104 protein-coding genes, 6 pseudogenes and 2 riboswitches (1 of these 112 running past the window's edge) are annotated in these 115,343 nt (G+C 41.4%); of the genes and pseudogenes, 68 read left to right on the forward strand and 42 right to left on the reverse strand.

Features of this window, described 5'->3' with window-relative positions:
* Positions 1-111: 111 nt before the first annotated feature.
* Positions 112-1,659, reverse strand: coding sequence for a gluconokinase (gene gntK, locus AC1EKL_RS02235; RefSeq protein ID WP_480188478.1), 1,548 nt, complete (start codon positions 1,657-1,659; stop codon positions 112-114).
* Positions 1,660-1,950: 291 nt separating this feature from the next.
* On the opposite strand from gntK, the gene AC1EKL_RS02240 reads away from it, so the two are divergent.
* The 3 genes from AC1EKL_RS02240 to AC1EKL_RS02250 all read left to right on the forward strand — a co-directional run bounded on the left by AC1EKL_RS02240 (position 1,951) and on the right by AC1EKL_RS02250 (position 5,876).
* On the forward strand, positions 1,951-3,597 hold the full coding sequence (locus AC1EKL_RS02240; RefSeq protein ID WP_480188477.1) for a mannitol dehydrogenase family protein: 1,647 nt from the start codon (positions 1,951-1,953) through the stop codon (positions 3,595-3,597).
* A 27-nt stretch (positions 3,598-3,624) separates the two neighbouring features.
* Positions 3,625-4,617 carry a D-isomer specific 2-hydroxyacid dehydrogenase family protein gene (locus AC1EKL_RS02245; protein ID WP_480188476.1) on the forward strand — a complete coding sequence of 331 codons (993 nt, stop codon included), beginning with the start codon at positions 3,625-3,627 and terminating at the stop codon, positions 4,615-4,617.
* 65 nt (positions 4,618-4,682) lie between these two features.
* The gene (locus AC1EKL_RS02250) at positions 4,683-5,876 is read left to right on the forward strand and encodes a condensation domain-containing protein (protein WP_480188475.1); all 1,194 of its coding nucleotides are present in this window, start codon (positions 4,683-4,685) and stop codon (positions 5,874-5,876) included.
* 62 nt (positions 5,877-5,938) lie between these two features.
* On the opposite strand, the gene AC1EKL_RS02255 is transcribed toward AC1EKL_RS02250, so the two are convergent.
* From AC1EKL_RS02255 to AC1EKL_RS02265, 3 genes are all read right to left on the reverse strand, one after another.
* On the reverse strand, positions 5,939-7,255 hold the full coding sequence (locus AC1EKL_RS02255) for an APC family permease (RefSeq protein ID WP_006916411.1): 1,317 nt from the start codon (positions 7,253-7,255) through the stop codon (positions 5,939-5,941).
* A 214-nt stretch (positions 7,256-7,469) separates the two neighbouring features.
* The gene (gene zwf, locus AC1EKL_RS02260) at positions 7,470-8,951 is read right to left on the reverse strand and encodes a glucose-6-phosphate dehydrogenase (RefSeq protein ID WP_480188474.1); all 1,482 of its coding nucleotides are present in this window, start codon (positions 8,949-8,951) and stop codon (positions 7,470-7,472) included.
* Between the two features lie 200 nt (positions 8,952-9,151).
* Entirely contained in the window at positions 9,152-10,330 is a 1,179-nt protein-coding gene (locus tag AC1EKL_RS02265; protein ID WP_480188473.1) for a CynX/NimT family MFS transporter, read from the reverse strand.
* Positions 10,331-10,444: 114 nt separating this feature from the next.
* On the opposite strand from AC1EKL_RS02265, the gene AC1EKL_RS02270 reads away from it, so the two are divergent.
* Positions 10,445-10,879 (forward strand): VOC family protein, encoded by a 435-nt coding sequence (locus AC1EKL_RS02270; protein WP_480188472.1) that lies wholly within the window; start codon positions 10,445-10,447, stop codon positions 10,877-10,879.
* Positions 10,880-10,932: 53 nt separating this feature from the next.
* Here AC1EKL_RS02270 and nrdI read toward each other — a convergent pair whose 3' ends face one another.
* Positions 10,933-11,400 carry a class Ib ribonucleoside-diphosphate reductase assembly flavoprotein NrdI gene (nrdI, locus tag AC1EKL_RS02275; protein ID WP_480188471.1) on the reverse strand — a complete coding sequence of 156 codons (468 nt, stop codon included), beginning with the start codon at positions 11,398-11,400 and terminating at the stop codon, positions 10,933-10,935.
* A gap of 18 nt (positions 11,401-11,418) precedes the next feature.
* Positions 11,419-12,762, reverse strand: coding sequence for a hemolysin family protein (locus AC1EKL_RS02280; protein ID WP_480188490.1), 1,344 nt, complete (start codon positions 12,760-12,762; stop codon positions 11,419-11,421).
* 176 nt (positions 12,763-12,938) lie between these two features.
* Between AC1EKL_RS02280 and AC1EKL_RS02285 the strand changes: the two genes are divergently transcribed.
* Both AC1EKL_RS02285 and AC1EKL_RS02290 read left to right on the forward strand, forming a co-directional pair.
* A complete protein-coding gene (locus AC1EKL_RS02285) occupies positions 12,939-13,457 on the forward strand; it encodes a saccharopine dehydrogenase related protein (RefSeq protein WP_480188470.1) in 519 nt (172 codons plus the stop codon).
* Between the two features lie 60 nt (positions 13,458-13,517).
* Positions 13,518-14,042, forward strand: a complete 525-nt coding sequence (locus AC1EKL_RS02290; RefSeq protein WP_480188469.1) for a DUF1836 domain-containing protein — start codon at positions 13,518-13,520, stop codon at positions 14,040-14,042.
* On the opposite strand, the gene AC1EKL_RS02295 is transcribed toward AC1EKL_RS02290, so the two are convergent.
* The 3 genes from AC1EKL_RS02295 to AC1EKL_RS02305 are packed head-to-tail and all read right to left on the reverse strand — an operon-like array spanning position 14,043 to position 16,434.
* Positions 14,043-14,864, reverse strand: a complete 822-nt coding sequence (locus tag AC1EKL_RS02295; RefSeq protein WP_480188468.1) for a TIM barrel protein — start codon at positions 14,862-14,864, stop codon at positions 14,043-14,045.
* A gap of 38 nt (positions 14,865-14,902) precedes the next feature.
* The gene (locus AC1EKL_RS02300) at positions 14,903-15,703 is read right to left on the reverse strand and encodes a Cof-type HAD-IIB family hydrolase (RefSeq protein WP_480188467.1); all 801 of its coding nucleotides are present in this window, start codon (positions 15,701-15,703) and stop codon (positions 14,903-14,905) included.
* A 2-nt stretch (positions 15,704-15,705) separates the two neighbouring features.
* A complete protein-coding gene (locus AC1EKL_RS02305) occupies positions 15,706-16,434 on the reverse strand; it encodes a GntR family transcriptional regulator (protein WP_480190188.1) in 729 nt (242 codons plus the stop codon).
* Between the two features lie 156 nt (positions 16,435-16,590).
* Between AC1EKL_RS02305 and ybaK the strand changes: the two genes are divergently transcribed.
* The 21 genes and pseudogenes from ybaK (at position 16,591) to AC1EKL_RS02410 (ending at position 41,307) form a co-directional block, all read left to right on the forward strand.
* The gene (gene ybaK, locus AC1EKL_RS02310) at positions 16,591-17,097 is read left to right on the forward strand and encodes a Cys-tRNA(Pro) deacylase (protein ID WP_480188466.1); all 507 of its coding nucleotides are present in this window, start codon (positions 16,591-16,593) and stop codon (positions 17,095-17,097) included.
* 80 nt (positions 17,098-17,177) lie between these two features.
* Positions 17,178-17,846 (forward strand): hypothetical protein, encoded by a 669-nt coding sequence (locus AC1EKL_RS02315; RefSeq protein WP_480188465.1) that lies wholly within the window; start codon positions 17,178-17,180, stop codon positions 17,844-17,846.
* A gap of 84 nt (positions 17,847-17,930) precedes the next feature.
* Positions 17,931-19,370, forward strand: coding sequence for a C69 family dipeptidase (locus AC1EKL_RS02320; protein WP_480188464.1), 1,440 nt, complete (start codon positions 17,931-17,933; stop codon positions 19,368-19,370).
* 79 nt (positions 19,371-19,449) lie between these two features.
* The gene (locus AC1EKL_RS02325; RefSeq protein WP_480188463.1) at positions 19,450-20,001 is read left to right on the forward strand and encodes an ATP-binding protein; all 552 of its coding nucleotides are present in this window, start codon (positions 19,450-19,452) and stop codon (positions 19,999-20,001) included.
* Positions 19,974-20,651, forward strand: coding sequence for an ATP-binding protein (locus AC1EKL_RS02330; protein WP_480188462.1), 678 nt, complete (start codon positions 19,974-19,976; stop codon positions 20,649-20,651). The genes AC1EKL_RS02325 and AC1EKL_RS02330 overlap by 28 nt, the downstream gene beginning before the upstream one ends.
* Positions 20,652-20,696: 45 nt before the next feature.
* On the forward strand, positions 20,697-21,374 hold the full coding sequence (locus tag AC1EKL_RS02335; RefSeq protein WP_480188461.1) for an HAD family hydrolase: 678 nt from the start codon (positions 20,697-20,699) through the stop codon (positions 21,372-21,374).
* Between the two features lie 244 nt (positions 21,375-21,618).
* Entirely contained in the window at positions 21,619-24,018 is a 2,400-nt protein-coding gene (locus AC1EKL_RS02340) for a phosphoketolase family protein (RefSeq protein WP_480190189.1), read from the forward strand.
* Between the two features lie 222 nt (positions 24,019-24,240).
* Positions 24,241-24,979: pseudogene (locus tag AC1EKL_RS02345) on the forward strand (DUF6198 family protein).
* 22 nt (positions 24,980-25,001) lie between these two features.
* Positions 25,002-25,409 (forward strand): VOC family protein, encoded by a 408-nt coding sequence (locus AC1EKL_RS02350; RefSeq protein ID WP_480188458.1) that lies wholly within the window; start codon positions 25,002-25,004, stop codon positions 25,407-25,409.
* Between the two features lie 174 nt (positions 25,410-25,583).
* Entirely contained in the window at positions 25,584-26,924 is a 1,341-nt protein-coding gene (locus AC1EKL_RS02355) for an FAD-dependent oxidoreductase (RefSeq protein WP_480189961.1), read from the forward strand.
* 136 nt (positions 26,925-27,060) lie between these two features.
* The gene (locus AC1EKL_RS02360; protein WP_480188456.1) at positions 27,061-28,161 is read left to right on the forward strand and encodes an ATP-binding protein; all 1,101 of its coding nucleotides are present in this window, start codon (positions 27,061-27,063) and stop codon (positions 28,159-28,161) included.
* Between the two features lie 298 nt (positions 28,162-28,459).
* Complete coding sequence (gene tkt / locus AC1EKL_RS02365) at positions 28,460-30,433, forward strand: transketolase (protein ID WP_480188455.1); 1,974 nt, start codon at positions 28,460-28,462, stop codon at positions 30,431-30,433.
* A 420-nt stretch (positions 30,434-30,853) separates the two neighbouring features.
* Complete coding sequence (gene tdc, locus AC1EKL_RS02370; protein WP_480190190.1) at positions 30,854-32,704, forward strand: tyrosine decarboxylase; 1,851 nt, start codon at positions 30,854-30,856, stop codon at positions 32,702-32,704.
* Positions 32,705-32,790: 86 nt separating this feature from the next.
* Positions 32,791-34,185 carry a tyrosine-tyramine antiporter gene (tyrP, locus tag AC1EKL_RS02375; protein ID WP_480189960.1) on the forward strand — a complete coding sequence of 465 codons (1,395 nt, stop codon included), beginning with the start codon at positions 32,791-32,793 and terminating at the stop codon, positions 34,183-34,185.
* Positions 34,186-34,220: 35 nt separating this feature from the next.
* A pseudogene (nhaC, locus tag AC1EKL_RS02380) lies at positions 34,221-35,611 on the forward strand (Na+/H+ antiporter NhaC).
* Between the two features lie 19 nt (positions 35,612-35,630).
* Complete coding sequence (gene tyrS / locus AC1EKL_RS02385; RefSeq protein WP_480188452.1) at positions 35,631-36,881, forward strand: tyrosine--tRNA ligase; 1,251 nt, start codon at positions 35,631-35,633, stop codon at positions 36,879-36,881.
* Between the two features lie 393 nt (positions 36,882-37,274).
* Positions 37,275-38,762: a BglG family transcription antiterminator gene (locus AC1EKL_RS02390; protein ID WP_480188451.1), complete on the forward strand. Its 1,488-nt coding sequence runs from the start codon at positions 37,275-37,277 to the stop codon at positions 38,760-38,762.
* Positions 38,743-39,147, forward strand: a complete 405-nt coding sequence (locus tag AC1EKL_RS02395; protein ID WP_480188450.1) for a hypothetical protein — start codon at positions 38,743-38,745, stop codon at positions 39,145-39,147. The genes AC1EKL_RS02390 and AC1EKL_RS02395 overlap by 20 nt, the downstream gene beginning before the upstream one ends.
* Before the next feature lie 12 nt (positions 39,148-39,159).
* The gene (locus AC1EKL_RS02400) at positions 39,160-39,615 is read left to right on the forward strand and encodes a PTS sugar transporter subunit IIA (RefSeq protein WP_480188449.1); all 456 of its coding nucleotides are present in this window, start codon (positions 39,160-39,162) and stop codon (positions 39,613-39,615) included.
* Between the two features lie 18 nt (positions 39,616-39,633).
* Positions 39,634-41,001 (forward strand): PTS galactitol transporter subunit IIC, encoded by a 1,368-nt coding sequence (locus AC1EKL_RS02405; RefSeq protein ID WP_480190191.1) that lies wholly within the window; start codon positions 39,634-39,636, stop codon positions 40,999-41,001.
* Positions 41,002-41,019: 18 nt separating this feature from the next.
* Positions 41,020-41,307 carry a PTS sugar transporter subunit IIB gene (locus tag AC1EKL_RS02410; RefSeq protein ID WP_480188447.1) on the forward strand — a complete coding sequence of 96 codons (288 nt, stop codon included), beginning with the start codon at positions 41,020-41,022 and terminating at the stop codon, positions 41,305-41,307.
* A gap of 170 nt (positions 41,308-41,477) precedes the next feature.
* Here AC1EKL_RS02410 and AC1EKL_RS02415 read toward each other — a convergent pair whose 3' ends face one another.
* The 5 genes from AC1EKL_RS02415 to AC1EKL_RS02435 all read right to left on the reverse strand — a co-directional run bounded on the left by AC1EKL_RS02415 (position 41,478) and on the right by AC1EKL_RS02435 (position 44,682).
* Positions 41,478-42,029 carry a hypothetical protein gene (locus tag AC1EKL_RS02415; protein WP_480188446.1) on the reverse strand — a complete coding sequence of 184 codons (552 nt, stop codon included), beginning with the start codon at positions 42,027-42,029 and terminating at the stop codon, positions 41,478-41,480.
* Between the two features lie 30 nt (positions 42,030-42,059).
* Complete coding sequence (locus AC1EKL_RS02420; RefSeq protein WP_480188445.1) at positions 42,060-42,536, reverse strand: PTS sugar transporter subunit IIB; 477 nt, start codon at positions 42,534-42,536, stop codon at positions 42,060-42,062.
* A gap of 13 nt (positions 42,537-42,549) precedes the next feature.
* Positions 42,550-42,969 carry a PTS sugar transporter subunit IIA gene (locus AC1EKL_RS02425; protein ID WP_040455809.1) on the reverse strand — a complete coding sequence of 140 codons (420 nt, stop codon included), beginning with the start codon at positions 42,967-42,969 and terminating at the stop codon, positions 42,550-42,552.
* 21 nt (positions 42,970-42,990) lie between these two features.
* Positions 42,991-43,788, reverse strand: coding sequence for a PTS system mannose/fructose/sorbose family transporter subunit IID (locus tag AC1EKL_RS02430; RefSeq protein ID WP_480188489.1), 798 nt, complete (start codon positions 43,786-43,788; stop codon positions 42,991-42,993).
* Between the two features lie 123 nt (positions 43,789-43,911).
* Entirely contained in the window at positions 43,912-44,682 is a 771-nt protein-coding gene (locus AC1EKL_RS02435; protein ID WP_480172561.1) for a PTS mannose/fructose/sorbose/N-acetylgalactosamine transporter subunit IIC, read from the reverse strand.
* Between the two features lie 153 nt (positions 44,683-44,835).
* On the opposite strand from AC1EKL_RS02435, the gene AC1EKL_RS02440 reads away from it, so the two are divergent.
* From AC1EKL_RS02440 to AC1EKL_RS02465, 6 genes and pseudogenes are all read left to right on the forward strand, one after another.
* A complete protein-coding gene (locus AC1EKL_RS02440) occupies positions 44,836-45,483 on the forward strand; it encodes a histidine phosphatase family protein (protein ID WP_480188444.1) in 648 nt (215 codons plus the stop codon).
* A gap of 10 nt (positions 45,484-45,493) precedes the next feature.
* Entirely contained in the window at positions 45,494-46,366 is an 873-nt protein-coding gene (locus AC1EKL_RS02445) for a LysR family transcriptional regulator (RefSeq protein WP_480188443.1), read from the forward strand.
* 116 nt (positions 46,367-46,482) lie between these two features.
* Positions 46,483-47,916: an NADP-dependent phosphogluconate dehydrogenase gene (gene gndA / locus AC1EKL_RS02450; protein WP_480188442.1), complete on the forward strand. Its 1,434-nt coding sequence runs from the start codon at positions 46,483-46,485 to the stop codon at positions 47,914-47,916.
* 121 nt (positions 47,917-48,037) lie between these two features.
* Positions 48,038-48,886 carry an Rpn family recombination-promoting nuclease/putative transposase gene (locus AC1EKL_RS02455; RefSeq protein ID WP_480188441.1) on the forward strand — a complete coding sequence of 283 codons (849 nt, stop codon included), beginning with the start codon at positions 48,038-48,040 and terminating at the stop codon, positions 48,884-48,886.
* Positions 48,887-48,908: 22 nt separating this feature from the next.
* Positions 48,909-49,895 (forward strand): amidohydrolase family protein, encoded by a 987-nt coding sequence (locus AC1EKL_RS02460; RefSeq protein WP_480188440.1) that lies wholly within the window; start codon positions 48,909-48,911, stop codon positions 49,893-49,895.
* Positions 49,896-49,980: 85 nt separating this feature from the next.
* A pseudogene (locus tag AC1EKL_RS02465) lies at positions 49,981-50,216 on the forward strand (cytochrome b5 domain-containing protein).
* Between the two features lie 65 nt (positions 50,217-50,281).
* On the opposite strand, the gene AC1EKL_RS02470 reads toward AC1EKL_RS02465, so the two are convergent.
* Entirely contained in the window at positions 50,282-51,046 is a 765-nt protein-coding gene (locus AC1EKL_RS02470; RefSeq protein WP_480188439.1) for a DeoR/GlpR family DNA-binding transcription regulator, read from the reverse strand.
* Positions 51,047-51,280: 234 nt separating this feature from the next.
* On the opposite strand from AC1EKL_RS02470, the gene ulaG reads away from it, so the two are divergent.
* The 10 genes from ulaG to AC1EKL_RS02520 all read left to right on the forward strand — a co-directional run bounded on the left by ulaG (position 51,281) and on the right by AC1EKL_RS02520 (position 61,381).
* Positions 51,281-52,354 (forward strand): L-ascorbate 6-phosphate lactonase, encoded by a 1,074-nt coding sequence (gene ulaG / locus AC1EKL_RS02475; protein WP_480188438.1) that lies wholly within the window; start codon positions 51,281-51,283, stop codon positions 52,352-52,354.
* Positions 52,355-52,440: 86 nt separating this feature from the next.
* On the forward strand, positions 52,441-52,899 hold the full coding sequence (locus AC1EKL_RS02480; RefSeq protein WP_480188437.1) for a PTS sugar transporter subunit IIA: 459 nt from the start codon (positions 52,441-52,443) through the stop codon (positions 52,897-52,899).
* Between the two features lie 24 nt (positions 52,900-52,923).
* Positions 52,924-54,429: a PTS ascorbate transporter subunit IIC gene (locus AC1EKL_RS02485; RefSeq protein ID WP_480188436.1), complete on the forward strand. Its 1,506-nt coding sequence runs from the start codon at positions 52,924-52,926 to the stop codon at positions 54,427-54,429.
* A 37-nt stretch (positions 54,430-54,466) separates the two neighbouring features.
* On the forward strand, positions 54,467-54,772 hold the full coding sequence (locus tag AC1EKL_RS02490) for a PTS sugar transporter subunit IIB (RefSeq protein WP_006916464.1): 306 nt from the start codon (positions 54,467-54,469) through the stop codon (positions 54,770-54,772).
* An 18-nt stretch (positions 54,773-54,790) separates the two neighbouring features.
* Complete coding sequence (locus AC1EKL_RS02495) at positions 54,791-55,429, forward strand: 3-keto-L-gulonate-6-phosphate decarboxylase UlaD (RefSeq protein ID WP_295731963.1); 639 nt, start codon at positions 54,791-54,793, stop codon at positions 55,427-55,429.
* A 99-nt stretch (positions 55,430-55,528) separates the two neighbouring features.
* A complete protein-coding gene (locus AC1EKL_RS02500; protein ID WP_480188435.1) occupies positions 55,529-56,413 on the forward strand; it encodes an L-ribulose-5-phosphate 3-epimerase in 885 nt (294 codons plus the stop codon).
* Between the two features lie 21 nt (positions 56,414-56,434).
* Entirely contained in the window at positions 56,435-57,169 is a 735-nt protein-coding gene (locus tag AC1EKL_RS02505; protein WP_480188434.1) for an L-ribulose-5-phosphate 4-epimerase, read from the forward strand.
* Between the two features lie 138 nt (positions 57,170-57,307).
* Positions 57,308-59,038 carry a phosphoenolpyruvate--protein phosphotransferase gene (ptsP, locus tag AC1EKL_RS02510; protein WP_480188433.1) on the forward strand — a complete coding sequence of 577 codons (1,731 nt, stop codon included), beginning with the start codon at positions 57,308-57,310 and terminating at the stop codon, positions 59,036-59,038.
* A gap of 315 nt (positions 59,039-59,353) precedes the next feature.
* Positions 59,354-60,373 carry a KxYKxGKxW signal peptide domain-containing protein gene (locus AC1EKL_RS02515; protein WP_480188432.1) on the forward strand — a complete coding sequence of 340 codons (1,020 nt, stop codon included), beginning with the start codon at positions 59,354-59,356 and terminating at the stop codon, positions 60,371-60,373.
* Positions 60,374-61,381 (forward strand): LPXTG cell wall anchor domain-containing protein, encoded by a 1,008-nt coding sequence (locus AC1EKL_RS02520; RefSeq protein WP_480188431.1) that lies wholly within the window; start codon positions 60,374-60,376, stop codon positions 61,379-61,381.
* Positions 61,382-61,594: 213 nt separating this feature from the next.
* On the opposite strand, the gene AC1EKL_RS02525 is transcribed toward AC1EKL_RS02520, so the two are convergent.
* A complete protein-coding gene (locus AC1EKL_RS02525; protein ID WP_480188430.1) occupies positions 61,595-62,053 on the reverse strand; it encodes a universal stress protein in 459 nt (152 codons plus the stop codon).
* A gap of 113 nt (positions 62,054-62,166) precedes the next feature.
* Here AC1EKL_RS02525 and AC1EKL_RS02530 point away from each other — a divergent pair, with 113 nt between their 5' ends.
* Together AC1EKL_RS02530 and AC1EKL_RS02535 are read left to right on the forward strand one after the other, a co-directional pair.
* Positions 62,167-62,577, forward strand: a complete 411-nt coding sequence (locus AC1EKL_RS02530; RefSeq protein ID WP_480189958.1) for a hypothetical protein — start codon at positions 62,167-62,169, stop codon at positions 62,575-62,577.
* Positions 62,578-63,048 carry a hypothetical protein gene (locus AC1EKL_RS02535; RefSeq protein ID WP_480188428.1) on the forward strand — a complete coding sequence of 157 codons (471 nt, stop codon included), beginning with the start codon at positions 62,578-62,580 and terminating at the stop codon, positions 63,046-63,048. It abuts the gene before it with no gap.
* Between the two features lie 333 nt (positions 63,049-63,381).
* Here AC1EKL_RS02535 and AC1EKL_RS02540 read toward each other — a convergent pair whose 3' ends face one another.
* Together AC1EKL_RS02540 and AC1EKL_RS02545 are read right to left on the reverse strand one after the other, a co-directional pair.
* The gene (locus tag AC1EKL_RS02540; protein WP_480188427.1) at positions 63,382-64,239 is read right to left on the reverse strand and encodes an SAM-dependent methyltransferase; all 858 of its coding nucleotides are present in this window, start codon (positions 64,237-64,239) and stop codon (positions 63,382-63,384) included.
* An 11-nt stretch (positions 64,240-64,250) separates the two neighbouring features.
* Positions 64,251-64,664: a helix-turn-helix domain-containing protein gene (locus AC1EKL_RS02545; protein WP_464465110.1), complete on the reverse strand. Its 414-nt coding sequence runs from the start codon at positions 64,662-64,664 to the stop codon at positions 64,251-64,253.
* Between the two features lie 126 nt (positions 64,665-64,790).
* Between AC1EKL_RS02545 and AC1EKL_RS02550 the strand changes: the two genes are divergently transcribed.
* The 4 genes and pseudogenes from AC1EKL_RS02550 (at position 64,791) to AC1EKL_RS02565 (ending at position 70,882) form a co-directional block, all read left to right on the forward strand.
* The gene (locus AC1EKL_RS02550) at positions 64,791-65,756 is read left to right on the forward strand and encodes an alpha/beta hydrolase (protein WP_480188426.1); all 966 of its coding nucleotides are present in this window, start codon (positions 64,791-64,793) and stop codon (positions 65,754-65,756) included.
* Between the two features lie 18 nt (positions 65,757-65,774).
* Positions 65,775-66,791 carry a LacI family DNA-binding transcriptional regulator gene (locus AC1EKL_RS02555; RefSeq protein ID WP_480188425.1) on the forward strand — a complete coding sequence of 339 codons (1,017 nt, stop codon included), beginning with the start codon at positions 65,775-65,777 and terminating at the stop codon, positions 66,789-66,791.
* Between the two features lie 87 nt (positions 66,792-66,878).
* Positions 66,879-68,843 (forward strand): sugar MFS transporter, encoded by a 1,965-nt coding sequence (locus AC1EKL_RS02560; RefSeq protein ID WP_480188424.1) that lies wholly within the window; start codon positions 66,879-66,881, stop codon positions 68,841-68,843.
* Between the two features lie 12 nt (positions 68,844-68,855).
* A pseudogene (locus AC1EKL_RS02565) lies at positions 68,856-70,882 on the forward strand (beta-galactosidase).
* Here AC1EKL_RS02565 and AC1EKL_RS02570 read toward each other — a convergent pair.
* The 5 genes and pseudogenes from AC1EKL_RS02570 to AC1EKL_RS02590 all read right to left on the reverse strand — a co-directional run.
* Positions 70,882-72,854, reverse strand: a pseudogene (locus AC1EKL_RS02570) (cation:proton antiporter); the annotation flags it as partial. The pseudogenes AC1EKL_RS02565 and AC1EKL_RS02570 sit on opposite strands and share 1 nt — an antisense overlap.
* A gap of 102 nt (positions 72,855-72,956) precedes the next feature.
* The gene (locus tag AC1EKL_RS02575) at positions 72,957-73,301 is read right to left on the reverse strand and encodes a magnetosome magnetite crystal formation protein family (RefSeq protein WP_480188423.1); all 345 of its coding nucleotides are present in this window, start codon (positions 73,299-73,301) and stop codon (positions 72,957-72,959) included.
* A gap of 34 nt (positions 73,302-73,335) precedes the next feature.
* Positions 73,336-73,989 (reverse strand): energy-coupling factor transporter transmembrane component T family protein, encoded by a 654-nt coding sequence (locus AC1EKL_RS02580; RefSeq protein ID WP_480188422.1) that lies wholly within the window; start codon positions 73,987-73,989, stop codon positions 73,336-73,338.
* Positions 73,979-75,364 (reverse strand): ATP-binding cassette domain-containing protein, encoded by a 1,386-nt coding sequence (locus AC1EKL_RS02585; protein WP_480188421.1) that lies wholly within the window; start codon positions 75,362-75,364, stop codon positions 73,979-73,981. Before AC1EKL_RS02585 ends, AC1EKL_RS02580 begins: the two co-directional genes overlap by 11 nt.
* Positions 75,365-75,433: 69 nt before the next feature.
* Positions 75,434-75,522: riboswitch (TPP riboswitch) on the reverse strand.
* Positions 75,523-75,852: 330 nt separating this feature from the next.
* Positions 75,853-76,815 (reverse strand): nucleoside hydrolase, encoded by a 963-nt coding sequence (locus AC1EKL_RS02590; RefSeq protein WP_480188420.1) that lies wholly within the window; start codon positions 76,813-76,815, stop codon positions 75,853-75,855.
* Between the two features lie 167 nt (positions 76,816-76,982).
* On the opposite strand from AC1EKL_RS02590, the gene AC1EKL_RS02595 reads away from it, so the two are divergent.
* Positions 76,983-77,978 (forward strand): NAD(P)/FAD-dependent oxidoreductase, encoded by a 996-nt coding sequence (locus tag AC1EKL_RS02595; RefSeq protein WP_480188419.1) that lies wholly within the window; start codon positions 76,983-76,985, stop codon positions 77,976-77,978.
* Positions 77,979-78,053: 75 nt separating this feature from the next.
* On the opposite strand, the gene AC1EKL_RS02600 is transcribed toward AC1EKL_RS02595, so the two are convergent.
* From AC1EKL_RS02600 to AC1EKL_RS02610, 3 genes are all read right to left on the reverse strand, one after another.
* Positions 78,054-78,719, reverse strand: a complete 666-nt coding sequence (locus AC1EKL_RS02600) for an NAD(P)H-dependent oxidoreductase (protein WP_480188418.1) — start codon at positions 78,717-78,719, stop codon at positions 78,054-78,056.
* A gap of 45 nt (positions 78,720-78,764) precedes the next feature.
* Positions 78,765-80,894 (reverse strand): LTA synthase family protein, encoded by a 2,130-nt coding sequence (locus AC1EKL_RS02605; protein WP_480190192.1) that lies wholly within the window; start codon positions 80,892-80,894, stop codon positions 78,765-78,767.
* 105 nt (positions 80,895-80,999) lie between these two features.
* On the reverse strand, positions 81,000-81,260 hold the full coding sequence (locus AC1EKL_RS02610) for a hypothetical protein (RefSeq protein ID WP_480188416.1): 261 nt from the start codon (positions 81,258-81,260) through the stop codon (positions 81,000-81,002).
* A 119-nt stretch (positions 81,261-81,379) separates the two neighbouring features.
* Here AC1EKL_RS02610 and AC1EKL_RS02615 point away from each other — a divergent pair, with 119 nt between their 5' ends.
* On the forward strand, positions 81,380-82,036 hold the full coding sequence (locus AC1EKL_RS02615; protein ID WP_480188488.1) for a histidine phosphatase family protein: 657 nt from the start codon (positions 81,380-81,382) through the stop codon (positions 82,034-82,036).
* A gap of 31 nt (positions 82,037-82,067) precedes the next feature.
* Here the strand turns inward: AC1EKL_RS02615 and AC1EKL_RS02620 are convergent, their stop codons facing one another.
* From AC1EKL_RS02620 to AC1EKL_RS02635, 4 genes are all read right to left on the reverse strand, one after another.
* A complete protein-coding gene (locus AC1EKL_RS02620) occupies positions 82,068-82,700 on the reverse strand; it encodes a DUF975 family protein (RefSeq protein ID WP_480188415.1) in 633 nt (210 codons plus the stop codon).
* A gap of 91 nt (positions 82,701-82,791) precedes the next feature.
* Entirely contained in the window at positions 82,792-84,228 is a 1,437-nt protein-coding gene (locus AC1EKL_RS02625; protein ID WP_480188414.1) for a C69 family dipeptidase, read from the reverse strand.
* 89 nt (positions 84,229-84,317) lie between these two features.
* Positions 84,318-85,631 (reverse strand): nucleobase:cation symporter-2 family protein, encoded by a 1,314-nt coding sequence (locus AC1EKL_RS02630; protein ID WP_480188413.1) that lies wholly within the window; start codon positions 85,629-85,631, stop codon positions 84,318-84,320.
* Between the two features lie 45 nt (positions 85,632-85,676).
* Positions 85,677-85,774: riboswitch (purine riboswitch) on the reverse strand.
* A gap of 31 nt (positions 85,775-85,805) precedes the next feature.
* Entirely contained in the window at positions 85,806-86,726 is a 921-nt protein-coding gene (locus AC1EKL_RS02635; RefSeq protein ID WP_480188412.1) for a magnesium transporter CorA family protein, read from the reverse strand.
* An 87-nt stretch (positions 86,727-86,813) separates the two neighbouring features.
* On the opposite strand from AC1EKL_RS02635, the gene AC1EKL_RS02640 reads away from it, so the two are divergent.
* Genes AC1EKL_RS02640 through trxA form a run of 3 tightly spaced genes read left to right on the forward strand, consistent with a single transcriptional unit; the run spans position 86,814 to position 88,841 of the window.
* Complete coding sequence (locus AC1EKL_RS02640) at positions 86,814-87,752, forward strand: RluA family pseudouridine synthase (RefSeq protein ID WP_480188487.1); 939 nt, start codon at positions 86,814-86,816, stop codon at positions 87,750-87,752.
* Positions 87,740-88,537 (forward strand): TerC family protein, encoded by a 798-nt coding sequence (locus AC1EKL_RS02645; protein WP_480188411.1) that lies wholly within the window; start codon positions 87,740-87,742, stop codon positions 88,535-88,537. The genes AC1EKL_RS02640 and AC1EKL_RS02645 overlap by 13 nt, the downstream gene beginning before the upstream one ends.
* Complete coding sequence (trxA, locus tag AC1EKL_RS02650; RefSeq protein ID WP_480188410.1) at positions 88,515-88,841, forward strand: thioredoxin; 327 nt, start codon at positions 88,515-88,517, stop codon at positions 88,839-88,841. The genes AC1EKL_RS02645 and trxA overlap by 23 nt, the downstream gene beginning before the upstream one ends.
* An 81-nt stretch (positions 88,842-88,922) precedes the next feature.
* Here trxA and AC1EKL_RS02655 read toward each other — a convergent pair whose 3' ends face one another.
* Complete coding sequence (locus tag AC1EKL_RS02655; RefSeq protein WP_480188409.1) at positions 88,923-89,876, reverse strand: sugar-binding transcriptional regulator; 954 nt, start codon at positions 89,874-89,876, stop codon at positions 88,923-88,925.
* A 152-nt stretch (positions 89,877-90,028) separates the two neighbouring features.
* On the opposite strand from AC1EKL_RS02655, the gene deoC reads away from it, so the two are divergent.
* The 8 genes and pseudogenes from deoC (at position 90,029) to sufU (ending at position 97,582) form a co-directional block, all read left to right on the forward strand.
* The gene (gene deoC / locus AC1EKL_RS02660) at positions 90,029-90,682 is read left to right on the forward strand and encodes a deoxyribose-phosphate aldolase (RefSeq protein WP_480188408.1); all 654 of its coding nucleotides are present in this window, start codon (positions 90,029-90,031) and stop codon (positions 90,680-90,682) included.
* 20 nt (positions 90,683-90,702) lie between these two features.
* Positions 90,703-91,719: an aldose 1-epimerase family protein gene (locus AC1EKL_RS02665; protein WP_480188407.1), complete on the forward strand. Its 1,017-nt coding sequence runs from the start codon at positions 90,703-90,705 to the stop codon at positions 91,717-91,719.
* A gap of 13 nt (positions 91,720-91,732) precedes the next feature.
* A complete protein-coding gene (gene rbsK, locus AC1EKL_RS02670) occupies positions 91,733-92,683 on the forward strand; it encodes a ribokinase (protein WP_480188406.1) in 951 nt (316 codons plus the stop codon).
* 330 nt (positions 92,684-93,013) lie between these two features.
* Positions 93,014-93,943 carry a ribokinase gene (gene rbsK, locus AC1EKL_RS02675; RefSeq protein ID WP_480188405.1) on the forward strand — a complete coding sequence of 310 codons (930 nt, stop codon included), beginning with the start codon at positions 93,014-93,016 and terminating at the stop codon, positions 93,941-93,943.
* Between the two features lie 25 nt (positions 93,944-93,968).
* Positions 93,969-94,364: a D-ribose pyranase gene (gene rbsD / locus AC1EKL_RS02680; RefSeq protein WP_006916505.1), complete on the forward strand. Its 396-nt coding sequence runs from the start codon at positions 93,969-93,971 to the stop codon at positions 94,362-94,364.
* Positions 94,365-94,389: 25 nt separating this feature from the next.
* Positions 94,390-95,739 (forward strand): L-fucose:H+ symporter permease, encoded by a 1,350-nt coding sequence (fucP, locus tag AC1EKL_RS02685; RefSeq protein WP_480188404.1) that lies wholly within the window; start codon positions 94,390-94,392, stop codon positions 95,737-95,739.
* Positions 95,740-95,923: 184 nt separating this feature from the next.
* Positions 95,924-97,149, forward strand: a pseudogene (locus AC1EKL_RS02690) (aminotransferase class V-fold PLP-dependent enzyme).
* The gene (sufU, locus tag AC1EKL_RS02695) at positions 97,136-97,582 is read left to right on the forward strand and encodes a Fe-S cluster assembly sulfur transfer protein SufU (protein WP_480188402.1); all 447 of its coding nucleotides are present in this window, start codon (positions 97,136-97,138) and stop codon (positions 97,580-97,582) included. Before AC1EKL_RS02690 ends, sufU begins: the two are co-directional and overlap by 14 nt.
* Before the next feature lie 53 nt (positions 97,583-97,635).
* Here the strand turns inward: sufU and msrA are convergent, their stop codons facing one another.
* From msrA to AC1EKL_RS02710, 3 genes are all read right to left on the reverse strand, one after another.
* Positions 97,636-98,157: a peptide-methionine (S)-S-oxide reductase MsrA gene (msrA, locus tag AC1EKL_RS02700; protein WP_480188401.1), complete on the reverse strand. Its 522-nt coding sequence runs from the start codon at positions 98,155-98,157 to the stop codon at positions 97,636-97,638.
* A gap of 13 nt (positions 98,158-98,170) precedes the next feature.
* A complete protein-coding gene (locus AC1EKL_RS02705) occupies positions 98,171-99,016 on the reverse strand; it encodes a MetQ/NlpA family ABC transporter substrate-binding protein (RefSeq protein WP_480189957.1) in 846 nt (281 codons plus the stop codon).
* 371 nt (positions 99,017-99,387) lie between these two features.
* Positions 99,388-99,888 (reverse strand): flavodoxin family protein, encoded by a 501-nt coding sequence (locus AC1EKL_RS02710; protein WP_480188486.1) that lies wholly within the window; start codon positions 99,886-99,888, stop codon positions 99,388-99,390.
* A gap of 145 nt (positions 99,889-100,033) precedes the next feature.
* Between AC1EKL_RS02710 and AC1EKL_RS02715 the strand changes: the two genes are divergently transcribed.
* The 3 genes from AC1EKL_RS02715 (at position 100,034) to AC1EKL_RS02725 (ending at position 104,370) form a co-directional block, all read left to right on the forward strand.
* Entirely contained in the window at positions 100,034-101,584 is a 1,551-nt protein-coding gene (locus tag AC1EKL_RS02715; RefSeq protein WP_480188399.1) for an ABC-F family ATP-binding cassette domain-containing protein, read from the forward strand.
* Positions 101,585-101,809: 225 nt separating this feature from the next.
* Positions 101,810-103,201, forward strand: a complete 1,392-nt coding sequence (locus tag AC1EKL_RS02720; protein WP_480188485.1) for an SLC45 family MFS transporter — start codon at positions 101,810-101,812, stop codon at positions 103,199-103,201.
* Positions 103,202-103,290: 89 nt separating this feature from the next.
* Positions 103,291-104,370: a DHHA1 domain-containing protein gene (locus tag AC1EKL_RS02725; RefSeq protein WP_480188398.1), complete on the forward strand. Its 1,080-nt coding sequence runs from the start codon at positions 103,291-103,293 to the stop codon at positions 104,368-104,370.
* 28 nt (positions 104,371-104,398) lie between these two features.
* Here AC1EKL_RS02725 and AC1EKL_RS02730 read toward each other — a convergent pair whose 3' ends face one another.
* Together AC1EKL_RS02730 and AC1EKL_RS02735 are read right to left on the reverse strand one after the other, a co-directional pair.
* On the reverse strand, positions 104,399-105,265 hold the full coding sequence (locus AC1EKL_RS02730) for an SDR family oxidoreductase (RefSeq protein WP_480188397.1): 867 nt from the start codon (positions 105,263-105,265) through the stop codon (positions 104,399-104,401).
* Entirely contained in the window at positions 105,262-105,702 is a 441-nt protein-coding gene (locus AC1EKL_RS02735) for an Rrf2 family transcriptional regulator (protein ID WP_480188396.1), read from the reverse strand. Before AC1EKL_RS02735 ends, AC1EKL_RS02730 begins: the two co-directional genes overlap by 4 nt.
* Positions 105,703-105,852: 150 nt before the next feature.
* Here AC1EKL_RS02735 and AC1EKL_RS02740 point away from each other — a divergent pair, with 150 nt between their 5' ends.
* Positions 105,853-106,800, forward strand: coding sequence for an ATP-binding cassette domain-containing protein (locus AC1EKL_RS02740; protein WP_480188395.1), 948 nt, complete (start codon positions 105,853-105,855; stop codon positions 106,798-106,800).
* A complete protein-coding gene (locus AC1EKL_RS02745) occupies positions 106,793-108,325 on the forward strand; it encodes an ABC transporter permease/substrate-binding protein (protein ID WP_480188394.1) in 1,533 nt (510 codons plus the stop codon). The genes AC1EKL_RS02740 and AC1EKL_RS02745 overlap by 8 nt, the downstream gene beginning before the upstream one ends.
* Before the next feature lie 42 nt (positions 108,326-108,367).
* Here the strand turns inward: AC1EKL_RS02745 and AC1EKL_RS02750 are convergent, their stop codons facing one another.
* The 3 genes from AC1EKL_RS02750 to AC1EKL_RS02760 all read right to left on the reverse strand — a co-directional run bounded on the left by AC1EKL_RS02750 (position 108,368) and on the right by AC1EKL_RS02760 (position 110,655).
* Positions 108,368-108,937, reverse strand: coding sequence for a L,D-transpeptidase (locus AC1EKL_RS02750; RefSeq protein WP_480188393.1), 570 nt, complete (start codon positions 108,935-108,937; stop codon positions 108,368-108,370).
* A gap of 140 nt (positions 108,938-109,077) precedes the next feature.
* The gene (locus tag AC1EKL_RS02755; RefSeq protein WP_464465124.1) at positions 109,078-109,617 is read right to left on the reverse strand and encodes a L,D-transpeptidase; all 540 of its coding nucleotides are present in this window, start codon (positions 109,615-109,617) and stop codon (positions 109,078-109,080) included.
* 48 nt (positions 109,618-109,665) lie between these two features.
* On the reverse strand, positions 109,666-110,655 hold the full coding sequence (locus tag AC1EKL_RS02760; protein WP_480188392.1) for a LacI family DNA-binding transcriptional regulator: 990 nt from the start codon (positions 110,653-110,655) through the stop codon (positions 109,666-109,668).
* 175 nt (positions 110,656-110,830) lie between these two features.
* Between AC1EKL_RS02760 and AC1EKL_RS02765 the strand changes: the two genes are divergently transcribed.
* Positions 110,831-113,158, forward strand: coding sequence for a glycoside hydrolase family 31 protein (locus AC1EKL_RS02765; protein WP_480189955.1), 2,328 nt, complete (start codon positions 110,831-110,833; stop codon positions 113,156-113,158).
* Positions 113,159-113,234: 76 nt separating this feature from the next.
* Here AC1EKL_RS02765 and AC1EKL_RS02770 read toward each other — a convergent pair whose 3' ends face one another.
* The 3 genes from AC1EKL_RS02770 to AC1EKL_RS02780 all read right to left on the reverse strand — a co-directional run.
* Entirely contained in the window at positions 113,235-113,882 is a 648-nt protein-coding gene (locus tag AC1EKL_RS02770) for an HAD family hydrolase (protein ID WP_480188390.1), read from the reverse strand.
* A gap of 104 nt (positions 113,883-113,986) precedes the next feature.
* A complete protein-coding gene (locus AC1EKL_RS02775; RefSeq protein WP_480188389.1) occupies positions 113,987-114,898 on the reverse strand; it encodes a proline-specific peptidase family protein in 912 nt (303 codons plus the stop codon).
* A gap of 117 nt (positions 114,899-115,015) precedes the next feature.
* Positions 115,016-115,343, reverse strand: the end of a protein-coding gene (locus AC1EKL_RS02780) for a Xaa-Pro dipeptidyl-peptidase (protein WP_480188388.1). 2,072 nt of this gene lie beyond the right edge of the window; 328 of the gene's 2,400 nt are visible here — the last part of the coding sequence; the start codon falls outside the window, past its right edge; its stop codon occupies positions 115,016-115,018.

Consider the following 115,343-nt stretch of genomic DNA (forward strand, 5'->3'; position numbering starts at 1 on the left):
GACCGCGGAACAATTCCGCAATCAAGCCGCCTAAAATTTTATCTATTTAACCTGTATACTTGACGGGACCTAGTGCCGATCCGCTAACGGTTTTTAGTTTTACTTAAATAATTATTTGTTATAGAGCTTAGGGAATTCGCGTTGGAATTCAGCAATATCATCGTATTCGCTTGCGAGTTCGCGACTCAGACGAATGTAGATTGGTATTAACTTACGGTAAATTGGATAATTATCCTTGTCTGGTTGATACTTCTTTTCTTTTCCGATGTACTTCGTAATTCCTTGAAGATCACTTTCTAGACCAAGACTCATCTTGGCAAGATACATCGCAGCGAGACAACCGCTTTCGTAAGAATCGGGAATGGTAATTTCGTGCTCATAAATATCAGCCATAATTTGCCGACCGAGTGAGGAGCGAACAAAGCCCCCAGCCACCAGAATATCCTTTGGATCTCCAGTAACTTCAGTTAAAGCAAGGGTTGTCATGTAAAGATTGAAGACGATTCCTTCTAAGACGGCACGGATCATATGAGCACGCGTGTGGTTACGGTTAAGGCCGAAGAAAGATGCCCGGGCATTGGCATCCCACAATGGGGCCCGCTCACCACCGAGATATGGGTGGAACAGCAAACCAGCCGATCCAGCAGGAACGGTTTCCGCAATCTTAGTAAGAATATCGTAGGAGTCTTGTTGGAGGAGTTTGGCAGTTTCCTGTTCACCACCGAAGAGGGCATCATGAGCCCAATTGAAGACAATCCCACCGTTATTAATTGGTCCGCCGACAAGGTACTTTCCTTCCATAATTGGGTAGCAGTATAGACGAGCCTTCGGATCAATTAATGGCTTATCCATAAAGGAACGAACAGCCGCTGAGGTTCCAATGTTGATGGCGAGGGTCCCAGTTTCAAGGGCGCCCACCCCGATGGTTGATAATGCACCATCAGTTGCCCCCATTACGATGTGAACATCATCAGGGACGCCCATTACTTTCGCATACTCTGAACGAATGCCCACGATTGAGTGAGTGGTTGGAACTAAGGTTGGTAATTGATCCTTCTTAACTCCGACCATTTCGAGGATTTTATCATCCCATTCGAGAGTTTGCATGTTTAACAACCCAGTCGCAGCTGCCATTGAAGTTTCTTCAGCTAGTACGTTGGTATAACGCCAAATGACGTACTCTTTGATACCAACCCAAAAGGCCGTTTTATTGCAGAGCTCAGGATGTTCATTTTTTAACCATAGTAACTTATAGAATGGCCCCATCGGGTGGATTGGTAGTCCGGTCCGTTTGTAAACCTCCAGTCCCTTGCCATTTTCCTTAAATTCGCGAGCATATTTTTCAGCCCGGTTATCAGCCCAGGTAATGGTTCTGGTTAGTGGTTTGTAGTTTTGATCTAGAGCAATGAGGCTGTGTTGTTGCGCTGACCAAGAGATGGCGACCACTTGGCCATCAGTTAACTGCGCCTTAGTAACCACTTCTTGAATGGCTTGAAGAGTTGCGTTAAAAATGTCATCCGGGTCTTCTTCAGCCATGTCCGGTTTGTTTTGATATAAGGTATAGCCCTTATTAGCTTTGGCGAGAATTTTACCATTAATATCATAGAGTAATGCTTTGGTACTGGTGGTACCAATGTCAATGCCAACGATGTAATCCATAGTAATTCCTTCCTTTATGTCTATTTTTTTAAAGTAGTTGATTGTAGAGAAAAAGTGATATATCAGATAATACTTAGTTACAGTTTAAAATGTTTTCTGAATGGCGTCAACACCATTCTAAATATTTATACATCAGCAAATAAAACGCTTTCTAAAATAAAAATTACTCATCCATCAAATTGATAAAAAAGTTGAAAATAAATTGACATTAAGATGCCCCATGATATAATGAAAGCGTGTTCGGGTAATACTAATATATCAGTTATCCATTAACATTTATGGAGGGATCTTATGGTTAAAATTACGGATGACTACAAGCAGGATGAACAGGCCTTTACAAAGGCTGGCATTAAAGTTCCTACTTATAGCCAAGCAGAAGTTGCTAAAAAAACATTAGCTGCCCCACGTTGGGTTCACTTTGGTGGTGGAAACCTCTTTCGGGCCTTTCACGCAGCAATTGCTAGTCATTTAATTGATGCCGGTAAATTAGATGAAGGAATTATTGTTGTCGATACCCATGATGACAGTATTATCGAAAATGTTTATAAGAAATTCAACAATCGGATGTTGCGGGTCATCACAAAGGCGGATGGCTCACAGGATCGTGAACTATTTGCACCAGTTGCCGATGCCATCTATGCTGGGCCAGTAACTGACGATACGTCCAGCCTGGAAAAGTTAAAGGACATTTTTAATCAAGCTAGTTTGCAATTAGCCACTTTCTCAATTACGGAAAAGGGTTATGCACTCAAGGATGCAGAAGGTAATTTCTTCGCTCCAGTGACCCAGGATATTGAAAATGGACCAGCTAAGCCACAAAACAACATGTCCTTATTAGTAACCCTCTTATTATCGCGGTTTAAGAATGGGGCAACCCCAATTGCTTTGTTGAGTACGGATAACTTCTCTGAAAATGGGGACAAGTTAAAGGATAGTGTTCTGACCATTGCTAAAGCTTGGCAAAAGAACGGCTTTGTTGATCAGGACTTCATTGACTATCTTTCTGATGATAGCAAAGTTTCATTCCCATTATCAATGATTGACCGGATTACGCCAAACCCTTCAGAAACGGTTTCTGAATCCTTAAAGAAGGATGGCTTTGAAGATGCTGATTTGATCCATACTGAATCCCACACGACGATTGCTTCATTTACAAACACTGAAGAAGCTCACTACTTAGTTGTGGAAGACAAGTTCCCGAATGGCCGGCCAGCATTTGAAGATGATGGTGTCATTATGACTGATCGTGACACCGTTAACTTAGCTGATCAAATGAAGGTTACGGCTTGCTTGAACCCATTGCATACGGCATTGGCAATTTACGGAACAATTTTGAACTTTAAGTCGATTTCATCAGAAGTTCAAGATCCTGATATGAAACGTTTAATTCTGCAAATTGGTTATGGTGAAGATTTACCAGTCGTTCAAGATCCAAAGGTTTTGAGCCCACGGGACTTTATTGATGAACTGGTTAATAAGCGGTTACCAAATCCATACATTCCGGATACGCCACAACGGATTGCAGCCGACACATCACAGAAGGTTGGTATCCGTTATGGGGTCACGATTCAACACTACGTTGACGATCCAAAGCGGAATCCAGCTGATTTGAACTTCATTCCATTGGTAATTGCCACTTGGCTGCGTTACCTAATGGGCATTAATGATGAGGGTGAGAAGTTCCAACCTAGTCCAGATCCATTATGGGATGATTTGCATGCACAAGTTGCTGACATCAAGTTTGGTGATGCTAACCAAGACGTTCATGATGCCGTAAAGGGAATTTTATCTAATAAGTCCATCTTTGGAAATGACCTTTACGCAGTGGGCTTAGGTGATAAGATTGAAAGTGACTTCAAAGAAATGTTAGCTGGCAAGGGGACAATTCGGAAGACCCTGCAAAAGCATTTGGATGAAGAAAGTAAAAACTTTGACTAATTAAAGTAAGAAAGGGAATATTAGATTATGACTGAAAACAAGATTGCCGTAGTAAACTCAAGTAGCTTTGGACAAATTTTTAAGGAACACTGGGAAGAACTCGAAAAGATTGGTCAAGTTGACCGCTTCATGGTTGACCCAGAAATTTCTGGTAAGGATTTAGCAGAAAAATTAAATGGTTACAACATTATCATTGCTAGTGTTACGCCAAACTTTACTGAAGAATTCTTTGACAACATGGATGGCTTACAATTAATCTCCCGTCACGGGATTGGCTACAACAGTGTTGACATTAAGGCTGCTAAGGAACACGGTGTGAAGGTCACGATTGTTCCGCCATTGGTTGAACGGAACGCTGTTGCGGAAGCTGCATTAACCAACTTGATGGCACTGGTTCGTCAAGCACCAGCAGCTGCAGAACGTGAACGTGAAGGTCATTACGCAGACCGTGCGCACTTCATGGGCCATGAATTTTCTGGTAAGCAATTTGGTGTCATTGGCTGTGGAAACATTGGTGGTCGTGTTGCGGAATTGTTCCACTTCTTTGGTGGCGACGTTTTGATCACAGATCCTCATCCAGCAACGTCTGATGAATGGTGGGCTAAGAACACCTGGGCTAAGCGAGTACCTTTGGATGAACTCCTTGCTAAGTGTGATTACATTTCATTAAACGCTTCCCTTGATGATGACGATTACCACATGATCGATGCAGATGCATTGAAGAAGACGAAGAAGGGTGTTTACTTTGTCAACCATGCCCGTGGTGCATTGATTGATGAACAAGCAATGATGGATGCTGTTAAGTCAGGACAAGTCGCTGGATATGCTGCCGATGCAATGGAAGTTGAACCAGTTCCAGGTGACCATCCATTCTTACATGATGACCACTTCTTGATCACACCACACACCTCTGCTTACACTTACGAATGTTTGCACGGAATGGGTGAAAAGTGTGTCTCAGACGTTAAGAACTTGGTTTCCGGGAAGCCATTGGTTCGTGAATTAACGAGTCAACTTTAATTTAAGTCAGATTGATAAGGTTGGGTGTTTGCACCCAACCTTATTTTGTATAAGGAGCATTAATGATGGCAGATCCATTAAATATATTACATACAGTGGGTTTTCAGGAACTGTACCCGATTGTTCGGGCAGAACTACAATTGAGCAGCTCCCTCGACCGTGATCGATTAATTAAGGCGGTCCAGCGGGTGCATCAAATTATTCCTGAATTAGTAAGAAAGTATGATTTGAATCATAATCAGTTTGTCAACGCTGGTTTTACCGTACATGATGTGGTCCATTTTGTTGATCACCCTCAAGAAAGGGTTGCTGGTGATTTAGATTGGCAAAGACAGCCGCAATGGGCAATCTACGTTTCCAATCAGCAATTGATTGTTTATGGTAGTCACATTTTATTTGATGGTGCTGTTTTTAAGGAGTTACTATACCTCCTTGCGGCAGCTTATAATCACCCAGAACAAGTTCAGGTGAAAAATCATCAGGATATTGATGGTATCAAACGTTTAATCAAACAGACCTCTTCAACTTCAAAGAATAATGATCATCCGAAGAAAAAATTATTCTTACCCAAGCTTGCTAATCCTCAGAGTGCTTCGCCCGAGTATCAGGTAATTGCCCAAAGGATTTCGGCTGACCAGTTTCAAAAGCTTCACCAACGGACGCATGAGGCTGGGATAACACTGAATGATCTATTTATGGCAGCCTTTGGGAAGGCAGTGCAACAGTATTGTGGAATTGACGAAATTAATCTTGCTTGTCCCACTGATATGCGTCAATACCTTTCTGATGCGGAGCAAAATCAGTTGCGTGTACAAAACTTAACGGGCCGTTATAATGTGGGAATTAAAGCGCCACTGGATGAAAGTTTGCTGGATACGGCAATCCACATTCATGAGAATATGAATATGGCCAAAGAACAGCGTGCTTTCTTAGAGTCGTTTCGGACAATGTTGAATAATCTTGCTGAGGGGGCTACCGTTCAAGAATTACAGAGTGATGTTGAGCAACACTACCACGTTCGTGAAATTGCCTACACTAATATGGCGATTATTGATGAACACCGGTTGGTTTTCGATGGAATTGAAGTTCAAAAAGCAATTTTATCGGGTGGTTTTCGGCGCATGCCTCACTACCAAATTTGTGTGAATACGTTCAAGAAACAATTATCGTTAGTTGCTAACGTCATTGGGACACCTGAAGAAATTCAATTAGCAAGATCCGTAATGACGATGATGAGGTTGTATTTATTGACATTTTAATGTAATCAAAAAAGTCGAGGACTCAAGCGAATCCTCGATTTTTCGTAATTTAATGATCTACTTTATTCACCCTGTTCTTTACGGGCTTTATCACGTTTATTTTGACCAGTGATGAAGTAGAATGGCAGGATAATGAATAATGCACCAAATCCGGCAATCAGCTGGAATGGCTTAGCATGAGCAAGCAGCCATACGGAAACAATCACTGCAAGGATTGGAATAATCCATCCACCAGGAATCGTAAATGATGACTTCTTGTCCTTCATTGTCTTTCTGAAGACCATGACCGCAATGCAAGTTGGAATGTATTGGGCGAACCGCGATACAACAGAAATGTTAACTAAGGTGAGGTAAGAACCAGACCAAGCAATCGCCATTGCCAATAAGGTGTGAATAACGATCGCAACGTATGGTGCACCTTTGCTGTTTTCGGCACCCAGCTTCTTTGGCATTTGGTGGTTATCTGCTAGTGAAGCAGCTAACCGTGGGGAAATAAAGGATGAGTTCAGTGCTAAACCACCCATGGAAAGGAAGGTTCCGACAATGATGACGGCTTCACCGGCGCGACCAGCGACCGCTTGAGCAGCATCTTGAAGTGGAACGGAACTCTTAGCTAAGCCACTTCCTAAAATCCCAACACAGGAAACAACCACTAGGACATAGATCAACGCAACTGCAATGATTACCAAGAGAAGTGCCCGTGGTAAGTTTTTCGATGCGTCCTTCATGTTTCCGGCAGTAATCACCAGTGATTCAATCCCGGTAAAGACCATGAACAAAGTAATCGTGGCGTTAGCGAAGCCATTAGCTGAACTTCCTGGAAGGAAGAACGGCGTAAAGTTAGCCGGATGTAAGAAGAATAATCCAACAATTGCAACTAAGAGAATTGGGACTAACTTAGCGACCGTCACCACGTTGTTAAAGATTGCTGAAGTCTTAACCCCAGTCATATTAATACAAATCAGGATAATACCAATAATGGTTACAATGATATTTTTGGCAGTCGTGGTTGCCCATGGCTTGTAGACACCACCGATCGCAGTGGCGATGGCTACGTATAATGTTCCTTCGGCAATAATCCGAATGGCCCATGTAACCACCCCAACTTCATATCCAATGAAAGGACCAAAGGCTTTTTTAGCATACAGGTAGGCGCCTCCGGTTTCCTTAAACCGTCCCGCACATTCGGCAAAACAAAGACCGATCATGAATACTAGAACGGCGTCGGCAAGTAATGCTAAGATACTAGCCGGCCCGAACAGGTTGTATCCTTGTCCAGGAAGTAGGAAGATTCCGGACCCCAGGATCCCGTTGACCCCAAAGAGTACGATACTCCAGAAGCCCATTTGTCTTTCGACAGAGCTACTTTTTACACTCATATTATGTCACCTCTCAAATTTTGGAGAATCTAACTACTACTTTATTATCACATTTTATGGGAGCAACCGCAAATTAGGAAGTTGATTATATGCATTTGTAAGGCATTCGTGCAAAAATGCCTTACAATTTACGGTTTTCCAGCCATTGTAATTGATTTCATTAAAGAAAGGAGGTTGGGATAATTCCCAACCTCCTTAATAATTTGGATAGAATTTACTTGTTCAAGCGGTAAACCCATTGCCGACCATCGCGTTCTAGCAGTTCGTCTGCGGCAACTGGACCCATTGATCCAGGAACGTAATTCGGGAATTGAGGTTCTTCAATGTCCCAAAGCTTCCGTGCTACGTCAACAAACTTCCATGCATAGGCAATTTCTGACCATGAAGCAAAGTTAGTGTGATTACCTTCCAAAGCATCATGGAAGAGCCGTTCGTATGGTTCTGGTGATTCAGCCTTCGTCGAGTCATCTTGCATGAACTTCAAGTCAACTGGTTCGGTATTGAATCCTTGACCAGCACTCTTGGCGTTAACCCGGAGTGAGAACCCAGCATCTGGTTCAACAAAGATTGTTAAAACATTGCTCTTCAATGATTGTTCTGACTTCATCCGTGGGTTAGCAAAGATATCAATCAATGGCTTCTTGAAGACCACGTCGATCCGGGTAAACTTGTCAGCTAACTTCTTACCAGTCCGGACGTAAAATGGTACTCCCGACCAACGGTAGTTGTCGAATAACAGCTTTGCTGCCACGAAAGTTTCAGTGTTGGATTCTGGATCAACACCATCTTCGTGGCGGTAAGCATTGGTATCTTGACCAGCGTCATATTGACCACGAACAAAGTTCGAAGCGGCTTCTGAGGGGGTGTAAACCCGTAGTGACCGTAATGCCTTGATTTTTTCAACCCGCACATCGCTATCGGTAAATGATACTGGTTGTTCCATGGCAAGTTGGGCAACCACTTGCATGATGTGGTTTTGCATCATGTCACGGAGGGCACCGGAATTGTCATAGTAGCCAGCCCGTTCTTCAACCCCGAGTTTTTCACTCAACGTAACTTGGATATTGTCGATGTAACGGTTGTTCCAGAGAGATTCGATGATGGTGTTGCCAAAGCGCAGCGCTTCGATATTTTGAATCATTTCCTTTCCGAGGTAGTGATCAATTCGGAAAATTTGGTTTTCGTTAAACGTCTCAGAAAGTTCATCGTTTAATTTCTTGGCAGATTCAAAGTCACGACCGAATGGCTTTTCGATAACAAGACGGTTGTAACCATCATCGGAAAGAAGGCCTTGTTTCTTTAAGTTCAGGGCAATCGTCCCAAAGAATTGGGGAGCCATTGACATGTAGAAGAGACGGTTGTCATCAGTACCAAACTTCTTACCTAATTCTTCAATCCGTTCCTTTAAAGCAACGTAGTGTTCAGGCTTTGTAACATCATGTGGTTGGAAGAAGAAGTGCTTAACAAAGTTCTTTGCTTGATCCTTTTCCGTTTCTTTGATGCTACTGATGGACTTGGCAACCATTTCTTGGAATTCTTCATCGCTCTTTTGCCGACGAGAAGTCCCTAAGAGGGCAAAGTGGTCGCCAATGTAACCCTTTTGATATAACTTGAATAGTGACGGGTAGAGCTTCCGTTGTGCCAAATCACCGGCAGCTCCAAATAATGTGATAACAGCTTTATTTTCCTTAGCCAAAATGTTCACTCCTCTTGAATACTAATTATATTCACTCATCGAGTATGATTATATACTTTCAAACAACCGATTGCATTAAAAAGGGAGCGTTTTCTTGACCGGTTAAAATTGTAACAAAATGGCTCAAATCGTAGACGAGTAGTGGGCTTGCGATTTGTTAAACGTTTGTCAAAAATTGGTCTAGGTCAAATTTTTTTGGATTAAATCTCAATCAACGCTTCTTTTTCTGCTAATAAACCGAAAACTGTGCAGATTACCACAACTAAGAATGAAATTATGAGGCTTAAGCTCCAGTTATTAGTGGCAGCCTTGAGCCATCCCGTGGTGACTGGACCGAGAGCGGCGATGATATAACCGAGTGATTGGACCATTCCTGATAAATCACGGGTGGTATTGGCATCGGTCGTTTTCAAACCAAAGAGGGTCATGATGAGTGAGTAACTGGCTGCTGTTCCTAAGCCTAAGCACAGGGTGATGACCGTAAAATAAGCAAAATTTGCGGTATGAACGAGCAGGCCAAGAAAGCCAACGGCAGTGAGTAGTGATGAACCGATAATTAACGATTGCCGATGAGCGAGTCGACTTGCCCATAATGGAATTATGAAAGCTGCTGGCATCGAAAACAATTGTAAGAATCCAGCGATGATTCCAGCGGCGTTGCTCGACATTCCATAATTACGGGCGATCGTAGGCAACCAGGTTACAGTAATATAAAACGACATTGATGATCCGGCCATGTAAAATAATAGGCACCAAGCCTGCCAGCTCTGCCAAATTGAATGGTGGTGGCGTTTAGCAGTGATTGAGCGTGGCATTGATTGAGTTGACTTGACATTTGGAAGCCAAACGATGAGGGTGACGACTACTAATGCTGAAATAAGCATCACAGCGATTTGCCAATTCCACAGTAAAGTGAGTGGTGTGATGATGTACGCGAAAATAGCGCTAAACATGTCTAATGAAACGCCATAAAGACTGGTCATTAAACCGACCTGATGCGGCAGTTGTTCCGTAATGATTGCTGGGAGGAGGACATTAATAAAAGTGATGGCGATTCCCACTAAGAATGTTCCAAATAACAAGCTGGAGTAAGAAAAGACCCGTAAGTAGGCGCCGATGGCTAGAACGATCAGCGCCCACAAGATGGCGAAGTTATTGCCTAAACGTCGACAAATGATGGGGACGACTGATGAAAAAAGCCCAAAACACAGTAACGGAATGGTAGTTAGAATTCCCAGATTAGTGACTGGGACATGAAAGCTGGTGGCAATTTCCGTAATGACTGATGGTAAAGCAGTAAATGGCGCTCGCATACAAGCACCGAGAAGGATAATTCCGGAAATTAAAAGGGCTTTTTGCCGTGACTGTAATTGTTGCATGGTTCTTCTCCCGTCTTGCTTAATTAACTTTATAGTAGCATAATTGGCGACCATTATTTGACTAAGGGGGTTGAAAAAACTATACTATAAGAAGATTTTTTACGGAGGAAAACGATGGCGGCAGATATATACCCCTTTTTAACTTTCGAAAATAGCAAAGAAGCGATGGACTACTACGTTCAGGAGTTTGGCGCAGAAATTATCGAAAGAACCCCGTTCACAGCGGAACAAATTCAGACGCTGGGACTCGATACAGATAATTTGGCAGATACAACGGCCCTTGGCCAATTTGAGGTAGCTGGGCACCGGATCTTATGTTGTGATGCGACGATGACGATGCCCCAGGCTTCATCATTAGTTTCATTATTTTTGGATTTTGGTGGCGATGTGGCAGCTGCTAAGGAACTATTTGACCACTTGGCTTCATCGGACCAACAACGGGTGACATTGCCGTTTGCTGATCACCTAGTTGGTCGTCAACTCGGTCAGATTGTTGATAAATACGGAGTCACATGGTACATTTCCAGTGGTGAAAAGGAAAATAATTAACCCTAAATAAAAGGAGCGTTGCAACGCAACGCTCCTTTTTGAATGCTCTATTCTTATTCTTCAACTGCTTTCCAGCGCTTTTGTAAGATTGAGTAGACATTATCGATATCTTCATCGGTTCCCCGTAACTCATAGTCTGCTAAGAATGGGGCATCAAACATATCACTGTATTTACGGGCGGTTAAGCAGTATTGTTCATTAAAGTTTTTGTTTCCACTACCGACAACTCCAATACACTTTTCGGCATTATCATTGGAAGCAATGTATTCACCAAGGGCATTCGTCATTAATTCATGAAAGCCAGAATCAAATCCATTACCACCATCGAGGTAAGTTGGGACAAATGCGAAAAAGTCTTGTTCCTCAGCAGCCGGTAACGTCTGGTCAGAAATTTCTTTAAGGTTGATTTCGAGATCTTGACTATTGATACTATGCTGTTGCTTAGCGAATGCTTGCAGACGCTTGAGGAATGAGCGGGTATTACCTTCGATTGAGATGTATAAGATATTCATTTTTTCCATAGTTGCTTATCTCCAATATTATGATTTATTTTGTGATGATGAATCCTGATTGGTGACCGTAGCCTTACGAACTTCGAACCAGTCAATATATGAATTTTCGTAATCACGAATTGTTAACTCAAGATTACCAATTTTAACGGTATCATTCGATTTAACGTGGGGGAAGTTGTCGAGGACGTAACCAGACAGAGTTACCGCATCGTCATCATCGAATTCTTTGATATCTTCATGGAAGAAGCGTTCAAAGTCATAAGTAGTTGTTTTACCGTCCACTTTATAGTGACCATTTGGCAGCTTGCTAATCATGTTGTCAGCGACATTATCAATTTCATCACGGACGGTGCCAAAGAGCTCCTCATAGATATCCTTATCAGTAATGATTCCTGAAGTACCACCGTATTCATCTACGACGACCACCATTGGCACCCGAGTGCGAATCATTTGCTCTAAGACTTCGGTGATTGCAGTATTCTCAGGGGTGGTTGGTAAGTGCCGGAGCACTTTTGAAACTGCCAGGTTACCATTAATTCGTGATTGCTTAATCAGGTCGTAGTTAAAAACATAACCAACGATTTTATCCTTGTCATTATCTGCAACCACGGGTAGTCGACTATACTTAGTGCGGATATATTTAGTCAGTGCTTCGTCCACCGTTTTAGTGATGTCAACGACGGTCAGCTGGGTACGGTCAATCATAATGTCCTTGGCGACTTTATCATTGAATTCGAAAGCTCGCTCCATATAAAGGAGGTCACCACGTTCGAGGGCCCCTCCCTTAACGGAGTTCCGGGTTAAACTAATAATTTCACCCTGGGAGAGCACCTCGTCATTTTCATCTGCGGGTTTCATGCCGAGCAAGCGGACGATCCCGTTGGCGGATGAATTAAGTAACCAAACAAATGGATAAAAGATGATATGAAAGTAGTGCAAGGGAGTGACCGTTGCCATCATCATTTTGACTGGAATGTCAATGGCGATGTTTTTAGGAACGATCTCTGTCAAAACCACTTCTAGATAGGTCAACAGTAAGACCCCGACGACTGCACTAATAACATGGACAACACTCGAATTTAATGACCAGTGGGGAAGCTGAAGGGCGTCCACTAGTAATTCTTCGAGGGTTTGTTCACCAATCCAACCGAGAATAATCCCGCACACAGAAGTACCAACTTGAGTGGTAGACAGGTATTCAGTCAAATTAGAGACCATCTTAATGGCACGTTTAATTTTAATGGAAGGCTTTTTACGGGCAGCTTGTTTTTCCTGGAGAGCGGTTATTCGAACCTGAACAAGGGCGAATTCAGCTGCGACGAAAAAGGCCGCGAAGATAAAGGTGACGATGATGATCAAAATGTTGATCATTATCTGACTCTGATCCACTGTTAAAGACTCCTCATGATAAATGTTTAACACAACGTTACAAAGTGATAATTAAGTTAATATTGCATAACGTGTTTTATTATACCATGGTAAACTAAAGACGAAATAGGCAAAACGTTGGTAATGACAAAAATAAGCCGCTTTCAGGGGAGAGAAAAATGAATCGGATTGTGATTATAAATCAGGGACAAACTGAACTTTGTCGGGCATTAAGTCAAGAATTAGATCATTGTCTAGTGTTAGACGATTTTCAATGGTCACTCGAACCATTTGATATCATTTGTTGGTTACCAGCTGATAATTCACGGGTTGATTTAGCAGTGAATGATTTAGTTGCATTATTAGATCGCAGTGCAGTGCAACCAGCCAAGATTATCATGAAATCAATCGCGGGTACTGCGGATGACGCTAGTGACAAGCAATTAACCAGTTGGTATGGAGAAAATGCACAGCAGATGGTGATGGACCACCTTTATGCCATCAAAATGATTGATGAATTAGAGTATCCATACACCATTATTCGAACTTTGCCGTTAGAGGAGCAACCAATTGACCGTTCGTTGATGAATGAGGGACAGCAATTTTCTGGGGAAAATAGTAGCTTTCAGGCCGCCAGTCAATTAATGAAGAAAGCAATTATGACGGATGAATTTCAAAATCAGTCTGTTGGTATCTAGTTTTCAAAACTAAGTTATAGTATATTATTAATTAGATAAAGAAACGGGAGGGTGTACGTAATGATTGAACAAGCATTTGAAGAATGGCGTCAAGGACTCAGCAAAATGCATTTAGCTGCCTGGGATGAACTACCAGAGATGAATTTGTACGTGGATCAGGTAGTTTCCTATGTTAATGACCATTTAGCTGGATTACAGGTGGAACCATTAACGAAGTCCATGGTTAATAACTACGTAAAAAAGGGCGCCATTATGGCACCCGTAAAGAAAAAGTATACCGCTTACCAAATTGCATCGCTCTTTGGAATTGCTCTTTTAAAAAACATTTACTCGCTGGATCAAATCAAAGCTGGCATTGATCAGTTAACTATTAATAACTATCCAAAGGTCATTTATAATCGCTTTGTTGAGTTGTTCAATAGCCACCTCCAAGGAACTACGGCTCCTGCTAACCATCTGCTAACGCCAACCAACGAACAAATGCTGCAATTAGTGGTGGATACCGCTTTTCAAAGAATCTTAACGGTTCAATTACTAAAGGAAATGCAAAAAGCGGCTACACCAGTGACCCCCAAAAAGAAATAGTTAATGATTTAGTGAAATCAGATAACGGTGACTTTCCAGTTGTTCTTGGCAGTCATCGTTATTTTTTAGATTAATTTCATAGATGCTGGTGGCATTTTGGTTCAATAGTGGTAAGAACCCACGCCAGTCAATTTTACCCTTACCGAGGGGAAGACTATCATGGTTTTTACCCATGGAGTCAACCAAGTGGTAGTGGACGACGGATCCTTTTAAGTGAAGTAATGAAGTTTGTAGTTGCTGGTTATCACCGTGACAATAGATGAAGCAGTGGGAGGTATCAAAAGCCAGACGGTAGTGGTGGCTGAGAATTTCAGTTTCCATTTGCGGATCGCCATAGCTGAAGATTGGCGAGATCGAGTTTTCAAACATAATGTGTTTGCCGCCCATGTCTTTGAATCGGTCAAGCCGTTGGAACACAACCTGTTGGGCAGTTTCAAGTGAAGAATACTCCTGGATGAATAATTTAGTCTCTTTAGCATAGGCCCCATGGACTAAGCATTGCACACCAAGGTCAGTGGCCAGACGAATTAACTGTTCAGTCGAAGTTTCGATGAAACGGTAGAGTTCTGGAAACTTACTTTCGGGGGCAACGAGATCCGTATGCAGTTCACCAAAGGTCATTGGGTGGTGGAGTACAATGTTTTTCACCCCATGGCTTTGAACGAACTGGACCGCATCATAAAGCCGCTGGTAACCATCATGAGTAAAGTCATTTTGGTCAGTATAAAATTCATATGTAGTGGGATGATATTGTAGACGATCGTTAATTTGTTGTGGAGATCGACTTCCCTTTAAGCCAAGCTGTGGAAGCATTTTGACCATCCTTTCTGTTTAAAAAAAGGCTGAGTAATCCCAGCCACTTAGTCTAATTTTTGAAGATACTTTTCGATTGTACTAAGCACACCGTTTTCATCATTAGTTGGTGCTAAATGCTTAGCCAGTTTAATGACTCGTGGGTCTCCGTTGGCCATGGCGTAACTTTCACCAGCAAGTTCAAGCATGGTCATATCATTTTGACCGTCACCAAAGGCCATGATTTCGCTTGAGTGCCAGCCATGCTTTTTCATCAGTGCTTTGAGACCAGTTGCTTTATGCAGCCCGCTGACAATTAAGTCCATGTTGCCATAACCGCTGGAAACGGTCGTTAATTGTCCGGCAAAATCATGATTAATTTTTTCTTGCATTTCTTGGGTGCGTTCACCGGGGACGTCCATCTGTAGTTTGACAATTTTATCATCAATTTCATCTAAGGAGTCGATCATCATCATGCGGGGGTAGTGGAGCCGCACCCGGTCGATGAATTCAGGATCTTCATCTTTAAATGCGAAGGCACGATGCAGCCCTGATAACAGGAAGGTGCTTCCGGGAGTATCATGGTGTAGTTTGAGAATCCCGTTAATTGCTTCTGGTGCTACTTCACCACAGTAAATCATGGTGCCATGGTCGAAACATTCAACCCCATTTTCAGCGACAAAACAAAGGTCGTTAACGTAGTCAGGAAACGCCATATGTAATTGGTAAATGGGGTTGCCGCTAGAAACAACAAATTGGATGTTGTGCTTTTGAAGTTGACGAAAAACTTTAGCAAAACGCTGGTGGTCATAAGTGCTTTGTGAATTTAAGAAGGTGCCGTCCATATCAACGGAGATTGCTTTAATCATGATTAATCCTTTCCTAAACTAACGAAGGTATTGAAACGCATATATTGATGGTGGATTCGCATGTTAGAAACCTCAAAAGGCGTACCGTCATCCAGGAAGAAAACTCCTTCCATGATGCCAACTGGTTCATTGGGAGTAAGGTTGAGGAGCTTTTGATCCACGGCGTTTGATGGTGAAACAGTTAATGTCAGATAGGAACGGGTCACCGTTTTGCCCTTTTCCGTTTCCAGATAGTTAAAAATAGAATTTTCCAGAATTTCTGGGGAGAGCGTTGGCAAAATTTTAATTGGGATGTAGCCGGTCTCAATCATGAAAGGTTGATCATCGATGAGCCGTAATCGTTCAATTTTATAAACATATTCGTTTGCTTCTAAAAAAAGGTCCTGCTGGATTTCTTCAGGAGCTGGAATAGCCCGGTAGTTGAGCAGTTTGATGCTTTGCTTTTTACCGTCAAACTGAAAACTGTCGGTGATTCCCAAGTTACTACCTTCATAGCGGAACATGGCCCGGTTTTTTAAGTAGAGGGGATTGATGAAGGTTCCAGACCCCCGTTTCTTGAAGATGATCCCTTGCTGAACGAGCACGTCGAGCGCGCGCTTGATTGAACTGTGGCTAACCTGATACATTTCACTCAAGCTACGTTCGTCCGGTAATTTCATTCCTGGATATTCGTTTTCTAAAATTTTTCCTTTTATATCTCTCATCACTGAGCGGTATACTAAATCTGACATAATTAATTGCTCCAAACTCCCAACGGTTGGGAAAGTTAATTGTGTTGGTTATAATCTATAATTAGTATACCAAACTTTCTTGAAGTGGTAATCACTTTTGCAAAATTGGACCGTTCCATAAACGGTAATTTTTCGAAAAAAGGAGTCCAATTCATTATGAGTAAAAAGAAGAAAAAGGGTCAATTGAAGAAGACCCAAGTTGAACAGATTCTGGATAAGAATAAAATTGCGTACCATCAAATGGAATTTCCAACTCATCAGGATGGGGATGTGCGCACGATGAGTGTTGACCATCTAGGGATTGATGAACACCGGATATACAAGACTTTAGTACTGGAAGGACCAACCACTGGACCGCTAGTGGGAGTTGTTCCGGTGGACTCGCACTTAGATGAGAAAGCATTGGCGCGCGTATCCGGTAATAAAAAGGTCGAAATGATTCCTTTGAAGAAATTAGTTAAGACAACGGGATACGTCCATGGCGCCAACACTCCGGTGGGGATCTATGAAAAGAGCCATTTTCCAATTTTTATTGATCAGGATGCTCAAAAGGAATCCACTATTTTTGTTTCCTCCGGACAAATTGGTCGTTCGGTGGAGCTCAATGCGGATGATTTGGCAAAGCTAGTTCATGCTGAATTTGCTGATTTACAACAAAAATAATGGGAAATAATTTTTTACAGATTCTTTGGTCGCTCGTTAGGACGATCGTGATTGGCCCGGTCATCGTGGGGAGCTTGGTCGTGGCAATCAGTCGAGCCAACAAACGCTTGTCGATAGTTCTAGGTGGCTTTTATGGTCAGGTAGTTCTCGGCGGTATTGGTGTGGTGATTCATGAATTAAGTCATCTGGTTGTGGCGCTGTTATTTGGTCATCGGATCGACCGGGTCAGCTTGCTCCATATTCCGAATGCTCATGATCCTAATGATCGGGGACTGGGCTATGTGAGCCACGTCTGGAATGATGATAGTTTGTATCAAAAGATTGGCAATGTCTTTATTGGTATTGCACCGGTCATTGGTTGCTCATTAGTGATGGTCATCAGCACCCGCTGCTTAGTACCAACGATTTATGAGCGGTGGCTGGTGACAATTGGCGGCGGTTCAGTTGTTAGTCAATCGCTCTCGTTGTGGCACTTCTTTATTTGGCTGTTATTAATGATCAATATTAGTGTCGGCGGGTTTGACCTCAGTGGGGCAGATTTACAAAATAGCCGTCAGGGATTAATCGCCCTCGGTGTGGTATTGATCATATTGGCTTTTTTACTGAGTTTGGTCACAGATTATCGAATCATTTCAGGTCAATTGTCCCATTTAATTCGTCCGTTAATCATGATGATGGTCTTCGCAATCGTGGTGAATGCCGTTTTGTGGGTACTTCTCCGTCTAATTGTTGTCTTAAAGAAGCGTTAATGAATAATTGACCGTTTTTTTGTTCAGGACTAAAATTAAAGAGACCAGTTATATTTTTGAATTAAATAAAGAAGGGATTTATCCATGAGAAAAAAGCTTACTGCATGTACAACCATCTTGGTTGGGAAGAACGCAACGGTTGACGGTTCGACACTTGCTGGGCGGAATGACGATACACCAGCAGCAATCACGCCACAACGGTTTGTTGTTTATCCTGCCTACCATGACAATCCGAACCAAGTTCATGCATATTTGAACAAGTTCGTCGGTGATCGTCCAGCAGATGGTTATCGTTACCAAGGGGTACCAAACGTTGATTTGAAGAAGGAAGGTACCTTTGATGAAAACGGCTTTAACGAAAAGAACATTGCAATGTCCGCGACTGAAAGCTTCTATGCTAATGAACGGGTACTGGCTGCTGACCCAATGAACACTGAATCAGGGATTAACGAGGATGCCATGATGGCAATGGTTTTGCCATTTATCAATAGTGCTCGTGAAGGGGTTGAATACCTCGGTAAGTTAGTTGCTAAGTATGGTTCTGCTGAAGGTAATGGTGTAATCTTCTCTGATAAGGACAATATTTGGTACATGGAAATTGCCACGGGTCATCACTGGGTTGCTCAACGGATTCCAGACGATTGCTATGCCGTAACCGGGAACCGGGCAGCTATTCAAGACGTTGACTTCAACGATCCAGATAACTTTATGTGGTCAGATGGCATTCAAGAATTCGTTGAGAAGAACCACTTGAATCCAGATATTGACGAATGGAACTTCCGGCACATCTTTGGGACGGCGGATGTCTTTGACCTGCATTACAACACGCCACGGCAATGGTACGGTCACTTCCTGTTTAGCCCAGACAAGAAGATGGATCCAGAAGACTTTGACCTGCCATTTATCATGAAGGCTCAACACAAGTTTACGGTTGAAGATCTAGAAAAGTACTTGAGTTCTCACTATGACAACACGCCATATGATCCAATGGGGCACATGGGTACGCCACAACAAAAGTTGCTATACCGGCCAATTTCATTGAACCGGACGCAAAACTCACACATTATGCAAATTCGGCCAAACGTTCCGGAAGCTGCATCAGCAATTATGTGGATGACGTTTGGTGGAATTCCTTCATTCTCACCATACATGCCATTCTTTGCAGAAGTGGATGATAATGATGCGCGACTGCGGAATACGCCAATGAAGATGGACTTAGATTCCGATAGTACGTACTGGTTATTCCGTCAACTTTCCATGATTGTGGAATCCCACATGTCAGAATTTGCAAAGCCTGACTTGGACTACTTGAAGAGCATTCGGCAATACTTCCACAGTTGGGTTGCTGAAAATACGGATAAGCTGGATGGGTTGTCTGATAAGGAAGCCACTGCTTATCTGAATGACCGGACCAAGGGCATGTTAGATGAAGTTCATCAGCGGACCAAGACCTTGATGGCCGAATTAATGACCAAGGGTGTTGAAATGTCCAAGTTGACCTTTGACATGGATCCAAACCTATAATTACCAAATCTAATTTAAAATCGCGACAGGAAATCTCCTGTCGCGATTTTTCAGTATGGAGAAAATCTGGAGGAAAATTATGAAAATCATTCAACGACCTTTGTACATGAAAAAAATACTACCAATGATTAATACTGAGTTTATTAAAATCATTACTGGGGTTCGTCGTTCTGGCAAGAGTTATCTTTTATTAATGATTAAAGACGAACTATTAAAACACGGTGTTGAGCCTGAACAAATTATTTATCTAAACTTTGAAAATCCAGAATACTTTAATATTTTGAGCTTTGATAAGCTATATCAATATTTGAAGGAAAAAGTAAATAGCAATAAAAAAGTCTATTTCTTATTTGATGAAATTCAAGAAGTCAGTCAATGGCAAAAATTAATTAACGGATTACGGGTGGCGTATGATTCAGATATTTATATTACGGGTTCCAATGCGTCAATTTTGTCGGGGGAATTAGCAACCTATTTGACAGGACGATATGTTGAAATTAAAGTTCAGCCACTGACCTTGAATGAATATTTAAATTTTAAAGTCTATTCTGATTCAGCAGAGAAACATTTTAATGATTACTTGGAGTATGGTGGTTTCCAGCAGTGGTTTTACAAACGGATAATCAGTTAAAAAATGATGTCTTAAAGGGGATTTTTAATAGTATCTTGCTTCGTGATGTAACTCAACGGGCAACAATCAAAAATCCGGAAGCTTTAGAACGAATTACATTATTTTTGCTGAGCAATATTGGTCAGTTAGTAAATGTTAATCGAATTGCCAATACTTTGCGTTCAAGCGGGCTGAAAATTAGCAATAATACGATTGAAGGATATTTAAAACTGCTTGAAGAAGCTTACTTGTTTTATAAGGTGCCACGGTACGACATTCGGGGAAAGGAATATTTGCGTGGACAAGGAAAATACTATGTGGTTGATTTAGGTTTTGTACGCTCTCAGCTAAGACGTCAGGGGACTAACCGCAGGGCCATGATTGAAAACTTGGTATTTTTGAAATTACTGAGTGAAGGTTATGAAGTGTTTGTCGGAAAATATGATAATAAAGAGATTGATTTCGTGGTGGTTAATAACAATGAAACGGTCTATTTACAAGTTACGGATCATATTCCAGAAAATAGTAAACGGGAAACGGATAACTTATTGCATCTGGCAACAGGCTATCGAAAGATATTAATTACCAATTCTTGGAATGATGTCGGCGAAATTGATGGAATTCCGGTTATCCATCTAATTGATTTTTTAACTAACTTTAATGGTAAATAACTGGCCAATTTAATGCTAAAATAAGTTTGCAAAAGAAGATTGACTGTGGCTGACTTTGAAAAGGAGAAAACCATGATTTTAAATTACTTTTTTGATTTTGATAAAACGTTGGCCAGTTCTGGTGATGCATCAGTGAAGGCGACTAAACAAGCCTTCCAAGATAATGGATTAACGGTGCCAACGACTGATGAGATCTTAGACGCAATGGGAATTCCTGCCGAAGTCTCCTTCCCTCAAATGGCAAAGGAAACTTTGACCACTGACCAAGTGACTAAGCTTGTGGCGCGGTTTCGGGAAGTCTATAGTGATTATGAATTGGCATCGACCAAGCTTTATCCGGGAATTCAGGAGATGCTTGATCAGCTTACTCAACGGCACAAGAACTTATTTATTGTATCCAGTAAGCGAACGGATGCTGTGGATCGGAATTTAAATAATCTGAACATTCGTCACTACTTTAAAGATGTGGTTGGTTGTGATCAGGTTGATCATTACAAACCAGCACCAGATGGAATTTTGCTGCTTATCGAGAAATATCAATTGCAAAAAGATGATTGTATGATGATCGGTGATGCTCGCTATGATCTGCAGATGGGTAAGGCTGCTGGGGTGCATACATGTGGGGTAACCTGGGATGCGTTTGATATTGACAGTCTAAAACGTGAAAAGCCAACGTACTTAATTGATGCGCCAACGAAATTGATTTCATTGGGACAAGATTAGATAAATTCGGGTGGGGAATTGTTAAAATTCCGCATCCTTTTTATGTCTAAAAAGTGAAGATGAACTTTCAAATGTTGATATGACGGTAAAAGCCGCCCTTGAAAATTGGACCGTATCAATTTCTAAAAAGGTTGACTTTTCGCCAAAATGCTTTATCATTAAAGCCGTAAATTGAATAGATTTACGATGCGTTACTTTAGTCGAATACGTAGTTATTTCTTTATAGAAGGAGTGTTATATTACAATGACAGTAGATTACGATTCCAAGCAATACTTGGAAAATGTTGATGCTTACTGGCGTGCTGCTAACTACCTTTCAGTTGGTACACTGTTCTTAATGCACAACCCACTGTTACGTCGTGAATTAGAGGCTAAGGATGTTAAGCCTAAGCCAATTGGTCACTGGGGTACGATTGTTCCTCAAAACTTCATTTATGCACACTTGAACCGTGTCATCAAGAAGTACGACCTGGACATGTTCTACATTGAAGGTTCCGGTCACGGTGGCCAAGTTATGGTTAACAACTCATACTTGGATGGTTCATACACTGAAATTTACCCTGACTACACTCAAGATGTTAAGGGTATGGCTAAGCTGTTCAAGCACTTCTCATTCCCAGGTGGTACTGCTTCACACGCTGCCCCTGAAACTCCAGGTTCCATCCACGAAGGTGGGGAATTAGGTTACTCACTTTCACACGGTGTTGGTGCAATCTTAGATAACCCAGACGTTATCGCTGCTGTTGAAATTGGTGACGGGGAAGCTGAAACTGGCCCATTGGCTGCTTCATGGTTCTCAGACAAGTTCATCAACCCAATCAAGGATGGTGCTGTATTACCAATCCTTCAAATCAACGGTTTCAAGATTTCTAACCCAACCATTGTTTCTCGGGTGACCAACGAAGAACTTACTAAGTACTTCGAAGGAATGGGCTGGAAGCCATACTTCGTATCAGCTTACACTGATGGCGAATTTGATGGTTTGAAGCCACACATGGAAGTCCACGAAGAAATGGCTAAGGTTATGGACAGGGCCATTGAAGAAATCAAGGCTATCCAAAAGAACGCTCGTGAAAACAACGATGACTCACTGCCACAATGGCCAATGATCATCTTCCGTGTTCCTAAGGGTTGGACTGGTCCTAAGAAGGATCTTGATGGTAACCCAATCGAAAACTCATTCCGTGCTCACCAAATTCCTATTCCGGTATCACAAGATGATATGGAACACAAGGACATGCTTGTTGACTGGATGAAGTCCTACAAGCCTGAAGAATTATTTGATGAAAATGGTCACCCTGTAGAAGCAGTTACGATGACTACTCCTGAAGGTGACAAGCGGATGGCAATGAACCCAATCACTAACGGTGGAATTGATCCTAAGCCATTAGTTCTCCCAGATTACCGTGACTTTGCCGTTGATGTTAAGACTCCAGGTTCTGTTGTTAAGCAAGACATGATCGAATGGGGTAAGTACCTGAACAAGGTTGCTGAATTGAACCCTAACAACTTCCGTGGATTTGGTCCTGACGAATCTAAGTCTAACCGTCTTTACGCAATCCTTGACGGTCAAAAGCGTCAATGGATGGAAGACATCCATGAACCAAACGATGAAAACATGAACGACGCAGGTCGGATGATCGACTCACAACTTTCAGAACACCAAGCTGAAGGTTGGCTTGAAGGTTACACCCTGACTGGTCGTCATGGTTTCTTCGCAACTTACGAATCATTTGGTCGGGTTGTTGACTCCATGCTGACTCAACACATGAAGTGGTTACGGAAGGCTAAGGAAATGTACTGGCGTCATGACTACCCAGCACTGAACTTTGTTGACACTTCAACTGTCTTCCAACAAGACCACAACGGTTACACTCACCAAGATCCAGGTCTGTTGACTCACATGTACGAAAAGGCACGTCCTGACTTAGTTAATGAATACCTTCCAGCTGATACTAACGAATTGATGGCCATTTCTGATGTTGCATTCCGTAACCGTGAATGCATCAACATCTTCGTAACTTCCAAGCACCCACGTGCACAATGGTTCTCCATTGACGAAGCTACTGAAATTGCTAAGAACGGTCTTGGCTACGTTGACTGGGCTTCTACTGACCAAGATGCTGATCCTGATGTTGTCTTTGCTTCTGCTGGTACTGAACCAACTGAAGAATCATTGGCTGCTATTAGCATTCTTCACGAAAACTTCCCAGAATTGAAGATTCGTTACATCAATGTTGTTGACATTATGAAGTTGATGCCAATCGAAAAGAACCCTGAAGGATTGACTGATAAAGAATTTGACCGTTACTTCACTACTGATGCTCCTGTAATCTTTGCATGGCACGGTTTCGAAGACATGATTCAATCACTCTTCTTCCCACGTCACAACCACAACCTTCACGTTCACTGCTACCGTGAAAATGGTGACATCACAACACCATTTGACATGCGTGTATTAAACGAACTTGATCGTTTCCACTTAGCTAAGGATGCTATCCTGAATGTTAAGGGTTACGAACAAAAGGCTGCTTCCTTCGCTCAAAAGATGGATGACATGGTTGCAAAGCACAACCAATACATTCGTGACGAAGGTAAGGATCTTCCAGAAGTTGAAAACTGGGTATGGAAGACTTTGAAGTAATAACTACTAAACGTTACGCGTTTTAAATCTAAAAGGAGTTGAGATTTTCTCAACTCCTTTTTTATTTGCCAGAAAATTTATGAAAATGAACCTCCAGTAGCATCCTCAAAAAATCTGGAAAAGAACGCAGAAAAAATTGTGAAACGTTTGACAATCGGTTGCACAGGGAGTAAATTAATAGCCTGTAAGCACATTCATAAGATGAAGAGAGGGAGTTAATTTATGGATGAAGTACCTGTTCAAGGGAAAGTTCAAGCGCGAACAATCTCTTTGACGGCCAGCTGGGCGTTTTTTTGCGTTCTCGATTGTGATTAATTCAATGGGGAACGTTTTAACATTGGTGACTAGTTCACATGTTCACCCACATTTCTTGGGATCAGCATACTGGACTGCCGCCGAAAACAACCTGGGGATTGCCGTTTTAGGTAATAATTCAATGACGCTGTTCTGGGCCTTCATGGTCTTAGGGATGCTGACGTCAGTATTGAACGCAATTTTAATGCATAAGTGGGACTGGAGAAGAATTGGGGGCAATTTTATCTTTATGTTGCCATTTTCGATTTTTATTCAATGGTTCTCAGATATTTTTAACCGGATTATGCCGGATGCCACTACCTTACCAATGGTGGTCCTCTACGTTTTCATTAACTTTTTAGGAGTTGCATTCATTGGGACGGCGATTTCCATTTACCAACGGGTTAACTTGGTCCTTCATCCAGCTGATGATTTGTATCAGATTATTCGTTTCCGGTACTGTCATGGGAATGCCTCAATTTCAATGTGGATGTCATACATTCCACCGACAGTCATGGCGATTATTGCAGCGATTATGCAAGGTGGAATTTACAACTTTGGTTTAGGGACCTTGTTTGCGTTGGCTTTCCAAGGTGCAATTACTGGTTGGGCAGACCACCATATTTTCCCAAAGCTGAAGCACCAAGCATTGGATATTGGTAACTAGGTATAAATAGGAGGATTTTAAAATGGCTTTTAACAAGAGTTTAGCTGGATACTTCGACGATTTACAACATATCGGGATGCCAACGGATGATTTAAAAGCAACCGTAGCGTTCTGGGAGAAGCTCGGCTTCAAGAAGCTTGGTGAATTTGATACCGACGATCAGGGTAACGAAGTCGTATTTATGCAATACAACCACCTTACTTTGGAAATCTGGACTGGCGACGGTGCAGTTCGTAAGACCGGTGCAATCAACCATATTTCTTTGAACACTAAAGATGCAGACGCCGCTTTTAAAGCAACTAAGGCGGAAGGGTTCAAACTGAAGGATGACGAAGTTCAACACCTTGATTTCTGGGATAAGGGAATTAAGTTCTTCAACATCGAAGGACCAAATGCAGAAACCATTGAATTCTGTGAAATTGTGAAATAATCGATTTGCGGCTGGGGGAGATCCCCAGCTTTTTTATTGCTTGTTTATATCAACTGATAAAATAAAAACTACTTGTATATTTTTTCACAAAACTCTTTCCTTTTCAAAGAACGCTGATATAATAATGCGTGACAACAAGATAATTTATTATCATACGATTAAGGAGAACGAATTATGAAAGTTGTAATTATTGGTTGTACGCACGCTGGAACGATTACGGCCAGCCAGATTCTGTCTCAGCATCCAGATACTGAGGTAACGATTTACGAAAAGAATGATAATGTTTCATTTCTTTCTTGTGGGATTGCAACTTATCTAGGTGGCGTTGCCCAAAACATTGATGACATGTTTTATTCCAGTCCAGAAGCGCTTAGTCAATTAGGTGCAACTGTTCGGATGCAACATGAGGTAACGAGTGTTGATCTCGAAGCAAAATCGCTCCAGATAAAAGATCTATTGACGGGTGAAGAAAGCACTGATCACTATGATAAGTTAGTTGTGACGACCGGTTCCTGGCCGGTAATTCCAGACTTACCAGGAATTAATTGTGATCATGTTTACCTATGCAAAAACTATAATCACGCCAAAAAATTATTTGAGGTTGCTAAGGATGCCAAACGGGTCGTTGTCATTGGAGGCGGCTACATTGGTGTTGAACTAGTGGAGGCATATAGTAAACAAGGCAAACAAGTGACGTTGGTGGACACGAACGATCGCTTACTCAGCAAATACTATGATCAAGAGTATACTGACCGTGCGACCAAAGATTTTGAAAACCATGGTGTTCATTTTGCGTTCGACCAACGGGCAACTGCCTTCGAAGACACCGATGATGGTGTGATTGTCAAAACCAATACTGGAAGCTATGAAGCTGATATGGCCATCTTATGCATTGGTTTCCGGCCGAATACAGACCTCTTTAAAGGACAACTAGACTTTAATGAGGATGGCTCCATCAAGACCAATGCTTATATGCAAACGTCTGATCCAGATGTCTATGGTGCCGGTGATTCAGTCGCGGTTCATTTCAATCCGACTGATACTGAATCCTACGTGCCATTAGCAACGAATGCCATTCGGCAAGGAACAATTGCGGCAACCAATCTTTTCGGTAACGCAATGACTTATATGGGAACTCAATCCACCTCTGGGATTGAACTATATGGTCGTTCAATGGCAGCGACTGGATTAACACTGGCAGACGCTAAAGAAGCCGGCTTTGATGCGGATGCGGTAACCTTTGAGGATAACTATCGACCAGAATTTATGCCTAATGAAGAGAAAATTATGGGGACGGTTGTCTGGGACCGGAGCAATAATCGGATTCTGGGAGCGCAATTTATGAGCAATCTAGATATTTCGATGTATGCTAACACGGTGTCAGTGATGATTCAAAACCACAATACGATTAACTTTATGGCAATGGTTGATATGCTTTTCCAACCCAACTTTGATCGCCCATTTAACTTTGTGAACTTATTGGGACAGCAAGCGGTGGCAAAGGCAACGAAATAATGTAAAAAGACTTTGGCAGAAGCCAAAGTCTTTTTTTATTTGAAGATATAAAGAGATATAAAATTTGAATTAAGATATAAAGAGATATAAAATGAAGCTTAAGATATAAAGAAATATAAAACGGAGGACGCCACAAATGAAAAACCCATTTAATCCGAGCTTTGGAATGCAGCCAACGGTTCTATTAGATCGAACAAAGCTCTTGAACCGATTAGTTAGTGATATCAAAGACCTGGACACCCCGTATCGAACGACATTGATCTATGGTGCGCGGGGAATTGGTAAGACCGTTTTTATGAACGAAGTAGGTCGACAGATCGATCAAGACCCCGATTGGATTGTAGTGCATTTAATTATCGGTGAGCGGATGGTTGCACGGCTTACAGAAATGCTTTATCAGCAAACTACTGGTAAGTTGAAAAAAATGTTTAATCAAATTTCGGGGATTGAGGTTAATGTTGGAGGCGTTGGTTTTAAATTTAACGTGACTCAAGAAACAACGGCTAATTACCAGTATCTTTTAAATCAAATGTTGACGATTATGCGGGAACATCATCAGTACGTTTTGGTGATGATTGATGAAGCGCAAGATGTACCGGGAATGGTTGAATTAGCTTCGGTTTATCAAGTTATGATCAGTCAGGACTTGCCGATTTCAATGATTATGACTGGTTTGCCAAAAAACGTTCAAGAGCTTCAAAACAACCATGTCCTCACTTTCTTATTGAGGAGCGGACGGGTCAACCTTTCACCACTGGATTTTTATGATATACGAGCTCAGTATCAGAAGGAATTTCAAAAGCGGGATCCACAAATTAACCCGACAGTAATTCGTCGAGCAGCACAGCTTGCTGATGGTTATGCGTATGCATTTCAATTATTGGGCTACTTGATCTGGCAATCGCCTGATGAACGGATTACAAATCAGACCATTGATGATGTTTTTCCGGAGTATCAAGCTCAATTAAGCAGAAACTCTTATAGTAAGATGTTAGAAGAACTATCACCGGTCGATCAACAAATGGTATTAGCGATTGCCAAAGCTCCTGAATATCCCGTCTCCACCACCTATTTAGGTAAGAAAATGAACAAGCCATCTGGCTATATTGGTATGTATCGGCGCCGGCTGATTGACAGCCAAGTCATTCGGCCCGCTGGGTATGGAAAGGTAAAATTTGCTCTGCCGCTCTTTAAAGAATTCGTTTTGGATGATGGCCAGTACCTGGTAATGGGATAGCTATTCTTCGAGAAAATTTTTATGAACAATCAGGCCCTTGTGAACTCTGTTCCGCGAGGGCCTTACTAGTTGATCGTTAAACTTTTTTAAAAATAATTTGCATTTATCCAGGAATTGGTATAGTATCTAACACGTTGATTAAAGTATACCAATTCAGAAACACCAATCATGTTTTCTTAATTAATAGTAAGAATCAACGAAATACCAATTTTAAATATTTTGATAAAAATAAACTATACCTTTAATTAATCAATCCACACAAATAACGCGCGTACAGCGCGATGAGGTGAAATTGTTTATGAATAATCAAGATATGACAGCAGTAAATGCATTACGGATGCTGAGTTCAGACATGATCCATCGGGCCCAAAGTGGGCACCCGGGTGTGGCGTTGGATGCGGCGCCGATGATGTATACCCTATATGAAAAGGTGATGAGCTTTAATCCAGAAGATCCGCAATGGATGAATCGGGATCGGTTTGTACTTTCGTCTGGTCACGCTTCGGCGCTGCTTTATAGTGTGTTATATTTTAACCACTTTGGGCTAACCATTCAGGACTTAAAAGATTTTCGGCAATTAGGTTCACGTACTCCTGGCCATCCGGAATATGGAGTGACTCCGGGAGTGGATGCCACCACTGGTCCGCTTTCACAAGGAATTGGAATGGCAGTTGGGATGGCGATGGCCGAGAAACATTTGGCAGCACTTTACAATCGGCCCGGTTATTCAGTGATTGATCACTATACCTATACATTATTGGGCGATGGTGATTTGATGGAAGGCCTGAGCGAAGAATCCATCAACATTGCAGGTCAACACCAATTGAATAAATTAATCGTGTTATACGATTCAAATGATGTATCACTGGATGGACCGCTTAGTTATAGTACTCACGAAAACGTTCGTCAGCGTTTTGAAGCAGCTGGTTGGGATTACCAAGTGGTTCAAAATGGTGATGATGATTTATTAGCCATTCAAGATGCTTTGCAAAATGCGCAGCGTTCTGCTAAACCTTCATTAATCGAGGTTAAGACCACGATTGGGATTGGGACCAAAGAAGCAGGCACGAATAAGATTCATGGGGCCGCCCTAACTGATGATCAAATTCAACAATTGCGGAGTTACTACCATTGGTCAGAGGCGCCATTTGTATTTGACAATGCCGTTTATGACCAATTTGATCGGGCAGTAGATGGCAAACTGTCACGGTACCAACAATGGCAAACGATGATGGCCGAATATCAAAAGGCATACCCAAATGAATATCGGCAGTTGTATAGTAGCTACTTAGATACGGAAGGCTTGCAAACGAAGTATCACGTGGGCGATGAAGTTGCTACACGGAATGTCTGTGCGGAAATCCTAGAAGAACTAGCGGATAAAAATCCACAGCTTTGGACGGGTTCTGCGGACTTATCTTCATCCACGAAAACCAATTTAAAGGCAACGGAACGCTTTGCAGCGGATAATCCTGCAGGACGGAATGTTTACTTTGGGGTTCGTGAGTTTGGAATGGCAGCTGCCACTAACGGAATGAATTTACACGGTGGTAACCGGGCTATCTGCAGTACATTCTTCACGTTCACGGATTACATGCGCTCAGCCATTCGGTCAGCTGCCCTCATGCATTTACCAAGCATTTTTGTGGGTTCGCATGATTCCATTGCAGTAGGTGAAGATGGTCCAACCCATGAACCGATCGAACAGTTGGCAAGTTACCGAGCAATGCCGAACGTGAATGTGATTCGGCCGGCGGATGCAAACGAAATGGTCGCCAGCTGGCAAGTGATTGCGAATACGACGGATCGGCCAACGGTGTTGGTAACTAGTCGCCAGAAGCTGCCAGTGATGGACGAAACGGTCGGCGCACTGGTTGATCGTGGTGGATATATTCTGCGCGATGCGAAGGATGGGGTGCCAGAAATGATTTTAATGGCGTCCGGTTCAGAGGTTCACTTGGCGATGGCTGTCCAAGAACGATTAGCTAAAATGGGCTATCAAGCACGGGTCGTGTCGATACCATGTATGGATCTTTTTAAAGAACAACCACAAGGTTATCGGGATAGTGTTCTACCACCAGAAGTGACTAAGCGGGTGGCAATTGAAATGGGAGCCAGTCAAAGCTGGTATGAGTTTGTCGGCCTTGAGGGGCAAGTCTGCGGAATTGATACTTTTGGTGCCAGTGGTAATGGTGCTGAAGTCATGAAACACTTTGGCTTTAGCGTCGATCAAATTTTAAACAAACTCAATTTAACGCCCGTGAAGGCATAATGGTAATTGAATAGTGAAAGAAGGTCTTGCTTGTATGGCAAGGCTTTTTTAGTTTATATAAGACAGGTCTATTAATTAGCCCCCAGTAACATGTACTGGGGGCTAATTAATAGATAGAATTTGATCGATTATATATTTTTCATCATTTAAATCGAAAAATGAAAAGACATAATATACACATTTTAAATAATTAAGAAAACGTTTTCTGGATATAGAGAGCATTAATAACTAAATATTGAACAAGGTTTTTAATACTAGTAAAACTATTATAATAGCCATACATATCAAAAATAAATTAATCTAATCATAATTTAATTATAATGAAACGTTGCCGTAACGGCATTGGCAAAAAAAAAACGTTATAACATAAAGATAGTTGATCAACTAAAAATATAAAAAGTCAAATTGGAGGCTATTTTTATGACTGAAAAAGAGCACACTGGTTTGAATCTAGACGCACTTTTCATTGGTGATAAATCAGAAAATGCTGATATCTTCAAGTCCACTATGAATAAGCTTGTCAATGCTCACATGGGTTGGCGTTTGAATTATATGCCACAAGACAAGCCATTGATTACTGAGAGCGATAAGAACAGTGAATCGTTCCAAAAGACAAACGAACGTATGCAAAGTGTTCTTGATGAATTATCAGTTCGTCTTCGTTCCAATTCAGTTCCTTGGCATTCACCACGGTACTTTGGTCATATGAACTCAGAAACGTTGATGCCATCAATTCTTGCATATACTTATGCAATGCTTTGGAACGGTAACAACGTTGCTTATGAATCATCACCAGGTACTTCTCAAATGGAAGAAGAAGTTGGCCAAGACTTCGCTAAATTAAATGGTTTCAAAGAAGGTTGGGGTCACATCTCAGCTGATGGTTCATTAGCTAACATGGAAGGCTTATGGTACGCACGTAACATGAAGAGCCTGCCATTAGCAATGAAGGAAATTAAGCCAGAATTAGTTTCTGGTAAGAGTGATTGGGAATTAATGAACATGTCTGCTGAAGAAGTTTTGGATTTACTTAACAGCACTGATCCAAAGACTGCTTCTGACATTAAGGCTCACTCTGCTCGTGCTGGACACAACATGGATAAGTTAGGTAAGTGGATTGTTCCACAAACTAAGCACTACAGCTGGATGAAAGCTGCCGATGTTACCGGCGTTGGTCTTGCCAACGTTGTTTCTTGCCCAGTTGATGAACACTACCGTCTAGATGTTGATGCTCTTGAAAAGATTATTCGTGATCTTGCTAAAGACCATACTCCAATTCTTGGTGTAGTAGCTGTTGTTGGTTCAACTGAAGAAGGTCAAATTGACCCAGTTGATAAGGTTGTTGCTCTACGTGACAAGCTTCAAAAGGAAGGTATTTACTTCTATCTTCATGTTGATGCCGCTTATGGCTCATATGCTCGTTCGCTCTTCTTAGATGAAGATAACAACTTCATTCCATATGAAGATTTGAAGGAAGTCCATCAAAAGTATGGTGTCTTCCAAGAAGATAATGAATACATCTCAAAGGAAGTTTACAACGCATATAAGGCATTCCCAGAAGCACAATCAATTACTGTTGACCCTCACAAGATGGGATATGTTCCATATGCTGCCGGTGGAATTGCAATTCGTCATAAGGATATGCGTGACATTATTGGATACTTCCCAGTTTATGTTTACGACAAGCGTTCAGGTGCTCCAGCAACCTTAACTCCATACATCCTTGAAGGGTCCAAGGCTGGTGCAACAGCAGCAGCTGTTTGGACTGCACATCGGATTATGCCTTTGAATGTTTCTGGTTATGGTAAGTTAATTGGTCGCTCAATTGAAGCTGCTAACCGTTACTACGAATTCTTGAAGAACTTACACTTCAACATTAACGGTACAGAAGTTGAAGTAAACCCATTGACTCAACCAGACTTTAACATGGTTGATTGGACATTCAACATCAAGGGCAACACTGATTTGGCTAAGATGAATGATTTGAACTTGAAGTGCTATCAAAAGGCATCATTTGTCGGCGGCCCTGTATATAACAATGATTTCATTACGTCACACACCGACTTTGCAACTGATGGATATGGTGATAGTCCAGTTCCATATGTTAAGAGTCTTGGATTCTCTGAAGATGAATGGAACAAGGTTCAAACAGTTGGTATTTTACGTGCCTGTGTATTAACTCCATTCCTTTATGATCGTGACAACTTTGAAAGTTATGCTGACAAGATCAAGAAAGCAATGGAAGAAAAATTAACTGCTATTTTAGGTTAATTATTTCTGAAAAAGTGAATAAGGTTAAAGCTCAGGGAGCATGACTCGCTGGGCTTTGTCCTGTTTATTTGTGAAAGGATAAAACAATGAGTGAAAACACGAAAATTAGCTTAGGCACATTCGTTGGTATCGGAATGGCCATGATTGCGACCGTCCGTAGTGTTCCAACGTTAGCTGCCGCAAGTTGGCAAATGTTCTTTTACATGGCATTTGCCGTCATCTTCTTTGCGTTACCAGTTTCCTTAATGTCTGGTGAATTTTCTGCCATGCTGCAAGATGCTGGTGGTCCACAATTGTGGGTTCGGACTGGTTTAAATCCTAAATGGGGATTTACCACAGCTTGGTTACTTTGGGTACAAATTTTCCCAGGAATGGTTATGGTTGCATCAACCTTAGGGCCTCTACTTGGTAATACTGTTGGTAATGTTGCTTTGGGTCAAAATCACTGGTTTACCTTAGGATGTATCATTGTGATTTATTGGATTATTACGATTTTGAACCTGAAGTTCGACATGGTAAAGTTTGCCGGAAACTTTGGTGTTTACATTCCATTTGCAGTAATGATCATTATGGGTGTTGCTGCAGCTATTAAGACTGGAATTGATGCACACAGCGTATTGGGAACATTCACAGCTCACAAGTTGTTGCCAGATGTAAGCACCTTCAAATATGTAGCTGCTATTTCATTCATTTTTACTGGGATTGAAACCTTAGGTGTTTACGTCCCTCGGATGAAGGATGCAACGCATGACTTTGTACGTGGTGTTGTATTTGCTTTAGTTGCTATGGTTGTTTTAAATATTTTGAACGCCTTCTGTGTTGCTAACGTTGTTCCAAAGGGTACAACAGAATTAACTAACATTACTCAACCAGTGCTTTTATTCTGTAAGGTATTAGGATGGCCAACATGGATTGCTAATGTCTTTAGTTTATTAGCGGCTGTTGGTGTCTTCTTGCAATTGTCAGGTTGGGTTACTGGTCCATCACAAACAATGATTCAAGTTGCTCGTGAAGGATTAGTTCCATCAAAGTGGGGCTTCTTCAAGCACAACAACATTGGTGTTGCTCGAAATGTTATTTTGACGCAATCAACTTGTATCACAATTTTTGCTTTGATGTACGCAATGCCAGATATTAATAATGTCTTCTTGTTATTAACCAACACGACGACATTACTGTACTGTGTAATTTACTTCTTAATTGCAATTGCATTTATTCGTTTACGTTACACAAAGCCAGACCTTGCCCGTCCTTACCGTGTTGGTAAGAATGGCAACGGTGTTGCATGGGTTTGGACTGTATTCTTTATCTTTGGTATTTTTGCTATTGCTATTGTAACTTTGGCAACTGCCGGAGCTATGAACGCGATTATCATGGCAATTATTACCATCTTATTAACTGTCATTCCTCTTATTATTAATTCACACAAGAATGACCAATGGCTGAAAGATGCCCAAGCTTATGAAGCAAGTCAAAAATAATTTTGTGTATTAATTAATTACTAGGAGTGACCCTTATGGCTAAAAAGGAACGAGAAAAACCGCATGTTGGTATTTTAGAAAGTTTACTAGTTGTTATTTGTATCCTCATTATTTTAGGGTATTTGATTATTTTTAAATCTCAGTCACCGCAGGTCCCGCTATTAGTTTCAGTGATAGTCCTAATGTTATATGGATTTATTAGAGGATTTGGCTGGGACAATGTTATGTCTGGAATTGAAGAAGGAATCAAACCTGGAGTAATACCGTTAGTGATCTTTTTAATGATTGGTGTGCTAATTGCGACCTGGATTTATTCCAGCACAATTCCCACAATTATGTACTTTGGTTTCAAGATTATATCGGTGAAATTCTTTCTTCCGACTGTCTTTATAGTTTGTTCATTAGTTGGGTTAACTTGTGGAAGTTCATTCACAACTGTCTCAACAATGGGGATCGCCTTCATGGGGATCGGTGTTGCCCTCAAAATTAATCCCGGATTAATTGCTGGAGCAATCGTTTCTGGAGCATTTTTTGGGGCTAATACTTCTCCACTATCAGGAACAACTAATTTAGCAGCCGGTGTAGGTGAAATTGATTTATATGATCACATTAAATCGTTGTTATGGACGGATGTTCCAGCGTGGATCATTTCGCTGATTTTATTTTCAATTATGGGAATGGGCCATAGCAACGCTAGCCTTAAAACTATTGATGTGATGACTAGTGAGCTGCAACATGGCTTTTGGATTTCATGGTGGACTGTTTTACCAGTGTTGTTATTACTTGTAATGGCTTGGCTTAAGGTACCAGCAGTTCCTTCTTTAGCATTTGGGTCATTCTTTGCTGTAATAATCGGTTGGCTACACAATCCAATTAAGCTAAATACTTTAGCAAATTACATTATGAATGGATATGTTGCACATACCGGTAGTAAGTCAATGAATGAATTATTATCCAAGGGTGGAATTAGTAGCATGCTTAGTTCCCTTGCATTGATAATATTTGCCTTAGCATTGGGTGGTTTATTAATCAAATTTAATGTAATTGGTGCACTTATTGATGGAATGGAAAAGTTTGTTAATAGTGTAGGCAGATTAGTGTTGGCAACCGCAATCACTTGTTTTGGCGTTAATTTTCTTGTTGGTGAGCAGTATCTGTCTGTTATCCTGCCAGGAAAAAGTTTTAAGAAGTCATTTGAAAAAATGCATCTTCCAGCCACTTATTTAACTCGTGTGTTAAATAAGTGGCTGGTGCAGCTGTTAACTCAATCATTCCATGGAGTGTTAGCGGAGTCTTTATTTCGGGTACTTTACAAATTAGCCCATTTAAATATATTCCGTACTCATTCTTCCCGATTACAGTACCGGTTTTAACAATCATTGTTGGATTTATTTTAGGACATAGAAAAAGAGTAGTAAGTAGATAGATCAGTGAGGTGATTTTGTATGGATATTTTAGAAGATTTGAAGTGGCGTGGCGCCATTAATCAATGTACTGACTTGAATGGGCTACGTGAGTTATTAAATTCCAAAAAGATTTCTTTATATTGTGGGACTGACCCAACAGGTGATTCGCTTCACGTCGGGCACTTGATTCCATTTATCATGTTAAAGCGATTCCAATTAGCTGGCCATCATCCGTATATTCTTATTGGTGGGGGAACAGGATTTATTGGCGACCCATCTGGACGTAAAACAGAACGCCAATTACAAACCTCTGATCAGGTTCAACATAATAAAGAAGCTCTTACCAGGCAAATGATTAAGATATTTGGTACGGAAAATTTCAAAATTGTTGATAATTATGATTGGCTTAGCAAAATCAGTTTAATTGATTTTCTTCGTGATTATGGAAAGTCATTTAATGTTAACACTATGCTGGCCAAAGAAGCGGTTGCTAGTCGTTTGAAAAATGGAATTTCATTTACTGAATTTAGTTACCAAATTTTACAATCGGTCGACTTTTTATACCTTAATGATGTGGACCATATCCAATTACAAATTGGTGGCGCAGATCAATGGGGTAATTTGACCAACGGGGTCGACCTTATTCATAGCAAAAAGCCAAATGAAAAAGTATTTGGTTTAACAATTCCTCTCATGCTAAAAGCAGATGGTACTAAATTTGGCAAGTCTGCTGGTGGAGCGGTATGGCTAGATGCTAATAAAACATCACCTTTTGAGTTCTACCAATTCTGGTTTAATCAAGATGATCGAGATGTTGTGAAGTATTTAAAGTACTTTACTTTCCTGAGTCACCAAGAAATCGATGATTTAGCTGAAAAAGTTAAGTTAGAACCTCAAAAGCGAGAAGCGCAACGACGACTAGCTGAAGAAGTTACAAAGTTTGTTCATGGCGAAGAAGCTATGAAACAAGCAGAGAGAATTTCGTATCTTCTATTTAATGGAGACATCCAAGATCTTTCTGTAGATGAACTTAAACAAGCTTTTGAAAAGGTTCCTTCAGTTGAAATTAATGTAGATCCTGTTAATGTGATTGACTGGCTTGTTCAAACAGAAATTGAATCATCTAAACGCCAGGCTCGTGAGGATGTTAATAATGGTGCAATTACGATTAACGGTCAAAAAGTTAATGATGAAGATTTTATTGTTGATCCAAGAAAACATTTTGATGGTAAATATGTTGTAGCCAGAAAAGGTAAGCGTAATTACTTTCTTGCGAAAGTTGTGAGATAAATATTCCTTTCATAGTGGGTGGGAACAATTGCTGATTATATTGATGATTTGCTTACTGTTTTATCTGTTGGAATAAATCCATCTCCTACGAGAAGCAGGGATCTAACTACCTTTGGAAAATTTAAAAGAGCGCAATAAATAAATTTTCTGCAAATTAATCGTTAAAGTAAATCATAGGGTGAACTGAATATTTTAGCTCAGTGTGAAGAAATTTCACACTGAGTTTTTTAATTACAAGCATTATATAAACATATAAAAGCTAATTGGTTAAATAATTAATAGTTTTATATGGTATTATTGTGGACGTGTTCACAACAATGGCCATTACATTGGACACTTATTTATCATCATTATTTTAATAACCTGTTAGACTAAAAATAAGGAGGGAGGATGATGACTAAGAGCAGTGATAAAATTGTCAGTACATTAGCTAAGTATGATCGATTTGTCACGTCGAAAGAGTTAGCACAAATTATTGGAGTTTCACCAAAAACTATTTACCGATCTATTACCGAGATTAATCAGAAATATCACTTCCCATTGATTAAATCTGAAAGGGGAAAGGGGTATATTCTTGATTATGACCAATATCTTAAACTAAATGGACATTTCCATGAAGAACAAAATCTGGTTGTTAAGTCACCAATCGAACGGCGTAACGAAGTGGTTACATCATTACTATTCAATGCACCTTTAGCAGTTAATATTAATGATGTTTATGAGAAGTATTATGTTAGTGCAGAATTAATTCGTCAGGATTTATTAGCAATTAATAATTTACTACATAAATACAACCTTAACATTCAACGTCATAATAATTATGTGGCTGTTAAAGGAGAAGAACAGCAAATTCGACGAGCAATTAATAGTGCATTGGTTCAGAGCAAGGCGATGAATACTGAAAGTATTAATGATTTTGCTAGTGAGTTTGAAGATTTGAGTAATTATGACAATTCATTTCTAACTACTCAAATCGATTGGATTCAGAAGTCATTAGGAACTACAATTCCTTATCCGTACAATGTTAATATTTTTTCACACTTGTATGTGTTAATTAAACGATTTCGAAATGGCAAAGTTGTTAAGGATAATCAACAAAGCGATTTTGCAGATAAGTGTCTTCAATTGCGTAAAGAAAATGCTAAATTCTGGAAAATCAGTAATGATGTTATTCAGAATACAGCTGATTATATTCATCGAGATATTCCTGAAATTGAAAGCTATTATTTATTAGAATATTTAATTTCGATGCGATATAATCACGACTTTGCGATTGATGATGAGGTATCTTCAGATGCAAGTAAGTTAGCAGACTATTATATTAATGGCTTTCAGCTTAGCATTCATGATCCAAAGGTTAAAGCATTGAAAGGCGATTTAATTAGTCATATTAGACCAATGTTCAATCGCCTAAAGAATCGCATTGTAATTGCTAATAAATTATTGGATGACATTAAATCAGAGTATCAAAAGTTATTCGATTGTTTGAAGCGATTAAGTCGACAGGCGAATAATGATGGATTGCTTTCATGGAAAATTAGTGATGATGAGATTGGCTTTTTAACGTTATATTTTGCCAAATATTTTGAGGAAACCAGTTTAAATAAGCGAGTTTTAGTGATGTGTGCAAGTGGTGTTGGCACTTCTAAATTGTTGTATGCAAAAATTCACAGAAACTTTCCTGAACTAGATTTAGTTGGTATTGTCTCAAAAAGTGACTATGAAAGTCATTATTCTCAATACGCTAATGTTGATTTAATTGTTTCAACTATTCCAGTTAATCCAAGAAACAGTGAGCAAGTGATTTTATCAAGCGCAATGTTTAATATGCAAGATCGAAATAGATTGAGTAGGTATCTTGATGAACATAATGTTAATTAAATTAATGGACGTTAAGAAGTATTCTGATTGGCGAAAATTAATAATTCAAAAACTGATGCTTTCGGATGAACTTAGTGCAAATTTATTGGTACAACTACAAGAACGTGATCGGTTAGGTAGTATTCAAGTTGACGAACACGTAATTATGCCACACGTTGTAAGTAATAAATTGCCGAAAAGCTGGCTGATAATAAGCCAGGTAGATAAACCAATTAAGTATGGCAAAAGTAATGATATAACCACTGGTATTTACATTTTTTCACGCCCAAAGGATTCATCGATATCATCATCAGTTGATTGTTTAACTGATGAATCGGTTATGAATGCCCTTCAAAATCCAAAGTTGTCTTATCAACAATTAATGGATTTACTAAGAGTTGGATAGGAGAGAGACAAAATGCTTTTTGATAAAAAAGTGGTGTTCTTTGATCAAAGTGCCTCCAGTAATACAGATGCGCTAACTCAATTGGCAAATCATTTACATGATGCTGGAGTTGTTACTGATGAGTATAAGGATGCTATTTTAAAGCGTGAAGCTAGTTTTCCCACGGGTTTAATGACGCAAACAATCGGTGTTGCAATTCCACATTGTGATCCTGATAAAGTTGTTGAACCACAAATTGGCTTCATGCGATTGAAGGAACCCGTAACTTTCCATCAAATGGGAGATAATGCTGAGATTCAAGTAAAAGTTATTTTTATGCTGGCCTTGAAAAAATCAGATGATCAATTAACGATGCTACAAAAATTAATGGCATTGTTCCAAAACGAAGAAGCAATGACAGCTGTTCAAAGTGTATCGTCAATTGATGACTTTATTTCACTGATGAAGGAAAACGGGATTATTGGATAATATTGAGGAGGAAACAATATGAGCGCAGTTAGTGCGGGATTGCAATGGTTTGTTAACCTTGGAGCTAGTGTAATGCTCCCAATTCTTTTATTCATTTTTGCTTTAATTTTACGAATTACCCCTGGTAAGGCTTTTAAGGCAGGCTTAACAGTTGGGATCGGGTTCGTTGGTTTGAACTTAGTTATTACTTTATTGACTAAGAACCTTGGCCCTGCTTCACATGCAATGGTTCGTAACTTTGGTTTAAACCTTTCAACTTTGGATATTGGTTGGCCAGCTGGATCTGCTGTTGCCTATGGTACAGTTCTTGGAAGTTTAGCAATTCCGGTTGGTGTTATTACTAATGTTATTTTACTGATTATTGGACTGATTATTGGACTGACAAAAACGCTTGATGTTGACGTTTGGAATTACTGGCACATTGCCTTCACAGGTTCTATTGTTTATGCGGTAACTCATAACTTTGCATTAGGTATTTTCACGATGGTTGTTCACATCATGATTATTTATCTGTTAGCCGACGTGTCAGCTCCATATATTCAAAAGCAATATGGTTTACCTGGTATTTCTTTCCCACAAGGTGCTTCTGCTCCAGGATTTTTACTTGCTTTACCATTAAATTGGTTGATGGACCGAATTCCTGGTATTAACAAAATTAAGATTACACCAAAAACTGTTCAAAAGCGGATGGGGGTATTCGGTGATGCCTCAGTAATGGGACTGATTATTGGTATTATTATTGGTTTGCTGGCTAAGTACTCTTTTGCTAAGACTCTGCAACTTGGCGTAACTACTGCTGCTGTTCTTGTCTTAATGCCACGTATGGTATCACTCTTAATGGAAGGTTTGACGCCAATTTCTGAAGGTGCCAACGACTTTATTAAGAAGCACTTCCCAGGTCGTAACCTTTACATTGGGATGGATAGTGCCTTAGCTGCTGGTAACGAAACAGTTCTGTCTTCTGCATTGATCTTAGTACCAATTACACTATTAATTGCTGTTATTCTTCCAGGGAACAGTACATTACCATTTGGTGACTTAGCAACAATTCCATATATGATTGCCATTATGGCTGCCGTATTCCGTGGTGATATTTTCCGTACTTTAATTGGTGGGATTGTTGATATCATCATTACGCTTTACATTGCCTCATGGGTTGCGCCATTTGTCACTGCTTCTGCAAAGGCTGCTCATTTCGGATTACAAGGCGCAAGTTCCATTACTGTTTTGAGTGATGGTGGTGTATGGACAACTTGGTTGATTATCGGCCTTGGTAAGATCATGACTTGGGGTGGTATTGGCTTAATTGGTGTGGTAACGCTTGCTATCATGATCTGGTATAATAAGTTTCACAAGGCTAAAGATGAAGCTGTAGCTGATAAATAGAAAAGGAGAGTATTAATTATGAAGACTTTAATGGTTGTATGTGGTAGCGGTATTGCTACTTCAACTGTTGTTGAAGGTAAGATTCGTGATTTCTTAGACTCCAAGGGTGTGCTTGACAAGGTTAAGATGCTAAAGGGTAATATTGCTGAACAAATTAATCATATTGATGAATATGATGCATTTGTAAGCACAACAGTTGTACCAGATGATGTCAAGGATAAGTTAATCAGTGGTTTACCAATTCTTACTGGTATGGGTGCTGATAAAGCCTATGAAGAAATTTTAGATAAGTTAGGTTTGAATTAATCGCGTTATATTAATTCAAATTTGAATAAATTGAAGAGCTCCATCATGTATACATCATGATGGAGCTCTTCTTATGTGTATGCGATTAGACAATGATGTTTTGTATTAATTTATAGAGTCATACTAAAGAATCCAGATTAGTCTTTTTCAGACTAATCTGGATTCTTGATCTAACTTAATAAGTTATGTTGCTCATTAATTAATATTTTAGGATTATAAATAAGTCCCTGCCGCTTAAGCTCATTATATATAGCCAAGAAGGGCTTACGTCTGAACTTAAATCCATCAATAATAATTGAGTAAATTGCTAAATTACCATTTTCTGAATAATTATTTTGAATTTGCTGAGCAGTTTTCTTTTGGTCCGTAATGACATCAAATGCAATTATTCCAATTTGATAAGTAGCATTGTTAGGAACGAGTTCTATTTTTTTGATTAATTGCCAGGGAATTGTAACAGGCTTCTTTTGGGTGAAATCAGTTACTCCTTGGTCATTAATTAAATATAGTGTTTTTCTAGTAATTAATGGTTTTGAAGTTTTCCAAGTTAAAATTAAAAATAGAATCGCAAAGAAAACAGCAAATACTTTCCAAATTATAATTGTTTTTACCCATAAAATGGATAAAAGTCCACTGATAATTAATACATACGCGATATCGATTATTAGAATTCTGACAGGATCGGCAGTCACTTTATACTGACGATTATTCTGCTGAGTCAATAAAGTTCACCACCTTCCTATCTGTTTATTTTATGCCTTAAAATTTACTTTACGTGATTCAGGTACTGACTGGAAGTAAACTTCAACGTCATCATTAACCAATTCTTTTAGATCATTGATGTCATCTTGAGTAAGTGAAACATCTCCAATTGGTTGTGAGACGGTATCGGGCTTTTTAGCAGCCCCACCTACGTCAACTTCTTTTAAAGGTAATCCGTTGTCATAGGATTCCTTTAATTCTTTAACGTTTTTGAAAACAATTAATGCTTTATCATTACCAAATTGATCTTTATTCCATTCATCAGCAACTTCCTTTGTGGAAAATACTTTAATCTTTAATCCACCTGTAGAATTTGTTGAAACGTAGATATCTTTTAGAAAATCATCGGCTGCAGTTGCATTATCGACAACATAAACGGAGTTTGTTCCACGTCCTTTAGTCCATTTTTGCATAACCTTTCCGTGAATAAGCCGGTCATCTACACGAGCCATATTAATTTCACCCATAACGATCTCTCCTTTATTTGTTATTTAAAAAGTTAATATCAATTAACTTCATACCATTTTGTCCAACTTCAATTGAATCTTTAATTAACTTGTTTGTATCATCTTCGGTATCTGTAAAATTAATCAAGTTGATTAGTACAGGTAAGTTCAAACCAGTAATAATCTTTAAATCTCGATAATTAGCTAATGAACGTAATGCAACATTGGATGGACTACCACCAAGTAGATCAACTAAAATAATCGTTTCATCATATTGATCCTTGTTGTTATCCAAAACTTCTAGGACCTTATTTTTAAGATCATCAACCGATTCACCTTGGTGTAATCCAAGTCCGGTGACATTTTTTTGTTCACCCATCAAAAGTTCGAGACTTTTTACAGTTTCGATACCCATATCACCATGGGTAACGAGTAAAAATGCACGTTTTTTCAATTTATCAACATCTCCAGTGTATTAAACGATATAGAAGCAAGATAGAACAATTAAAATAAGGGTTAAGTAAATTAATCCACGAGTAATCTTAAGCCCCTTCTTCTGGAAGTATAGATAGAGAAGTAAGATTGCTGTTAAAGGAAGAATTCCTGGCATAATGGTGTTTAAAATCGATTGAACATCAAATGTTTTATGAGAAATTGTGAATTTCAAGTAACTCTTGATTTTAACGTACTGTCCAGCCATAATTCCCATCATGTATAGTCCTAAAACACCTAGTCCATCAATAATTGATGACATTCGACCAGAAGTCATAATTTCTTTAGCGGCAGACCGACCTAGTGAATATCCCATCTTTGTAAAGTAGTAACCATAAATATAGGTAGCGGTTGCAAAGCAGAGGAATGGTAAAAGACATCCTAAGAAATTACCCTTTTGTGCAAATGGTAAGAAGATGGCAATAAAAATATATTGCACGGTACCTGAGTCAATAGAATCACCAATTCCGGCTAGTGGACCCATTAGCCCAACTTTAGTGTTGGAAATAATATCGGTAGAAATAGCTTCTTCGCCATTGGCCATTGCTCTAGCACGGGCTTCTTCCAGGGAGATGGTAACTCCCATTAGTGTCCCACCACCCCATGTACATTGGGTATTGAAGAATAGCAAGTGACGTTGGAAAGCTTTTGCTAGCTCGTCTTTAGTTTTATATAACTTTTTTAAAATTGGAATTAATCCAAAACAGAAGGCAGGAGCAAGCATTCGGTCAAATGTGTGGTTAACTTCATTAGCCCACCACCATCCAAACCATGCTTTCATTAAATCACGATTTGTTATTTTATCCGGTTGCGGGATTTGACCCTTATGGTTTGATTCTGGTTCAACGTTTTGATTTTGTCCCTTTGGGGCATCGTTTTCTTTACTCAATATTGACCCTCCTTACTAATTATCAACTTGTTTTTGGGTAAACATTACATATAAGAACGCGAAGATGATTCCAAATGCAGCGTAAATTGTCATGTTAATGTTTAGTTTTGCAAAAGCAACACTCATAAAGTAGGCAAGGAAGAAGAATGGTAATAATTTTTGCTTACCAATTACTTGCATAATAACGGCAATCCCTAATGCAGCTAATCCACCACCAACACTGGTTAGTACGTGAATAATAGTTCCGTGTTGAATATTTGCGACAACATGAGCAATTACTGGAGCACCAAAGTAAAGAGCGATAAAAATTAATGGAATGAATAAGCAGAATGAAATAACAGTTGGAATTGCCATAATAGAAATTCTTAATCCATGTGCATTAGCTTCTTTTGCGTATCTATCCATTGGCTTTAAGGCGAAAGTATTAAGGAAGAAACGGAATTGATACAAATAACTACCCAGTAATCCAACTGGCACTGCAATAGCAATTGCAGCCTGCGGACTCATATTTCCCATGATCGCTACAGGGACAGCAATCGCTGCCGCGATACATGGTTCAGCCGGTAAGGCACCACCTGGAGCAACAAATCCCATATAAACTAATTGAATTGCGGCTGTGATGATAACAGCACGATGCATTTGTCCCATAATAAGACCAACCATCATTCCGGTCATTAGTGGACTAAATCTCATTGTTAATGTAGCAAATCCAAGAATACGAGATTCAACTAATGCAACCCATAATGCTATTAACAACGCTTGCCACACAGTTAAAGTCACGTGCATAAAATAACCTCCTAAAATAATTGCAAAAATAAATTAGAAAGCTAGGTATCTAGAATGTTTAACTTTCTATTCACTTTTTATTATAATTGAAAGCGTATACATTACAAGCCGTTATATTTAATTTTTGAAATAAAATATTTAGGAGTGATTACTGTGGCTAAATTATATTTAGTTCGTCATGGGGAAACGTTTTTAAATAAGCTTGGGCGAATGCAGGGACAGATTGATTCATTTTTAACTGTAAAGGGACATGCTCAAGCGCAACAAGTAGGAAAATCTTTGCGAAATATTAATTTCACAAAAATTTTTTCTTCGGATTTAGGAAGAGCTGTTCAAACGACCCGAGATATTATAGGAGAACTTCATCTTGAGAAATTACTTTACATAACTAATAGTGATATTCGAGAAGTGAACTTTGGATCTTTTGATGGATTACCTTGTGATAATGTTTGGTCAAAGATTACAAGAACGACGCCGTATGATGATCAAAATGATATAATTAAGCACGGTGGAATGGAAGAAGTACGTTCCCTTATGTTAATTACAGACGAAAATAAATACGCTGAATCATATCGTGAAATTATTGATCGCTGGAAACGTTTTGTACTTAAACTTGAACCACTCAAAGAAACAGATAATGTTTTAATAGTTTCACATGGGACGTTTATAAGAACGATTAGTGAATATTATGGAGCAAATGTTGCTGGCAAAAATAACGTTCCAATAAATGGGGGAGTAACTATTTTCAATGTGAATCAGGGTATTGTTTCTCTAAAAAAATATAATGTTCTATTAAATTAATGGTGTAGCAATGAATTCAGAATTAGTAGAAACCTTTTTGAAGATTGTTAAGTATAGACAAATATCTTTAGCAGCAGATGCTTTATTTATAACGCAAGCGGGAGTTAGCAACCGCCTTAACAAGTTAGAAAAACATCTTGGTGTGAAGTTAATTAATCGTGTCAAAGGTCATGCTCAGATTACGCTGACTGAACATGGAAAGAAGTTCATTCCTTTAGCAAAGCAATATCTTAGTATAATCGAAAGTGCAAATGAGTTAAAAAATGAACCACATTATGATCGTATAACAATTGCAACAACATTTGATATTTGTGGTTTATATATTTCTCCATTAGTAAAATTTTTTAATCTATCTAATCCTGAAATTCGGTTAAATATTAAATGTACAGATCGTGAAAATATTGATAGATTAGTTAATGAAATGCAAGCTGATATTGGTATCCAACCATTTGATACTAATAATCCCAAATTATCTTCAACAAAAATATTTAGTGATCATTTAGTAGCTGTTACCAGTGGAAATAACCGTTTGCCTGATAATATTTCAGTAGAAAATTTAGATAAACGTAATGAAGTATTTATCGATTATAACAACGATAGGTATAAGGTTTGGCATAATGTGTGTTGGGATAGTACTATTACACCAGCAATAACGACTAATACCGTTATGAACACAATTCCAATCTTGTTAAACAGTGATCAATGGGCAATTGTACCAAGCCAGATTACTAATCTATATAAAGAATCTTTAAATAGACATCATTTGGCAGAATTAAAATTTGAATATCCAGTATATGCTATTCAGTCAAAAAATAGTGTTAAAAGTTCTCCGATTAGACAAATGATTTCACTAATGAAATTTTATCTGACTAGGTCTGTTTAATGGTATTTGGAGCCTTGATCAATATTTCTCAAATTAAATCTTTCACAAATCTAGCTTTCTGTTATAATGGTCACTGTAAAAGTATTTTTTTATTTATTAAGGAGTGTGACAACACAATGTCAGATAAGAAAGCACAAATTGGTGTTGTAGGTCTTGCCGTTATGGGTAAGAACTTGGCCTTAAACATCGAAAGTCGCGGTTTTACTGTTGGGGTTTATAACCGTCACCGTAACCGTACTGACGAAATGATGAAGGACCACAGTGATAAGAAGTTAATCCCTAGCTACACTATTAAGGACTTTGTTGACTCACTTGAAAAGCCACGTCGGATCCTCTTAATGGTTAAGGCTGGTGGACCAACTGATGCTGTTATTGACGAATTATTGCCATTACTTGATAAGGGTGATGTTCTGATTGACGGTGGTAACACTAACTTCCACGACACTATGGAACGGAATGCTAAGCTTGACAAATCAGGTATTAACTTCATCGGAATGGGTGTTTCCGGTGGTGAATTAGGTGCCCTCCATGGTCCTTCCTTAATGCCTGGTGGTCAAAAGGAAGCTTATGACTTAGTTGCTCCTATCTTGACTAAGATTGCCGCTAAAGCTGAAGACGGCAAGCCTTGTGTTGCTTACATCGGACCTAATGGTGCCGGCCACTATGTAAAGATGGTTCACAATGGTATCGAATATGGTGATGAAGAATTAATCGACGAAAGCTACAACGTTATGCGTAACGTTCTTGGCTTGAGTGTTGATGACATGGCTAAGATTTTCCACGAATGGGATCAAGGCGAATTAGACTCATTCTTGATCAACATTACTGCTGACATTCTTACTCGTAATGATGACCTTGGTGATGACAAGAACAAGCCAATCGTTGACATGATTCTTGACCGTGGTGCTAACAAGGGTACTGGTAAGTGGAGTTCAATGACTGCTCTTGATGGTGGTGCTCCTCAATCAGTAATTACTGAAGCTGTTTACGCACGTTACATCTCCATGATGAAGGACGAACGTGTTAAGGCAAGCAAGGAATTACCAGTAGAAACTGAAGCCATCTCAATTGATGACAAGGAAGCAATGATCGAAAAGATTCGTCAAGCTCTCTACTTCGGTAAGGTTATGAGCTATGCTCAAGGATTCGAACAAATGCGGATCGACTCTGACCGTTACGACTGGAACCTTAAGTATGGTGAATTAGCACAAATCTGGCGTGAAGGATGCATTATTCGTGCACAATTCTTACAAAAGATTACTGATGCCTTTGATAAGAACCCTGAACTCAAGAACTTGCTTCTTGATGACTACTTCAAGGACATTGCTAAGAAGTACCAAAAGGCTACTCGAGACGTTGTTGCTCTTGCCGTTAAGGCCGGTGTACCAACTCCATCATTGAGCGCTGCTATTAACTACTACGATTCATATCGTGCAGAAGTGCTTCCTGCTAACTTGCTTCAAGCACAACGTGACTACTTCGGTGCTCACACTTATGAACGTACTGACCGTCCTGGTAACTTCCACTACAGCTGGTACGAAGAACAATAATTTAATCTTTATTGTTGAAAAGGAGCGGATTTTCCGCTCTTTTTTTAATGCAATTTGTAATTTCTTCCGTCTATTAATAATAGGCGGATATTTTTTTGCCAATCTTATCTGTGAGGTAATAATGAAAGTGAAATTACAATCAAAAACGATGATGATTAAAGGGTTAATTAGTAAATGGAACAATTTAAAAATTTCAAATGATGTTATGTTTGGGATGGTGATGGAGAACCGGGATATTTGTTTGAAATTAATTCAATGTGCAGTGCCGGAATTGAAGGTCACGAAAATTAAGTTCAATGAAACTCAAAGGACAATTAATGGTCCGTTTGATGCGCGTGGAAGTCGATTTGATGTATATGCTCAAGATGAAAAGGGACGGGTGTTTGTCATTGAGATGCAAGTCGCTAATCGTCATAACTTGCCTTACCGATTACGCTATTACCAAGATCAAATCGATTATGACTTGTTAAAGGTTGGCGATGATTATGATAAGTTATCCGAATATCCAACCTACGTAATTATCTTTTGTGATTTTGATTATTATGGTCGTGGATGGTCTAAATATAGTTTTCAGTGTCGATGTGATCGTGATCCAAAGTTAACCGCTGATGATGGTCAACATAAGGTTATTTTCAATGCCAAAGCGGACGATTTTCATGATAGTATTGAGATAGGAAACTTCCTTAAATTGATGGAGAACCAACCAGTGATGGAAGATCCACTAGTATCACAGGTGGTTCAAGAAATGGAACGTATTAAACAGGATCCAGAAAGAAGGCAGAAATTCATGAGTTATGAAATGAATCTGATGGATGCTAGGGCTGAGGGCAAAGCTGAAGGTAGGAAGGAAACTATTAAAACGACAGCGCAACTCCTTTCAGAGTATGAACCAGATCGAGAAAAAGTAATTCATAAGTTAATGAATAAGTTTAACCTGAGCTATGATAAGGTTAAGCAGTACGTTGAATAATAGAATAGGTAGAGGGATGGATATGCAAAAGATTGATGGTCACCTTCACTTGGTGCGCGAACTAGCTGGTGCTAAGGGACAAGGACGACTTAGTCCCTTGGGCAATGGCTATGCAATTTGGGATAATGGGGAAATTATTCATTTGATTCCTGATGGTTGGGGTGATGATAATTTCTTAGTTGAAAAATATCTTCCGGTAATGGAGCAAGAACACATTAGTAAAGCGGTGTTGCTCCAAGGGACTTTGAATGGTTACCAGAATTATTACACCTACCAAGTCGTAAAACGATTTCCCGGGAAATTTATTGGTGCATTTTCTGTCGATCCATTTGATGACTTTGCATTAGATATTGTAAAGCGTCATGTTGAACAGCTAGGCTTTCGTGCTATTAAATTCGAGATTAGTCAGGGTGGTGGCTTGCACGGATTCCACCAACCGTTTCGTTTAGACATTGATCCTCGGTGCTCGCAGATATTTCATTACTTAGCGGACTATCCTGGCTTTGTGGTAACGGTGGATTATGGTGATTATACGCAAACTAGTTACCAACCTGAAGCGATTGTTAACTTGGCAAAACGATATCCACAATTTGACTTTGTTGTTTGCCACCTTTCATTTCCGGATGTGGATCACCCTGATCGTCTAGAAAATGTATTGAAACAGTTTGAACCGTCTAACAATATCTTGGTAGATCTTTCGGCAATTCAGGATATTCAGGGAGAAACGAAGGATGATTTTCCATATCCTAAATGTCAAAAGACAGTGCGACTTGCAAAGCAAATATTAGGATCGAAAAGAATAATTTGGGGAACCGACTCTCCGTGGTCAGCAACATTTAACTCTTATCATCAACTGGCTACTTGGCTCGAAAACACAGATCTTTTCACAGAAAGTGAACTGAATGATGTGATGTACAACAATGCCAACCGAATTTACTTTAAGTCTCAAAACGTGAAAGCGGCTGAAGAAGCAGTCGACCCAGTTTATGAAGCCTTTAAAAAACATTAATAATGGACGGCTTAATCGTATTGTGGAAAGAACTTCGCTATAATGAAGATGTTAACTACCGTTATTGATCTAAGGAGGTCTTTTTATGAGTGAAAAAGTATACTCAACCGATGAATTAGCTAAGTTTAATGGTAAAAATGGGCAACCAGCGTATGTTGCAATTAACGGAACCGTTTATGATGTTTCTGGAAAAGACGCTTGGAAAAATGGTTAAATCACGGCAATCTGGCTGGCCGTGATTTAACCGACGCCTTATTCAACAAGTCACCGCATAAAGATAAGGTGCTGAAGGGCCTACCGGTGGTTGGTAAATTAGAATAGACATATTATTTAATATCAAAACGGGACCGTTCAGTTTTCTGAACAGCCCCGTTTTTTGTATCATTTTAAATTTGCGTTACCTGAATAACTTCGACACCTTGTTTCCGAAACGCATCAAGCGTTTTTCCGGAAACAAACGTATCAGTGATTAAGATATCGATATCGGATATCTTACCGATTGTAAAGTTCGAAAAGCTGCCAAACTTACTATAATCGGCAACTACAATTAATCGACGCGAGTTTTTAATAATATTGCGATTAACATTAGCTTCCTCAATCCATGGAGTAGAGATTCCTTGTTCAAGGCTTAAACCAGCACAGCCAATGATTCCCCAGTCAGAGCGCATACTTAAAAAAGTCCTGTTTGCTACATCGCCACTCATAATATCACGATTGTTGACATTTCCACCTGAAAGGATAATTGAAGCGATATTATGATCCGACAATAATTTAGCGACGTTTCCATTATTAGTAATAATGGAAACTTTTTTATTTAACAATGCTTTAACTGCATAAAAGGCAGTTGAACTGGAATTAACAAATACGATATCGTGATCGCTAATGTTTTTCGCTGCTTCAGTTCCTAGACTTCTTTTGATTCGGTAACGGGAGTCACTATTACTAGCGTTCTCTGGAGAAACAAAACTGACGGTCCCAAGATGCTGGGTTATCCTTCCCATTTTCGCCAAGCTATTACAATCGCGGCGAATAGTCATTTCCGAGACATTGAGGTGTTTGCTGAGTTCCTCGATGGTCATGGATTTGTTTTTATTTAGTACGTCTAATATGTGTTCACGACGGTTTTCGATATTTTTGTATGAATTTCTCATATTGATACCTTCTATTCATCCGTAATATGTGCACTATAATCATTTCATATGTGATTATAACAAATAACTATCAAAATACAGCTATTTTACTTACAAAAAACGAAAAAAGTTGTGATATAACATTTAATTATCATATAAAGTGAAAAATAACATATAAAACGATTGAAATCGGTTACTTAAGATAATATTCTATACTCGTAAACAAATAAAGATGTTGCTTAGGAGGAATTTACAATGGCATCACCAAAGAATATTAACGATGTAACTCCAGAAAATTACGCAATGAACAATTTCCCAGAATGGGGTCAATACCTCAACGAAGAAATTGCTGATTACAAGGTTCCTGCAGGAAGTTTCCGCTTATGGTGGACTGGCTGCATGGGCTTTTGGTTAAAGACTCATGAAGGTACCAACATCTTAGTCGATGTTTGGAACGGTACTGGTAAGCACACCCATGGTAATGGCAAGATGCGGAAGGGTCACCAAATGATGCGGATGGCCGGTGTTGAAGCTCAACAACCAAACTTACGGAACCGTCCTTACGTTATTGACCCATTTGCTTTCAAGGATGTCGATGCACTCTGTGTTACCCACACTCACCACGACCACTTGGACATCTACACAGCCGCATGTGTTAACAAGAACTGTCCAAACGCTAAGTTCATCGGCCCACAAGGCGTTGTTGATGAATGGATCGAATGGGGAATTCCTGCTGAAAAGACCATCGTTGTTAAGCCAGGCGACGAAGTCAAGGTTGGTGCTGTTAACACCAAAGCTCTTGAATCATTTGACCGGACTGAATTAGTTACTGAAGATGATCCAAACGTTACCTTAGCAGGTCACATGCCACAAGAAATGGCCAAAGTTGCGGTTAACTACTTATTTGAAACTTCTGGTGGTAACCTCTACGACGCTGGTGATTCCCACATGTCCAACACCTTCACTAAGCACGGTAACGAAAACAAGATTGACGTTGCCCTTTGTGCTTACGGTGAAAACCCACGGGGCATTACCGACAAGCTCGATGATTCCCAAGTATTGCGGATGTCTGAAGACTTGAAGACGAAGGTTGTTATTCCAATGCACTGGGATATCTGGTCAAACTTCTTTGCTGATCCAAAGGATATTATCAAGCTTTGGGAACTTAAGAAGTACCGTCTCCACTACGACTTCAAGCCTTACATCCTGCAAGTTGGTGGTGGATTCAGCTTCCCACAAAACAAGGATGACTTTGAATACATGTATGACCGTGGTTTCCACGACGCATTCAAGAACAAGCCAGACCTGCCATTCCCTGAATTACTCTAATTCACTTGCGAGCTTAGGTCGGAAGGAAAATTGAATGAAAAACGTTAATTAGCCCACGATCGGGTGGGCATGGGAGGATTTAAATAATGTTACGTTACTTTTTAGAAAATGGACTAGTTAATATTACTGACAAGCATCCTGATAATTGGGAAGATGCAATTCGAATCAGTGGGAAAGTTATGAAGGATAATCATTTGGTTACTGACCAATACATCGATCAAGTGATTTCTGATGTTAAGGAATATGGTCCTTACATTGTGATTGTCCCTGGCGTTGCAATGCCACACTCCTCAGCTGAAAACAGCGGTGTCTTGGGAACCGGGATTGGCTTCACGATTATGCCAGAAAAGGTTTCTTTTGAAGATGGTAACCCAGAAAAGGATGCCAAGTTATTCTTTATGCTTGCTGCTAAGGATCACGATACTCACGTTAAAAACATTGCAAACTTATCTGACATGTTCATGGAAGACGACATGGTTGATGACTTGCTGAAGATCAAGACCATGGATGACTATCGTGACGTAATGAAGAAGCACAATATGTAGGATTGTCGAAAAAGGTGAAGAAAAATGAATGCTGTATTTAATGTCTTTATGACAATCTGGGAATACTTCGCCAAAAACATTCTAGAACAACCAGCCTTCATGGTTGGGTTTATTGTTCTGATTGGTTACCTTCTGGAAAAGAAGAAATGGTATGAAGTACTTTCTGGGTTCTTAAAAGCCACAATTGGTTACTTTATTTTAACGGTTGGTTCAAGCGGACTGGTTACTTCATTCCGGCCGATCCTGGTTGGTTTGAAGTCCCGGTTCCATCTTTCAGCCATGGTTACGGACCCATACTTCGGGCAAAACGCGGTTACTGTTGGGATCATGAAGCGGTTTGGCCGTTCGTTCGCTGACACAATGTTATTGCTATTGTTTGCTTATATTATGAACATTTTGTTAGTTCGTTTCCAAAAGTACACGAAGCTACGGGCTGTCTTTACTACTGGTAACGTTCAAGTTCAACAAGCAGCGACCGCTTTCTGGCTCTTCCTCTTCTGTTTCCCACAAATGGGACGGATTCCGTTACTGATCGTGATGAGTATTGTCCTCGGTCTTTACTGGGCCGTTGGTTCTAACTTAACCGTTGGTATTACTCAGGAATTAACTGATGGTGCCGGATTTGGGATTGCCCACCAACAAATGTTTGGGATTTTCATCTTTGCCAAATGGGCTGAATGGATGGAAAAGCGTGCCAAAGCAAAGGGTAAGACTGAATCCAAGCGTCTGGAAGATATCGAACTTCCTGGTTGGTTATCAATGTTCAACGATAACATGGTTTCCACCGCGATTCTGATGATCATCTTCTTCGGGATTATTTTAATTATCCTTGGCCCATCTTACTTAATCAAAGCCGGATTTATGAAGGCTGGTCAAAGTTTTGTCTTCTACATTATTCAAACTTCATTAATGTTTGCCGTTTACCTCGCAATCTTGCAATTAGGGGTTCGGACATTCGTTAACGAATTAACTGAATCATTCACTGGGATTTCTGATCGTTGGTTACCAGGTTCCGTTCCTGGGATCGATGTTGCCGCAACTTTAGGGTTTGGTTCACCAAACGCTGCAACGATTGGTTTTATGTTCGGTGCATTGGGTCAATTCTTGATGATTATCTTACTGATTGTCTTCAAGTCACCAACGATTGTCATCGCCGGATTTATTCCACTGTTCTTTGATAACGCGGCAATTGGTGTCTTTGCCAACAACCGTGGTGGTTACAAGTACGCCATGATTGCACCATTCATCTCGGGATTAATCCAAGTTGGTGGTTCTGCATTAATCGCTACCTGGGTTGGCATGGCAACGTACGGTGGTTACCTTGGTATGTTCGACTGGGCAACGGTATGGCCACTCGCAACTGTCATCATGAAGTACTTAGGATACATTGGTATCGCTGTTGTCATCATCATCTTCGTTCTGATTCCACAATTGGAATACCGTCACGATCCAAAGGGTTACTTCTTAATCGTTAAGGATTACGACGCTTGGAAGAAGATGCATGAAGACGAAGCAGACGCCGCTAAATAATTAATAAATTAGGTCTGTAAATTTAGGAGGAAACATCATGAAAATTTTAAGTGCATGTGCAAATGGTTCAGGAACTAGTTTAATGCTTTCACGGACTGCCACGAAGGCAATGAAGGACTTAGGCTTTAACGTTACTACGTCTGATCACACTTCCGTTTCTGAAGCAAAAGGGACTGCCCGCAACTATGACGTAGTCTTCACTTCACTACCATTCGTTAAGATGTTTGACGAAGCTGAAAAGCGTGGTGCCATTGTAATTGGTGTTAAGAACGTTATGTCCAAGCAAGAAGTTGAAGATGCCGTTAAGAACAACGAGAAGCTTCAAGCAAAGTTAAACAAGTAATCTAAAGGGGTAAATATAATGACTAAACCAATGTTACAAGTCGCTTTGGACACTGATACTACTGCCCAAGCGTTGAATGTGGCCCGGCAAGTTAGCGATGTCGTTGATGTTGTCGAAGCCGGCACCCTCTTGATCTACCAAGAAGGTATGGACGCCGTTAGTGATCTTCGGGCAATTGCCCCAGACAAGATTGTGCTTGCTGATGCTAAATGTGCGGATGCTGGTGGCCACATCGGGAAAGTTGCGAAGGAACACGGTGCTGATTGGTTAACTTGTATCAACGCTGCCACCGTTCCAACCATGGCGAACGCCCAAAAAGAAATTGAAGTCCAAGTTGAATTATATGAAGGCTGGGACAACAAGGAACGGGCACAAGAATGGTTAGACAACGGGATTGACCAAGTAGTTTACCACCAAAGCCGGGACGCTAAGTTTGCTGGTCAAACTTGGGGTGAAAAGGATTTGAACTCTGTTAAGAGTTTGATCGACATGGGCTTTAAAGTTTCCGTTACCGGTGGTGTGAAGCCAGAAGTTCTGAAGTTATTCAAGGGCCTTCCGGTTTACTGTTTCATCGCTGGTCGTGCAATCCACGGCGCTGATGATCCACACGCAGCAGCACTGGAGTTCAAGAACGAAATTGACCGTATTTGGGGTTAATTACAAACTGCCTCAGTCAAAATAATCTCTTTTTTTGCAAAGCAATGGCGGGCTGTAATTGGTTCGTCATTGCTTTTTTAGTAGGAAGGAATCGTTGTTATGACAGAAAATGCATTGGGTATTTATGAAAAGGCCCTTTCACAGGACCTGACGTGGAAAGAAAAATTTGAATTAGTCCATCAATTAGGCTTTAACTTTTTAGAATTTTCCATTGACGAAAGCGATGAACGTTTAGCGCGGCTGGATTGGACAAAGGAACAACGAGCTGAATTTCGTGATGCCATGTGGGCAACCAATAGTCGGATTAACACCATGATGTTATCTGGCCACCGTCGTTACCCATTGGGCTCTAAAGATCCGAAAATTCGTCAAAAGTCGTTGGACATGATGGCAAAGGCCATTGATTTGGCAGTTGATTTAGGCATTCATAACATTCAAATGGCCGGTTACGATGTCTACTATGAAGACAAAACGATGATGTCACGTGAACTATATGTCGAAAACCTTGCTAAGTGTGTCCACATGGCTGCCAAAAAGATGGTGATGTTGTCAATTGAAACGATGGACGACCCATTCTTGAACTCTATCGAAAAAATTGCGGAATTGAAGAGCCAAATTCATAGTCCATGGCTGCAAGCTTACCCAGACTTGGGGAACCTTAGTGCTTGGCCAGAAAATTACGTCCCAGTGGACTTTGAAAAACACATTGATAATGTCGCCGCTGTCCATCTGAAGGATACTAAGGCAGTTACGCCAACTTTCAAGGGTCAATTTAAAAACGTCCCGTTTGGTGATGGCTGTGTTGACTTTGCCGGTCTCCTTAAGGAACTAGTGCGCCTGGATTACAACGGCAGTTACACAATCGAAATGTGGACTGGTGACAATGGTGATCAGGATCCAATTGATGAAGTTAAAGCAGCCAAACGCTATTTTGACGACCTCTTTAATGAAGTTGGTATCCATCAAGAACCCGTTCAAAAGTAATCAATAATAAGGAGAAAAACAATGCTTGAAGAATTAAAACAAGAAGTTTATGAAGCTAACATGCAACTACCGAAGTTAGGGTTAGTTACTTTCACCTGGGGAAATGTTTCTGGAATTGACCGTGAAAAGGGTCTTTACGTTATCAAACCTTCCGGAGTTCCTTACGAAGATTTGAAGCCTGAAGACATGGTAGTGGTTAACCTGAAGGGCGAAGTCGTGGAAGGGGATTACAACCCATCTTCTGATACGCCAACCCACACTTACCTTTACAATCACTTCCCAAAGATTGGGGGAATTGTGCACACCCACTCCCCATGGGGGGTCTCCTTTGCCGCAGCGCGGATGGACGTTCCAGCCATGAACACGACACATGCGGACACTTTCTACACGGATGTCCCAGCAGCGGATGCCTTAACCAAGCAGGAAATCGAAGAAGATTATGAAGGCAACACCGGGAAGGTAATTGTGCGTTCCTTTAAGGAACGGGGCTTAGACTATGAAGCCACCCCAGCAGCCCTAGTTATGCAACATGGTCCTTTTGCCTGGGGCCCAACGCCAGATAAGGCGGTTTACAATGCTAAAGTTCTGGAAGTAGTGGCAGAAGAAGACTACCACGCCATGCAATTGACGCATGAAGATTTGCACCTGCCACAATACCTGCTGGATAAGCATTACTACCGGAAACACGGTGCTAATGCTTACTATGGTCAAAACAATGCCCATTCTAAAGATCACGCTAAGCACGCGGCAGATTAATTAAGTAAGGAGAGAAGCGGCGGCTTCTTTTCTTTTTAAAAATTTTGAAAGCGTTTATCAATTAATATAGCAAAGTTGATGAAAACGATTTATAATTTAAACATGTGATTTAAATCATGAATGAAAAGGGGAAAGAACATGTCAAAAGACGTTAAAGGGATCGCCGCTAGTGACGGAATTGGGATTGCGCCAGCCTACTTACTAGTGGATCCAGATTTGTCGTACGATAAGGATAAAAAGATTAGTGATGCGGATGCAGAGTACGCTCGTGTAGAAACAGCATTTAATGATTCGATTGCTGAATTGCAAAAGATTAAGGAAAATGCGAAGGGTCGCTTGGGCGATGAAGAACTAGAAGTCTTCGATGCCCATATTGCTATCCTTTCAGATCCAGAAATGCTTGGTCAAATTAAGGATGACATCAACAATAACAAGACGAGTGCCGAAGCCGCTGTTGATAAAGTAACGACGAACTTTGCTGACATGTTAGCAGCAATGACTGATAACAAGTACATGCAAGAACGGGCAGCGGACGTTAAAGACGTTGCTAAGCGGGCGATGAGTCACCTGCTTGGTAAGCAATTACCAAACATTGCCGGAATTGACAAGCCAGTAGTGATTGTTGCCAAAGAAATCACACCTTCTGATACTTCACAGATGGACGCAAAGTTTGTTAAAGGGATTGTGACCGACTTAGGTGGCCGGACGAGCCATGCTGCGATCATGTCACGGACCTTACGGATTCCAGCTGTTGTTGGTGCGGAAGATATCACAGCAAATGCTAAGAATGGTCAAAATGTGATTGTTGATGGTCTGCATGGGGACATTATCGTTGACCCATCAGATGATCAAGTTAAAGACTACCAAGCCAAAGCAGAAGCCTTTGAAAAGGAACGTGCTGAATGGGCTAAGTTAGTTGATGCACCTTCCGTTTCTAAGGATGATAAGCACTTTGAAATTGCCGCCAACATTGGGACCCCTGATGATGTAGAAGATGCGATGAAGCAGGGTGCCGACGGAGTTGGTTTATTCCGTTCAGAATTCCTCTACATGGGTTCTGATCACCTCCCAACTGAAGATGAACAATTTGAAGCCTACAAGAAGGCCATTGTTGGCATGAAGGGCAAGCCAGTAGTCGCACGGACTCTTGATATTGGTGGGGATAAGCCACTTGACTACTTACCATTGCCAGACGAAATGAATCCATTCTTGGGTTACCGGGCAATTCGGATTTGCTTGGATCGTCCTGAAATTTTCAAGACCCAATTACGGGCTTTGATCCGGGCTTCTGAATTTGGTCCATTATCCATCATGTTCCCAATGATCGGGACGTTAGCAGAATTACGAGCTGCTAAGCGGATCTTTGAAGAATGTAAGACTGAATTACAAAAGGATCACCGTGGCCTTGGAGACGACGTGAAGATCGGAATGATGATCGAAGTACCATTAGCCGCAATTAACGCTGACAAGATGGCGGAAGAAGTTGACTTCTTCAGTATTGGGACTAACGATTTGATTCAATACAACTTCGCGGCTGACCGTGGCAACGATGCTGTTTCATACCTTTATCAACCATTGAACCCCGCCTTCCTCGGTTTGATTAACCACGTCATCGCTGCTGCTCACCGTCATGGTACCAAGGCTGCCATGTGTGGTGAAATGGCCGGTGATGAATTGGCATTACCATTGCTGATGGGAATGGGCCTGGATGAATACTCAATGTCAGCATCATCCATTTTACGGACGCGTTCAATGATGAAGAACCTGGACACCAAGGACTGTGCAAAGTTGGTTGAAAAGGCGATGCACCTTGATACAAACGAAGAAGTTGCCGACTTGGTCAAGAAAGAATTGAACTTAGCTGATTAATAATTAATCATTAGAAAAAGGACGACGCGCAAACGTCGTCTTTTTTTGATGGATTTACTGGTTTATGCTGAACAAGTGATCACTGATGACTTGCGAAAAAGAATTTGCAAAATTAATTTTCTAATAGTTGAATTATTTGTTAACTAATAGACAAAAAATTCGCCGATTAAAGTAACAATCATTTCATAAAAAAATCATTTTTGAAATATTTGCGATGATAATAAAAGTTAAAAAAAACAACCTATTAAAATAATAATAGTTCAAATATATGGAGTATTTGATAGATTTTTTGCTATTATGTTTGGAGGATTAATTATGCAAAATAATAAATTACGCTTCAAGATGTACAAATCCGGTAAGAACTGGATGGTTGCTGGTTTGATGACCACTGCCGTATTAGCTGGTTTAACTTTAAGCAACGGCGATGTTGTTGCTCATGCTGATACTGCAGCTGCAGCAACTACTACTACCCAAGTTGCTAACGGAAAGCAAGAAGTTACCCAAGATCAATACAACGATCAAAAGGCAAAGGTTGCTACTGACCAAACTAACGTTAACAACGCCCAAAAGGCAGTTGACAACGCTAAGAATGCTAACGAAAATGCAGCTAAGGTAAATGATGCTAAGACTGCATGGAAGAATGCTGAAAGCGACTACAACAAGGCTAACAGTGATTACAACAATGCCCACAAGGCAACTAACACTGCTAAGGCTGCTGCTGACGAAGCTAATGCCTACAAGAACAACTGGGACAAGAACGAAGCCGACCTTTACAACAAGCTTCAAAACCAAATCTCAGATGCAACTGCAACTAAGACTGCTCAAACTAAGGTTGCTAACGACGAAGATGCTAAGGCTAAGAAGGATGATGCAGCTTACGATGCAACTGCTAAGTTACAAGCTGAAGCTCAAGCTAAGCTTGACAAGGTAAATGCTGACAAGAAGGCTACTGAAGATCAAAAGCAAGACGCTGCTGATTACAACCAAAGTCTTTTAGACCAACTAAACGCACTTTACCAAGATTCACAAAAGCACAAGGCTGCTCGTGATGCTGCTAATGCTAAGGTTGCTGCAGCTGACAAGACTATCCGTAACGCTAACAAGATTCTTGCACCTAAGTCAGACAAGAACCCTGCAGGTCGTGACTTATTAGGTCACAAGTCTGCTGCTGACAGTGCTGCTGCTAAGCAAGCTGCATACGAAACTGCTCTTCAACACGAAAAGGACTTGAAGGCTGTTCGTGACGCTGCTCGTTTGACTGCTAACCAAAAGAAGGCTGCTTACACTCAAGCACGTGCAGATTACAACTTACCAAACGATGCTGAATACGCATAAATGCAAAAGAAGGCTACTGGTGCTCGTCAAAAGATCAACGCCGACAAGGCTGACCCTGCTTACACTGCTGTAACTGACACTGAAGGACACGTTAAGGATGCTAATAAGGTTCTTAACAATGCTAAGAAGGCCGTTGACACTGTTCAAGCCAAGATCGATACTCAAAACGATAAGTTGGCTAAGGCTCAAGCTGACCTTGATGCTGCTAAGGCTGCCGCTGCTAAGGACCCAGATGATGATGTATTAGCATCAAACGTTGTTGCTAAGCAAAGTATCGTTAACGCTATCAACAACCGTCTTCACGGTGCTGATGGTAAGGAGGGTGCTGCTTCATTGATGGGTCAATTAGCTGCTGCTAAGCAAAACGTAACTGACCGTACAAACGCTCTTAACTGGTGGAACAAGAAGCTTGATGATGCTAAGGCTAATGCTCGTTACCAAAAGCTGGTTAACGACATTGCTTACCGTCAATCAATCATTGACAAGGCTGATCAAGCTAAGGCTAACCGTGCTGCAGCTAAGGGTGCTGACGATGCTGTTGCTCCATTAGAAGCTGCATTAGCTCAAAAGCAAAGCGAATTGAAGACTTACACCGATGCATTAAACGCTGACACTAACATTCTTAACAACATGTTTGTTAAGGGCTCTGATGACAGCAAGGACAACGGTGACCACAACACTACTGGTGACGACACTAAGAACAATGGTGACGATACCAAGAACAACGATGATAAGACTCCTGCTTCATCAGTTGACGGTGATAAGACTGCTACTGGTGTTAAGGAAGGTAATTCTGCCAAGAGCAACGCTAGTCAAGTTGCTATGACTCGTGCTGAATACCGTGCTGCTAACAAGGTTGCTGCTGCCAACGAAGCTAGCGCAAAGAACACTAAGAATGACGCTAAGTTGCCACAAACTAGCAACAATGAATCAACTGCTGCCATCGCACTTGGTGCTGTATCAGCAATGCTTGGTTTAGGCTTAGTTGCTAAGAAGCGTGAATTCTAATTATCATTATTAATAGCAATTAATTTATCGGGAAAGGTGATTCATAATTCCATAAGGATTTCATGAGACCTTTCGATAAGAAAAGGACGGCGCATCAGCGCCGTCCTTTTTTTACTTGCGAATGATCACGCCATGGAGCCGTTCATTTAAGCTAGCCAACGGAAATAGAAAAGTGCGCTATCTCATCGAGTTCATGGAGATAGCGCACTTTGATTATTTACTTTCACGGGCAACGATGACGTCACATTTAGCCATCCGAACGACATAGCCAGTTGTGGAGCCAAGTAGTAAGCGTTCAATTCGGGAGGTTCCCGTACCACCCATTATAATTAGATCATTATGGTGGTCACGAATGAAGTCTCGGGAGATGACCAACTTGGGATTACCAAAACGGATATGGATTGCCACGGATTTAACCCCAGCATCCTTAGCTTGCTGTTCTAAATCGCGCAAACGTTTTTCAATAATTTGCACTAATTCGTGAGTTTTGCCATCACTCATGTCGGTTAAAGTGGCAAAGCCCTCGGTAACTTGATTGATTTGAGAAACATTGAGAATATCAAGGTGGGCATCGTTATTTAAAGCAGCTTGGATTGCACGCTTCATTACCAGTGGGGTTTCTTTTGAACCATCCACTGGAACTAAAATTTTTTGGTAGGTTCCATTTGCCATAATCGTAAAATCCCTTTCTATCTTTTCATCTATGATACCATGGAATAGGGATAAATTGAGCTTTTCGTCAACAGATAGTAAAATGAAAGGGATCAATTGAGAGGGATTAATGTATGAATAAACAGAAGAATGTTTCACGGATTATTGCCATTACCATTGTGACAATGGTGATGGCGATGATAATTGAATTTGTGATGTTCAATCAGCATCAGATTGCCTGGATGTCCAGTGGCGCGTTGACGACGTTAGTGACCATGCTAGTGATCATGATTATCGTCGTACTTTTAGCGGTCGCGGACTGGCACTTTTCTAACTATGCGACGATTGCTGCCATGATGTACTACGGAATTATTAGTCTTGGTGGCTTACTTCAAGTGCAAAATAAGACGTCGATCACTGGGTTACTGGAGCAATTAATTGCCATTATTGGCATTATCCTATGTGTATACGGGATTGTTTTAGGAGTTCGACAACGCGAGCTTTTTATGGAAGAGAAGTATCGGAAACAACGGGGGACCAAATAAATGGAATTTACGTATGAAGACTATTTAGCACAATTAACTAGTGATCATGTGCAGACGGCCAATGTGGCGACAACGGCCGCCAAGATTCAACAAGCAGCTGTTATTAAAAAGGGATTGCAGTTCATAGAGGATCAGTTAGCGAGTGGTTACCTGTGTGGATATGAATGGAATGTTAAGATGCCGGTCGGTGATGATCTAAGTGTCCGTTTAGAAACTAACTTGATCAACATTCCAATGAAGGAAGCGGAACGCCTGGATTCTAAGTTGTTAGATCGGGATCCGGCTTATCCGGTGAATGTCTACATGGTTGCAGAAGGGGACCAGCTCAATAAATCAGGATTGCGAATTGATGAACTAGCCGGCGGTGCTGATTTTGAAAATAACGCTGCACTAGTTACGAAGTTTCAAGAATGGGTTGCGGATCAATTAGCAATGGCAACCGAGAATCGCCAAGCGGATGACGAAGCTTGATGTCAATTCGATAAAATGCTAAAATAAGCCTTGCGATGAGTCGAGAGGTCTGGTAGCAACCCAAATGGCTACCATAAGACATTTCGAGTGGGGCACATTAACCTGCCGGATTGCAGGGTGCCTGGTAATGATGAAAGTGGACGTTCATCATTACCTGAGATCATATCAATACACAAAGCCGCGACTGCTTCATTGAAGTAGTCGCGGCTTTTTTTAGTCGATAAATTGATAATACATGGAATCTGGATTTTGGTTTTCCTGAATAAAACCTCCATATAGTTTTAGAGCTTTTTAGATGTTTTGACAATAAAAAAGTAGCTGTCCAAATGACAACTACTTTGCCAAATAAATTTGTTCATCGATTAAATCGAAGGTCTTTAAATACTGATTGACCTTTTGTAAAGCGTCAGGTTGTGATAATTGCGCGTTTTGCCAAAAGGCTGGCGAATTAGTTGCGCCATTTTTTTCACCTACGACCAGTAACTGCAGGTTAGGGTAATGCTGGCGAATTAATTGGAGCAGTTGCCAATCTTGTTCGCCCTTGTCTGGTGCCCAAGACATTACGACGTACTTAACTTGGTTACCGTATTTTTTGACGGCAGCTAATGCATCTAATTGTTCGATTGTGGTAACTGGATGGCGACCAGTTTCATTTTCCTTGACCCATGCCTGACTATCGGTAGTGTAAATCTCTTGGTGCGGATTAGAGTTTCGTAAGCCTTTCGATAAGTAACCATTGCCAGCCATTACTTCCAGAACAGGGGCCCCAGCTAAATAATGACTTAAAGCGTTGGTAAATGATGAATTGGTGTACGACCACATTCCATACGTTTCTTCGAGGTAGTCACGGTAGTTTCGTAATAGACGATCAAGTTTTGGCAGTGCCGTAGTGTATTTTTCCCATAACTGGTCGCCTCGCGGATCACCTTGGGGATATTTGGCATTCACTTCTTTAAAAATGGTATCTTGAATATCATCCGGGAGAAGCATTTTAGGGAGCGGCTGGGGCAGCAGTCCAGAACGAAGCAACCGGTCGTTAAGCAGTGCATTATTAATCAGAAACTTGATGCTGGAAAAGTTATTAAATAGTTCGCCATAATGCTGTAATTCTTGAATGTATGAAGATTGATGAGCAGCAGTGGCGACTTTGCGGTACTGCTTTTTTAATTTTTTCAGTTTCTTTGGATTCATAATGGCCCTTCTTAATTAAAATGCAAATTTAATTCTTCTTGTTTACTGTAGAATTTGTCGGTATCTTGACGGTGATTCCGTCCCGTGAGGTAACCATCAATCAATTGGAAAATTTCATAACGGTCTTCACTTGATAATTTTGTGTGGTTGAAAGTGAGACTTTTACTGGAGAAAAACAGTTTCGCCAGATCATAGTCGTCATGGTCTTCTTTTCCAGTTAAGTAATCCAGGCTAACGTCAAAAAATTCGGCTAACTTTTTGGCCTCGATGTAGGAAGGCGTCCGGATACCGCGTTCCCAATTGCCAATTTGTGAAGCAGTATTTGGTCGTTCGTCTGGTCCAAGGTGCTGATTCAGTGCTGCTGCTAACTGTTTTAATGTGATTTTTTGTCCACGGCGTAATGCTCGTAGTCTTTCTGGAAACATAGCTACTCCCCCTTTTGAGAACTAATTCTATTTTAACATTGAACCACGGAGCGTGGAAAACGCGTGGTGCATTTTTTGTCAGAATGCGCTAAAATTAACGCTATTATTGAGATAGGGGAAGAATTCATGGAGAAAAAGAAGAATAAGCAACGGCACTTATGGCGGTGGCTAACAGCCATTATTGGGATTTTACTAATTATTTGGATAGCGGCTGGTGTCTATTTTTTCAAAGTCGGGATGGTGCCGGGGCATAAGTCATTTATCAGCAGTAACCATCAAACACTGCGCCGTTCTGATTCACTGTATCGGCAAAAGAAATGGTTTCATGATGTAAAAAAGCAACGGTGGGTAATGAAATCTGCTAGTAAAAACTACCGGTTAGTAGCTGATTATATTCCTGCGGCCCAGTCGTCGAAGAAAAGTGTTTTAATTTGTCATGGTTTTATGAATAACAAGGAAACGATGGGAGCCTATGCGGCAATGTTTCATCAAATGGGCTATAATGTCTTGCTCCCGGATGCACGAGCGCATGGAGAGAGCGAAGGTCGCTACATTGGTTATGGTTGGCCGGAACGTTATGATGAGCGTAAATGGATTAACCGGTTGATTCAAAAGAATGGTCAGAAGAGCCAAATTGTGATGTTTGGGGTCAGCATGGGTGGTGCAACCACGATGATGACGAGCGGAATCAAATTGCCCCATCAGGTGAAAGCCTTTATCGAAGATTGTGGTTACACCAGTCTAGCGGCAGAACTCGATCATGAAGCTCAGCAGCTGTATCATTTACCGCCGGTGATTGCCAAACCAGCAGAAGCATCGTTGAGCATTATTAACAGGATTGCGAATGGATTCTATACAAGTGAGGCCAGTTCAGTGGCCTCACTGCATCATAATAAGTGGCCAATGTTATTCATCCATGGGGCCAAGGATACGTTTGTGCCTACGGAAATGGTTTATACTAATTATCGAGCAACCCGGGGACCAAAGGAGTTATGGGTAGTGCCGAACGCTGCGCACGCCAAATCTTTTCAGACGACCCCTCGGCAGTACCAACGGCATGTGGAACAGTTTTTAAGTCGTTACGTTCATTAAACGAAGTGGGGGATCACAATGGTCACAATTAAGGAAATCGCACAACGCGCTGGATATTCTTCCGCTACGGTGTCCCGGCTATTAAACTCAGATCCACGGTTAGTAATTTCGGATCAGGCTCGGGAAAAGTTTTTGGCAGTGGCGGATGTATTAGGATACTGGGACGAGCACGACCGACCACTAGGCAATAAAGAGATCGCCATTCTATTTCGGATTACCAAGCAAGATCAGGAGAATGATGTCTATTTTGCTACCTTGCAAGAACACCTTCAAGAGGCGTTAGCAAAGCGGCAATTAAGGACGAAGATCTTTTCTGATACAGAGAAATTGATTAATCAAGCTCGTCGTTACGAAGGCTTTATTTGTGTTGGGGCGAATCATATGACTACTGACGACCTTGATCGTCTTCACCAAGTGTTACCTCTTGGGGTTATCGTCGATACGAATCCAGCGCCAGATTATTTTGATTCTGTCCAACCGAACCTAGCATTAACGGTGCGGAAAGCATTTGAAGAAATGATTCATCAAGGATTTGAAAAAATTGGTTTTATTGGTGGTCAAGGAATGCAGATTGGGGATAAACCGTTAATGGCCGATTCGCGAACCGCTGCTTTCAAAATTGTGGCCGAAGAATATGGAATGACAGCTGCCCCCATCTTTTCTAGCGGCCGTTTTACCATTGAAAATGGGCAACGGATGGGAGAAGAAATTATTGAACGGTATGGTCGGATTGGGCTACCAGATGGTTTTATCTGTGCGTCGGATACGATTGCGGTTGGGGTATTGCAAGCCTTTAACCATGCAGGCGTGATCGTTCCTCGAGATACGTCTTTAATCAGTATTAATAATAGTGCGTTATCCAAGTATGTGTCGCCACCGCTAACCACTTATGAGATTAACCAGGCAGAAATGTGCCGAATTGCGGTAGAAGACCTCCACGATTTGATCAATCACCCACAACGGCCCCACTTTCATCTGCTAGTGGATACAACGCTCGTCATGCGCGATAGTTTTACAAGAAAAATTAACCAGTAAAGGATTTACTAAAGATTAGTAAATCCTTTATTTATTTTATTTACTTTTTTAGACAGTTTTCTATAATAATTGTTGTAAGCGATTACAATGATTTTTCTGAGGAGGGTGTGCATTTTGGACACTAAACAAAAACCAGCCGCTAAACTGACGGCGGCCCAATGGATTTCGCGTTCTGCGTTTTGTTTTGGTAACGTTGGTCACTCCGCCTTTTATGGCGTAATGAGCACTTATTTTATTATTTTTGTGACGAGCGGAATGTTTGACGGCCTGAGCAAACACGTTGCGGACCAATTAATTGCACTAATTACTGGGTTGATTGTTGGTGTACGGATTCTGGAACTAATTATTGATCCAGTAATTGGTAATATTGTGGATAATACAAAGACCCGGTGGGGGAAATTTAAGCCATGGATCTTCTGGGGCAATATTGTTTCCGGGGCCCTCTTGTTGGTCTTATTTACTGGGATTTTTGGTTTAGCAAAGGTTAACTTGGTCCTCTTTGCCATCTTATTTGTCATCATTTTCCTAGCGTTTGATATTTTTTATTCATTCTCTGATGTTTCCTACTGGGGAATGGTGCCAGCGTTAAGTGAAGACTCGAATGAACGGGGGATTTATACATCACTAGGAGCCTTTGCCGGCACGATCGGTTGGAACGGTCTGACCATTATCGTGGTTCCAATTGTCACTTACTTTACTTATTTGGCTACAGGTCAACATAAGGAAGGGGCCGTTGGTTGGTTTGCTTTTGCTGCCATCATTACGGCGCTAGCAATTTTAAGTGCGTTAGCTGTTTGCTTTGGTACTAAGGAAAAGCAAAATTTAATTCGGAATTCAGCTCAACAGAAGACGACCATTCGGGATGTTTTCTCTGCCATTTTCCATAATGATCAAATTTTATGGCCAGCCTTAGCCTACCTGCTGTACTCATGTGCATATGTGATTACGAACGGGGTTTTGTTCTACCTTTACAAGTTTGTCATTGGGAAACCAGGGCAATTTTGGATTGTGGGAGTGATTGCCACGATTATCGGCTTCTGTACCAGTCCATTATTCCCAATTCTGAACAAGTTCATTCCACGGAAGTGGCTTTTCATCATGGGACAGGTTTGCATGGTCCTGGCTTACGTAATTTTTATTGCTTGTCGGTCTAATATTTTCATGATGGATTTAGGACTGGTACTGTTTAACATTAACTATGCCCAATTAGTCACGGTACTAACCTTTACAGATGCCATTGAATATGGTCAATTAAAGAACGGCCAACGTAACGAAGCGGTTGTTTTAGCTGTGCGACCAATGATTGATAAGCTAACGGGGGCCATTTCAAATGGGCTTGTTGGTTACATCGCGGTAGCTGCGGGAATGACTGGTGCTGCGACAGCTGCGGATATGACCGCTAAAGATATTCGCACGTTTGATAGCATGGCGTTCTATATTCCGATGGCGTTAGCAATTCTTTCCATTGTTGTGTTCTTGACGAAGGTCAAGTTGTCAGAAAAACAACACGCGGCAATTGTTGAAGAATTAAAGGATAAGTTGGCTAAGGGTGAAATCAAGACAACAGATCATCAAGTGACACCCACCGAAGAGACCAACGTATTAGCTCCTGCTGATGGTCAATTAATGGCATTAGCAGATGTTAAGAATGAAGATGGTACGGTCGGTTTTCCTGGAAAGGGATTTGCCATTGTCCCGAGTGATGGACGTATTTACGCACCGTTTGATGGAACGATTAAATTTACTTTCTCGACCAAGCACGCTTTTGAAATTGTTGCCGATGATGGCTTAGAAACGATTATTCACGTAGGCCTCGGGACTGTTAACATGCGTGGTGAAGGCTTTAATGTGCATTATACTGATGGTCAAAAAGTTCACGCGGGTGATCTTCTGATTGAATTTGATCGTGATTTAATTCGCCAAAATGGATATCTTGATACCGTGGTGACGTTCATGGTGCGGCCAAAGCTAGTGGATGTGGTTAACCATGTTCAATTTGGTACGACGGTGCACCATGGTGAACGAGTGATTGCAGTAACCGCGAATAAGTAGTGGAGGATCATTATGAAGAATCAATTACCAACTATTTTGTACGGGGGGGTGACTAGAACCCCGAGCAATGGCCTGAAGATACCTGGAATGACGATATTAAAGTCTTTAAACAGGCAGATATTAATTCCGCGACCGTCAATGTTTTTTCATGGGCCCTGCTTGAACCAGCAGAGGGACAATATAATTTTAGTATTCTAGATAAAATTATTGAAAAACTCAGTGCTGCTGACTTTGAAATCGTTTTGGCAACTTCAACCGCCGCCATGCCAGCGTGGATGTTTAAAAAATACCCCGATGTGGCGCGGGTGGACTATCAAGGGCGCCAGCATGTTTTTGGCCAACGGCATAACTTTTGTCCCAGTTCTCCGAATTATCAACGGCTCGCACAAAAGCTCGTTGCTAAACTAGCGGAGCGATATGGTGATAATCCCCACATTGTCGCTTGGCATATTAATAACGAGTACGGTGGTAATTGTTACTGTGAGAATTGCCAAAAGGCGTTTCAAAAGTGGCTGCAGCAAAAGTATCAAACCCTTGATCGCTTGAATCAAGCGTGGAACAATAACGTCTGGAGTCACACCATTTATCAGTGGGATGAAATTGTGGTACCAAACGAACTGGGCGATGCATGGGGCCCAGAAGGCAGCCATACCATTGTTGCTGGTTTGTCATTGGATTATCTGCGGTTCCAATCTGCTGCACTCCAAGACCTTTACCGGATGGAAAAGCGCACGATTGAAAAGTATGATGATCACACACCGATAATGACGAACTTTCATAGTACGCCAAATAAGATGATTGATTACCAAGCCTGGGCAGGGGATCAAGACATCATTGCGTACGATTCCTACCCAGCCTATGATCAACCAGCCTATCAAGCTGCATTTCTGTCCGATTTGATGCGGAGTTTAAAGCATCAGCCATTTATGCTGATGGAATCCACGCCTTCCCAGGTCAATTGGCAACCGTATAGTCCGCTGAAACGTCCTGGACAAGTTCGGGCAACTGAATTTCAAGCGGTCGCTCATGGTGCAGATACGGTTCAATATTTTCAGCTTAAGCAGGCAATTGGTGGTTCGGAAAAGTTTCATGGTGCAGTCATTAGCCATTCGCAAAGGACGGATACCCGTGCGTTCCAAGAAGTGGCCCAAATTGGTCATGATTTAAAACGGCTGAGTTCAAAGATATTAGGGTCCCAAACGCCTGCGAAGATCGGCATTATCTTTGATTGGAATAATTTCTGGTCATATGAATACGTGGCGGGAATTTCTCAAGATCTAGACTATGTTGGCTCTGTACTGGATTATTATCGGCAGTTCTATGAACGCCATATTCCGACGGATGTGATTAGTGTAGATGACGATTTTAGTCAGTATGACTTAATTGTGGCACCCGTTCTCTACATGGTTAAGAAGGGGCTTGCCGGAAAAATTAATGACTATGTTGCTACTGGTGGTCACTTCCTGACGACTTACATGTCAGGGATGGTGAACGAGAGTGATAATGTCTACACTGGTGGTTATCCTGGTCCGTTAAGCAAAGTGCTTGGCATTTGGGTTGAAGAGACCGATGCAATGACTCCTGGAAAGACAACCCAGGTTGTTTATGAAAAAGATGGCCTTGCTGCGGATGGGCATTATTTGTGTGACCTCATTCATCTAACCAGTGACCATGCCCGTGCGGTTGCTAAGTATGGGACAGAATTCTATGCTGGAGTTCCAGCGATTACGGAAAATCAGTATGGTCAGGGGACGGCCTGGTATGTCGGCAGTCGGATTGACCATGCTGGATTGAGTCACTTAATGGATGAGGTTCTCCAAGTGGCAGGTGTGTCAGGATTAATTGCGACTCCAACTGATTTGGAAATCACTAAACGAGTGAAGGATGGTCATGAAATTTACTTTGTTTTGAACATGCGGAACGAAGAACGCCAATTACCCGCAGAGTTAGTGGATGGCTGGACGGACCTATTAACAGGTGAACAACCACAACCAAAGATGATGGGTTGGGATTTGCGAGTTCTTACAAAAAGTAATTGATCAAGAAGAAGCAGGTAAACTAATTGGTCCGTTGAGACTTGTTCATTGAGTGCATTTGCTAAGTCAAACGAAATTTTATGCGCAGCAGCTTGTTGTTGGATATAGCTATGTTCTGCTTGAAAGGCATTGATAAAGTAGCTGGTCATGAGATCAGCGTTAATCTTATTTTTGCGTGAGAAGATTCGGTAACGGTTTAGATAGGTTCGCCGGACCGCAGCGATTTCATAAGCATTTTTCGGCGTTTGAGCATCATTCAAAAATTTATTAACGCGTCGGATCACGATTCGTAAAACGGGGCCAATTTCATCATTAACTGCCTTAAAGTGATCTTGCCGCGCTTTTTTTAATTCCGGATTTTTATGATAAAGTTTGATTACTTTACGACGAGCGTGTATCCAGTGCAGACGGTGATACAACATGATAAAAGTATCCCAAAAACCGTGCTTTGATTTACTGAAGAGGTCACGAGCCATCAGCCGCGAGTACATTCGTTCCTGCTGTTCGGTGATGACGTCATTATCGGTCAATTCTTCAAGGGTATCTAATTCCACTTGGTGGCACTTTTGCAAGAGATGGTTATAGGTTTCGGTATTCAGACGTGCCCGCATGGTCATTTGACTGTCCAATTGGTCAATTACTAGTGATTTTTCACGATTTTGTTCACCGTTATTGGTTAAATCATTAATAGCGTATTGCACAGTCTTTGTTAAAGCCTTATGAAATTCAGCTTTGGAATAACTTTCCTGTTTTTGCGGAAGGAGTTTTGGAAAGGCAAAGGTACCGACAAAAAGACTAATCAGGATTACAAAAGCGGCAATCAAAATCAAATCATTCCGCATGGCAATTCGGTCTTCGTTGACCAGCAGCGGAATGGAAAAGGCCATCGCCATGGTGATGGTACCGTGAACGCCACCGATTGCTAACAATAAGCTATCTATTTTTTATCTTGTTGTAAGGCTTTGGAATGCAGACGCACAAGGCCGATTTGCGACCAGAGGTATCGTAACAGAGTCATGACAAGGTAAAGAACCAGCGCAATACCGACAATTTTAATCGTTTGCAGCTGTTTCATATGACCAAGCACCATCGGTAAGCTAAGTCCTAAAAAGACGAAAACAAGGCCGTTTAAAGCATCAGCAATGATGTTCCAAATAGTAGTAGTGGCAATCTGAACTTTGGTCGAAGTAAGGTGGAGACGGTCATACAAGATACTGTGCATGATCCCAGCAGCGACAACCGCTAAAATACCTGAGAGGTGGAGTTCTTCAGCTAACCAATAAACGACAATCGGGGTCATCACATTAATCGGAATGACAATTGGGGCGATGTCAACGTGATGTTGCATCAGAGCAGTTCGTACGTTAATTAGCAGGGATCCGGCGATCATTCCAAAGATAATCCCACCGAAGAAAACATACAGGAATGTCCAAATTCCTTGAGCAAGTGAAAATGAACCAGAAGCCAGGGCAGATGAAGCTAGACTAAACAGCACGATTCCAGATGCGTCATTAAAAAGCGATTCGTGTTCGAGGGTTAAACTGACGTTTTCTGGCATTTCGACATCAGTAGTCAACGACTTAACAGCGACGGCATCAGTTGGGGTAATAATGGCAGCGAGCATAAAGGCAACGGGTAAGGATAAGGAATGCGGGAGGAGAAAGTGTAATCCCAATCCGAGGATAATGACTGTAAAAAGCGCCAGATAAACCGCCATGGACATCGTTCTTGACAGTGCCCGCGCGAGCTGCCTGGAGGAAGTGTTCTGACCGTCGTTAAACATGAGCGGTGCGATAATCAAGAGCATGAAAATTTCTGGTTCGAGTTGAAAAGTCTTTAAGTCAGGAATAATTGCTAAAACCACTCCAGCAATAATTTGATAAATTGCTAAAGGGAGGACAGGCCAAATTAAGTGGATAATGTTGGCCGTAACGACGGCAACTAATAAGAGAACAATTCCGAGAACGGTCGACATAATATGAATCCTTTCTTGAATGTAATTTAGTTCTATTATAACGAAAAATGTAAAAAAACAAGCGATTAGCAACTGGAAATTACTAATCGCTTGTTCAATTAATTATTGCCGCTTAATTAAAACACTAATTCCCATCGCTAGGTTATAGATGTAGAGAATTAAAGAAATTAAAAGAGCTAAAACTGTTAGAATACCGAAGAGCCAACCACCCGAACTACGAACCTGATCTATTCCGGCCGCACCGAGAATAAAGAAAGTTAGTAAGGCGACAATTACGTAAAGGGCGGGGAAAACCTGCGTCCAGAAAGCGGACCGAGCATGTCTGGCCACGTATGGGTCCTGACGATCAACGATCCAAATGATTAATGGAAACAAAACGGGAAGAAATAGGATACTGAGATAAGCTAAACAGCTGAGAATCCGACTGGTTATTGATTGATTATTCATAATGAACTCCTTTTCTTTTAGTATACCAGAAAAGTTATGGGAGCATGAGTAATGTGACTTGAACAATTGCCAAACTAACGATGAAGGTTATCCAATCTCGCGTTCCAATCCGGATGATTTGAACATGGGTCCGTGATTGTCCCTCGACGAAGCCCTGTGATTCCATCGCTTGGGCGAGGACGTCCGACCAACTTAGGGCCGAAAGAATCGCTTTGAAGTAGAGCTGCGGTGACCAGAAGTAGAGAGTGATTCCGCGCATTTGGGCTGCAATGCGAATGGTTTGGATTGCTTGAATTGTACGCGGAACGGTATTGATGGCGGCTAATGTTCCGTAGGCATATTTGGCAGGGAGGTGGGCATTTTGTTCTAGTGAGCGGGCGAGCTCAAGTGGAGACGTAGAAATAGTAATAAGAGCTCCCAAAAAGCAGTAGGCGTAAATTCGACTAACCATTACCCAAGCAAAGAACCAACTATGGCCAGGACTAAACCAGCGAATGGTTACTGCAATAGTTAAAGCAGGAAGCAAGGGAATAAGAAGTAATTTAATCAATGTCCGCAGTGAACAATGATGCAAAATTAGAAGGATTAGTGCAAAGAAAATTAATAGGAGGTTGGTGGCGATTTTACTGGTAAAAGATATTTCCAGGGAAATAATGATAATCAGTAGTAATTTTAGACTAGGATTCATGACTTGTCCTCCCTTGATATGACAATTGTCGGCAACTTAGATGGAGATGATAATTAATGAATGAATCGAGCCCCGTTAATTGATGACTAATAATCAGAATGGTTTGGGGTAAAACCTGTTGGCAGTTATGAATTAGGTCAATCACATTAGCAATGGATTGCTGATCCAGGCCACTGAATGGTTCATCAAGGAGCAGCAGTGGCTGGCCCATCATGAGCATCACCAGTAATTGAAGTTTCTTTTTTTGACCACCAGAAAGAGAATACACCACCTGATTGGTGAGATGTTGTAAACCTAACTTGTCAATGGCGTCTGCTAAACGGGAACGGTTAAAGTATGGATGGTGCCCATGCCTGAGACTAAGTTCTAGTTCTTCTTGGACAGTTACCTTGAGAAATTGATCATTGGCATTTTGAAAGACGAGACCCAGTGTTTGACCAAGCTGCGGTGGAGAATATTTTTTTAAAGGACGATCGAAAAGCTTAATAGTTCCATCAAATGGAATGATTTTAGTTAATGCCTTGAAAAAGGATGATTTGCCACTACCAGATTCACCGGTTAAAAGAGTCACCTTATTTTTAAAGATGGTGAGTTCCGGTTGCTGAATAAGTAATTGATTCTGTCGCCGTAAGGTGAAGTTATGTAATGAAACCGCGGCCGGATTGGTTGATTGAGGTGGGGTTGCTGAAAAGTTATTAGGCTGATTAAATCGATCCAACAATGTTTGAGTAGCAGCTGATGATAATGGTTGAAGATGGTTATTGAAATCAATGATTAGCGGATGAAGTGAATCATATGCGGCCAAATCGTGGTCGGCGATAATGATCGTTTTACCGGTTTGAAGGAGTTTCCGTAGTTGTTGAATGATCAAAGTTCGGTTATGAAAATCCAAACTCGCGAAGGGCTCATCCAAGAGGATGATTTGTGGATTCATTGCAATGATTACGGCTAAGCTCGCGCGTTGCTGTTCACCACCGGAGAGAGTTGTGAAGTGGCGGTCAGCAAGGTGTAAAATACCAACTTCTTCTAAAGCTTGTTGGGTTAGTTGGGGAATGCGCTGAGCGGATACTTGCCGATTTTCTAGTGCAAATTCGATTTCATGACGTGGTGTGTCTAAAGCAAATTGTAGTTCCGGATCTTGAAACATCATGGCACAGGTGGGGTGATCTGGGAGGTTCACGGAGCCTGATAAGTGTCCGCCGTACTTGGGGAGTAAACCGGCAATGATCTTGAGCAGGGTAGATTTTCCACAACCAGATTTGCCATAAAAAATAGTTAATTGACTAGTTGGAATAGATAATTGAGGAATATTGAGAATAGTTTGCTTTTTTTGATAACCAAACTGGAGTGATTCAATTGTAATTGGTGTTGTCATGATGACCTCGCAAAATAAAGAAACCCTGCCGGATCAAAATGTCCGCCAGGGTGGTAATTGTAAAATTAAAAAACAACCTTGTGATCTCCCTTCGCTGGTCCTAACCAGAGCAGGTTCGATGGGTATTTCTCAGCCGTGCGGCACCCCAGACAAAGATAATTAAATTTAGTTTCATCATAACGAAAGTAGCAATGAAGTGCAAGTAGGTAGAATAATTAACAGGCTGTGGAAAAGATGTGCACAACTCTGAGGGAGGCGTAGGTGCTGATTAGACAGCATTTGTGAATGGGAGGGAGTAATTATTAACAGGTTTCCACAAGATATTGTGGATAACTAATAAATCATCCACAATCATTTGGGGAAACGAGAGAGTAAGTATGTGAATTTGAAGGTGACGGAACGTGGGTTTAAAAAATTATTCATTCTGATTACGAAAAATAAGTAACATAAAGTGTAAAACCCGTTCCACAATTGGGAACGGGTTTCTTTTAATGTTGACTAAATAAATCAGTGAGGTAGTTCATGAATGTTTGCAGATAACGGTCTTTATCGACGTTTACAGCAACTTTAACGTTTGGATTTGGATCATTCAACTTGGCGTTATTACCAATTGTCCGTCCATAATTTGGTCCTTCGTGGACAACTCTCATGAAGAGACTGATGGTTTTAACGAAACTTGGATCTAAAGAGACCCCCACTGCTAATGGATCATGCAGAGCACAGCCATTTTTATCAATATCAAGATTGTAGTAAGCATCAATGTAGAAATCGGTGATATCAGCGTATGCTTTACCAGCAGCAGTTCCTAGATCACGCCATTTCTGCGTTTCCCGCTTGGTTAACAGTGTTCGCAGTGTGACATCCAAGCCAACCATCGTTAATGGTAAATCTGGGTTGGATAACACAATGCTGGCCGCTTCAGCGTCTTGATGGATATTTGCTTCAGCAGCTCCCGTCACGTTTCCTTCAACGGTTAACGCTCCACCCATGAAGGTAACATTACCAATCAATTTGGCGATTTCTGGATCCTTTTCTAAGGCTGCCGCAAGGTTTGTCATTGGACCGGTTGGTACAATAATTAAATCTTTGCCATACTTGTGGGCAGCTTCAATGTAAAAGTCAACACCAGATTGGCTTTCAACTTGACGTTGCGGATTTGGCAACTGAACTTCACCAATTCCATTCTTACCATGAATGTCAAGGGAGACCTGCATGACGTCAAAGTGGTCAGTTGTACTTGAATGAGCCAATCCCTTAAAAACCGGAACGTCAGTCTGACCAAGCAGTTCCAATAACTTGAGACTGTTTTGGGCACAAACGTCAATTAAATTATTGCCATAGGATGAAACGATCCCAATGAGATCCACATCCGGGGCCGCCGTTGCGTATGCAATTGCTAAAGCATCATCAACCCCAGTATCCAAATCTAAAATCATTTTTTTCTTTGCCATAACCGTACCTCCATTGGAATTAAATATACTTTTATTTTAAGCGACTAATAGAGAAAAGACAATCGAAACCAAGCGGTAGCGTTTTCGATGTTCGGATTATTCGTTAGCAATGAACATGATACAATGATGATAAAATGAGTTACAGATTAATAAGGGAGAATGATGAGATGACAGACCAACTTCATGACGTTAGTGTAATCGGCGGAGGACCCGCAGGAATGTTTGCCGCCTTTTATGCTGGATTGCACGAATTAGATACACAATTAATTGAAGCGTTACCCCAATTAGGTGGACAGGTGCGCGCGTTATACCCGGAAAAGCAAATTTGGGATGTTGCTGGTAAAGCGGGGGTGACAGGAGCACAGTTAATTAGTGATTTAGAAGAACAGCTAGGTCATGCTAAGATTAACTATCAGTTATCAACGAAAGTGACGGAAGTCGTTAAAGACCAGGATGGCTACTTTACGATCATTAGTAATCGGGGGACTTTTCGTTCCAAAGCGATTGTGATTGCGATGGGGAATGGTGCCTTTGCGCCACGACCATTCAAAGTAGAAGGAATTGAACAGATTGATGAACAGCGGATTAATTACTTTATTCAACATAAAGCTCAGTTCAAGAATCAACGGGTTGCAGTTCTCGGTGGTGGTAATTCAGCAATGGATATGGCCTTAATGTTGGAACCGTTGGCAAGCGAAGTGTATTTAGTTCACCGTCGTGACCAATTTCGGGGGTTACCAGCAACGTTAACGCAGTTACAAAAATCACAGGTGCATTTACAGACCCCATTTTTACCGAAGAAGATTAGTCAAACTGAGGATGGGACAATTACTTTACAGCTAAAAAAGATGCGGAGTGATGAAGAAACTCTGCTGAACGTGGACCAAGTGGTTGTCAATTATGGATTTACGTCGAATAACGCGGCTTTAAACGAATGGTCATTGGATTTAGCAACGGAGCGGCATTTAATTAAAGTCGATTCTACCATGATGACCAGTATTGAAGGGGTCTACGCAATTGGGGACGGAAATACTTATCCTGGGAAAGTACCGTTGATTGCAACTGGTCTGGGTGAGGCTCCTTTAGCAATCAATGATTTGGCAAGACGGCTCTATCCCGATAAACGGATGGCGACGCACAGCTCATCGATGAAGATTAAATAAGAATGGTTAATGATCAAGAAAATAAATAACGATCTAGAATGGACTGAACCACTCTAGGTCGTTATTTTGTAGGGATTAATTTAATTCTTGGTAGATATCGGATAATGGTTGCCGGACTTTCGGAGTAATTTCCTGATCACGGTAACCAAAGCTGACCATGACGGCAACGCCCCATTCTTCTGGATCCATGTAATGGTGATCAGCAAGGTATTGGTTCATTTGCGCATAGTTAAAGCCTTCAATTGGACAAGAATCAATATCTAGTGCTGCCGCAGCAGTCATCATATTCGCCATTGCAATGTAACACTGCCGAACCGACCATTCAAAAACATCATGAGAATTTTTAAGACCCAAATCTTGTTCTTGAAATTTCTTGAACTTTTGAGAAACGGCAGAGGTTGGTGAATAGTTCTTATGTTTAATATCATCAACCAAATGTTGAACGTAGTGACTATCGTAAGTCACGTTTTTATATGCGAGAATGACTAACAATTTATCAGCGCCGTTAATACTGTTTGCGGCACCCCACGCAAACGGTTTAATTGCTTCTTGGTCGTGTCGATTGTTTATTAACAAGAATTTCCAGGGTTCATACCCGAAAGAACTCGGTGATAAACGTCCAACTTCGAGAATGGTTTGCCAATCATCGTTTGGGATATGTTGACCAGCGCGGTACTTTTTGGTGGCATACCGACGATGGGCGTTTTGAATTAGCAATTGTTGAATTTCTGGTTTATCCATTTTTGATGATCTCCTTTCAAGAACACTGAGGTATTTCCTGGGAAATTAATTATTTCCATCGGGATTAGTAATCTTGATCCGGTTAGAATCAGTTCGTGAGTGATTCTGTTCTGGAGCATTGGTGGAGTAGTCACTGACGGTAGACTGATTACCATTTTCACTATAGATACTGGTAGAACGATTACCCTTCTTCTTTTCAATTGCTTTAGCCTTCTTAAGACCGTTGGAGTAATTATAATTCTTTGGATTAACCTTCTTGAAGCCCTTTGGTGTGTAAAAGCGTAGTAAATTCTTTTCATTTAAGGAGTCTGAAAGACTTAACTCCTTGTTGACGAGCTGCGCTTGCTTTTTGAGCCATTTCTGTTGTGCCTTAGTCAAGTGGGCTTCTTTACCGGTTTGATTATCATAAATTGTCCCGCTAATACTTGTGTATTTAGGCGTTACAAAGTCGTGATTCCGGAAGGCAACTGTCTGACTATGTCTAGAACTAAAGAGGTCGGTTCCAAACATAATGTAGCGTTTAGAACTAATGCCGAGTAGGTGGAGGAGAGTTGGTAAGACATCAATTTCACCACCATAAGTATGTGAAATACCACCATGACCGCCAGATCCCGGGATTACAAACATCATTGGAACCCGTTGGAGTTGGGCATTGTCAAAGTCTGTCCATGTATCAGCGCTCTTGCCCAAGACACTGGCAAGACTTTTGTTAGCTGAATTAGAAATGCCGTAGTGGTCACCATAAATCATGATAATGGACTTCTTATCGAGGCCTGTCTTTTGCAGGTAGGCAAAGAATTCCTGGAGTGATTGATCAAGGTAGTGCGCAGTTTCGAAGTAACCATCAACAGTTGAATCACCGGTGTTAGTTGTTTGGAAGTTAGAATCCTTATCCTCATCGTCAATGGTAAATGGGAAGTGGTTAGAAACAGTCAAAAACTTTACATAGAAAGGCTGCTGAAGCGTCTGGAGATACTTAATCGAGTTTGCAAAGAGCAATTTATCCTTCAATCCATATCCCATGGCTTTATCACCAGAAGTATCATAGTAACTGGCATCAAAGAAGTATTGGAAACCGAGATTCTTATAAACGTTATTACGGTTCCAGAAACTAGCTACGTTACCGTGGGAAACCGCACTGGTATATCCAGCACGTTGGTTCAAAATTGCGGGCGCAGCTTCAAAGGTGTTATCACTACCCAATGTAGCAAATAATGACCCTTGCGGTAAACCGAAGGTACTGGTTTCTAGCATATTTTCCGCATCAGAGGTCTTTCCTTGGCCCACTTGATGGAAAAAGTTATCAAAAGCGTAGGTATCATTGCCGTGATAAAGTGAATTTAGGAAGGGAGTAACCTCTTGGCCGTTAATTTTCTTGTCGATCAAAAATTGTTGAAAACTTTCTAAGTGAATGACAATCACATTCCGGCCCTTGGCAATTCCAAACATTTTGGAGTTAGCCGGCGCAAAGTGCTGATCGGTGAATTTCTTGACAGAAGTTAATTCAGAACGGGTCGCACTTTTGCGCATATTATCGATATGTTGAGACTTAGCTAAATCGTAACCAGTAAAAGCATCAATTCCTAAATACTTAACAATGTATGAGCGATCAAAGGTCCGCCCTAAGAATTGGGGACGGTTAAATTCCGCGACCATTAAGTTTAAGCCAAACATCAATACCGATAATGAGGTAAATGAAAAGGCTAAGCGGTTACTAATGGCACGGGGATCAAACTTAATTTTACGAAAGAGCATCAACAAAAGGATTACGACAATATCGGCCCAATATAATAAATCATGGACGTTTGTCAATGCTAATGAACTACCACTGAGCCCTTGATTGACCTTCGAATAGCCGGTCATGGTGGCGACCGTCATAAAGTCGGTGAACTCTCGATAGTAGATAACGTTGAGATATAAAAGTAACGTATTAAGAATATCTAGTCCCATCAATACCGGGTAGAAAAACCGGGACCGTTTAAAATAAAAGGCGAGACTAAATAGGAAGATTGTCGTTGCTAAGGGGTTGATTAGTAAAATTGCGTACTGGATGATTCCAGATGCCCCTAATTTAAAATCTGTGAAGTACGCGATTAACGTCTTCAACCAAAAAAGGACGACCAGGAGACCGCAAAAGCCGATCCGGGTGTCCACAAGTTGACCTATTTTTTTCATTAGGTGATTTCCTCGCAGTTCCAGAATGTTGTTGGTAATTAAACGATCCCTATTTTAACACATTCTGCTATTGAGAAGCGTTCCACCCTAAATTGTTGCATAATCTTAATCATCAATCATGACCGGCTCCGTTAGCCAATCATAGCGGAAAAGTTGCCGTAATTTTGTATTGACCGGGATCCAAATTTTGTTATGCCAAATATCTTTTAGGGCAGCACGGAAAACTTGGTCCCGTTGGTGTTGTGGTGAAAGGGAGAGGCGCAGGATCCGTCCTTGTTCCGTTTTAACGACCACGTGGGTCTTGGACATACTAATAATCTGGGCGGCAGCAATATCAGTCTGACGATTTGGTTGTCTTAATTTCATTAAAATCATTCCCTTCATACTGTTATAGTAATTGGCAATTGTGAAGAAAGTATGCCCGATTTAGTAAGTGATTCTTAAATCGGGTGGTAGAATGAATTTAAATAAGGGAGGTTGCGGAAATTATGAAACGAAATATCTATCTGGTTCGTCACGGGCAAACCTACTACAACATTTATAATAAGCTGCAGGGATGGAGTAATTCACCACTGACTGATCAGGGGAAAGCGGATGCTCGCCAGGCGGCCGAACGGTTGAAAAACGTTCATTTTGATGCGGCATTCTGTTCGGATTTACCGCGGGCGGAAGAAACGTGTCAAACCATTTTGAATCTGAATGAAGCTGCTTCGATCAAAGCACCGATTGTGTCACCCTTTTTCCGGGAGGAATTTTACGGGGTGTATGAAGGGACGAATATGGATCAGGCGTGGTACTTAGCAGGAGCACCCCATGGCCTCAAAACGTTTCAAGAGATTGTAACAAAACATTCGATCGGGATGGCTAAAGATTGGTTGCATGATGCTGATCCATTCCACCATGCGGAAAATAATCAGCAGTATTGGCAGCGGATGGACCAGGGAATTAAATTAATTCGTGAAGCAAAATTACCAGCAGATGCGAATGTTCTTTGGGTGAGTCATGGTAATACTTGCTTAAGTTTGATTGAGCGTTATGGACAGGGAAAATATGACGTTACAAAACGCCCTGATAATGGCAGCCTCTCGAAATTAATCATGACGGATGATGATATTCAAGTCGCTTTTTATAATCAAAAATAAAAAAGGCACGCAGTTTGCGTGCCTTTTCTATTTACATCGTTTCAAGATTGTTAGTCATTTCAGTAGCGTCTGCTGCAGATGTCCGGAATCGATTCTTGGCTAATTGACGATAATAAAGGGCGTTTGTGGTTTGCATGTAATGACGTAACCAGAGGAACCCAATTCCACAGGTAAAGATGCACAGAATAGCCCAGCCCAGAAAACTAAGCTGTAAGACAAAAAATTCCCACTTATGACCATCCATCAATTGCTTACTCTTGGTGATCGCTTCGGTAGCTTGAACTTCCCGCCCAGAATCAACCATGTCCTTGGCGATAAAAAAGGCCTGTGAGTTAATAATGCCTGGCACAATCAGCAAGATCGTCCATAGTAAAACAAAGATGGTTTGCAATAACCATGTTAGAAAAACCGGGAGCAGTCGGCTGTTGGTAAATGCTGAAAACATTGCAGAAAAGTAGTTGGTTTCTTTTTTACCCGCTACCAGATCCAGAAAAGTAAAGGCATATCCGGCAGTAATTAAGCCAGCAATAATTGAGCCAATTCCTCTAGTAGCGCCCGCAATCAAGCCTCCAATGATGGCGGTTAATAATGATAAAATCACTGCCCATTCCCAATTACCCCTTAACAAGAGCAAAGCAGTTTGTTTTAGTTTTGATCTATCCATAAATCAATCACTCCTCCAATTGTTATCATTGAGTATACAAAAAAGGAAAAGCCACTTCAACCGTAGCTTTTCCAATTATCAATGTTTAATTTTAAAGCCCATCGCCTAAGTTAAAGGCAATTTTAGATGATAATAAAGTTTGGTGAATGAGCTGATCGATTAAATCAGTGGTCTTTTCAGTGACGTGATCGGTCGTCTTAATATTTTCGTTTGTTAAGAACTCTTGCAATTCGTCACCGGAAAGGTTTTTAGCTTGTTCATCCACTTCGTCTAAACGACCAACAACGTAGCTTTGGGCATCATCCCGGTAAGCATTAACTTGGTTGATAAATTGGTGATACTTCGGTTCGATGATAACCGGTAGTAATTTGTACATCCAATAAGCACTGTCCAGGTTGAACTTGTCCGGAGCAAACTTGTAATTAGCTGGTGTATCAACGATGTTTGCATAGAACGGAACGTATGGACTATAGCAGTAGAAGCCAAACGCAATCCATTGGATCGCCGCCATATTTGCTGGGACATCATTCCGTAATTGGAGAATGCAAGAACTTTGGTTTCGATCCAGAGCAATTGAACGGAACTTTTGTTGATCCTCTTCGCTTCCGGACGAGTGAGTACCAAATGGATCGTATTGCGTGCCATTGTAGTGGGAGCTAAGGAAGAACTGGACATCTTCAATGGCAATTTTCTTTTCTGGTTTGCGGCAGAACGGCATATTTTGACTAGTTGGTTCTTGTTCAACACTCGGGTTAAACAGTCTTTGACCATACCAAGTCCGTGGGGTGTTGTAGTAACTATCTGCTTCATTTTGGGAACCAAAGATATTGCGGAAGTTAAAGTCAAGCGGATTTGGATTTAAGTGGTATTTCTCAACAAAATCACGAATCCCAGCGGCATACATGAAGTTGTCCTTATCATCAAATTCAATGTTTTCGATTACCATGATGTTTGGACAGATGGCATATGCGTCATCGGGGAGCCGTTGAGCAACCCATTGGTGACCACCAGCAGTCTCCATATACCAAACTTCATTTTGATCACTAAATGCAATCCCGTTAGTTTCAGCGGTTCCGTATTTTTCAATTAAACTACCTAATCGTTGAACCCCTTCTCGGGCACTGTTAACGAATGGCAAAACTAATGTGACCATCGCGTCTTCAGCAATTCCATTTTCAACCAATGGATCGTGACCAAGCACCCGTGGATTTGTCAATTCAGTTTCAGTCGCGGACATTGCCACGTTTTGTTCGTTAATCCCGGCTTCAAACCAGTCACCTTCACTTGGATTACCATTTGGGGTAGCAGTGTACCGGTATCCATGACCCTTTACTGGTACTTTAAGACCGGTGTATTTTGATTCGTAAGTGAGATCATAATCTTGGGAGGGGACAACTACAAACTTCTTGGTATTGATTGCTGTATGTGCGTCTTCATCCCGCGCGATGATTGTCGAACCATCAATGGAAGCCTTCTTGCCGACAATGATCGCCGTACAATCAGAGCTGAGTCGATTAAATTTGTCCATAAAAAACACTCCTTTAGTTAGATCTGTACAAAAACTATTATACGCCTTTAATAGCTTGGTGATCGAAAAATAAGGAGTGTTAGTAAATATTAATCTTTCGTTGAATTTTTAAATTCGTCAAAATTAAGAATGAGGTTTAGAACTACTGCCGCCAGACTTCCCATCACAACTCCGTTACCCAAGATAATTTGTAATTCTGTGTTGAGGTGTTGAAAGATTTGCGGATAGGCCGTGACACCTAGTCCGAGGCCAATTGATAGTGAGGCCACCATTAAATTACTGTTTTTGGAGAAATCAACCTTGTGAAGAATTTGCATCCCTTGAATGCCGACCATTCCAAACATAACGACCATCGCACCACCAAGAACTGGATCGGGAATCATCGTGGCTAATGCCCCGGCTTTGGGAAGTAAACCCAGGATTAGTAATAAGACCGCAGCGTAATAAACGGGCCGTCGTGACCGTACGCCTGACATCTTCAGGACCCCGACGTTTTGAGAGAAAGTTGAATATGGAAAGGTATTGAAAAGACCACCCAAAATGGCAGCAATCCCTTCTGCACGGTAACCACGTTTCATATCATTTTCGGTAATCTTTTGGTGCGTGGCTTCGGCAAGGGCAAAGTAAACTCCGGTGGATTCGATCATGGTGGTGAGGGCCACCAGAATCATAGTAATAATTGCCCCAGAGTTAAATGCTGGTACACCAAAGTAGAAAAAGCGGGGGAGGTGAAACCAAGCGGCGCTGGTAACAGGCTGGGTAGAAACCATTCCCCATGCTGCGGCCGCAAAGGAACCGATTAAAATACCGAGTAAGATTGCGATCGATTTGATGAAGCCCTTACCAAAGCGGTTAATGAGCACGATCACGATAATTGTTAAAAAGCCGATGACGAGGTTTTGCGGACTCCCGAATGATTTCGCAGTGGCGGTCCCACCACCAAGATTTTGAAAACCAACGGGTACTAACGTGAAGCCAATTACAGTAATGAGCGATCCAGTTACAACTGGCGGAAATAGTTTTTTCATTTTAGCGAAGTAGCCAGCAATTAAAAAGATGAAGATTCCGGCACAAATAATGGCCCCATACATGTAAGTAATGCCCATCTTGCTACCGATGGATTCCAGAGGGGCAACCGACTGGACAGCACAACCAAGAACGACTGGTAAACCAATTCCCATGAGTGGTGTGCGATGGAGTTGAAGTAGGGTGGCAATTCCACACATAAAGATGTCAATGGAAACGAGGTACGTCATTTGGGCAGTTGAAAAATGTAAGAAATTACCAATCAATAATGGAACTAAAACGTCTCCGGAATACATTGCCAAAAGGTGTTGAAAACCAAGGATGAGGTTCTTTCCAAAATTAGTAGTTGGTGCAGGCTGAATGGTTTGTTGTGTCAAGATAATCCTCCCTGAAATAAAAAACGGGCCCCATGTGGTGGACCCGTTCATTGTAACGATGCTTATAGTCTCATATTTACGGCATGAGGTAGAAACGTCCGGCCATATTACGGAAATATATAGGCAATATTTAATTGTAAGTATCTTAGCATAATTAACGAACAATCTCAATGATTATTTCCACCAATGGCGGTTAAAAGCGAACCAGATGGAAAGTGCCATCAAAATTAATGTGATAATAATGGTGATTTGCCATGCAAAGTCGTTTTGAGCGAACGGTAAGGTTTTGACATTTTCACCATAAAAGCCGGAAACAATTGGTGGGATTGCCAGGACAATGGAATAAACAGTTAAAAATTTCATGGCTTGGTTTAGGTTACTATCTAGAACCTTACTGTATGCATCGGAAACGCGGGCCGACACATCCGAAGTCATCTGGGCCATTTCAAGTCCCTGTTGGGCTTCGACAATGACATCATCGAGATCGTTACGTTGCTTGCGCGTCATCAGGTGGTTAAATCGGCGTTTGAATTCTTGCAGCAAGGAGACATTTCCCTGTAAGGAAGTCAAAATATAGACCAAACCGGTTTCGATTTCCATGAATTCGGTGATGGCTTTTCGTTCAGTATGCTTTTGCAGATTTCGTTGAATTTCTCGTCGTTGTTGATCAGCCCGGCGGATGGGACCAAAGTACGCCGTCGAAAGTTGATATAAAATCGGCAAAATAAAGTCAAACTGATCGGTTTGACTATCCCGTTGCTTGAGCTTCTCAAGTTGACGGGCAATGATACCATTAACGAAGTTGGTTTGTGCGTTAGTGAAGGTGAGCACATTATTGGTAGTCAACATAATGCCAATTGGCGCGGTTTGTGGGGCCGATAATTCGTGAGTTGGGACATAAACATCGAAAATTAAAAGAGTTAATCCAGCGTCAGGATCGCCTTCCACCCGGGCTTTTTCGTAAGGGTCGATTGCGTAATCCAGTAATTCCTGAGTCACTTCATACTTTTCAAACAAGGCTTCCCGTTCGTTGGGAAGCGGTTCAAAGACACTGACCCAGTAACCATGATCGTTAATTTTAACTGAACTAAGCACAATTTCACCTCCACAAATTAATTACTTATCGTTTATTATACGCTATTATAATATCAGGATTGAAGTAGAAATGAGGAGAATCTTTTGATAAAACCACGGTGGATAATAAGGGAACAATTGACTCCACAACAAGAACGATGCTCGGTCCGCTACTTACTCCAGCGGCAATGGGCGCTTCCAAGTAGACTAGTTCATTATTTACGGGTTCGGCGTCAAGTGTTAATTAACGGAACCTACCGGAATATGAATGAGCCAGTGGCGCCGGGTGAGCAGGTTACGCTTAATTTTGCTGGAGACGAGTTTCGAACGCCAACTTCTAATTATCGGCCGACACCATCACCAATGCTGGACGTTCTTTTTGAAAACCGTGATCTACTGGTTGTTAATAAGCCCGCGGGACAGAAGACACACCCCAACAAGCCGTTAGAAACGGGAACATTAATGAATGACGTGGCGGGCTACTTGCAAGACAGTTCTGCAGCGGCTTACATGGTGCACCGGATTGACCAAGCCACTAGTGGGGCAGTGATTGTCGCAAAAAATCCAGTGGTGGTGCCCATCCTCGATCGCTATATTGCGGCTGGAAAGATTCATCGGCGCTATGTTGCCGTCGTCGAAGGAACCCTTGCCAAAAAGTGCGGGCGATTTAGCTGGCCAATTGGTTTCGATCCGACTGATCAGCGAAAACGATGCGTTAATGGTTTAAAGGCCAAGCCAGCATTAACAAATTATCAGGTACTACAAACATCTGATAATTTAAGTTTGGTCCAGTTACAATTGCAGACGGGACGGACACACCAAATTCGGGTCCACTTAGCCCATAGTGGGCACCCAATTGTCGGTGATCCCTTATACAATGGTCGACCTTATTCACGGATGCTCCTCCATGGGATCGCTCAGCAGTTAGTGGTGCCGTTTAAGCAAACTTTACGTGAAATTTACGCTCCCCTCCCTAACTATTTTCCGCCGGCTCTGGTAAAATATGACCAGAAAGAATATAAGGGGGATATTAATTGTCACTTTTAGGGGAACTCTATGGACCGTTTTTTGATGGTCATAATTGGTTAACTGTTGTTGAGTCCGGTCAGGACTGGCTAATCATTTTATCGCTAGTATTAATTGAATGTCTGCTGTCTGTTGACAACGCCATTGTTCTGGCTGCCCAAACCAGAGTTCTGCCAACGTTAAAGGAACAAGAAGAGTCACTATTTTATGGTATTTGGGGGTCCTACCTTTTCCGCTTTTTAATTATTGGAATTGGGACATTTCTAATCAATTTTTGGGAAATCAAGGTCCTTGGGGCAATTTACCTGATGTATCTGTCATACCGTTTCTTTAAGAATCAACTAACCGGACAGCACCATCGTCGGCAACGAAAGAGTCGTGCAGCGGGATTAACTGGTCGGAAAAGATTTTGGGCAGTTGTCGCTCAAATTGAATTTATTGATATTGTGTTCTCAATCGATTCGGTTCTGGCATCATTAGCCGTTTCGTCAAATCCCGTCATTGTTTTGATTGGTGGTTTTATCGGGATTGCCTGTATGCGGGGAGTGGCTGAAATTATTATGCGCTTAATGCGTAAGATTCCAGAACTAGAGCCAATGGCATATGTCTTAATTTTCTTGATTGCAATTAAACTCTTCTTGACGATTCCAATGATTGATATTGAGATTCCCTCGGGACAGTTTGGGATTTTCATAGTTGGGGTATTTATTGCAACCTTTATTGTTCACTTTATTCGAAATCCGAAGGGCAAGGGTGAGCAACCACAAGTAAAGGAGGATGATAGTGATGATCGAAGCCACCATTGATAATTTTGACCAGTTAACCGCGGGTAAGCTGACAGTCGTTGATTTCTGGGCACCCTGGTGTGGACCATGTAAAATGATGGCGCCGGTAATGGAAGAAATGGCCCAAAAATATGGCGATCGAATTCAATTCGTCAAATTTAATGTTGATGATAATAAGGAAATTCCACAACGATACAAAGTGATGAGTATTCCGAGTCTCGTCCTGTTTCGGGATGGGCAAGCGAAGGAAAAGGTGACGGGCTTTTACAATGCCGCCCAACTTAGTCACTATTTTGAACGAAAATTGGGAGAAAACGATCAGTAATTTGAACAACAACAGTCTTTTGGAAACGGGTTTCGTTTTTGAAAGGCTGTTTTTAATATGAATTTAAACGATGGCATAAAATCACATTTCCAATAATTTTTCCGCATTATTTAAATCTGTAATTAAAACGTTCGCGTAACCACCAGTTAAGGCCGCATGAATTGCTGGTAATTTTTCAATTCCACCAGCGACTAAGATAGATTGGCGTTTATGTTTGAGATCCGCAAGTGGTAATGAGACAGTCCGTTGGGCGATTTGAGGTGCAGCAATAGTCCCATTTTTAGTAATGAATTGAGAGAGAATATCACCAACTGCATGGGCCTCTAAAAAATTAATTTGCTGCTGTGTGAAGTAGCCAAGTTGAAAAAGCATCGCTTCGGGCCGGGTAGTACCAACCGTAAAGAGAGCAATTTGGGCATTCTGACCCTGCTTAATAATGCGTTTAATGAATTGATCCTGGAGCACGAGATCACGAGTCTTTTGGTTATCAAAAATCACTGGGACGGGCAGGATCTCTGTCTGCGTGTGGAACGAGGTATTAAATTGCTGAGTAATAATGCTCGAATAGTTATTTCGTGATGAATTAGACACAGTTCCTTTGAGATAAACCGTTTGGACGTTCTTTTTCGTACTTGGCTGAAGGTACTTAGCAATCGCTGCCATGGTGGTTCCCCAAGTCAGCCCAATGGTATCGTTGTCCTCGACGATCGTGCCTAAGTAATTGGCAGCGAGTTCGCCGATTTGATTCAAAATACTTTGGTAGGAGTCGCCGACTTGGTCAGCCACTAAGACTTTTTTGAGATGGTATTTTTGGACTAGTTTTTGTGGCAGACTGGAAACCTGTTCAAATGGATTATTAATGGTAATTTGAACGATATTTTGATCTTGAGCCAGCTGAAGGAGGCGTGAAACCGTGGGCCGGGATAAAGCTAACTTTTTTGCAATTGCTGTTTGACTGATTTTATCAATGTAATACAACCGACTAACCGTAACGGCCGCCTTTAATTGGGCGGCATTTTTATTTGTAGTGACCATTGGTTTCACCCCCGCTAACGAGTATTTATTTTTACTATTTTTTACTATTTTTCATTTTAGTTATTTACAAATGTAAAAGCAAGGGTTAACATGAAAGCGTATTCAAGAAATGAAAACGCAATCATAAAGATTGTTGAGGAGGACAATTAGTTATGGAATTTAACAAGTACATTGATCACACATTATTAGCACCTGACGCTACTGAAGAACAAGTTGACACGGTGATTAAGCAAGCAATTGATAATCACTTCCACACTGTGATGATTAACCCATACTGGGTTGCTAAGACGCACAAGGCAGTTGCCGGGACTGATGTTAAGACTGCTTGCGTGATTGGATTCCCTCTCGGTGCGAACACCACCAAGATTAAGGTCGCAGAAGCACAAGATGCCATTGACAATGGTGTTGATGAATTAGACATGGTAATGAACATTGGTGAAATGAAGTCTGGTCATTACGATAAGGTTGAAAAAGACATTCAAGCAGTTGTGGATGCCGGGCACGCAGCAAATAAAGTTGTCAAAGTTATCATTGAAACCTGTCTCTTAACCGATGATGAAATTACCAAGGCTTCGGAAATTGTTGCTAAAACCGGGGCTGACTTTGTAAAGACTTCCACTGGCTTTTCTACTGAAGGTGCCACCGTTCATGCAGTTGAATTAATGTCAGCTGCAGTCAAGGGCAGCAACACGGCCGTTAAGGCTTCCGGTGGGATTCACAGTGCCGAAGAAGCACAAGCAATGATTGATGCCGGGGCAACTCGCTTAGGGGTCAGCCACAGTATGGCAATTATTGGTAAGGAATAATTAAACGAAGGTGAAAAATCATGAAACGTTTTAATTTAAGTCATGCAATGTTCTCTGATGCCAAGTATCTCCTTTATGAAGACGACAATTTTAAGGCAGAAACGTATAAATTTCCCGATGGTATCGAAGCTTTAAAGGTTTCCAACAGTCGTGGTTACCTAACATTATTACCATTTTATGGTTTGATCATTTGGGATGCCGTATTTGATGGCATTAACTTAAAGGAAAAGGATGGTTTTAAGCAGCCTCACTGGGGAAAGCAAATTGCTGATACCTATGGTGCCTTTGAATTTACTTCTGGTTTACTAGCCAATGGTAACCCTGGTCCAGAAGATCACCATGTACAACATGGGGAAGCAGCCACTGCACGGATGGACCACGCTTACTTAGAAATTGGCGATGATACCATCACTGTGCAAAGCGACTACGAATACATCAAGGGCTTCGGTGACCACTATATTGAAAAGCCATCAGTCACAATGCACAAAGACAGTGGCTTATTCGATATTCGTCAACACGTTAAGAACTTATCTGGCTGTGCACCAATGACCTTACAATACATGTGCCACCTCTGCTATGCCTATGTTGACAACGCCGTGATGACTTCTAACATTCCAGACGAAGCTTTCCAATTACGGACTTCAGTACCTGATCACGTTCACCCAACTCCTGAATGGACTAAGTTTACGGATGAACTGGAGAAGAGTGGCAAGATGATTGATAAATTGGACGATGCCAGTCACTATGACCCAGAAATCGTCTTCTTCTCTAAAGATTTACGGAAGTACACAGATAAAGCAGAATTCCGGATGGACTTAGGAAATGGTCATAACTTCTTGACAACTTATGAGACAGAAAACTTGCCAATTGTTACTCGTTGGATTCTCTACAATGCTGACCAACAAGTTGCTGCTTACTGTCTTCCAGGAACGTGTACCCCAGAAGGTCAAGCGGCTGCGAAGAAGGCTGGTACATTAATCATGCTCCAACCAGGTGAAGAAAAAGACTTCCACGTTGTAACTGGACTCGAAAAATAGGAGGGTGTAGAAGATGACTCACGACATTACAGTAATTGGTTCCAACATGATGGAACTTTCAACAGATATTGATCGGATGCCAAAACTTGGTGAAACTGTGGCGGCACCTGATTTTCACATGGCCTTTGGGGGCAAAGGTGCAAACCAAGCCTATGCGGCCTCACAATTGGGATCTAACGTGGCAATGATTTCCAAAGTTGGTTCCGATATGCTGGGTCGTGAGTATCTAAAGCACTTTAAAGAAAGCGGTATTGATGTTGCCGGAGTTAGTGTTGGTAAAAAGAGTAACGGGGTTGCGCCGTGCTTCATTCAAGGGAACATGAACAGCATTATTATTGTGCAAGGTGCCAATAGTGAATTGACACCAGATGTGCTGGAAGACTACCGCGATATTATTAAAAATTCGAAGTTGATTGTTCTCCAACAAGAAATTTCACTTGAAACTGACTACCGGGCAATTGAAATAGCGCATGAATATGGGGTACCAGTAATGCTCAACCCAGCACCGGCTAATGACCATATTGACATTCAGCATGTGGCAATGTGTGAGTTCTATTCACCAAATGAAACGGAATTAGGCCGTTTGACCAAGATGCCAATTGATACAATTGATCAAATTAAGGCGGCCGCTCATAAGCTCGTTGATCTGGGAGTTAAAAACGTGATTGTTACAATTGGTTCCCGGGGCGCACTCTGGGTAAGCAAGGATCATGAAGAATTGATTCCGTCATACAAAGTGGATGCAGTAGATTCAATTGGTGCAGGTGACTCGTTTGTTGGTGCCTTCTCCCACTACTACACACAAGGTGAAGATATCAGCACGGCACTCAAGCATGCGAACGCATATGCTGCCGTTACGGTCACTCGTGCCGGTAGTCAAACCTCATACCCGACTGCCAAGGAATTACCAGCTTTGCAACGGAAGTTGGGAATCGACGTCACCGATGAATTAGTTGGTGCATAACGTTGTTTTAAAGAGAAGCACAACAATAGCGAACGTGCTTCTCTTTTTTTAGAGGTGAATTGGTGTTAACTTTCACAAGCAAACCGATTTCAATTCACTGATTTTATTGAATGCGTTTGCAAATGTTCGAAACATCTACAGAAAAAATTTTAAAAAATTTTGAGGAATGTGAAAGGCCGAGCGTATACGTTTTCATGATGTTTTCATTGTTAAAACGTTAAACTTGTTGACGGAATGCGCTTGCAAACGATTTCTTGGTATGGTAAATTATGATCGTTAAGAAAATGTAAAACGGTTTACGTGATTTTACTGAACAAGGAGGATGACAGAATGTCAAACAAGATTGCTGTTCTGGGTAGTATTAATGTTGATACTACTTACCACATGGATCGCTTCCCACAACCTGGAGAAACTTTACAAGCTAAGGATAAGTCCTCAGCTCCTGGTGGAAAGGGTGCTAACCAATCAGTTGCCTGTGCACGGTCTGGTGCTAAGACTTATCACATCGGCATGGTTGGCGCTGACCAAGAAGGCCAATTTATGCGTGAATCAATGCAAGAAGATGGTATTGACACGAAGTTTGTTGGCATTGACAAGATGCATGGTACCGGGACTGCGATGATCACTTTGGATGCTGAAGGCCAAAATGACATCATGGTATACGGTGGTGCTAACCAAGCTATGACAACGGATGTTTTGAAGAACACTGATGATTTATTTAAAGAAATTGATTTCATCATTACTCAATTTGAAACACCACAAAAAGTTTCTGCTGAAGCCTTTAAGCGGGCAAAGGAAAATGGCGTAACCACCATTTTGAACCCCGCACCAGCCAAGGATATTGATCCAGAATTGTTGAAGTACACTGATGTGATTGCACCAAACGAAACGGAAAGTGCTTTACTCACGGGGATCGAGATTACCGATGAAGATTCCATGATCAAGACGGCTGAATACTTCAAAGCTAAGGGCGTACCGAACCTGCTGATCACATTAGGTTCAAAAGGGGTCTTCTACTCCACACCAAATGATCATGGCTTGGTTCCAGCGTTCAAAGTTAAGCCAGTTGATACCACTGCTGCTGGGGATACTTTCATCGGCGCATTGACTTCACAATTGAAGAAGGACTTGAGTAATATTGCGGATGCCTTGGTATACGCGCAACGGGCTTCTAGTCTTACTGTTCAAAAGATGGGGGCTGCACCTTCAATTCCAACCTACGATGAAGTTAAAGCAGCCTTAGCCGAAAGTGGCAAGTAGAATACTACGAAAGGGGAATATTAAAATGAAAAAAACAGGAATTTTAAATTCAGAAGTTGCATCAGTTGTTGCTGGAATGGGTCACATGGATTGGCTTTCAATCGGTGATGCCGGAATGCCAGTACCAATGGGTACAAAGAAGATTGACCTTTGTGTTGATAAAGAATTACCAAGCTTCATGGATGTTCTCAAGAATGTTTTGAAGGAAATGAAGGTCCAAAAGATTTACTTAGCGGACGAAATTAAGGATCAAAACCCTGAACAATTGGAAAACATCAAAAAGGCATTGCCAGATGTTGAAATTGAATTTATGCCCCACGCGGACTTAAAGAAGAACTTGGCCAAGACCCACGCCTTTATTCGGACTGGTGAAATGACGCCATACTCCAACATTATTCTTGAATCTGGTGTAACATTCTAAAGCTTAATTAGAAAGAGGTTTAATAATGGATAGTACAAAAAAGCAATCATGGGTTCAATATCCCGATGGTTACCTTAGCAAAACGCCAATTTGGCAATACATTTTAGTTACTTTAGTTTTCCCATTCTGGGCAATGGCCGCAGCCTTAAACGATATTTTAATTACCCAGTTTAAGACGGTCTTTACTTTGAATGATACTGCTACAGCACTTGTTCAATTTGCCTTCTACGGTGGTTACTTCTTACTGGCATTGCCAGCTGCAGCCATCATTCGGAAGAACACATATAAATTTGCTATTTTAACTGGTTTAACATTCTTTATTATCGGTTGTGCCTTGTTCTTCCCTGCATCTCACATGGCTACTTATGGAATGTTCTTAGGTGCGGTTTTCGTTATCGCCATTGGTTTAAGTTTCCTGGAAACTTCATGTGATACTTATTCCACAATGATCGGGCCAAAGAGTACTGCAAACCTGCGGATTAACATTTCCCAATTATTAATTCCAATTGGTAACATCACTGGGATTGTGTTAGGTAAGTACTTAGTCTTTGCCGGCCACGGTAACATGGAAGACGAAGTTAAGGGAATGAGTGCTGCTGAAAAGTTGGCATACAACAAAGAAGTTCTTCAATTAACTTTGAAGCCATACAAGTACATCTTAGTTGCCTTAATTATTCTCTTTATTTTAATTGCCATTACTAAGATGCCATACTCCAAGGCTGCACCAAAGAAGGATGCCCAAGGGGTTGAAGAAAAGAAGCCATCAACTGGTGAATCAGTTGGCTACTTAATTCATAACAAGCGCTTCATGAAGGCGGTTGGGGCACAATTCCTTTACGCCGGAATGCAGACTTGTGTTTGGTCATTTACGATTCGTTTTGCTTTACGGATTATCCCAGGCATTACTGACCACGCGGCTACTAACTACATGATTATTGGTTACGCTGCCTTCTTTATTGGTAAGCTACCTGCTACTTGGTTAATGCACCGCTTCTCAATTACCAAGGTTATGACTTGGTACGGTATTCTTGGGACATTGAGTCTGGTCTTCGCCTTTACTTACCATGGAACTGCTGCTATTTGGGGTGCCGTAATGAGTGACTTCTTCTTTGGACCATTCTGGCCAACGATTTACGCTCACGGTTTGGATCAAGTTCACGAAAAGAAGTACACCGAAACTGGTGGTGCCTTCATGGTTATGTCCTTGATCGGTGGTTCATTAGTTCCATTACTGATGGGGCGGGTATCTGACCTTTCTGGTTCAATGCAACTTTCCTTCGTTGTTCCAGCAGTATGTTTCGCTTTGATTGCGATCTACTTCTTCAGCGAACACCGTTGGGAACAAGCTCACCCAGACCAAGTTCAAGAACACTAATCTGGATGGATAAAAATGATATAATAAAGAGGTTTGATCATCGAGGTTTCAAACCTCTTTTTTGTTTAGGAGGAAAAATCATGATTTGGATTTACGTGATTATTGTAATTGTCTGTTTCTTAATTGGAACAGTTTGGAGTTACCGCAAAAATCGTCATCATAAGTAGTTAAGAAGGGATATAAAATGGATGTGCAAACGGTCCGCAAAGATTTTCCTATTTTAAATCAACGGGTCAATGGGGAACCATTAATCTATTTTGATAATGCAGCCACTTCACAAACGCCACTGCCAGTTCTTGATGCAGTTCGTAATTACTACTTAACAGAAAACGCTAATGTGCACCGGGGTGTTCATACGCTAGCAGAACGTGCTACAGAACATTATGAACAGGTCCGACAAAAAGTAGCGCGCTTTATCAATGCCCAAGCGGCAAAAGATATTATTTTTACCAGATCAACAACAGAGAGCCTAAACGTGATTGCGCGTGGCTTCGGCGATCAGGTTGTTGAAGCGGGCGATGAAATTGTTGTGACGGCAATGGAGCACCATAGTAATCTTGTACCGTGGCAAGAATTGGCAATGCGCACTGGGGCACAACTCAAGTTTATTGAATTAGATGCCGAACAGAAATTATCCTTGAAAAGCGCGGCGGAACAAATTACGTCACGAACGAAAATTGTGGCGGTGACGGCTGCTTCTAACGTACTCGGGACGTTGACACCTATTCGCAAATTAGCAAATTTAGCTCATCAGGTCCAGGCTTTTTTTGTAGTGGATGCTGCTCAGCTAGTAGGTCATCGACCAGTTGATGTGCAGAAGTGGGATGCTGATTTCATTGCATTTTCTGGTCATAAAATGTTAGCACCCACTGGCATTGGGGTTCTATACGGCCGTAGCGATGTCCTTCAGATGACGTGTCCAGTGCGTTTGGAGGCGAAATGATCGAAGATGTTACCCGCACGAAGACGACTTTCAAGCGTGCACCACTGGGGTTTGAAGCTGGAACCCCCAATATTAGTGGGGTAATCGGTCTCGGGGCAGCGATTGATTATTTAAAGCAAATTGGCTTTTCGGCGATTGAACAACAAGAGCAGGGGCTGGCTAACTACCTTTTACCACGGCTTCGTGAAGTTGATGGTGTAACATTATATGGAACGCAACAAGAGCACACGGGAGTGTTTGCTTTTAATCTTAGCGGGCTCCATCCCCATGATGTTGCAACTGGACTGGATATGGAAGGGGTCGCTGTACGGGCTGGTCACCATTGCGCGCAACCGTTGATGCATACGCTCGGGGTTAACGCAACGGTTCGCGCTAGTGTTGCCTTTTACAATACAATTGATGAATGTCAGCGGTTCTTGGATGCCCTCGTGGCGGTAAGGGAGTTTTTTCAAAATGGGCTTAGCTAAATTAGGATTTTTATATAAAACGTTGGTGCTAGAACATGCCAAGCAACCACACCATTATGCTATTCACCTGCCAGAAGGGAGTCACCAAAAGACCCTTCATAATCCAACGTGTGGGGACACGGTAAATGTGGCCGTGCAAATTCAAAACGGCCAGTTACAAAAGGTTTGTTTTAATGGCCAAGGATGTACGATTTCACAAGCAGCTGCTAGTATGATGACGGATGAATTGACTGGACGAAGCGTGGACGAAGCGCAACGATTAATTCAAGCGTTTTTAGATTTGTGCATGGGAAAAGAAATTTCGCCAACAATGCAAAGGAAGTTGGGCGACGCTGCAGTGATGGGGACCGTCGCAGAATTTCCGGCGCGGATTAAGTGTGCGACGCTGTCGTGGCATGCGGTTCAAGAAATTTTAATGCAAAATGATCAGTAATATTATCAGTAAAGCGGGCGAGAGTGTGATGATTGCACTCTCGCCCGCATTTCTTACTTATTCCAATGTTGATCTTTAAATTGTTCGCGACCACCCGCTTCTTGGGCGGCATAAACGTCCGGATTTTTCTTGTAAAAGTCCTGATGGTAATCTTCAGCTAGATAAAATGGTTGTGCATCTTCAATTTGCGTGACGATCGGTTCATCAAACAGGCCACTGTCTTGAAGCTTTTGCTTAGATGCTTCCGCGATTTGACGTTGCTGGTCATCTTTAACAAAGATGACGGGTCGGTAGTTATCTCCCCGGTCCTGAAACTGACCGCTGGCATCGGTGGGATCAGTTTGGTGCCAATAAATTTCCACCAATTCTTGGTAGGAAATTACCTGGGGATCAAAAGTAATTTTTACCGCTTCAGTATGACCAGTCGTGCCAGATTTAACCTGTTCATAAGTCGGGTTGGCGATGTGACCGCCAGTATAGCCGGATTCAACTTTTTCAATTCCCGGATGGGTATCGAATGGTTCGACCATGCACCAAAAACAACCACCAGCAAAAATTGCAGTATCTAAACTCATTGTTCATTCCTCCTTAATTTTTACCAAAGATTGGCCAAGCAGCAACTTCAGAACCCTTGTAGGTTTTTTCGATGGCTTGCTTAGTTTCCTCAGTTTGGTAAGCAGCGACAACTTTTTTGTAGACTTTGTTATTCTTGTTCTTTTCTTGAACCGCAATGATATTTACGTATGGCTTGGCCTGTTTGTTAACTGGTTCGAGGTAGATAGAATCCTTCTTTGGATTCAGATTAGCGGCTTCGGCGTAATTCCCGTTAATGATTGAAGCATCAACAGAATTTAGTGCACGGGCTGCAGTAGCCGGGTCAACTTCCTTAAATTTCAAATTTTTGGGGTTATCTGTAATATCGTTCAATGATGGTTTAATTCCAGAACCCTTTTTAACTTTGATCAAACCGGCGGATTGCAGGACATTTAAACCACGACCGAGCGTAGTTGGTTCGTTAGGAATCGCAATTGTGGCACCGTTGGGGAGGTCCTTAATGCTTTGGAATTTTTTTGAATAAACGCCCAGTGGTGAAATAACGGTATTGCCGATGGAAGTGAGGTGGGCATTTTCCTTTTTGTTGTAGGAATCAAAGTAGTAGCGGGTGAGACAAGAATGCATATCAATTTTACCTTCTTTTAGCGCCACGTCGGGTTGGACATAGTCATTAAAAGTGACGTACTGAATGGTAATGCCTTGCTTCTTTAATCGTTTACGGACGTTATTCCAAACTGGTTGTGAATCCGTACCGACTAATCCTAACCGAACCACTTTATTTTGCTGGGTAGTCCGGTGGTGAATAAAGCCAATGACTCCACCAATAACAATAATAGCGATAATGATTAATGTAATAATCCCAGAATGACGTTTTTTCATAAGAATTCCTCCTTGATTAGAAAAGAAAAACGTCCCAGAGAACAGCTATGCTTATTCTATGGGACGTCTGTAACGTGTTACCACCCTAATTCAGTATCTCAAGATACCCTCAGTCGGTTCATTATTTGTCACCAAATCAATCAGCTCAAACAGTAAACCGCAGCTCTGAATAACGGTTGCCACCCCGTAACCAACTTACTAATGCTCGTTAGTTAGATTTTCACAAGACCATCTTCATCAACCATTTCAGGATCGTTTTTCAGCAAACCACGACTCTCTTTGCCAGAAATTAGTGATTAATCATCTTTTCTAATCATTTTTTTAATTAAGTTGTCATTATCATAACGAAACGATTTACGTCTGTCAACCCTTTAGAGTGATTTTCCTAATTCATAGGCGACTTCTGGATAGAAGCGTAAGTGATCGGGCCCCGTCACTTTACCGGCCAAAACCTGACCACCGAAACGCCAGCCAAGATCGTCGAAGATTTCTTTGAATTCAGATTTGATATTATCAAAGTTATCGGTTTCTGCGACCGCAATCAAGACAGCCGTCTTTTCTTTGCGCAGCTCTTTGGTCCAAAATTGCATATAGTCGATAACGGTTTTCATTTGGGCCGACATCCCGAAAAAGTAGAGGGGCGTGGTAAAGACGATGGTATCAGCTTTCATCATTTGCTCTTTTAATTCACTTAATCGTTGGTTGGTTAACTGAAAATTTTGCTCGTGATCAACGTGGAGCATGGGCAAAGGATCGCTACCAGCATTAAATTGGATCACTTCATGTCCTGCTTCTTGCGCCCCAGCACTAAACCGATTGGTAATTGCTCGGACCGCCCCATCTTTGAGTGGGCTGCCGTTAATAATCAACATGCGCACCGTGAGTCCCTCCTTGATTTATACATTGCTAAACGTTCTAACTTCTATCTTAGCACTTCTCAAACGTTTTTGTTGTCTTCTTTATCGTAAATTGTTATGATTAATAGTATTTGATTAAATTATACGGAGATGAAAATAGATGGCCGTTTTAGATGTTTCGGGACTGACGATGAGTTTTGCGGATAAAAAGCTATATGAAAATGCCAGTTTTCAGCTCGAAAAGGGCGAACATATGGGAGTGGTTGGCCAAAATGGGGCTGGTAAGTCGACCCTCATTAAGATTTTGATTGGGACTGAATTGCCGGTTGCGGGTCAGCTTAAGTGGCAGAAGAATACCAAAATCGGCTATTTAGATCAATACGTTGATATTCCGCATGGGATGACGCTAATTGAATTTTTGCACACTGCCTTTAGTCAGTTATATAAGATAAATGACGAGATGAATCAACTGTATTCTGACTATGCCACTTCGATGGATGATCAGCTATTAACTAAGGCCGGGCGACTTCAAGAAAAGTTAGATGCCAATAATTTCTATGAAGTGGAGACTCAGATTGAACGCGTAATGTCGGGGTTAGGACTAAATGAAATTGGTAAAGATCACGTCGTTTCCGAGATGAGTGGTGGTCAACGCTCCAAAATTATTTTGGCCAAAATGTTATTGGAAAATCCCGATGTCATTTTGCTTGACGAACCAACAAACTATTTGGATACTGCACATATCAAATGGCTAATTGACTATTTAAATGACTTTACTGGCGCTGCGATGATCATTTCTCACGATTATGATTTTTTGGAACGAGTTACGAATTCAATTGTGGACGTGGCGTTTGGGAAAATTACGAAGTACCGCGGAAGCTTCCAACAAGCCATGCGGCAAAAGGAAGAACGTAAGGAAACGCAGCAACGGGAGTATGAGAAACAACAGGAAACGATTGAGAAAGCTGAACGTTTTATCCGGAAGAATAAAGCAGGTTCTAAATCGACGATGGCCAAGTCACGGGAGAAAATGCTGGCGCGGATGGACCGGATTGATCCACCCTCGGATAATTTAAAAGCGACATTTAAGTTTCCCTATGAAAATACGGGGTCAGCGAATGCACTGCGGGTAACCGAACTAGCGGTGGGTTATGGGCGGCCACTATTGAAGCCGGTCACGTTCTCCATGACAATGGGCGAGAAATTACTCTTGACTGGTTTTAATGGGGTCGGTAAGTCAACGCTGATCAAGTCAATTCTCGGCAAGATTCCATCTTTAGCAGGGGCAGCGACCTTTTCACCATCGGCGATTGTGAACTACTTTGATCAGGATCTGGAATGGGATGACCCGACGCTGACGCCGCTCCAAACCATTCAGAATCTATTTCCGACCATGCTGCCGAAAACGATTCGTCAACGGTTAGCAGGGGCAGGGATTAACGCTGCTAACACCCAAAAAACGCTGCATTTGTTATCTGGTGGTGAGCAAACCAAGGTGAAATTAGCAATTCTCGAACTAACGCCCAGCAATTTTTTGGTAATGGATGAACCAACGAATCACCTTGATGATGAAACGAAGGAGGGGCTCAAACGGGCATTACAACAATTTCCAGGGAACCTCATTCTGGTAAGTCACGAAGCGAGTTTTACAGATGGCTGGCTCGATAAAGTATTAAATGTGGAAAAATTAAGTTTGAAAGAGCGGAAGTAGCTTAAGAAAAGGATTTCGGCCCTTTTTTTGTAGTTTACATGTAAACGTTTTCTCAAAAATGGTTGCAAATTGGTAAAAAGATGTTAGGATAAGAATTGTAGTTAATGTAAACGTTTACAAGAGTTAGCTGTCTACAGGAAATAACCTTTACATTAGTTAGCAATTATTCATTTATTCGTGTAAAAGTTAGATTCTGCTGTCAATTAGGGGAGTGTAAACATGGATATGACACACAAGGGTAACCAGCTGCACCAAGTAAAACCCGTGAAGAAAGCACGGGTAGACCTTGATGCTGGGCTACCAGATCTACCGAAGCGCGTGATCTTTGCGATTACGTTTGGTTTCTTGGGAATTAATATGGGATTTTCACTACAGAGTTCCCAGATGAGTCGGATTTTCCAATCAATTGGTGCTAATCCGAACACGTTAGGTTTCTTCTTCATTTTCCCACCGTTAATGGGAATGATTGTCCAACCATTAATTGGTAAGTACTCAGATCGGACCTGGAACCGGTTTGGTCGGCGAATGCCATACTTACTGTTTGGTGCGCCAATTGCAGCACTAGTTTTGTTGATGCTGCCATTTTCTGGATCCTTCGGCTTCGGTTATGGTTCGCTGGCTGCGATGATCTTTGCAGCATTTGCTGTTTGCTTTATGGACCTGTTTAACAACATTTGTATGCAACCATTCCGAATGATTGTCGGTGATATGGTTAACAACAAGCAAAAGAATTTTGCCTGGTCATGGCAACAGATCTTCTTTAACACTGGTGGTATTTTAGCATCACTGTTACCATTTATCTTTACCGCATTCGGTATGCACAACACCGCTAAAAAAGGTGTGGTACCAAACACCGTTATTTGGGCATACATTGTTGCGGCGGCAGTCTTACTGATTACTAGTATGTGGACCGTCTTTAACGTTAAGGAATACGATCCCGCTACTTACGCTAAGTATCATGGGATTGATCCGGCTGCTAATAAGAAGTCAGTTTCACTCTGGCACTTATTGAAGACGGCACCAAAGGCCTTTTACGAAATTTGTTTAGTTCAATTCTTCAGTTGGGTCGGTGTAATGTACGTCTGGACTTATTCGACGGGAACACTTGCAAAGAACGTTTGGGGGACCACGAACCCAACTAGTGCGGGCTTTCAAGCAGCTGGTAACTGGTACGGTGTGTTGACGGCAATTTTGAGTGTTGCTGGAATTTGCTGGGGCTTTCTCTACTCTAAGTCCAAGGCCAATGCACGGAAACAATGGTACACGCTAGGGTTGACTCTCGGTGGAATTGGTTTAATCCTAGTATCATTAGCGCACAATCAAGCATTGACCATTGTGGCCTTTATTCTCTTTGGAATTTCATACTTTACGATTCACACAATTCCATTTACCCTGTTAACTTCATCGTTAAATGGTGAAAACGAAGGTGCCTACATGGGATTGTTTAATATCGGAATTTGTTTACCACAAATTGCAGCTTCATTATTGAGCTTTGTGATCTTCCCAATGACGGGCAAGAGTCAACCAACAATGATGTTAATTGCGGGAATCTCCTTAATCATTGGTGCCATCGCAGTTCACCAAATTCATGAAGGGGTGGCCGCCGCTAAGGCATAAGCGATAACTAAATTTAAAAAGTGCGGAACAACTAGCTGTTGTTTCGTGCTTTTTGTATAATGAAGAAAAATAACAAAGGAATTGAGCAAATGGCACAGCGACAAATAAAGGTTTTTTCACATAATGATTTAGACGGGTTTGGGGCGCCATTTTTACTAACGGCGGTTCAGGAATTAGTATTCCCGGACGAAGAATTTAAGATTACCAATATTGGAGCAGGTAAGATTGATGAAGAATTGGATTATTGGTTTACCCATGCCGATTTAGGGGCTTATACTGATGTCTACATTATGGATATGACGCCCGAAAGTAAGCACACTTTTCAGCAACTAAACACCAATTTTGCCAACCACTGGTTAGTGTTTGATCATCATGAAACGGCGGCGGCTTCCCGGCAACAGTATTCTAATAACATGGTGACTTTTGATAATGGTCAGAACCAAAGCGCCACTAGCTTAGTTTGGAATTGGGTTCAGCAACAGGACAGGGCGAATCGCTTGGCTCTAGAACGTCAAACGACCTTAGCACAAATTGTGGAATTGATTCGGGCCTATGATACTTGGGATTGGCAAAATGATCCAACCTTAGCGAAGGAAGTTAAAACGGGAGCGGATGAATTGGACCAACTCTTTTGGTTTTATCCGTTAGATCATTCTGCAGAATTTATTCAAAAAGTTTATTTAAAGGGCTGGCAGCAATATCGTGCAGAAAACGCGCTGCTGATTCAAACGCTAAATGATCGGCGTCAGCACTACCTTCACCATCACTTGAAAGACGTTTTAATTGATGAATTAGGTGGTCATAAGTGGGGTTTTGTATACGCTGACGATTACAAGTCTGAAATTGCGCATGCGTTATTAGAAGAGCATCCCGAAGTCGCAGCAGCGCTGGTGATTAGTCCGACTAGTTTGTCCCTGCGGAGTAATGGTCAGATTGATGTGGCCAAATTTGCAGAAAAGTATTTCCGTGGTGGTGGCCACGCAGATGCTGCTGGTGGTCGAATTGATATTAATATGATCCAAGTTGGGGAGCGTGCCGTGATTGAGCATGTGCAGAACCAAATTCAAGAAGCAGAGGCAGATCAGGCGGCAAATCAGGAAACGGTCGCAGATAATTTAGACCCAGCGGTGGCAGCAAAACTGGCTGCTTTGTTTGGTGATCAGAACTAAAAAAATGGCTCCAATTTGGAGCCATTTTTTATAACGATGATTTTTGGTAATTAGCGTGCAAAAAGCGGTCCATTGTAATTGGATCTTCACCAGTAAGGCGGTGGAAATCATTACTAGTTGCGCTCATTAAACCGCGCCCACCAGCATCGTACATGGAAGCTAGTTCAGCACCGCCATCATTCTTATATATTCTTCCGAATTGTTCAACCGTCACTGGTCGATAGGAAATCGGCTGCCCAGTGACGTCGGTCATGATTTTGGCTAGCTCAATCATATTATAATTTTGCGGCATCGAGAGGAGATAACTTTGTCCATGATCTCGCATGGTTGGTTGCGCAGCTAGACTAGCAATTGCTTTAGCACTGTCGTTACGACTAATAAAGCTGAGTGGTCGGTCGCCAACTGGGTAGATAAGATGACCACGTTCGATTAATTCCGGTAAGTACGGCACCAGTGGATCTGCATAGAGGGTATTGCGGACATAAGCGTATGCTAAACCGCTTCCCGCGAGACGCCGGGGAACGTAAGCGTAGAATGGTGACATTTGAAATGGATTATTAGTTTGATCGGCAAAGAAGCTAACGAAAATGAAGCTTTCAATTCCATTGCGCTTGGCACCGGCCAACACATTTTCAAATTCTTGAACCCGTTGTATTAAGTTATAGGTGATACTTGGAATATATATGAGAACGTCAATATCAGTAAAACTTTGGTCAATTGTTGATGGATCGGTGTAATCTAAGTGAGTAACGGTCATACTGGTACCATCGAAAAGGGAAGCCTTTTTCATGTTATGAACACCAACGCGAATGTCAGCTTCGTCAACATAATTCCGTAGGTGATGAACAACCTTTTGACCTAGATGGCCGCTAGCGCCAGTAACTAAGTAATTCATTGTTGATTTTCCTCCTTTGTGTGGGCAACTAAAATGTCATTAATGATGTCTTCTAAAGTAATCCGGGATAACCGGCCAAACGCGGCGTTCTGCACTTCTTGGTAGGCCTGATCGAGAACTTTTTGAATATTACCGCCCACGATACATTCTGGATTGGTTGTGGGGTCGACACTAAAAAGCTGGCGATCTCCTTCAACCGCATAGTAAATATCCAGTAAAGAAATCGCGCTCGGCTGCTTAGCAAGATGGGGATTCGGTGAACCATGGGTGGTTTGGATTAGACCGGCCTTTTGTAATGCTCCCATGATGCGACGAACCACGACCGGTGACGTCATGACACTTGCCGCGATATTTTCACTAGAGAGTTTGGTGTTTTCATAGATATTTAAGTAGGCCAGGATGTGGATAGCATCACTAAACCGAGTTGAAACTTTCATAAACTCACCTCAATTAAGAAATGTGATTGACTATAATATACTCTACTGATCGTAACTTTTCAAGTTACAAAATTAAACGTTAACCTTGACACTTTAGAGACTAAAGATATAATTGACGTAACTAAAATAATTACGACTAGGAGGGCTGAAATGATTAAATACGACCACGTAGCTAAAACCTATTCCTCCGTTCCGGTCATTCGGGATGTTTCATTTGAAATTAACGAAGGGGACCTCTTTGTGTTGGTTGGCCCCAGTGGGAGCGGGAAAACTACTTTATTGAAAATGTTCAATCGCTTAACTGTCCCCACCGAAGGGAACGTCTATTATCAAGGGAAAAAGATTAAAGATTATGATCTCCAACAATTACGATTACAAACTGGCTATGTTTTACAAGACAGTAGCTTATTTCCTAATTTAAATTTGCAGGATAATATTGCAATTCAATTAGAACAGCAAGGAGTTGCGAAAGTAAAACGTCATCAGCGGGCGTATGAACTATTACGGGCAGTCGATATGAATCCCGAAAAGTACGCTAAACGGATGCCAAATGAACTGTCCGGTGGTGAACAACAACGAGTCGGCATCATTCGGGCGCTCGCAGCTAGACCAGCGGTCATTTTAATGGATGAACCGTTTAGTGCTTTGGATCCAGTGGTTCGTCGTCAACTGCAAGATCTAGTGTTGAAACTACAGCAGCAGACTAAAACCACCATCATCTTTGTGACGCACGATATGCATGAGGCATTACGGCTGGGAACTAAAATTGCGGTACTTAAAGACGGTATTTTACAGCAGGTTGGCACACCCCAGGAAATTATTAACCAGCCCGCAACTGAATTTGTGAAAGAGTTCTTTCATGGACATGGCTTTCATTTTGCACTGGGGGCAGTCCTTGATGGCGGATTGGGGAAGAAAGTCAGCACGGTTTCTGATGATTTACCCATGGTCACTGCTAAAAAATTGGAGGAACTATTTGCGTTTTGCCGTGACCATCAAGATCAGCAGTTTGTTGTGCAGACTGACGATGGTCAATACATCGTTAATCGGCAGGACGTCTGGAATTATTTGATTAGGAGGGAAGAGAATCGTGTTTAACTCAATTGCAGAAACGCTTCACACTCAACAGGGAGCAATCATTAAGGCAACCGAGCAGCACATCAGCATTTCTTTACTGTCCCTGTTAATTGCGATGGTGATTGCCATTCCATTAGCCATCCTGCTGAAGGATCATCGTCGCATCGCCGAAGGCTGCTTGCAAGTTGCGGGAATTATCCAAACGATTCCTAGTTTGGCCATTTTAGGGTTACTAATTCCGCTGGTGGGGATCGGCACGGTACCGGCTGTAATTGCCCTCGTGTTATATGCTATTATGCCGATTTTTCAAAATACTTATGCTGGACTCACGCGGATTGCTCCAAATTTAGAAGAAGCAGCGACAGCTTTTGGCCTCACTAAATGGAAAAAGTTGCAACGGCTTGAATTACCATTGGCGATGCCGATGATTTTATCAGGAATTCGAATTTCGCTTGTGATGATTATTGGTACCGCGACTCTGGCAGCCTTAATTGGCGGTGGTGGTCTTGGAACCTTTATCTTGACGGGAATTCAATCCAATAATAATACCTATGTCATTATTGGGGCGGTGTTGTCCGCCATTCTAGCCTTTTTCTTTAGTTGGTTATTAAAGTTTGTCGGCAGTAATACCAAACGTCTGCGGATCGGGATGGTCGCGATCGTAATTTTACTATTTGGATTTGGCGGTTATAAAGGGTATCAAGTATTGCGTCCTGCGCCAACTAAGATTGTGATTGCTGGAAAAATGGGTAGTGAACCCGATATCTTGATTCATATGTATAAGGATCTGATTCAGCAGGAAGATCCCCAGGCAGAGGTTACTTTAAAACCAAATTTTGGTGGTACGACATTCCTGTTTAAGGCGTTACAAAGTAATCAAATTGATGTTTATCCGGAATTTACGGGAACGGTCAACCAACAAATTATTAAGTCCAAGCGAAAAACGGGAGCTAATCCGCAAGAGACATATCAGTTGGCTAAGCGGGAATTAGCACGCCGTTATCAAATGCGTTATTTGAAGCCAATGCAATATCAAAATGGGTATGCATTAGTGGCAAGCCCGCAGTTTGCCAAAACTCACCAGTTAACAAAGATGAGTCAGCTTGCTAATTATAATAATGAAATTACTGCTGGCTTTGATCCAGATTTCTATCAATTGCACGATGGTTATCAAGGATTGAAGCAGCCATATGGCTATCATTTTAAAAATGTCAAAACCATGGAGCCATCAATTCGTTATCAGGCCATTGCCAATGGGCGGGTGAATGTGGTCGATGGCTACACCACGGATCCGCAAATTACCCAATATCACTTGAAAATGTTACAGGATGATCGCCACTTCTTCCCGCCATATCAAGGGGCACCACTAATGAAGGAGAGTTTTGCTAAGCGGAATCCACGGGTGGTTGCTGCTCTCAACAAGTTGGCCGGGAAAATTACCACGAAGGAAATGCAGCGGATGAACTATGAAGTAACGGTTAAAAAGAAAAGTGCAGCAACAGTGGCTCGGCAGTATTTGGTAAAACATCATTTATTAGATAACTAAAGTGGGAAACTCAGAATGCGCATTCTGAGCTCCCACTTTAATTTATGAATTGGTAATTACGACTTTAGTTCCTTGTTTGATATTTTGGTACAACCAACGTGCGTCTGGTACGGAGAGACGGACACAGCCATGCGAATTGGCAGTTTTACCCAGTGCTTGGGCCTCACTAACCAGGTATTGGCCTCGACGGTTAATCGGGACGGAGTGGAAAAGGTATTCGCCATGATTTTTCCAAGAAACCCAGTAACGGGCGCCTTCGCCACTTTTGGCGTTAAAAAATGATTGGCCGCGTTCGGCTTGAATATGATAAGTACCAGTTGGCGTATTATTGTCCTTACCAGAACCCGTTGACGCATACATTGTGTATAGGGTTCTTCCGTGATTAATTAAGTAGACCCTTTGGCGCTTTTTCGAAACGAGGATCCAGAGATGAGGGTATTGACTAACGTTCGGGTAAGGTTTCGTTTCGGATGAATGTTGCCATTGATTACTGGTTGGCGTCTGGTGAGTGATTGAAGTATTTTCAAGATGTTGGTGAAAAAGGTAGCGTCCACCAAAAAGTACCAGGAACACCAGTATGGTCAAAATGATCAAATGACGAATCAATTTCATAATGAACTTCCTTAATTATTAATGATTAGCCCTGAGTTTAGCACAAAAAGCTGCCAAAGAAGTAAGCTTAACCAGAATTTAAATGATTAGCAAAAACCGGTCAGTATCAAACAATGCTGACCGGTTTATTAGTTTTTAAGCTAATCTTTTGAAATCACAACTTTCGTGCCGGTAGGGATGTTTTTGTACATCCATTGTGAATCCGGAATTGATAAACGGATACAACCGTGTGACATTGGCTTTTTTCCTAAGTAAGAAGCCTGCTTCTTGTCGTATTGCCCCTTATCGTTAATTGGGACAGAGTGGAAGAGAAAGTCGTTTCCCTTCCAAGCCACGTAATAGTTAGCTCCCGCCTTTTCTTCTTGGTTATAGAAAGTATCCCCACGGACGTCTTCGATATGGTAAGTACCAGTCGGCGTAGCGTTATGAGCACCAGATGAACAGTACATCGTGTAGAGCTTTTTGTTCTTGTTGCTCATCAGGTAAACGCGTTGCTTTTTCAAATTGACATGAATCCACATTCCCGGATTTTTTTGAACATCTGGGTATGGTTTGTTTTCTGAAGGCTTACGATAATCAATCTTGGCAGCCTTCGCAGATCCGGCGGTTCCACCCCAAATCATCATTAGTAGTGCCGCCACAAGCGTGGTTGCTAATAATAATTTACTAAATTTCTTCATTTTAATTCGCTCCCTTAATAATACAGGGAACATTCTAACACATTTGGGTTACAGAGACTGAAGATTTTTGACACTTTTTCGTTCGGTAATATGCACAGGAATAAACTCGGCGTCTGCATTCTCAATTAAATTGGTGACGCTGCGTTGCCCCATTAATTTAAATTGTTGTGAAACGCTGGAAATGGTCGGTGATGTGATATCGCAAATAAAAGTACCGTCAATACTGATGATGGAAAGGTCTTCCGGAATTGAATATCCAAACTGATTGGCCGCCTTAATGAGTCCAGCAGCAACCATATCACTGGCGGCAATGATTGCTGTCAAACCGAGGTTACGTACTCGTTTAAATAATTTTTGCGCATTTTCAAAACTGTAGTCTCCATATTGCACCCAGTTTGGATCGACCACTAGGTTAGCTTTAGTCATTACTTTTTCATAGCCAAGTAACCGTTGTTTTCCAGTGGTGGACTGGTCAATTCCTAATAGTCCAATTTTGGAATGACCATGATCGATTAAGTACGAGGTTGCTAATTCACCAATTTTAATGTTATCAGAACTGACAAACTTGGTTTCTTGATCATCGCTACCGTAAATAGAAACAAAGCGGTAAGGGAGACCAGAATTATTGAGCAGTCTTAATTGACGGGGCGTGGCTTTGGCAGAGATGAGTAGAATCCCGGAAACGGAACGGGCTAAAACGTTATTAATCGCCTGCGTAAGCATTGCCTCATCGTTATTTCCTGCATAAAAAATAATCGAGTTGCGGTGAGCATCCTGAAGCGCTTCTTGAATGCCATCAAGAACTTCCTGCCAGAAATGAGTCTTGGTATTATTAATGATGATGGCGATAGTTTTAACTTCATTGGCGGCTAACTCTGCGGCCGATACATTGCGGTGATAGCCTAACTGGTCGGCAACTTTACGAACGACCTTCGCAGTCTCTTCACGATAGGTTCCCGCTTTATTTGAGAGAACCCGGGAAACGGTTGCCGTAGATACATGGGCCGCTTTGGCAACATCTTTAATTGTGGCTTTCATTTAATTACTTCCTCCGAATATTTTCATTACTACCATTATAGTGCAATTTGGTTAACTAGCAAGCGTTTACATTATTATTAAACAGCTATTGTAAACGTTTGCGTAATGTGATACAGTGAACACTGTAAACGAATTACATTTAACTTCACGTCAACTGAAAGGGAGTTTCATGACAATGAGTAATCAATTAACAGGGTATCAAGATGACAATCAAACCATTACATTAAGTTTTGCTTCCAGCAAGGACTTAGTTTTAAAAATTTTAACGAACGAAATTATTCAGGTTTTTCAAGACCATGGTTGCCCAACTAATTCATATGCGATTGAGGGCAATAAACAGCGAAAAACTAATTATACAGTCGAAAATAAAGGCGATCACGTTGAAATCCGGACTGGTGCATTGATCGTTAAAGCATATGATGACGCTAAGCTTGATGTTTATGATGCGGATGGCAATCCGCTAGTGCTTGACTATCGAGGAAAGCGAGAGCCATTACCAACCGACATGGATGATGAGCACCGGAAGACGGTAATGTCAGAAGGACATGCGGTTCATGCCAAGGCCAATCCAGACAATGTTAATTTTGAAATCATTAAGTCATTGGCTAAGGATGAAGTCTTCTATGGATTAGGTGGCAAGACTGGCTTTTTGAACAAGCGTGGGTATGAATACGATAATTGGAATAGTGACGTACCAGTTCTGCATAATGAAACGGAAACCCACCTTTATAAGTCGATTCCCGTAATGTATGGTTTGAAGAATGGGCACCCGTATGGCTTATTCTTTGATGATACCTACAAGAGTCATTTTGACCTCGGTAAGGAAAGCGACAATTACTATTACTATTCTGCAGTTGGTGGAAACGTTGATTACTATATTTTAGGTGGTCATACGCTGAAGGATGTTGTTGCTAACTATACCTACTTAACAGGGGTGGTTCCTCTGCCACAAAAGTGGATGTTAGGTTATCAACAATCGCGCTGGGGATACAGTACTAGTGACCAGCGAGTAGAAAGGATTGCGGACGGCTTTGCGGAGCACAATCTGCCAATTGATGTCATTCACTTGGACATTGATTACATGTACGGCTACCGAGACTTCACTTGGGACACTACTAAATATAAGGATCCGAAAGCCTTTGTTCAAAGAATGAAGCAACGTGGGATTCGCCTCATGCCGATTTTGGACGCCGGAGTTAAAGTTGATGATAAATATGATATCTATAAAGAAGGAATGGAGAAAGGCTACTTTGTAACCAATCCTGACGGGAGTGTTTACGTTGGCTCCGTTTGGCCAGGTGATTCGGTCTTTCCTGACTTTGGTAACGAAGATGTGCGCAAGTGGTGGGCAAAGCACGTGAAGTTCTTTGCTGACATGGGTGTGTGCGGAGTTTGGAATGACATGGACGAACCCGCTAATTTCCAGGCGAAAGGGCAGTTGCCAGACGACCTGGTTTTCCATGATGGGGTCAACATTAGTACCCATGCCAAAATGCACAACGTCTTTGGCCACCTACAAGCTCAAGCAACTTATGAAGGAATGAAGCAGGCAACTGGCAAGCGGCCGTACATTATTACCCGAGCTGCCTATGCAGGGACCCAAAAGTATTCAACGGTTTGGACCGGTGATAATACAGCGGTTTGGTCTCACCTCCAATTGGCAATTCCACAGTTAAACGGCCTTGGTTTGAGTGGATTTGCCTTTGCTGGGACCGACATTGGTGGGTTCCAAGAAGATACCACGCCGGAGTTGTTAACCCGGTGGATTGAAGCTTCATTGCTAGTTCCGCTCTTCCGGAACCACTCGATTTTAGGATCACGGTATCAAGAACCATGGGCATTCGGTAAGCAAACACTGGATATTTACCGCAAGTACTTGAACTTACGGTACCGGTTCATCCCATACTTGTACGATCAATTCCGGCACGAAACGGAATCGGGGTTACCAGTAATGCGGCCATTGGTCCTGAATTACCCCGATGATCAAGAAACGCGGAATTTGAATGATGCATACATGATTGGTACCAACATCTTGGTTGCACCAATTGTTAATCAAGGAGCCGCAAAACGGTTGGTCTACTTACCAGCAGGAAACTGGATTGACTTCTGGAACCATGCTGAATATTCAGGTCAACAGTACATCATGGCGGATGCACCAATTGATAAGTTGCCACTCTTTGTGAAGGCGAACACGGTCTTACCATGGGGTAACAAGGTAATGCACGTCAGTGATGAACCAGAGAAGGTCATGACATTCCGACTCTTTGGTGAATGTGGTTCGACTAAGCATTATCAAGACAATGGTCAAGACTTTAAGTACCAACAGGGTGAATTTAATGAATACTATGTTGAAGTGACTGAAGACGGTCATGTGGCCGTGAAGTTAACAAAGCATGGTTACAAGCCAACGTATGAAAAGATTTACGTTGAAACTGATCAAAGCCGGTATGAGTTTACTTATCATGCTGATACTGATGAATATAAATTAGTGAATGAACAATAATCAATTGTAAAAAATACGGCGTAGAATTCGGATACATCGGACTCTACGCCGTATTTTTTTATGTTCAAAACTCTGGCTAGCACTTTTCTAGATCGGTTGGTGTATGGAGTAAGTAATCTGCTGCTCCTTTAATTGAATCTGGATCTGCAGAACCATATAATGCCGCAGCAAATTTTACCCCAGCGGCGTGGGCCGCCTTTAAGTCATTAATGGTATCGCCGACATAAACAGTCGTATTTGGATCAGCATCGAGTGCCTTGACCGCCGCAAGAATAGGGTCGGGAGCTGGCTTGTGCTTTTCGGTATCTTCAGAGGTGATGGCAACCTTAAAAAGATCGGCAAAATAATACTGCCGCTGAAACTTGGCATACTCATAAGCCAACTTTGAAGTTGCAACTGCAAGTTGGGTATCGGTACGTTTGGAAAGGTCATCCAACATTTCTTTGATTCCGGGGAACACCGTTACCCGGTCTTGCCGAGTATAGGAAAGCTGAAACCATTCTTCTTGGATGGGCCGGATGTCTGCTTCTTTGACCTTGGCGAGCCGGAGAGCATCGTCAGCAGTAATACCAAAGCCTTCCTTATTGAGACGATCCGTTTCCTCCTTTGTATATTGATAACCATGCTTGGCTAACACTTCAAACATGGCAGGCATGTACATATCAATCGTATTGATTAATGTTCCATCAATATCAAAGATAAAGTTTTTCATTTGAGCCATCATAATTCCTCCCACTTGATAATAACTATATTTTACGCCCTTTCGGGACAAACCAAAAGGGACAAAAGATGACCATTGCAGTGGTCCTATTTTGTCCCCTCGAAAAATTATTTATTAAAGGTTCCGGCTTCGACTTGGCGAAGGAAGTCAGCAAGGTGTTTGTAGTATACATCAGGGTTATCCAGCATGTGGTGATGACCACCATTTGGCGTGGTAACGAGTTGAGCGTTTGGAATCAACTTTTCCATTCGCCGAGCGGCACTGAGTGGCATCGTTTCGTGTTCACCAAAGGTCAGGAGAGTTGGCACCTTGATGTTGTGTAGCTGGTCAGTGAAGTGCCAGCTAGCTAGCTTTCCAGTGATGACAAATTCGTTATCTCCTTGGAAAGCGTGATAAACGGCATCGTCATCTAAACTGCGAACGTGTTCCAGTTTGGATGGTTGTTTACGGTCAACGTAGTTTTCGTTTAAGACCTGCACGTCAGCTTGATAACGGTCGTTATCCCAGTTGCCATTATCTTCGCACTCCTTCATAAAGGCCACTTCTTCAGCCGGGAGAACATCTTCCCGAATTTTATTGACGTGTTCTACGTAATCGTCAACGTCATCAACCATTGAGGAGATGATTGCGCCTTTCAGATGTTGTCCATATTTAACGGCATATTCTTGAACGAGAAGGCCACCCCAGCTTTGTCCAATAAGGTAGAAGTTGTCAAGGCCAAGTTTTTGGCGCACTTCTTCCACTTCGTCGAGAAAATATTCATAGGTTAAATATTTTTTCGCAATCTCTGGGTCGGAATAATCAGGCTGGTCAGAATATAGGGAGCCTAATTGATCATACATGTGAACTTGAACGTTCAGGCCCTGTTTCTTTAATTGTTCAGCGGTATCTTCCCAGTATTCATGATTGCCACCAGGACCACCATGCAGGGCAAGAAGGTGGATGTCGCCTTCGCCTTGGGTGTTGGTCCAAAGGTGGTAACCGTTATCTAGGGTTAAGATTTTGGTTCCTTGCTTCATAATGAATCTCCCTCTCTCGTCTCTATTAGAATATGATAAATGTTAACTCATTTTTCTTTAAAAAACAAACGCCTGTGATGGTGACCATCATCAGACGTTCTGGAATCAAAAAACTAATTAATTATTCGGCAAAATTAATGAACAATTTTGTGGATCAATCTGGTAGGAAATTGCTTCGTTTCCCCGGAGAGTCATTTCATAATCCGTTGCAAAGAGAATTAATTCTAATTGGTGCCCAGCTGCTAAAGTGTGAAAAATTGGTTGCAGGGGAAGCTCAACGTCAACAAATTGGCCAGCGGTTAAATCATCAACGCTTGAAGCATCCCGCCGGTTTTGTAGATTAATGTGACCATATGAAATAACCTTGGCGTCCGTAGTTTCCTTTTGCAATTGGAATTCACGGAGGTCATCCTTACCAAAATGATAAGCAAGTTCCAGACCATCT

The sequence above is a fragment of the Limosilactobacillus sp. C0001E2 genome (assembly GCF_056590915.1).

Excerpts from the sequence above, each read along its gene's own strand:
- AC1EKL_RS02580 (WP_480188422.1), bottom strand. The coding sequence starts at position 73,989 with ATGAATCCTAGTCTAAAATTACTACTGATTATCATTATTTCCCTGGAA.
- AC1EKL_RS02265 (WP_480188473.1), bottom strand. The coding sequence starts at position 10,330 with ATGCAACAATTACAGTCACGGCAAAAAGCCCTTTTAATTTCCGGAATT.
- rbsK (WP_480188405.1), top strand. The coding sequence starts at position 93,014 with ATGTCAAACAAGATTGCTGTTCTGGGTAGTATTAATGTTGATACTACT.
- AC1EKL_RS02625 (WP_480188414.1), bottom strand. The coding sequence starts at position 84,228 with ATGGACAAATTTAATCGACTCAGCTCTGATTGTACGGCGATCATTGTC.
- AC1EKL_RS02410 (WP_480188447.1), top strand. The coding sequence starts at position 41,020 with ATGAAGACTTTAATGGTTGTATGTGGTAGCGGTATTGCTACTTCAACT.
- AC1EKL_RS02540 (WP_480188427.1), bottom strand. The coding sequence starts at position 64,239 with ATGAATCCAAAGAAACTGAAAAAATTAAAAAAGCAGTACCGCAAAGTC.
- AC1EKL_RS02480 (WP_480188437.1), top strand. The coding sequence starts at position 52,441 with ATGTTACGTTACTTTTTAGAAAATGGACTAGTTAATATTACTGACAAG.
- AC1EKL_RS02360 (WP_480188456.1), top strand. The coding sequence starts at position 27,061 with ATGAAAAACCCATTTAATCCGAGCTTTGGAATGCAGCCAACGGTTCTA.
- gndA (WP_480188442.1), top strand. The coding sequence starts at position 46,483 with ATGTCAGATAAGAAAGCACAAATTGGTGTTGTAGGTCTTGCCGTTATG.
- AC1EKL_RS02295 (WP_480188468.1), bottom strand. The coding sequence starts at position 14,864 with ATGGTCAAAATGCTTCCACAGCTTGGCTTAAAGGGAAGTCGATCTCCA.
- AC1EKL_RS02325 (WP_480188463.1), top strand. The coding sequence starts at position 19,450 with ATGAAAATCATTCAACGACCTTTGTACATGAAAAAAATACTACCAATG.
- AC1EKL_RS02725 (WP_480188398.1), top strand. The coding sequence starts at position 103,291 with ATGGCACAGCGACAAATAAAGGTTTTTTCACATAATGATTTAGACGGG.
- AC1EKL_RS02350 (WP_480188458.1), top strand. The coding sequence starts at position 25,002 with ATGGCTTTTAACAAGAGTTTAGCTGGATACTTCGACGATTTACAACAT.
- nrdI (WP_480188471.1), bottom strand. The coding sequence starts at position 11,400 with ATGGAAAAAATGAATATCTTATACATCTCAATCGAAGGTAATACCCGC.
- AC1EKL_RS02430 (WP_480188489.1), bottom strand. The coding sequence starts at position 43,788 with ATGAAAGCATGGTTTGGATGGTGGTGGGCTAATGAAGTTAACCACACA.
- AC1EKL_RS02435 (WP_480172561.1), bottom strand. The coding sequence starts at position 44,682 with ATGCACGTGACTTTAACTGTGTGGCAAGCGTTGTTAATAGCATTATGG.
- AC1EKL_RS02715 (WP_480188399.1), top strand. The coding sequence starts at position 100,034 with ATGGCCGTTTTAGATGTTTCGGGACTGACGATGAGTTTTGCGGATAAA.
- AC1EKL_RS02495 (WP_295731963.1), top strand. The coding sequence starts at position 54,791 with ATGACTAAACCAATGTTACAAGTCGCTTTGGACACTGATACTACTGCC.
- AC1EKL_RS02620 (WP_480188415.1), bottom strand. The coding sequence starts at position 82,700 with ATGGATAGATCAAAACTAAAACAAACTGCTTTGCTCTTGTTAAGGGGT.
- AC1EKL_RS02390 (WP_480188451.1), top strand. The coding sequence starts at position 37,275 with ATGACTAAGAGCAGTGATAAAATTGTCAGTACATTAGCTAAGTATGAT.
- gntK (WP_480188478.1), bottom strand. The coding sequence starts at position 1,659 with ATGGATTACATCGTTGGCATTGACATTGGTACCACCAGTACCAAAGCA.
- AC1EKL_RS02765 (WP_480189955.1), top strand. The coding sequence starts at position 110,831 with ATGAGTAATCAATTAACAGGGTATCAAGATGACAATCAAACCATTACA.
- tkt (WP_480188455.1), top strand. The coding sequence starts at position 28,460 with ATGAATAATCAAGATATGACAGCAGTAAATGCATTACGGATGCTGAGT.
- rbsD (WP_006916505.1), top strand. The coding sequence starts at position 93,969 with ATGAAAAAAACAGGAATTTTAAATTCAGAAGTTGCATCAGTTGTTGCT.
- rbsK (WP_480188406.1), top strand. The coding sequence starts at position 91,733 with ATGACTCACGACATTACAGTAATTGGTTCCAACATGATGGAACTTTCA.
- AC1EKL_RS02455 (WP_480188441.1), top strand. The coding sequence starts at position 48,038 with ATGAAAGTGAAATTACAATCAAAAACGATGATGATTAAAGGGTTAATT.
- AC1EKL_RS02525 (WP_480188430.1), bottom strand. The coding sequence starts at position 62,053 with ATGGCAAATGGAACCTACCAAAAAATTTTAGTTCCAGTGGATGGTTCA.
- AC1EKL_RS02550 (WP_480188426.1), top strand. The coding sequence starts at position 64,791 with ATGGAGAAAAAGAAGAATAAGCAACGGCACTTATGGCGGTGGCTAACA.
- AC1EKL_RS02705 (WP_480189957.1), bottom strand. The coding sequence starts at position 99,016 with ATGAAAAAACGTCATTCTGGGATTATTACATTAATCATTATCGCTATT.
- AC1EKL_RS02710 (WP_480188486.1), bottom strand. The coding sequence starts at position 99,888 with ATGTTGATTATTAACGGCAGCCCACTCAAAGATGGGGCGGTCCGAGCA.
- AC1EKL_RS02755 (WP_464465124.1), bottom strand. The coding sequence starts at position 109,617 with ATGAAGAAATTTAGTAAATTATTATTAGCAACCACGCTTGTGGCGGCA.
- AC1EKL_RS02245 (WP_480188476.1), top strand. The coding sequence starts at position 3,625 with ATGACTGAAAACAAGATTGCCGTAGTAAACTCAAGTAGCTTTGGACAA.
- AC1EKL_RS02520 (WP_480188431.1), top strand. The coding sequence starts at position 60,374 with ATGCAAAAGAAGGCTACTGGTGCTCGTCAAAAGATCAACGCCGACAAG.
- AC1EKL_RS02605 (WP_480190192.1), bottom strand. The coding sequence starts at position 80,894 with ATGAAAAAAATAGGTCAACTTGTGGACACCCGGATCGGCTTTTGCGGT.
- AC1EKL_RS02730 (WP_480188397.1), bottom strand. The coding sequence starts at position 105,265 with ATGAATTACTTAGTTACTGGCGCTAGCGGCCATCTAGGTCAAAAGGTT.
- AC1EKL_RS02750 (WP_480188393.1), bottom strand. The coding sequence starts at position 108,937 with ATGAAATTGATTCGTCATTTGATCATTTTGACCATACTGGTGTTCCTG.
- ulaG (WP_480188438.1), top strand. The coding sequence starts at position 51,281 with ATGGCATCACCAAAGAATATTAACGATGTAACTCCAGAAAATTACGCA.
- AC1EKL_RS02485 (WP_480188436.1), top strand. The coding sequence starts at position 52,924 with ATGAATGCTGTATTTAATGTCTTTATGACAATCTGGGAATACTTCGCC.
- AC1EKL_RS02530 (WP_480189958.1), top strand. The coding sequence starts at position 62,167 with ATGAATAAACAGAAGAATGTTTCACGGATTATTGCCATTACCATTGTG.
- AC1EKL_RS02560 (WP_480188424.1), top strand. The coding sequence starts at position 66,879 with ATGATTTTTCTGAGGAGGGTGTGCATTTTGGACACTAAACAAAAACCA.
- AC1EKL_RS02655 (WP_480188409.1), bottom strand. The coding sequence starts at position 89,876 with ATGGTCACTACAAATAAAAATGCCGCCCAATTAAAGGCGGCCGTTACG.
- AC1EKL_RS02740 (WP_480188395.1), top strand. The coding sequence starts at position 105,853 with ATGATTAAATACGACCACGTAGCTAAAACCTATTCCTCCGTTCCGGTC.
- AC1EKL_RS02280 (WP_480188490.1), bottom strand. The coding sequence starts at position 12,762 with ATGATCAACATTTTGATCATCATCGTCACCTTTATCTTCGCGGCCTTT.
- AC1EKL_RS02320 (WP_480188464.1), top strand. The coding sequence starts at position 17,931 with ATGAGAAAAAAGCTTACTGCATGTACAACCATCTTGGTTGGGAAGAAC.
- AC1EKL_RS02545 (WP_464465110.1), bottom strand. The coding sequence starts at position 64,664 with ATGTTTCCAGAAAGACTACGAGCATTACGCCGTGGACAAAAAATCACA.
- AC1EKL_RS02575 (WP_480188423.1), bottom strand. The coding sequence starts at position 73,301 with ATGAATAATCAATCAATAACCAGTCGGATTCTCAGCTGTTTAGCTTAT.
- AC1EKL_RS02305 (WP_480190188.1), bottom strand. The coding sequence starts at position 16,434 with ATGTCAGATTTAGTATACCGCTCAGTGATGAGAGATATAAAAGGAAAA.
- AC1EKL_RS02300 (WP_480188467.1), bottom strand. The coding sequence starts at position 15,703 with ATGATTAAAGCAATCTCCGTTGATATGGACGGCACCTTCTTAAATTCA.
- AC1EKL_RS02590 (WP_480188420.1), bottom strand. The coding sequence starts at position 76,815 with ATGGCAAAGAAAAAAATGATTTTAGATTTGGATACTGGGGTTGATGAT.
- msrA (WP_480188401.1), bottom strand. The coding sequence starts at position 98,157 with ATGAGTTTAGATACTGCAATTTTTGCTGGTGGTTGTTTTTGGTGCATG.
- AC1EKL_RS02270 (WP_480188472.1), top strand. The coding sequence starts at position 10,445 with ATGGCGGCAGATATATACCCCTTTTTAACTTTCGAAAATAGCAAAGAA.
- AC1EKL_RS02775 (WP_480188389.1), bottom strand. The coding sequence starts at position 114,898 with ATGAAGCAAGGAACCAAAATCTTAACCCTAGATAACGGTTACCACCTT.
- AC1EKL_RS02250 (WP_480188475.1), top strand. The coding sequence starts at position 4,683 with ATGGCAGATCCATTAAATATATTACATACAGTGGGTTTTCAGGAACTG.
- AC1EKL_RS02500 (WP_480188435.1), top strand. The coding sequence starts at position 55,529 with ATGACAGAAAATGCATTGGGTATTTATGAAAAGGCCCTTTCACAGGAC.
- AC1EKL_RS02505 (WP_480188434.1), top strand. The coding sequence starts at position 56,435 with ATGCTTGAAGAATTAAAACAAGAAGTTTATGAAGCTAACATGCAACTA.
- AC1EKL_RS02445 (WP_480188443.1), top strand. The coding sequence starts at position 45,494 with ATGAATTCAGAATTAGTAGAAACCTTTTTGAAGATTGTTAAGTATAGA.
- AC1EKL_RS02285 (WP_480188470.1), top strand. The coding sequence starts at position 12,939 with ATGAATCGGATTGTGATTATAAATCAGGGACAAACTGAACTTTGTCGG.
- AC1EKL_RS02400 (WP_480188449.1), top strand. The coding sequence starts at position 39,160 with ATGCTTTTTGATAAAAAAGTGGTGTTCTTTGATCAAAGTGCCTCCAGT.
- AC1EKL_RS02420 (WP_480188445.1), bottom strand. The coding sequence starts at position 42,536 with ATGGGTGAAATTAATATGGCTCGTGTAGATGACCGGCTTATTCACGGA.
- AC1EKL_RS02770 (WP_480188390.1), bottom strand. The coding sequence starts at position 113,882 with ATGATGGCTCAAATGAAAAACTTTATCTTTGATATTGATGGAACATTA.
- AC1EKL_RS02395 (WP_480188450.1), top strand. The coding sequence starts at position 38,743 with ATGAACATAATGTTAATTAAATTAATGGACGTTAAGAAGTATTCTGAT.
- sufU (WP_480188402.1), top strand. The coding sequence starts at position 97,136 with ATGGGCTTAGCTAAATTAGGATTTTTATATAAAACGTTGGTGCTAGAA.
- fucP (WP_480188404.1), top strand. The coding sequence starts at position 94,390 with ATGGATAGTACAAAAAAGCAATCATGGGTTCAATATCCCGATGGTTAC.
- AC1EKL_RS02255 (WP_006916411.1), bottom strand. The coding sequence starts at position 7,255 with ATGAGTGTAAAAAGTAGCTCTGTCGAAAGACAAATGGGCTTCTGGAGT.
- AC1EKL_RS02595 (WP_480188419.1), top strand. The coding sequence starts at position 76,983 with ATGACAGACCAACTTCATGACGTTAGTGTAATCGGCGGAGGACCCGCA.
- AC1EKL_RS02460 (WP_480188440.1), top strand. The coding sequence starts at position 48,909 with ATGCAAAAGATTGATGGTCACCTTCACTTGGTGCGCGAACTAGCTGGT.
- tdc (WP_480190190.1), top strand. The coding sequence starts at position 30,854 with ATGACTGAAAAAGAGCACACTGGTTTGAATCTAGACGCACTTTTCATT.
- tyrS (WP_480188452.1), top strand. The coding sequence starts at position 35,631 with ATGGATATTTTAGAAGATTTGAAGTGGCGTGGCGCCATTAATCAATGT.
- AC1EKL_RS02240 (WP_480188477.1), top strand. The coding sequence starts at position 1,951 with ATGGTTAAAATTACGGATGACTACAAGCAGGATGAACAGGCCTTTACA.
- AC1EKL_RS02340 (WP_480190189.1), top strand. The coding sequence starts at position 21,619 with ATGACAGTAGATTACGATTCCAAGCAATACTTGGAAAATGTTGATGCT.
- AC1EKL_RS02610 (WP_480188416.1), bottom strand. The coding sequence starts at position 81,260 with ATGAAATTAAGACAACCAAATCGTCAGACTGATATTGCTGCCGCCCAG.
- AC1EKL_RS02290 (WP_480188469.1), top strand. The coding sequence starts at position 13,518 with ATGATTGAACAAGCATTTGAAGAATGGCGTCAAGGACTCAGCAAAATG.
- AC1EKL_RS02720 (WP_480188485.1), top strand. The coding sequence starts at position 101,810 with ATGACACACAAGGGTAACCAGCTGCACCAAGTAAAACCCGTGAAGAAA.
- AC1EKL_RS02735 (WP_480188396.1), bottom strand. The coding sequence starts at position 105,702 with ATGAAAGTTTCAACTCGGTTTAGTGATGCTATCCACATCCTGGCCTAC.
- AC1EKL_RS02585 (WP_480188421.1), bottom strand. The coding sequence starts at position 75,364 with ATGACAACACCAATTACAATTGAATCACTCCAGTTTGGTTATCAAAAA.
- tyrP (WP_480189960.1), top strand. The coding sequence starts at position 32,791 with ATGAGTGAAAACACGAAAATTAGCTTAGGCACATTCGTTGGTATCGGA.
- AC1EKL_RS02555 (WP_480188425.1), top strand. The coding sequence starts at position 65,775 with ATGGTCACAATTAAGGAAATCGCACAACGCGCTGGATATTCTTCCGCT.
- AC1EKL_RS02490 (WP_006916464.1), top strand. The coding sequence starts at position 54,467 with ATGAAAATTTTAAGTGCATGTGCAAATGGTTCAGGAACTAGTTTAATG.
- AC1EKL_RS02535 (WP_480188428.1), top strand. The coding sequence starts at position 62,578 with ATGGAATTTACGTATGAAGACTATTTAGCACAATTAACTAGTGATCAT.
- AC1EKL_RS02515 (WP_480188432.1), top strand. The coding sequence starts at position 59,354 with ATGCAAAATAATAAATTACGCTTCAAGATGTACAAATCCGGTAAGAAC.
- deoC (WP_480188408.1), top strand. The coding sequence starts at position 90,029 with ATGGAATTTAACAAGTACATTGATCACACATTATTAGCACCTGACGCT.
- AC1EKL_RS02405 (WP_480190191.1), top strand. The coding sequence starts at position 39,634 with ATGAGCGCAGTTAGTGCGGGATTGCAATGGTTTGTTAACCTTGGAGCT.
- AC1EKL_RS02665 (WP_480188407.1), top strand. The coding sequence starts at position 90,703 with ATGAAACGTTTTAATTTAAGTCATGCAATGTTCTCTGATGCCAAGTAT.
- ybaK (WP_480188466.1), top strand. The coding sequence starts at position 16,591 with ATGAGTAAAAAGAAGAAAAAGGGTCAATTGAAGAAGACCCAAGTTGAA.
- ptsP (WP_480188433.1), top strand. The coding sequence starts at position 57,308 with ATGTCAAAAGACGTTAAAGGGATCGCCGCTAGTGACGGAATTGGGATT.
- AC1EKL_RS02600 (WP_480188418.1), bottom strand. The coding sequence starts at position 78,719 with ATGGATAAACCAGAAATTCAACAATTGCTAATTCAAAACGCCCATCGT.
- AC1EKL_RS02355 (WP_480189961.1), top strand. The coding sequence starts at position 25,584 with ATGAAAGTTGTAATTATTGGTTGTACGCACGCTGGAACGATTACGGCC.
- AC1EKL_RS02470 (WP_480188439.1), bottom strand. The coding sequence starts at position 51,046 with ATGAGAAATTCATACAAAAATATCGAAAACCGTCGTGAACACATATTA.
- AC1EKL_RS02760 (WP_480188392.1), bottom strand. The coding sequence starts at position 110,655 with ATGAAAGCCACAATTAAAGATGTTGCCAAAGCGGCCCATGTATCTACG.